Source organism: Enterococcus sp. AZ126, from assembly GCF_051714545.1.
Classification (GTDB): domain Bacteria; phylum Bacillota; class Bacilli; order Lactobacillales; family Enterococcaceae; genus Enterococcus_L.
The window spans coordinates 1,441,783-1,557,125 of the sequence record NZ_JBIOSB010000001.1; the positions used below are offsets into that span (position 1 = coordinate 1,441,783).

Annotated in this window: 113 protein-coding genes, 3 tRNA genes, 3 rRNA genes and 1 other annotated feature (2 of these 120 only partly in view); of the genes, 24 read left to right on the forward strand and 95 right to left on the reverse strand. The window is 35.7% G+C overall.

Features of this window, described 5'->3' with window-relative positions:
- From IGI43_RS06960 to IGI43_RS07025, 14 genes are all read right to left on the reverse strand, one after another.
- On the reverse strand, positions 1–751 hold the start of the coding sequence (locus IGI43_RS06960; protein ID WP_438758826.1) for an ABC transporter ATP-binding protein. It extends 1,139 nt beyond the left edge of the window; the window shows 751 of its 1,890 coding nt (coding positions 1–751); its start codon is at positions 749–751; its stop codon lies off the left edge, out of view.
- Complete coding sequence (locus IGI43_RS06965; RefSeq protein WP_438757097.1) at positions 744–2,480, reverse strand: ABC transporter ATP-binding protein; 1,737 nt, start codon at positions 2,478–2,480, stop codon at positions 744–746. The genes IGI43_RS06960 and IGI43_RS06965 overlap by 8 nt, the downstream gene beginning before the upstream one ends.
- Complete coding sequence (locus IGI43_RS06970) at positions 2,477–2,941, reverse strand: MarR family winged helix-turn-helix transcriptional regulator (RefSeq protein ID WP_438757098.1); 465 nt, start codon at positions 2,939–2,941, stop codon at positions 2,477–2,479. Before IGI43_RS06970 ends, IGI43_RS06965 begins: the two co-directional genes overlap by 4 nt.
- Before the next feature lie 234 nt (positions 2,942–3,175).
- Positions 3,176–3,679, reverse strand: a complete 504-nt coding sequence (locus tag IGI43_RS06975; protein ID WP_438757099.1) for a hypothetical protein — start codon at positions 3,677–3,679, stop codon at positions 3,176–3,178.
- Entirely contained in the window at positions 3,679–3,945 is a 267-nt protein-coding gene (locus IGI43_RS06980; RefSeq protein ID WP_438757100.1) for a collagen-like protein, read from the reverse strand. Before IGI43_RS06980 ends, IGI43_RS06975 begins: the two co-directional genes overlap by 1 nt.
- Complete coding sequence (locus tag IGI43_RS06985; RefSeq protein WP_438757101.1) at positions 3,942–4,172, reverse strand: hypothetical protein; 231 nt, start codon at positions 4,170–4,172, stop codon at positions 3,942–3,944. The genes IGI43_RS06980 and IGI43_RS06985 overlap by 4 nt, the downstream gene beginning before the upstream one ends.
- A complete protein-coding gene (locus IGI43_RS06990) occupies positions 4,172–5,047 on the reverse strand; it encodes a phage baseplate upper protein (RefSeq protein WP_438757102.1) in 876 nt (291 codons plus the stop codon). The genes IGI43_RS06985 and IGI43_RS06990 overlap by 1 nt, the downstream gene beginning before the upstream one ends.
- 26 nt (positions 5,048–5,073) lie before the next feature.
- Positions 5,074–7,833, reverse strand: a complete 2,760-nt coding sequence (locus IGI43_RS06995; protein ID WP_438757103.1) for a phage tail spike protein — start codon at positions 7,831–7,833, stop codon at positions 5,074–5,076.
- Complete coding sequence (locus tag IGI43_RS07000) at positions 7,830–8,597, reverse strand: distal tail protein Dit (protein ID WP_438757104.1); 768 nt, start codon at positions 8,595–8,597, stop codon at positions 7,830–7,832. The genes IGI43_RS06995 and IGI43_RS07000 overlap by 4 nt, the downstream gene beginning before the upstream one ends.
- Positions 8,598–8,610: 13 nt before the next feature.
- Positions 8,611–10,782 (reverse strand): phage tail protein, encoded by a 2,172-nt coding sequence (locus IGI43_RS07005; RefSeq protein WP_438757105.1) that lies wholly within the window; start codon positions 10,780–10,782, stop codon positions 8,611–8,613.
- A gap of 15 nt (positions 10,783–10,797) precedes the next feature.
- Positions 10,798–11,067 carry a hypothetical protein gene (locus IGI43_RS07010; RefSeq protein ID WP_438757106.1) on the reverse strand — a complete coding sequence of 90 codons (270 nt, stop codon included), beginning with the start codon at positions 11,065–11,067 and terminating at the stop codon, positions 10,798–10,800.
- Between the two features lie 71 nt (positions 11,068–11,138).
- A complete protein-coding gene (locus tag IGI43_RS07015) occupies positions 11,139–11,480 on the reverse strand; it encodes a tail assembly chaperone (RefSeq protein WP_438757107.1) in 342 nt (113 codons plus the stop codon).
- Positions 11,481–11,583: 103 nt separating this feature from the next.
- Positions 11,584–12,093 (reverse strand): phage major tail protein, TP901-1 family, encoded by a 510-nt coding sequence (locus IGI43_RS07020; protein WP_438757108.1) that lies wholly within the window; start codon positions 12,091–12,093, stop codon positions 11,584–11,586.
- A gap of 23 nt (positions 12,094–12,116) precedes the next feature.
- Entirely contained in the window at positions 12,117–12,290 is a 174-nt protein-coding gene (locus IGI43_RS07025) for a hypothetical protein (protein ID WP_438757109.1), read from the reverse strand.
- Between the two features lie 238 nt (positions 12,291–12,528).
- On the opposite strand from IGI43_RS07025, the gene IGI43_RS07030 reads away from it, so the two are divergent.
- From IGI43_RS07030 to IGI43_RS07040, 3 genes are all read left to right on the forward strand, one after another.
- Positions 12,529–12,717, forward strand: coding sequence for a hypothetical protein (locus IGI43_RS07030; protein WP_438757110.1), 189 nt, complete (start codon positions 12,529–12,531; stop codon positions 12,715–12,717).
- Positions 12,718–12,794: 77 nt separating this feature from the next.
- Complete coding sequence (locus IGI43_RS07035) at positions 12,795–13,319, forward strand: GNAT family N-acetyltransferase (RefSeq protein WP_438757111.1); 525 nt, start codon at positions 12,795–12,797, stop codon at positions 13,317–13,319.
- A 26-nt stretch (positions 13,320–13,345) separates the two neighbouring features.
- Positions 13,346–14,089 (forward strand): MurR/RpiR family transcriptional regulator, encoded by a 744-nt coding sequence (locus tag IGI43_RS07040; protein WP_438757112.1) that lies wholly within the window; start codon positions 13,346–13,348, stop codon positions 14,087–14,089.
- 75 nt (positions 14,090–14,164) lie between these two features.
- Here IGI43_RS07040 and IGI43_RS07045 read toward each other — a convergent pair whose 3' ends face one another.
- The gene (locus tag IGI43_RS07045) at positions 14,165–15,493 is read right to left on the reverse strand and encodes a 6-phospho-beta-glucosidase (RefSeq protein WP_438757113.1); all 1,329 of its coding nucleotides are present in this window, start codon (positions 15,491–15,493) and stop codon (positions 14,165–14,167) included.
- 317 nt (positions 15,494–15,810) lie between these two features.
- Between IGI43_RS07045 and IGI43_RS07050 the strand changes: the two genes are divergently transcribed.
- Positions 15,811–17,088, forward strand: a complete 1,278-nt coding sequence (locus IGI43_RS07050) for an ISL3 family transposase (RefSeq protein ID WP_438756097.1) — start codon at positions 15,811–15,813, stop codon at positions 17,086–17,088.
- A 152-nt stretch (positions 17,089–17,240) separates the two neighbouring features.
- Here IGI43_RS07050 and IGI43_RS07055 read toward each other — a convergent pair whose 3' ends face one another.
- The 33 genes from IGI43_RS07055 to IGI43_RS07215 form a co-directional block, all read right to left on the reverse strand.
- Positions 17,241–17,960 carry a YebC/PmpR family DNA-binding transcriptional regulator gene (locus tag IGI43_RS07055; RefSeq protein ID WP_438757114.1) on the reverse strand — a complete coding sequence of 240 codons (720 nt, stop codon included), beginning with the start codon at positions 17,958–17,960 and terminating at the stop codon, positions 17,241–17,243.
- A 95-nt stretch (positions 17,961–18,055) separates the two neighbouring features.
- A complete protein-coding gene (locus IGI43_RS07060; protein WP_438757115.1) occupies positions 18,056–19,225 on the reverse strand; it encodes a nucleotidyltransferase in 1,170 nt (389 codons plus the stop codon).
- Positions 19,226–19,350: 125 nt separating this feature from the next.
- Entirely contained in the window at positions 19,351–20,088 is a 738-nt protein-coding gene (locus IGI43_RS07065) for a class I SAM-dependent DNA methyltransferase (RefSeq protein WP_438757116.1), read from the reverse strand.
- A gap of 1 nt (position 20,089) precedes the next feature.
- On the reverse strand, positions 20,090–20,428 hold the full coding sequence (rsfS, locus tag IGI43_RS07070) for a ribosome silencing factor (RefSeq protein WP_069645497.1): 339 nt from the start codon (positions 20,426–20,428) through the stop codon (positions 20,090–20,092).
- A 69-nt stretch (positions 20,429–20,497) separates the two neighbouring features.
- Positions 20,498–21,100: a bis(5'-nucleosyl)-tetraphosphatase (symmetrical) YqeK gene (yqeK, locus tag IGI43_RS07075; protein WP_438757117.1), complete on the reverse strand. Its 603-nt coding sequence runs from the start codon at positions 21,098–21,100 to the stop codon at positions 20,498–20,500.
- On the reverse strand, positions 21,090–21,734 hold the full coding sequence (locus IGI43_RS07080) for a nicotinate-nucleotide adenylyltransferase (RefSeq protein WP_438757118.1): 645 nt from the start codon (positions 21,732–21,734) through the stop codon (positions 21,090–21,092). Before IGI43_RS07080 ends, yqeK begins: the two co-directional genes overlap by 11 nt.
- A gap of 17 nt (positions 21,735–21,751) precedes the next feature.
- Positions 21,752–22,063, reverse strand: a complete 312-nt coding sequence (gene yhbY / locus IGI43_RS07085) for a ribosome assembly RNA-binding protein YhbY (protein WP_438757119.1) — start codon at positions 22,061–22,063, stop codon at positions 21,752–21,754.
- Positions 22,064–22,094: 31 nt separating this feature from the next.
- Positions 22,095–23,210: a ribosome biogenesis GTPase YqeH gene (gene yqeH / locus IGI43_RS07090; RefSeq protein ID WP_438757120.1), complete on the reverse strand. Its 1,116-nt coding sequence runs from the start codon at positions 23,208–23,210 to the stop codon at positions 22,095–22,097.
- Positions 23,207–23,734 (reverse strand): YqeG family HAD IIIA-type phosphatase, encoded by a 528-nt coding sequence (locus IGI43_RS07095; RefSeq protein ID WP_438757121.1) that lies wholly within the window; start codon positions 23,732–23,734, stop codon positions 23,207–23,209. Before IGI43_RS07095 ends, yqeH begins: the two co-directional genes overlap by 4 nt.
- A gap of 217 nt (positions 23,735–23,951) precedes the next feature.
- On the reverse strand, positions 23,952–24,749 hold the full coding sequence (locus IGI43_RS07100) for an acetyl-CoA carboxylase carboxyl transferase subunit alpha (protein WP_438757122.1): 798 nt from the start codon (positions 24,747–24,749) through the stop codon (positions 23,952–23,954).
- The gene (gene accD, locus IGI43_RS07105) at positions 24,740–25,606 is read right to left on the reverse strand and encodes an acetyl-CoA carboxylase, carboxyltransferase subunit beta (RefSeq protein WP_438757123.1); all 867 of its coding nucleotides are present in this window, start codon (positions 25,604–25,606) and stop codon (positions 24,740–24,742) included. The genes IGI43_RS07100 and accD overlap by 10 nt, the downstream gene beginning before the upstream one ends.
- A gap of 14 nt (positions 25,607–25,620) precedes the next feature.
- On the reverse strand, positions 25,621–26,991 hold the full coding sequence (locus IGI43_RS07110; protein ID WP_438757124.1) for an acetyl-CoA carboxylase biotin carboxylase subunit: 1,371 nt from the start codon (positions 26,989–26,991) through the stop codon (positions 25,621–25,623).
- Positions 26,992–26,998: 7 nt separating this feature from the next.
- Complete coding sequence (gene fabZ / locus IGI43_RS07115; protein WP_438757125.1) at positions 26,999–27,418, reverse strand: 3-hydroxyacyl-ACP dehydratase FabZ; 420 nt, start codon at positions 27,416–27,418, stop codon at positions 26,999–27,001.
- A 2-nt stretch (positions 27,419–27,420) separates the two neighbouring features.
- Positions 27,421–27,915 (reverse strand): acetyl-CoA carboxylase biotin carboxyl carrier protein, encoded by a 495-nt coding sequence (gene accB, locus IGI43_RS07120; RefSeq protein ID WP_438757126.1) that lies wholly within the window; start codon positions 27,913–27,915, stop codon positions 27,421–27,423.
- Between the two features lies 1 nt (position 27,916).
- Positions 27,917–29,152: a beta-ketoacyl-ACP synthase II gene (fabF, locus tag IGI43_RS07125; RefSeq protein ID WP_438757127.1), complete on the reverse strand. Its 1,236-nt coding sequence runs from the start codon at positions 29,150–29,152 to the stop codon at positions 27,917–27,919.
- 26 nt (positions 29,153–29,178) lie between these two features.
- Positions 29,179–29,916: a 3-oxoacyl-[acyl-carrier-protein] reductase gene (gene fabG, locus IGI43_RS07130; protein ID WP_438757128.1), complete on the reverse strand. Its 738-nt coding sequence runs from the start codon at positions 29,914–29,916 to the stop codon at positions 29,179–29,181.
- A 3-nt stretch (positions 29,917–29,919) separates the two neighbouring features.
- Entirely contained in the window at positions 29,920–30,849 is a 930-nt protein-coding gene (gene fabD / locus IGI43_RS07135; RefSeq protein WP_438757129.1) for an ACP S-malonyltransferase, read from the reverse strand.
- 80 nt (positions 30,850–30,929) lie between these two features.
- Positions 30,930–31,889: an enoyl-[acyl-carrier-protein] reductase FabK gene (gene fabK / locus IGI43_RS07140; protein WP_438757130.1), complete on the reverse strand. Its 960-nt coding sequence runs from the start codon at positions 31,887–31,889 to the stop codon at positions 30,930–30,932.
- Positions 31,890–32,075: 186 nt separating this feature from the next.
- A complete protein-coding gene (locus IGI43_RS07145) occupies positions 32,076–32,300 on the reverse strand; it encodes an acyl carrier protein (protein ID WP_010760445.1) in 225 nt (74 codons plus the stop codon).
- Positions 32,301–32,350: 50 nt separating this feature from the next.
- Positions 32,351–33,310 carry a beta-ketoacyl-ACP synthase III gene (locus tag IGI43_RS07150; protein WP_438757131.1) on the reverse strand — a complete coding sequence of 320 codons (960 nt, stop codon included), beginning with the start codon at positions 33,308–33,310 and terminating at the stop codon, positions 32,351–32,353.
- A 14-nt stretch (positions 33,311–33,324) separates the two neighbouring features.
- Positions 33,325–33,765, reverse strand: coding sequence for a fatty acid biosynthesis transcriptional regulator FabT (gene fabT / locus IGI43_RS07155; RefSeq protein ID WP_438757132.1), 441 nt, complete (start codon positions 33,763–33,765; stop codon positions 33,325–33,327).
- A gap of 713 nt (positions 33,766–34,478) precedes the next feature.
- Positions 34,479–34,709, reverse strand: a complete 231-nt coding sequence (locus IGI43_RS07160; protein WP_010773374.1) for a YkuJ family protein — start codon at positions 34,707–34,709, stop codon at positions 34,479–34,481.
- Between the two features lie 100 nt (positions 34,710–34,809).
- Positions 34,810–35,700: an NAD(P)-dependent oxidoreductase gene (locus tag IGI43_RS07165; RefSeq protein WP_438757133.1), complete on the reverse strand. Its 891-nt coding sequence runs from the start codon at positions 35,698–35,700 to the stop codon at positions 34,810–34,812.
- 75 nt (positions 35,701–35,775) lie between these two features.
- Positions 35,776–36,999, reverse strand: a complete 1,224-nt coding sequence (locus IGI43_RS07170) for a glycosyltransferase family 4 protein (protein WP_438757134.1) — start codon at positions 36,997–36,999, stop codon at positions 35,776–35,778.
- 59 nt (positions 37,000–37,058) lie between these two features.
- Entirely contained in the window at positions 37,059–38,066 is a 1,008-nt protein-coding gene (locus IGI43_RS07175) for a glycosyltransferase family 4 protein (protein WP_438757135.1), read from the reverse strand.
- Positions 38,067–38,353: 287 nt separating this feature from the next.
- Positions 38,354–38,427, reverse strand: a tRNA-Asn gene (locus IGI43_RS07180).
- A 7-nt stretch (positions 38,428–38,434) separates the two neighbouring features.
- Positions 38,435–38,550 (reverse strand): 5S ribosomal RNA (gene rrf, locus IGI43_RS07185).
- A gap of 95 nt (positions 38,551–38,645) precedes the next feature.
- Positions 38,646–41,557, reverse strand: a 23S ribosomal RNA gene (locus tag IGI43_RS07190).
- A gap of 188 nt (positions 41,558–41,745) precedes the next feature.
- Positions 41,746–41,818, reverse strand: a tRNA-Ala gene (locus IGI43_RS07195).
- Positions 41,819–41,901: 83 nt separating this feature from the next.
- Positions 41,902–43,462: ribosomal RNA gene (locus IGI43_RS07200) — 16S ribosomal RNA — on the reverse strand.
- The 16S, 23S and 5S rRNA genes sit together here with 2 tRNA genes alongside, the layout of an rRNA operon.
- Before the next feature lie 543 nt (positions 43,463–44,005).
- A complete protein-coding gene (locus IGI43_RS07205) occupies positions 44,006–44,521 on the reverse strand; it encodes a GNAT family N-acetyltransferase (protein ID WP_438757136.1) in 516 nt (171 codons plus the stop codon).
- A 132-nt stretch (positions 44,522–44,653) separates the two neighbouring features.
- Positions 44,654–45,025, reverse strand: a complete 372-nt coding sequence (locus IGI43_RS07210; RefSeq protein ID WP_438757137.1) for a hypothetical protein — start codon at positions 45,023–45,025, stop codon at positions 44,654–44,656.
- A gap of 64 nt (positions 45,026–45,089) precedes the next feature.
- Positions 45,090–45,458 (reverse strand): CvfD/Ygs/GSP13 family RNA-binding post-transcriptional regulator, encoded by a 369-nt coding sequence (locus IGI43_RS07215; protein ID WP_438757138.1) that lies wholly within the window; start codon positions 45,456–45,458, stop codon positions 45,090–45,092.
- A 202-nt stretch (positions 45,459–45,660) separates the two neighbouring features.
- Here IGI43_RS07215 and IGI43_RS07220 point away from each other — a divergent pair, with 202 nt between their 5' ends.
- Positions 45,661–46,827, forward strand: a complete 1,167-nt coding sequence (locus IGI43_RS07220; protein ID WP_438757139.1) for a MalY/PatB family protein — start codon at positions 45,661–45,663, stop codon at positions 46,825–46,827.
- A 147-nt stretch (positions 46,828–46,974) separates the two neighbouring features.
- On the opposite strand, the gene IGI43_RS07225 is transcribed toward IGI43_RS07220, so the two are convergent.
- Entirely contained in the window at positions 46,975–47,562 is a 588-nt protein-coding gene (locus IGI43_RS07225) for a peptidylprolyl isomerase (protein ID WP_438757140.1), read from the reverse strand.
- Positions 47,563–47,786: 224 nt separating this feature from the next.
- On the opposite strand from IGI43_RS07225, the gene IGI43_RS07230 reads away from it, so the two are divergent.
- Entirely contained in the window at positions 47,787–48,800 is a 1,014-nt protein-coding gene (locus IGI43_RS07230; RefSeq protein ID WP_438757141.1) for an NAD(P)/FAD-dependent oxidoreductase, read from the forward strand.
- A gap of 139 nt (positions 48,801–48,939) precedes the next feature.
- Here IGI43_RS07230 and IGI43_RS07235 read toward each other — a convergent pair whose 3' ends face one another.
- Entirely contained in the window at positions 48,940–49,185 is a 246-nt protein-coding gene (locus IGI43_RS07235) for a DUF1450 domain-containing protein (RefSeq protein ID WP_438757142.1), read from the reverse strand.
- 86 nt (positions 49,186–49,271) lie between these two features.
- On the opposite strand from IGI43_RS07235, the gene IGI43_RS07240 reads away from it, so the two are divergent.
- Positions 49,272–49,778: a phosphatidylglycerophosphatase A family protein gene (locus tag IGI43_RS07240; protein WP_438757143.1), complete on the forward strand. Its 507-nt coding sequence runs from the start codon at positions 49,272–49,274 to the stop codon at positions 49,776–49,778.
- A gap of 803 nt (positions 49,779–50,581) precedes the next feature.
- Here IGI43_RS07240 and IGI43_RS07245 read toward each other — a convergent pair.
- The 6 genes from IGI43_RS07245 to IGI43_RS07270 form a co-directional block, all read right to left on the reverse strand.
- On the reverse strand, positions 50,582–51,427 hold the full coding sequence (locus tag IGI43_RS07245; RefSeq protein ID WP_438757144.1) for a hypothetical protein: 846 nt from the start codon (positions 51,425–51,427) through the stop codon (positions 50,582–50,584).
- Between the two features lie 224 nt (positions 51,428–51,651).
- The gene (locus IGI43_RS07250) at positions 51,652–52,371 is read right to left on the reverse strand and encodes a potassium channel family protein (protein WP_438757145.1); all 720 of its coding nucleotides are present in this window, start codon (positions 52,369–52,371) and stop codon (positions 51,652–51,654) included.
- Between the two features lie 688 nt (positions 52,372–53,059).
- Positions 53,060–53,132, reverse strand: a tRNA-Lys gene (locus tag IGI43_RS07255).
- A 112-nt stretch (positions 53,133–53,244) separates the two neighbouring features.
- Complete coding sequence (locus IGI43_RS07260; RefSeq protein WP_438757146.1) at positions 53,245–53,376, reverse strand: FeoB-associated Cys-rich membrane protein; 132 nt, start codon at positions 53,374–53,376, stop codon at positions 53,245–53,247.
- Positions 53,377–53,380: 4 nt separating this feature from the next.
- The gene (feoB, locus tag IGI43_RS07265) at positions 53,381–55,534 is read right to left on the reverse strand and encodes a ferrous iron transport protein B (protein WP_438757147.1); all 2,154 of its coding nucleotides are present in this window, start codon (positions 55,532–55,534) and stop codon (positions 53,381–53,383) included.
- 3 nt (positions 55,535–55,537) lie between these two features.
- Entirely contained in the window at positions 55,538–56,005 is a 468-nt protein-coding gene (locus tag IGI43_RS07270) for a FeoA family protein (RefSeq protein ID WP_438757148.1), read from the reverse strand.
- Positions 56,006–56,491: 486 nt separating this feature from the next.
- Here IGI43_RS07270 and nrdH point away from each other — a divergent pair, with 486 nt between their 5' ends.
- The 5 genes from nrdH (at position 56,492) to IGI43_RS07295 (ending at position 61,285) form a co-directional block, all read left to right on the forward strand.
- Positions 56,492–56,716 (forward strand): glutaredoxin-like protein NrdH, encoded by a 225-nt coding sequence (nrdH, locus tag IGI43_RS07275; protein WP_207121171.1) that lies wholly within the window; start codon positions 56,492–56,494, stop codon positions 56,714–56,716.
- Positions 56,717–57,094 carry a class Ib ribonucleoside-diphosphate reductase assembly flavoprotein NrdI gene (gene nrdI, locus IGI43_RS07280; RefSeq protein WP_438757149.1) on the forward strand — a complete coding sequence of 126 codons (378 nt, stop codon included), beginning with the start codon at positions 56,717–56,719 and terminating at the stop codon, positions 57,092–57,094.
- The gene (nrdE, locus tag IGI43_RS07285) at positions 57,075–59,234 is read left to right on the forward strand and encodes a class 1b ribonucleoside-diphosphate reductase subunit alpha (RefSeq protein ID WP_438757150.1); all 2,160 of its coding nucleotides are present in this window, start codon (positions 57,075–57,077) and stop codon (positions 59,232–59,234) included. Before nrdI ends, nrdE begins: the two co-directional genes overlap by 20 nt.
- A 90-nt stretch (positions 59,235–59,324) precedes the next feature.
- Positions 59,325–60,287, forward strand: coding sequence for a class 1b ribonucleoside-diphosphate reductase subunit beta (gene nrdF, locus IGI43_RS07290; protein WP_438757151.1), 963 nt, complete (start codon positions 59,325–59,327; stop codon positions 60,285–60,287).
- 173 nt (positions 60,288–60,460) lie between these two features.
- Positions 60,461–61,285: a DUF92 domain-containing protein gene (locus IGI43_RS07295; protein ID WP_438757152.1), complete on the forward strand. Its 825-nt coding sequence runs from the start codon at positions 60,461–60,463 to the stop codon at positions 61,283–61,285.
- 161 nt (positions 61,286–61,446) lie between these two features.
- On the opposite strand, the gene IGI43_RS07300 is transcribed toward IGI43_RS07295, so the two are convergent.
- The 17 genes from IGI43_RS07300 to IGI43_RS07380 all read right to left on the reverse strand — a co-directional run bounded on the left by IGI43_RS07300 (position 61,447) and on the right by IGI43_RS07380 (position 78,283).
- Positions 61,447–62,154: an MgtC/SapB family protein gene (locus tag IGI43_RS07300; protein ID WP_438757153.1), complete on the reverse strand. Its 708-nt coding sequence runs from the start codon at positions 62,152–62,154 to the stop codon at positions 61,447–61,449.
- Between the two features lie 148 nt (positions 62,155–62,302).
- Positions 62,303–63,004, reverse strand: a complete 702-nt coding sequence (gene nagB, locus IGI43_RS07305; protein WP_438757154.1) for a glucosamine-6-phosphate deaminase — start codon at positions 63,002–63,004, stop codon at positions 62,303–62,305.
- Positions 63,005–63,133: 129 nt separating this feature from the next.
- Positions 63,134–64,258, reverse strand: coding sequence for an LCP family glycopolymer transferase (locus IGI43_RS07310; protein WP_438757155.1), 1,125 nt, complete (start codon positions 64,256–64,258; stop codon positions 63,134–63,136).
- 339 nt (positions 64,259–64,597) lie between these two features.
- Positions 64,598–65,797 (reverse strand): polysaccharide pyruvyl transferase family protein, encoded by a 1,200-nt coding sequence (locus tag IGI43_RS07315; protein ID WP_438757156.1) that lies wholly within the window; start codon positions 65,795–65,797, stop codon positions 64,598–64,600.
- A 9-nt stretch (positions 65,798–65,806) separates the two neighbouring features.
- Complete coding sequence (locus tag IGI43_RS07320; protein ID WP_438757157.1) at positions 65,807–67,201, reverse strand: lipopolysaccharide biosynthesis protein; 1,395 nt, start codon at positions 67,199–67,201, stop codon at positions 65,807–65,809.
- Positions 67,176–68,489 (reverse strand): O-antigen ligase family protein, encoded by a 1,314-nt coding sequence (locus IGI43_RS07325; RefSeq protein WP_438757158.1) that lies wholly within the window; start codon positions 68,487–68,489, stop codon positions 67,176–67,178. The genes IGI43_RS07320 and IGI43_RS07325 overlap by 26 nt, the downstream gene beginning before the upstream one ends.
- A complete protein-coding gene (locus IGI43_RS07330; RefSeq protein WP_438757159.1) occupies positions 68,482–69,195 on the reverse strand; it encodes an acyltransferase in 714 nt (237 codons plus the stop codon). Before IGI43_RS07330 ends, IGI43_RS07325 begins: the two co-directional genes overlap by 8 nt.
- Positions 69,196–69,197: 2 nt before the next feature.
- Positions 69,198–70,064, reverse strand: coding sequence for a glycosyltransferase (locus tag IGI43_RS07335; RefSeq protein ID WP_438757160.1), 867 nt, complete (start codon positions 70,062–70,064; stop codon positions 69,198–69,200).
- Positions 70,048–71,169, reverse strand: a complete 1,122-nt coding sequence (locus IGI43_RS07340; protein ID WP_438757161.1) for a glycosyltransferase family 4 protein — start codon at positions 71,167–71,169, stop codon at positions 70,048–70,050. The genes IGI43_RS07335 and IGI43_RS07340 overlap by 17 nt, the downstream gene beginning before the upstream one ends.
- On the reverse strand, positions 71,170–72,357 hold the full coding sequence (cps2T, locus tag IGI43_RS07345) for a beta 1-4 rhamnosyltransferase Cps2T (RefSeq protein WP_438757162.1): 1,188 nt from the start codon (positions 72,355–72,357) through the stop codon (positions 71,170–71,172). It abuts the gene before it with no gap.
- Positions 72,357–73,040, reverse strand: a complete 684-nt coding sequence (locus tag IGI43_RS07350) for a sugar transferase (RefSeq protein WP_438758827.1) — start codon at positions 73,038–73,040, stop codon at positions 72,357–72,359. The genes cps2T and IGI43_RS07350 overlap by 1 nt, the downstream gene beginning before the upstream one ends.
- A 143-nt stretch (positions 73,041–73,183) precedes the next feature.
- Positions 73,184–73,948 (reverse strand): tyrosine-protein phosphatase, encoded by a 765-nt coding sequence (locus IGI43_RS07355; protein ID WP_438757163.1) that lies wholly within the window; start codon positions 73,946–73,948, stop codon positions 73,184–73,186.
- Positions 73,949–73,970: 22 nt separating this feature from the next.
- Positions 73,971–74,672, reverse strand: a complete 702-nt coding sequence (locus tag IGI43_RS07360; RefSeq protein WP_438757164.1) for a CpsD/CapB family tyrosine-protein kinase — start codon at positions 74,670–74,672, stop codon at positions 73,971–73,973.
- A gap of 11 nt (positions 74,673–74,683) precedes the next feature.
- Positions 74,684–75,517 carry a YveK family protein gene (locus IGI43_RS07365; RefSeq protein ID WP_438757165.1) on the reverse strand — a complete coding sequence of 278 codons (834 nt, stop codon included), beginning with the start codon at positions 75,515–75,517 and terminating at the stop codon, positions 74,684–74,686.
- Between the two features lie 156 nt (positions 75,518–75,673).
- Positions 75,674–76,486 carry a hypothetical protein gene (locus IGI43_RS07370; protein WP_438757166.1) on the reverse strand — a complete coding sequence of 271 codons (813 nt, stop codon included), beginning with the start codon at positions 76,484–76,486 and terminating at the stop codon, positions 75,674–75,676.
- An 87-nt stretch (positions 76,487–76,573) separates the two neighbouring features.
- Positions 76,574–77,548, reverse strand: coding sequence for a diaminopimelate epimerase (gene dapF, locus IGI43_RS07375; RefSeq protein WP_438757167.1), 975 nt, complete (start codon positions 77,546–77,548; stop codon positions 76,574–76,576).
- A gap of 126 nt (positions 77,549–77,674) precedes the next feature.
- Positions 77,675–78,283 carry a superoxide dismutase gene (locus tag IGI43_RS07380; RefSeq protein WP_438757168.1) on the reverse strand — a complete coding sequence of 203 codons (609 nt, stop codon included), beginning with the start codon at positions 78,281–78,283 and terminating at the stop codon, positions 77,675–77,677.
- A 167-nt stretch (positions 78,284–78,450) separates the two neighbouring features.
- On the opposite strand from IGI43_RS07380, the gene IGI43_RS07385 reads away from it, so the two are divergent.
- From IGI43_RS07385 to IGI43_RS07395, 3 genes are all read left to right on the forward strand, one after another.
- Positions 78,451–79,263, forward strand: coding sequence for a DUF1189 domain-containing protein (locus IGI43_RS07385; protein ID WP_438757169.1), 813 nt, complete (start codon positions 78,451–78,453; stop codon positions 79,261–79,263).
- A 142-nt stretch (positions 79,264–79,405) separates the two neighbouring features.
- Positions 79,406–80,497: a flavodoxin-dependent (E)-4-hydroxy-3-methylbut-2-enyl-diphosphate synthase gene (gene ispG / locus IGI43_RS07390; protein ID WP_438757170.1), complete on the forward strand. Its 1,092-nt coding sequence runs from the start codon at positions 79,406–79,408 to the stop codon at positions 80,495–80,497.
- A 99-nt stretch (positions 80,498–80,596) separates the two neighbouring features.
- Positions 80,597–81,559, forward strand: coding sequence for a phosphoglycerate dehydrogenase (locus IGI43_RS07395; protein ID WP_438757171.1), 963 nt, complete (start codon positions 80,597–80,599; stop codon positions 81,557–81,559).
- 51 nt (positions 81,560–81,610) lie between these two features.
- Here IGI43_RS07395 and IGI43_RS07400 read toward each other — a convergent pair whose 3' ends face one another.
- On the reverse strand, positions 81,611–82,549 hold the full coding sequence (locus IGI43_RS07400; protein WP_438757172.1) for a glycosyltransferase family 2 protein: 939 nt from the start codon (positions 82,547–82,549) through the stop codon (positions 81,611–81,613).
- Positions 82,550–82,958: 409 nt separating this feature from the next.
- On the opposite strand from IGI43_RS07400, the gene IGI43_RS07405 reads away from it, so the two are divergent.
- Entirely contained in the window at positions 82,959–84,446 is a 1,488-nt protein-coding gene (locus IGI43_RS07405; RefSeq protein WP_438757173.1) for a helix-turn-helix domain-containing protein, read from the forward strand.
- Positions 84,447–84,561: 115 nt separating this feature from the next.
- On the opposite strand, the gene IGI43_RS07410 is transcribed toward IGI43_RS07405, so the two are convergent.
- From IGI43_RS07410 to IGI43_RS07455, 10 genes are all read right to left on the reverse strand, one after another.
- Entirely contained in the window at positions 84,562–84,873 is a 312-nt protein-coding gene (locus tag IGI43_RS07410; protein WP_438757174.1) for a HesB/YadR/YfhF family protein, read from the reverse strand.
- 324 nt (positions 84,874–85,197) lie between these two features.
- Positions 85,198–85,863 (reverse strand): potassium channel family protein, encoded by a 666-nt coding sequence (locus IGI43_RS07415; RefSeq protein ID WP_438757175.1) that lies wholly within the window; start codon positions 85,861–85,863, stop codon positions 85,198–85,200.
- Positions 85,864–86,141: 278 nt separating this feature from the next.
- Positions 86,142–86,774, reverse strand: coding sequence for a response regulator (locus IGI43_RS07420; RefSeq protein WP_438757176.1), 633 nt, complete (start codon positions 86,772–86,774; stop codon positions 86,142–86,144).
- Positions 86,749–87,852 (reverse strand): sensor histidine kinase, encoded by a 1,104-nt coding sequence (locus IGI43_RS07425; RefSeq protein ID WP_438757177.1) that lies wholly within the window; start codon positions 87,850–87,852, stop codon positions 86,749–86,751. Before IGI43_RS07425 ends, IGI43_RS07420 begins: the two co-directional genes overlap by 26 nt.
- The gene (gene liaF, locus IGI43_RS07430) at positions 87,849–88,580 is read right to left on the reverse strand and encodes a cell wall-active antibiotics response protein LiaF (protein WP_438757178.1); all 732 of its coding nucleotides are present in this window, start codon (positions 88,578–88,580) and stop codon (positions 87,849–87,851) included. The genes IGI43_RS07425 and liaF overlap by 4 nt, the downstream gene beginning before the upstream one ends.
- A 199-nt stretch (positions 88,581–88,779) precedes the next feature.
- Positions 88,780–89,253, reverse strand: coding sequence for a transcription elongation factor GreA (greA, locus tag IGI43_RS07435; protein WP_069645635.1), 474 nt, complete (start codon positions 89,251–89,253; stop codon positions 88,780–88,782).
- Positions 89,254–89,511: 258 nt separating this feature from the next.
- Positions 89,512–90,732, reverse strand: coding sequence for an endolytic transglycosylase MltG (mltG, locus tag IGI43_RS07440; RefSeq protein ID WP_438758828.1), 1,221 nt, complete (start codon positions 90,730–90,732; stop codon positions 89,512–89,514).
- Positions 90,733–91,309: 577 nt separating this feature from the next.
- Positions 91,310–92,647 carry a H2O-forming NADH oxidase gene (nox, locus tag IGI43_RS07445; protein WP_438757179.1) on the reverse strand — a complete coding sequence of 446 codons (1,338 nt, stop codon included), beginning with the start codon at positions 92,645–92,647 and terminating at the stop codon, positions 91,310–91,312.
- 266 nt (positions 92,648–92,913) lie between these two features.
- Positions 92,914–93,570, reverse strand: coding sequence for an HAD family hydrolase (locus IGI43_RS07450; RefSeq protein ID WP_438757180.1), 657 nt, complete (start codon positions 93,568–93,570; stop codon positions 92,914–92,916).
- Positions 93,571–93,617: 47 nt separating this feature from the next.
- A complete protein-coding gene (locus IGI43_RS07455) occupies positions 93,618–94,487 on the reverse strand; it encodes an SPFH domain-containing protein (protein WP_438757181.1) in 870 nt (289 codons plus the stop codon).
- Positions 94,488–94,654: 167 nt separating this feature from the next.
- Here IGI43_RS07455 and IGI43_RS07460 point away from each other — a divergent pair, with 167 nt between their 5' ends.
- Positions 94,655–95,626, forward strand: coding sequence for a ring-cleaving dioxygenase (locus tag IGI43_RS07460; protein ID WP_438757182.1), 972 nt, complete (start codon positions 94,655–94,657; stop codon positions 95,624–95,626).
- A 23-nt stretch (positions 95,627–95,649) separates the two neighbouring features.
- Positions 95,650–96,270, forward strand: coding sequence for a flavin reductase family protein (locus IGI43_RS07465; RefSeq protein ID WP_438757183.1), 621 nt, complete (start codon positions 95,650–95,652; stop codon positions 96,268–96,270).
- Between the two features lie 62 nt (positions 96,271–96,332).
- Here the strand turns inward: IGI43_RS07465 and efrB are convergent, their stop codons facing one another.
- Both efrB and IGI43_RS07475 read right to left on the reverse strand, forming a co-directional pair.
- Positions 96,333–98,099 carry a multidrug efflux ABC transporter subunit EfrB gene (gene efrB, locus IGI43_RS07470; RefSeq protein ID WP_438757184.1) on the reverse strand — a complete coding sequence of 589 codons (1,767 nt, stop codon included), beginning with the start codon at positions 98,097–98,099 and terminating at the stop codon, positions 96,333–96,335.
- On the reverse strand, positions 98,096–99,826 hold the full coding sequence (locus tag IGI43_RS07475) for an ABC transporter ATP-binding protein (RefSeq protein ID WP_438757185.1): 1,731 nt from the start codon (positions 99,824–99,826) through the stop codon (positions 98,096–98,098). The genes efrB and IGI43_RS07475 overlap by 4 nt, the downstream gene beginning before the upstream one ends.
- Before the next feature lie 195 nt (positions 99,827–100,021).
- Between IGI43_RS07475 and IGI43_RS07480 the strand changes: the two genes are divergently transcribed.
- The 3 genes from IGI43_RS07480 to rnjA all read left to right on the forward strand — a co-directional run bounded on the left by IGI43_RS07480 (position 100,022) and on the right by rnjA (position 102,583).
- On the forward strand, positions 100,022–100,414 hold the full coding sequence (locus IGI43_RS07480) for a YbaN family protein (protein ID WP_438757186.1): 393 nt from the start codon (positions 100,022–100,024) through the stop codon (positions 100,412–100,414).
- Positions 100,415–100,698: 284 nt separating this feature from the next.
- Positions 100,699–100,911 (forward strand): DNA-directed RNA polymerase subunit epsilon, encoded by a 213-nt coding sequence (locus tag IGI43_RS07485; protein ID WP_438757187.1) that lies wholly within the window; start codon positions 100,699–100,701, stop codon positions 100,909–100,911.
- 1 nt (position 100,912) lies between these two features.
- Positions 100,913–102,583, forward strand: coding sequence for a ribonuclease J1 (gene rnjA, locus IGI43_RS07490; protein ID WP_438757188.1), 1,671 nt, complete (start codon positions 100,913–100,915; stop codon positions 102,581–102,583).
- 52 nt (positions 102,584–102,635) lie between these two features.
- Here rnjA and IGI43_RS07495 read toward each other — a convergent pair whose 3' ends face one another.
- Positions 102,636–103,085, reverse strand: coding sequence for a universal stress protein (locus IGI43_RS07495; protein WP_438757189.1), 450 nt, complete (start codon positions 103,083–103,085; stop codon positions 102,636–102,638).
- Between the two features lie 175 nt (positions 103,086–103,260).
- Here IGI43_RS07495 and IGI43_RS07500 point away from each other — a divergent pair, with 175 nt between their 5' ends.
- On the forward strand, positions 103,261–103,410 hold the full coding sequence (locus tag IGI43_RS07500; protein ID WP_010760373.1) for a hypothetical protein: 150 nt from the start codon (positions 103,261–103,263) through the stop codon (positions 103,408–103,410).
- Between the two features lie 312 nt (positions 103,411–103,722).
- Here the strand turns inward: IGI43_RS07500 and IGI43_RS07505 are convergent, their stop codons facing one another.
- From IGI43_RS07505 to IGI43_RS07520, 4 genes are all read right to left on the reverse strand, one after another.
- Positions 103,723–103,923: a cold-shock protein gene (locus IGI43_RS07505; protein WP_010760372.1), complete on the reverse strand. Its 201-nt coding sequence runs from the start codon at positions 103,921–103,923 to the stop codon at positions 103,723–103,725.
- Positions 103,924–104,071: 148 nt separating this feature from the next.
- Entirely contained in the window at positions 104,072–104,740 is a 669-nt protein-coding gene (gene radC, locus IGI43_RS07510) for a RadC family protein (protein ID WP_438758829.1), read from the reverse strand.
- An 86-nt stretch (positions 104,741–104,826) separates the two neighbouring features.
- Positions 104,827–105,486, reverse strand: coding sequence for an HAD family hydrolase (locus IGI43_RS07515; protein ID WP_438757190.1), 660 nt, complete (start codon positions 105,484–105,486; stop codon positions 104,827–104,829).
- Positions 105,487–105,598: 112 nt separating this feature from the next.
- On the reverse strand, positions 105,599–106,918 hold the full coding sequence (locus IGI43_RS07520) for a bifunctional folylpolyglutamate synthase/dihydrofolate synthase (RefSeq protein WP_438757191.1): 1,320 nt from the start codon (positions 106,916–106,918) through the stop codon (positions 105,599–105,601).
- 334 nt (positions 106,919–107,252) lie between these two features.
- Between IGI43_RS07520 and IGI43_RS07525 the strand changes: the two genes are divergently transcribed.
- On the forward strand, positions 107,253–109,820 hold the full coding sequence (locus IGI43_RS07525) for a YfhO family protein (protein WP_438757192.1): 2,568 nt from the start codon (positions 107,253–107,255) through the stop codon (positions 109,818–109,820).
- A 21-nt stretch (positions 109,821–109,841) separates the two neighbouring features.
- On the forward strand, positions 109,842–110,438 hold the full coding sequence (locus IGI43_RS07530; RefSeq protein ID WP_438757193.1) for a TVP38/TMEM64 family protein: 597 nt from the start codon (positions 109,842–109,844) through the stop codon (positions 110,436–110,438).
- 143 nt (positions 110,439–110,581) lie between these two features.
- Here the strand turns inward: IGI43_RS07530 and IGI43_RS07535 are convergent, their stop codons facing one another.
- The 4 genes from IGI43_RS07535 to thiI all read right to left on the reverse strand — a co-directional run.
- A complete protein-coding gene (locus IGI43_RS07535) occupies positions 110,582–113,227 on the reverse strand; it encodes a valine--tRNA ligase (RefSeq protein ID WP_438757194.1) in 2,646 nt (881 codons plus the stop codon).
- 82 nt (positions 113,228–113,309) lie between these two features.
- Positions 113,310–113,529: a binding site (T-box leader), on the reverse strand.
- Positions 113,530–113,571: 42 nt separating this feature from the next.
- Positions 113,572–114,063: a thiol peroxidase gene (gene tpx, locus IGI43_RS07540; protein WP_438757195.1), complete on the reverse strand. Its 492-nt coding sequence runs from the start codon at positions 114,061–114,063 to the stop codon at positions 113,572–113,574.
- Positions 114,064–114,212: 149 nt separating this feature from the next.
- Positions 114,213–114,866: a redox-sensing transcriptional repressor Rex gene (locus IGI43_RS07545; protein ID WP_438757196.1), complete on the reverse strand. Its 654-nt coding sequence runs from the start codon at positions 114,864–114,866 to the stop codon at positions 114,213–114,215.
- A 292-nt stretch (positions 114,867–115,158) separates the two neighbouring features.
- Positions 115,159–115,343: the 3' end of a tRNA uracil 4-sulfurtransferase ThiI gene (thiI, locus tag IGI43_RS07550; RefSeq protein WP_438757197.1), read on the reverse strand. It continues 1,021 nt past the right edge of the window; only the last 185 of its 1,206 coding nucleotides appear in the window; its start codon lies beyond the right edge, outside the window; the stop codon is at positions 115,159–115,161.

A 115,343-nucleotide genomic window follows, 5' to 3' on the forward strand; every position in this document is an offset into this window, starting at 1 on the left:
GCAATTCTTCATTGATCATTTTGAATTGTTTTATCGTTTGCGGTTCGTGATTAAATATTTTCACCACTTTTTGTCCATGCATTATTTCTTCAACAAACCCATTTACACGCCCTAAATCCCGTTGTTGTTTCCCAAAATGACGACTACTGCGCCCAGCGATCATCCGAATCGTCACGATCATTATGGAAACAGAGACCATCACGACTAGTGTCAATGGAATGCTGATTGTAAACATAGCAATAAATACACTAACAAAACTAACAACTGCTGCTACTAAATTAGGAATGCTTTGTGAAATCATCTGGCGTAATGTATCCGTATCATTCGTAAAATGACTCATAATATCTCCGTCAGAATTTGAATCAAAATAGCGAATGGGCAATGTTTCAAGATGAGTAAACATTTCATCTCGAATTGTTTTTTGTGTTCCCTCACCGATACGAACCATCATTAGGTTATAGCCTAAATTTGCAATGATCCCAACACCATAAATCAGCGCCATTGTTGTGATTGCCTTTAACAATCCAGAAAAATTAGGATTACTTTGGCCAAGCAGCGGTGTAATGTAATCATCAATCACCACTTGCAAGAATAATGAGCCGCGGACATTGGCAAAAGTACTTAATAAGATGAGAAATAGTACTAATATAAGCTGGAATTTATAATTTTTAAACATATATGAAAACAGTCGTTTCAACGTTTTCAAAGGATCTTGACTATTGCGAATCCCTTTTGTTTGTTCATCACGCATCTTCTTCACCAAATCCTTTCTGTTGAGATTCATACACTTCTTGATAAATCAGATTATTGGCTAACAACTCATCATGGGTTCCGATAGCGTCAATCAAACCTTTATCCATCACAATAATGCGATCAGAATCTTGAACAGAAGACACTCGTTGCCCGATAATAAAGGTTGTAGTCCCTGGGATTTCTTGTCTCATCCCTTCTCTTATCAGGCTATCTGTTTTCGTATCAACAGCACTTGTAGAATCATCCAAAATCAGAATTTTTGGTTTTTTCAATAAGGCGCGAGCAATACATAAACGTTGTTTTTGACCCCCTGAGACGTTATTTCCACCTTGAGAAATCATTGTGTCATATTTATCAGGAAATTCTTCGATAAAACTATCCGCCTGCGCAATTTTACATACTCTGATCAAATCTTCTTCTGTGGCCTCTTCATTTCCCCAACGCAGATTTTCTTTGATTGTTCCTGTAAATAATACATTATTTTGTAAAACCATGCTGACTTGGTCACGCAATGATTTTAGATCATACTCTCGTACATCGTGTCCACCAACTTCGACTGATCCTTGTGTAACATCATATAATCTTGGAATCAACTGGACTAATGTAGATTTAGAACTACCTGTTCCACCAACGATACCGATCACTTCTCCTGATTTGATTTCCATATTCGCCTGCATCAACGCTAATTTTTCAAGATCGTTAGCATAGCTGAAACAGACATCTTTAAAGCGAACAGAACCATCTGGAATGTCATAAAGTGGGTCTTTATTGTTTTTTAAATCACTTTCTTCTGATAAAACTTCTGTGATACGTTCAGCAGATGTTCGTGCGATTAACACTATGACAAAAACCATTGATAACATATTTAAACTCATCAAAATCTGCATCGTATACGTAAACATACTAACTAGTTCACCTGTGGTCAAAGTACCACCTACTACAAACTTTGCTCCTAACCATGAGATCAATAACATACACGTGTATATAGCAAACTGCAAAATAGGGTTATTAAATGCAACGATACTTTGCGCTTTTGAAAATGTTTTATAAATATCTTTAGAAACTGTTTTGAATTTTTCATCCTCATGTTTTTCTCTCACATAAGATTTAACAACACGAATCCCTTGTAAATTTTCTTGAACAACGTTATTTAATTTGTCATAAATCCGAAAAACTTTATTGAAATTGGGGTGAGCAAAATAAATAACAGTCGCTAGACCAATCATCAAAAATGGCACAACACCTAAGTAAATCAATGATAAATCTTTATTGATACTGTACGCCATAGCTAATGAAAAAATCATGACCAATGGACTACGAACTAAAAGCCGAATAATCATTTGATAAGCATTTTGAACATTGGTCACATCAGTAGTCAATCGTGTAATCAAACTTGAGGTAGAAAAACGATCGATGTTTGAAAAAGAAAAGCCTTGGATGCGAACAAATAATTGATCGCGTAAATTTTTAGCAAAACCAGCTGATGCAACAGCGGCATACCGACCTGACATCGCACCAAAAAATAAAGCAATGATTGCACAAATAAATAAAATCGCCCCATACATCAAAATAGCTTTTGTATCCCCTTTTTCAATTCCGTTATCGATCATCATTGCCATTACTAAAGGAATAATGATATCTAAAATCACTTCTCCAGTTACATAGATTGGCGTAATGATACTTTCTTTTTTATAAATACCTATGTTGGCGATCAGCTTTTTTATCATGTAATCCGTTCACCTTCCTTATTTATTTTTTTGCTGTTCTCAGATAGTTTGTCCATTAATTTAAAGAAGATTACGAGTTCTTCTTCTGGAATCCCTTGTACCAGTAATTCATCGAACTTATGTAACTTTACGATGTTTTCTTTAACTTTTTGTTTTCCTAGTTCAGTCAGAATAATTGTTTTGAAACGGTTGTCTTCTTTGCAACTGCTTCGTTCGATAAATAAACGTTTCTCCATTGTTTGTAGCACGCCTGTTGCAGTGGAACGTCGAATGTCAAATTCTTGTTCGATGTCTTTTTGATAGACTGGAACTTGTTGACTATTACGGCGGTGAATGAAATTCAGAATGCGCATTTGGATGCTTGAAGAGGCTTCGCCGTCGTCTTCTTTTAGAATTTCTGCTGCCTTTCGATTGAGTTCATTGGCTAATATTCTGATTTTTAAGCCGATTTTTCTGTCCATGATTTACCTCCTTGTTAAATAGTTCGGTTCCTAACTATATTATAAAAAAATATTGATATGGTCAAGTGTGTTCAGCCAAAATGTTTTTAACCACTTTATAGCCGATCAAGATCAATCTTCCACTAAAAACATCTCTCACTACTTTATTTAATTTGTAACAAATTAAATAATCCAGATAACAGTAAAATCAGTTGTTATCTGGATTATTTATCTATTTACTTTATTAGCATGTAACTAATTAATTTTCTTGAGCATAACCGAACTTTTCAATACTGTACCATTGCTACTGCTTCCATTTTTTATTATTCGTAGCGTTGCTCCGGCTTTTAATTCAAAAATACCGCTTATACCGGATTCTCCATTGGGTGTATTTCTACTCTCAGTGAGAGGATTTACTAAGCTTCCATTATTTTCAATAGCTAAAGACATCGTTGTCCATGTACCAGCAGTGCAATCTATGATTGATAATCTACCGTTAATTTCATACAAACCTGTTTCATTTATTTCTATAATATTTGTCCCATCAAATTTATAAAATCCTGATACATTCTCTTTCGTTAACTTCAGTGGGATATTCACCACACCGTGTTTATTATCAACCTCTTCACTTTGGGTAAAATAGACTGTAGCTATTTTTGTATTACTATTTAAAAAAGCTGATAAATCCTCCACCGCACTCACATGGGTTTTAGGATATAAAATTGTTCCTTTTTCTTCTAATTGTACGATATCTGCCATTATACTGATCCCACCTTATTAAATGTTATTGTTGGTAATGTATCTAATTTCTTCTTATCTACTGCACTCATCAATCCATTGACTGTTTGTGTTGCAACAGCAGTTGTTGTGGCATTTGTCCCGGCTGGGCCTTGTGGTCCTGTGGCTCCAGTTGCACCTGTTTCTCCTTTTTCACCCTTGATTGTTGTGATTCCTTCCACAGCATTCACATGGGTTTTCGGATAAATAAGCGCTCCATCATTTTTCAATTCAACGATATCTGTCATACTGATCCCACCTTATCTATTGTTATGCCTGTACCTTGAACACCTAAATCCTTCGCTGTTAAGGTGATGTCTCCTGTTTTTCCATTGATCGATGTTACGCCTGTTCCTATTGTTTCGATTTTATCTAAACCAAGAACTGCGCTAACATGGGTTTCTGGAAACACTTGACGTTGTACACCTGATTCATCGGTTTCCATGACTTTTTTGACTTCTACTTCATTCGGCATTAGACTGAACCTACCTTTCTTATGAAGAAAGTATTTTGTTTTTCACTATCGATTTCAGCTATCACTAAGGCTGAAGCTTCTTTTTTATGCGTAATGCTTCCTAATTTAGTCACCCCATGATTCAAGCTAAATTTATCATCTCGAAGCGTTCTAAGAATTCCGGTTTCACCACTTTTTAAAGTGAAATGCGCTAATTTTAATTCTTCGATTAAGTTCAAAAGATTACCAGCAACATTTTCATCTAAAATTCCTTTAATCGTAGTAAACCATTTATCAAACTCTGCTCTTTGAACTTCTGTCCACTGATCATAGCGCTGTTGATTTGTTGTGATCCATCCTTGGAATTCAGCAATAATCCGCTGCAGTTCTTCTTGTGCGACTACATACCAGTCATCATAGACCTCCTGACATGCTTTCACCCATTCAGTAAAATAGCGTAAAATTTCTTCAAATGTCCAAATATAGTTACTATCTTTAATACCATCTTCATAGATACTTTTTTTAACTTGATAAGTAAAATCACTTGTAGAAAATTGTTGGCGCCAGCTTAAGTCTTTTTGCAGTTCTCTAAAACTAAAGTAAGCCGTATTTTCTCCAATATTTTGCATATCGTAATTGGTTAATGTGTATTCCAATATTCCTTTTTTTGCGTCGATGATTTTAGTGACTTTTTGTTCAGATAAACCGAGACCTACATGATGGCCTTGTTTGACGCAGAAAAAAGGGGTTAAATTTGAAATGTCTTTTGGTTTTCCTTGTTCTGTTACGGTTACAGCCAAAACTTGGCTTCCTTCGTCAAATTGACGAATCATGATCGAAGGAATATTGTCATTTGGTTGTGTTGTTGATAAAAAAATTGGATAGACGATTGACATTTACTCACTCCTTTCTAAAAAATTGTTTATTTGGGCGGGATGACAATTGAACTGATTTCGCTTGCTCCGACCCATGATCGCTCATATTTGCCGACTACTTGTCCTAATCCGATATTTTGCTCATAAGTTTGGAAGCCTCCATTGATTAAACCACGGATGACACCTGTGTGACCATATGTGCTGTCGACAGTGAAGCCGCCAATATTGCCGCCTCGTTTCCAGTTGATGATTGCACCTGTTACTAATTGGTCGTATGTTGGATTAAAAATAACTTTCCAACCAACTGCCGACCAGTTGTAACCACTACCAATTTCAGCTGCTGCTTCAGTATTTCCAATCACATGGCTTAAGGGATAGCCTGTATTTGCGCCTAAACCACAGCCACCTAGAAATCCAGAATACTCTGCTGGGACTGCATAACATTGTCCATTGCCTAAAGGCTGTTTGTATAATGTCTCTAAATGAGCTAAACCAGCAGCGCCTGTAGTTGATCCTGGCTTTAAGTTTCTTAATTTGTCATACCAGTATTGAGCTTGCTGTGCTCTAACTGGTTGATTAGGGTATTTAGGATGCTCATAAAATGCAATAAAATACTCTGCTGCTAGTCTAACGTCTGACAATTTTGTAAAGTCTCTAAATAATATATTTGATAAGTCTGGACGTTCATAATTTGGAAACCATTGTTGATTGTTTTCCATTTCCCATTGAATCCGTTGGCATTGAGTATCAAGCGTTCGATGATCCAACCCATGTTCGTTACACCAATCAACAAGTTTAGATTTAGGCGTCCATTGCGTCAGCCCATAGCCACCTCCGCCACTCAATTCATCAATATCAGGCATAATCCCTGATTCTGATTGGATATTCCCGAGCATTCCAGCGATAGATTGCTCCGACCAGCCTTTATTTTTAAAGAATCGCCAAATTCCCCAAGCATTTTTTTCCTGATCTGTTGTCAGTTCTGGAGGGATTCCGCCTCCGCTACCTGAGCCACCACTACCGTTTCCCGTTATTTCTTTTCCGTTGATAAATAACTTCCCTGTAATATGCAAATCGCCATTATGTTTCCATACCGCTCGTGAATTTAGCTTAGGTTCTTCCATCGTACTTTCTTTTGGTATTTGAATAACATAGTTAGATGTATTTTCTATATCTTTACTCCCAGAGTTCAATGAAAAAATAAATCCAGGCTTTTGAATGACCGCAAATCCATTAACTTTTCCATTACTTGTTGTTGCGCTTATAGAACCTAAACGTTTATTTACTTTTTTATCACTAAAAATAATATTTCCATTTAGAATCTGTATTTGAAATGTGTCATCTAGAGTTTTAAACTCGCACCCTTCTATTGTTCGTCCTCTAATCGTTCCAGCTTGAATAAAATCAGCATTGAATTTTCCATCAATGGTCCAAGCTGTTTTATACTCACCTTTATTAAAATCTCCATCAATAAAACCAATACCTTCACTATTAGCCACTAAAAAATGATCACTCGTTTCAAGAGAGCCTTTGTTCATCCATACCATCTGGTAAGGTTCACGACTATCTGATTTACCAGTTTCAATCCCATTCATCAGCTTTATAGAACCGCCTTTGGCACCACGGATAATATCATCTTGCCACTTAGATATTTCTTCTGAATCATAAAAAGTCATCTTTTTTTCGTCTAAAGAATCAACATTTCCTTTGAGATCTGAAGTAGCTTTTGAAATACTTTTCGCAATATTATCTCCTAAACCAGCCTCGACTTTTCCTGTTAAGCGATCGATTTTCACTTTAAAAATACGAGTTTGGTAGTGATAATTTCGGTCATATCGATGGATAGTGACAGTATTTCCAATGGTATCTCCACCTAAAATTTCAGTTTTAAATTGAACGAGCGGACGCGAATATTCAACGAGTGAATCATAGGTTTTTTGTAGGAGTTTTGCTGGATCTTCTTCCTCATCAAACGTAATGACTTTTTCACGTCTTCTCATGCCACCGTTTTTGAGTGGAATACCGTATTGCTCGGTCATCTCAGGAAATTCCAACCAGTTTTGTCCCTTTGGTTTATTCAACGGTTTACCTGTTGTTTTTTTCCATTCTATATTCGTGAATTCGATTCGTTTGCCTTTTCCATCGCCCACATCTTCACCGCGACCACGACCAATCAAACTTGTATACACTTGATTACGATCCTGTTCTTTCACAATACTCAATGCTTTTTCACCGTACGTGAAACGTTGTTTACTTTGTTCGCCGATTTCACGGTAAACTTCCAGCCATTTATCTGTAATCCCAATACCATCTATCTTATATTTAAAAAGAATTTCACAGCCATGAGTTTGAATATTTTTTAAAGCATCGCGAACAGAAAGGAGATTGAAATCTTCTGTTATTAAAGGTAAGTTTGAATCGATTTTCCCTAAACGCCATTCTGTTTCTACTAACAGTTTTTGTACTGTATTTTTGATCGATTCATTTTTCACTTGGACATTTTTGACCACGTACGAATCTAACTCATCCGGTGCAAAACTAATTCCAACAAAGGATAAAAGATTTTCTTCTTCACTGTCTAAAATAATTCTGTACAAGCTATACGAAGTTGATTCTTCTTTCACAGCCATATAGGCTGCCTGTTTTAGCTCTTTATCATATAGAGTAGATACATTTAGAGTATCGTTCATCAATTCATCTTTACTTGAAGTAATTTCCTTTTCTTGAACAACTTCTATTAACTCGTTTTCCTTAACGATTCGAAGTAAATGTTGGCGCTCATCAAAGAAATAAACACTTTTATTCATAGTTGTACCTCCCGATAAGAAAGAATCATTTTACCATTATTACAGCGAACAAATTGACCTTCTTTAATCCTAAAGTTTTCAAAATCACTTTCCAAATCAAGTAAAAAAGTTTGATCCAATTCATTTACAAAAACTTTTCCTTTTAAAAAATCAAACACAACTTGATCACCTGCGCTTAAATTGTAGCTAGTGATTTTAATAGTTTGGTCGCCATTTGTGATCTTTAAAGGACCAAAAACGGCAATCGTTACTGTGATTTTTTCTGGTGTCGTTTGATAGGGTAAATAGGTAGTAATGGCTTCATCGGTTTGTAACAAAGCAGAGTATTTTTTCGGATCTGTGCAAAGAATTTCAAAGCTTGCAATAATGCTATTGGTATCCCCTCGCACCTCATCTGTTGTCATATATTGTCCATAGTAGTGATAATCCAATTCGTCTTTAAAGCGAATCTCAATCGCAGACTCTTTATAAAGAAAACGCATCAATTGATGGTATTTTTTCTGAACATCTTTAGCGTCTTTTCCAATCAATTGATAGGTTACTTTCAGCGTTCTGGCAGGTAATTTTTGATTTAGTTTGATACTTCCAACCTGGGTTTCTTGCGTTTCTACCGTAAGTGACAGCATTTCTCTACCTGTTACCGCTAAAGTACGATAACCGTCGATCATTTTTTCGAGATAAACACCCTCATACATCATGGCTGAAGAAGGAAGAATCAAATCATCTTTGTGGACTTTTTTAGTTGTGTCTTCAAAATAATACATTTTTTCCCTCCTTCTAAAATGCTAAGTTGATAGCAGAGTCTTGTCCCATTGCTTCTGAGATATCGGAAACAAAGGCTTTGAATTGTTGATTGCCAAGTTTGATGTTGAATGTTGCAGGTTGTTTTGTTGGAATCATCATTTGTTTGCTACTAGATTGAACGGATATATCTTGGACCGTTTCTAAATGTTGATCTAAACTATCTAAGCTTGGCAACATGATTTGAGAAGCTAAATCGTTCATTGGCTTGTCTACTACATGAGCATTTCGTTCAATACCGATAGCCAAACCTGCTGGCAACATTGCCCCGATTTCATCTCGCATCCAGCGGTATGGTGAGTGGATTTTAAAGTTTCCTGTAAAAAAGTCTTTGATTCCATTTCCAATGTTTTCAAGAACTTCCCATATTTTTTTTGCTTTTTCTGTAATACCATTAATGAAACCTTGAATGATATTACCTCCGATTTCAAATAGATCAATATCAAATAGAGCCTTAGAAAGTTCATTAATAATTTGATACCCAACTGTTGCAATGGACGGTAACGCACCTAGGATTCCTTTTGCTAGTTCCCATATCAATTTCCCTGCTGCTACTAAAATACTTGGAAGCTCATTAAGTAAACCAGCAACAAGAGTCGCTATAATTTTTACTGCAGCAGAAATGATTGTTGGCAGCTGCTCAGACAAGGTTCTTACTAAAGTCGCAATAGCTTCAATGGCCACTGGAATTAAAACTGGCAATATCGAAGCGATTCCTTCCGCAAGTTTCATTAATATCTCAACACCCTTTTTAATGATTTCAGGTAGTTGTCCTGTAATATTAGTAGTAAATGATTCAATGATATTGGTGACCGTGTTAATTATTTGATCTTTGTTATCTACAATCCCACTTACTAAAGCCATCAATAAATTTAATCCAGTCATTAACAACTGTGGTGCTGCAGATAATAAACTCGTGGCTAAGGATTCAATTAACATCAACGCTGCTGGAATCAACGTTGGTAAACTTTCAATTACACCTTGAACTAAGGCATTGATTAAATTAACCGCACTTTGCATTATCACGGGCAAATTCACAGCAATCGCTTCTGCAAACCCTGCTATCAATTGTGTACCTGATGTCATTAAATCTGGTAATTTTGAAATTATTCCATTCACAAAACCGGTAATGATTTCTGGTCCTTTTTCTATAGCTGTAGTAATAAACCCTTGTAGCTCATCACCAAATTGGCTATTTGCTAATCCAAGACCTGCTAAAGCAAGCCCAATTATTGCTGCAGGGGCTAAAGCTTTTATAGCAACTCCCATGATAGAAGTCAGTCCCTTAACCATTCCTCCTAAAGCCTTTGTTCCCACATTAAATGATGCACCCAATTTTTCGCCTACACCACTACCGACTTTTACAATTTTCCCTAAAGCCGTTTCTGAATTTTGTGCTGCATCTAAAACTTTATTCCCAAATGTTTCAACAATCGGAACTTTATCCATAAAAGCCAGTCCAAAAACGTTCATTTTGTCTTTTGCATCCGAAACAAAATCCACATATTTTTCTTTTGTACCAGCAATCTTTTCAACAAATCCCTGCATGCCCTCATCAAGTTTCTTGAATGAAGAGTCATCAACTTCCAATTTACCTGCCATCACTTGTTTTGCTAAAGAGTATTTTTCTTTGACATCACTCATTGTTTTACCTAGCTGTCCATTTTTAGATATAAGCCCCGAATAGGTTGTGCTGACACTCATAATCATTTCTTTTAAATCATTTAAACCACTTGTATCAGCTATATCTTGGAATGCTTTAAAACCATTAGAAAGTGAATCAAACTCTTTGCCAAACACTGATGCGTCTTTCAATCTTTCTGTAATTCTTTCTAAGTTAGTAGATAATTCCTTCATAGATTCAGATGTATTATCTATTTTGCTTTGGATAGGTATAATTTCTTTTTGTGCATTGGCTAAAGCTGCATATTGAGAGATAATTTGACTCAATGATGTACTTAAAACAGTTACCGAATCAGCAATTAATCTAAAGGAACCTACTCCACTAGATATTTGTACTATACTTTCTGTAAGCATGTCCGCTGATACCTTAACTTTATCTATTAAGTTTAAAACATTCGATAAAGATTTATTAAATTCTTTATCTACAGCTGTTAAAACTGCTATAACATCAATCTTTTTCTCCATCTTCCCCCTCCTTTCCTATAAATTGAAATTAGCGATCCAATTTTGAAGTTTCACTTTATCAGGAGAAGTTTCTTGTTGTCTGCCAAGTATTTTCTCTTCTGCTTTTCGATAATCAAAGAACTTGTCGAAAGTTCTAAAAACTGGTTTACCTTTTCGCGTTTGACCTGCCATAACTGTAGCCCACGCCTGCATATGAATTTCATATTGTCGATCTAATTGCTTTAATTGATAGGCCTTCATACGTAATTCGTAGTCAGTAATGGTCAAGCGGTCTATTTCATTCAAATTTTCAATTTTTAAGAAGCGCAAACAGTTTAGACGGACCTGCTCATATACTTCATCAAAATCTATGTTATTTACGCTTGTGCTTCTTCCAACATTTTGCTGGTCATCATCCCGGTATATTCCGACTTTTTTAGCGAATCGATCACATCTTCAAACAGATTTTTTGTGCCATTTTCCTCAACATACTCTTCTAAAAATTTGACTGTCATTCGAGGTTTTTCTGTCATATTTGCAATCAGTAAGACTTCAAATAAGGTATCTACATCAGATAAAAGAAGATTTGAAACAATTGCTCCAACTCCTAATTTTAGCTGCATACCACCACGCTCTATTGAATAACGTTTGTTGATTTCTTTTAAAAAACCGTAACCAAATTTACAGCCAAATGTTTTTTCATTCATTGATAATTCCATGTCTTTTCCTCCTAATTTTAAAAACGACAATAATTGTCTCGCCATAATAAATTATCTGAAAGAGGCTAGTGTCTAACCTCTTTCGATTACTTTATAAAATCAATTATGCTTTAGCTTCTACTTTTACAGTGTCTTTAAATTCATAATCGCCGCCCTCTGAAGTATCAAGCTCTAAAACTGCAAAACCATTCTTACCTGCGCCTTCAATCGCCCATTCCAAAGAGTATTCAACTTTATTTTCTGCTGAATCTGTTTCTTCAAAAGAAGTAAAATAGCCTTCAAAGTATTTAGCTTTGAATTTCCCTTGATCGTTACCAGTACCAATTTCTTTGGTATTAATACGCCAAATCTGAACACGCTTGTTTTCATCCATTGCGGTTTCCAATTTATCGATTTGAGTCGAACCGATTTTATATAAAGTTGTTGCTGTAACAGTTGTTTCTGTTGCACCTGGTGTGACCACACTGCCATCTTTTGTAACAGTCGATTCACTTTCTTTTGATTTTGAATAACCATTCTCTGTGCTGTAGGCTAAGCCCCATGCACTTTCATTTCCTTCGTCTTCGGCTAAACGAAAACGCCATACTACGTCTACTCCACTTAATGCTGTCATCTGTTCATTTCCTCCTTGATGTTTTACTGCTGTGTCAATTTTTTTAATTGAGATGCCAGTTGATTTTTCCGTCGTTGTTCTGCCTTTACTCTTCGTTGCAGCTTTTCGATAATTTTCAACTGTTGTTTGATTGCCTTATCTTGCTGCTCAAAAGTTAAGTACCTCTTATTTTGCAAAGCAACATCATCTAATTTCACGTTGACATCTCCTCTCATTTAAAGTCACGGGCGACTCTGTGAATCGAATGTTTACAGCAGTTATTACTTGATGAACCTAGTATACAAATAATTAGTGAGTTCAAACTCCCAGAAGTCTGTTAGAATTGTCCCAAGTTACTGTCAGGTCTCTTTCACTGTTTAGAGTTTTAAACCTTCTTTTTTTCTGATAAAGGCCGTTACTATGGTAAAATAATGGAAATGACAAAAAAAGTGCTGAATGATATTATTACAAAAATATACCAACGATTTTTCAAAAATGATCCAGCAGTATCAATTAAATGATGAACCATTGTGCTATACAGGAACTCCAGAAATGCCTATCAAGATTTCTTTGAAAAATTCTTTTATCCATCCAATAGTAGGAATCGACGATGGACGATTAACAAATTTTTTCGTTTTTAGATAACATTGTCTAAGGTGGATTGGGTCCGTTGTATGTTATGAACATGAAGTTAGAGTTGGATAAAAGGGGAGATTCTCGCAATGACTAAAAAAATAATCGAAAATGACAAACTCTATTTAAGAGAACTTACATCTGATGATTTCGAGGATTTATGCTTGATTTTACAAGATGAAGAAACGATGTATGCCTATGAGGCGGCTTTTACTAATGAAAAAGTAAATGATTGGTTAAACTGGAATTTAAAAAGTTATCAAGAAAATGGCTTTGGTTTATGGGCAATCATTGACCAACAGAACAATAATTTTATCGGTCAATGTGGAATTGTTTATTCTGAGGTCGAAGGTGAATCACTATTAGAAATCGGCTATTTAGTCAATAAACAATTTTGGAATCAAGGTTATGCAACGTCTGCTAGCCAATTATGCCTCACATATGCTAAAAATAGTTTGAAAGCTGAAAAAATCTGTTCGATCATTCGAGAGACGAATCTCTCTTCTCAAAAGGTTGCAGAAAAAAACAGCATGACCCTCGTAAAACAATTTGATAAAGACTATTCTGGCTTACCAGTTCGTCATTTTGTATACAGCATTGATTTCAATAAATAATCTTAACAAAGAAAGTAGTGGATATCTTGTTATTTTTAGATCATAGTCCTGATTTAAGTCCCATCGATTTAGAAATTTATAAATATATTGCGTCTCACATCGATGAAGTCGTCTATATGAGAATTCGTGAGTTAGCGAAAGAAACCCATAGCAGTACCGCCAGCATTTTGCGCTTTTGTCGTAAATTTGGTTGTGAAGGATTTTCTGAATTTAAAATCAAATTGAATTTATATCGAAAATCATTGGCTAAGCCTGTTACGACGCATGCCGTGGATGAAACGTCATTTACTAATTTTATCCAGCGCTCTACTGAAGCTTTTTATCAAGAACGGATTCAGGCTGCAGCAAAATTATTGTCAGAAAAAGATCTTGTCTTATTTATTGGAACAGGATCATCAAATATTATTGCTGAATATGGTGCGTTGTATTTTTCTTCTATTTTCAGTATGGCGTTTCATATCGAAGACCCAATCAATCATCCAGTCAATTTTTTTAATAAAGCGATGGCGAAAAATGTTTGCGTGATTGCTCTTTCTGTTAGTGGAGAAAATGAAGCCATCATCAATTATCTGAATCATTTTATTACGAATGATAGTTCCATCATTTCTATCACAAATAGTGAAAAATCTCCGATTGCAGCCCTTTCAGATGTAAATATTCCTTATTATATTTCAACAGAACGAATTGGAGATAGTGACATTACTTCTCAAGTTCCAGCGCTTTATACAGTAGAATATTTGGCAAAAGAAGTGCAAAATCAAAAAGAGTAGAACCTAAATAGACGCAAAAAAGCGTTAAGCTCCTGAGTATAGTTCAGAGTTTAACGCTTTTTTTATCTCTTTTAATTATTTTTCTTCTTTAAAGAAAGCTGGTAAATAGTGTTTATGTGCTTCTAATAGTTCATCCATCACTTCTTTGGCAACATCACCACTTGTGATCAGTGGATTCATTGTAAAAGCTTGTAACAATGTTCCATAATCTCCTGTGACAGCCGCTTCGATGGTTAATTCTTCCATTGATTTCATTACTTGCAACAAACCACGTTCCTGTGGTTTAAAGCTGCCGAAGTTATAAGGTACAGGACCTTTTCCAGTGATCGTACAGGTTACTTCTACTGCACTTTCCGCCGGTAGATCTGTGATCGTGCCGTTGTTTCTAGTACTAACAGTCATTGTTGTGCGTTTATCATTATGAATAGAGTTGATGATTTCGCACGCTGCATCGCTATAACGAGCACCACCGCGTTCTGCTAATTGTTTTGGTTTATAGTCTAAATTAGGATCTTTGTATAATTCAAACAATTCATGTTCGATTTTTTTGACTTTTTCAGCTCGTGTGCCATTGTTTTTAAAATCTTCCAATTCTTCAGCTAGCATTTTATCTGTATAATAGTAATAATTATGGTATGGACAAGGAACCATGTGTAGGTTTTCGACTTGTTCCCAAATCAAGTTGTTGTCCTTGATATTGGCTACGATTGATTTTGCGTCGTCTTGACCATACATCACCTTGATCAATTCATCCGTACGGTCTTTTCCGTTTTTATCTGTAATCGTATGCCAGTGTAAGTGATTGATCCCAGCAAACTGGAAGAATAAATCGCGATTATTTTCACCTAATAATTCTGCTTCTTCAAAAACTGCATTGACTGGAATATTACATAGACCGACTACTTTATCCCAATTACCATAGCGTAAAACAGCTTCTGTTACCATACCAGCTGGGTTTGTAAAGTTGATCAGCCAAGCGTTTGGACATAATTCTTTCATATCTTCTACGATATCTAAAATGACTGGAACAGTTCTTAATGCTTTAAAAATCCCCCCAGCGCCATTTGTTTCTTGCCCGATCAACCCATGGCTTAATGGGATACGTTCATCTAAAATCCGTGCATCTAAAAGTCCTACACGTAATTGTGTTGTAACGAAATCTGCATCTTTTAATGCTTCACGACGATCCAAAGTTAAGTGAATTTCACAATCTACGCCTGCTGCTTGGACCATTCTTTTTGCCATTGCACCAACGATTTCTAGTTTTTCTTTTCCTGCTTCAATATCAACCAGCCATAACTCACGTATGGGCAACTCATCATAACGTTTAATAAAACCTTCCACTAATTCTGGTGTATAACTTGATCCTCCACCGATCGTAACGATTTTAATTCCTTTTGACATCTCGTTCAGCTCCTTAGCGTTTTATCTGACCTTAGTATAGCCTGTTATTAGGTTAGAATATAGAGCAAAGAAGTAAGTGGTTACATCATCAAAGCAAAAGTAACTTGTAACAATCGAGTAACAAGACGTTACAAAAAAAGGATTGAACACATTGTATGTCCAATCCCATTATTTTGGTTCTATAATATATTGTGTTGGTGGAAATCAAAAAAGATTTTCTACCAGCACTTTTTTAAGCATTTAAACACAAAAAAGGAACAACTAACTGATAAAATGAAATCGACAAAAACCACAAATCATCAGAAAGGTTGTTCCCTATGGATAAGAATACCAGATTATTGCTCGGACTTACAGACAAAAACCTCTGGTTTGAAAAAAATTGGTTGGAACAAAGAACAGTAAAAGGAGTGCAAGCTCAAGTGATTAAAGCCAAGCTGACCTATTCACCTACCCATTGCGAGAAATGTGGAAGCCTCGATCATGGACAAATCATCAAAAATGGCAGTCATACAACAACAGCTCAATTGCCTGTTTTTAATGAACGTTTCACTCTATTAGAGCTAAAACGGACACGCTTTCTTTGTCATGAATGTGGTACTACTTTTCACGCTCATACAGAGCTGATTGAAGAACATCATCACTTATCTAAACAGCTTCAATACCAAATTATGCTTGACTTGAAAAAGAATGTTTCAAGAAAAATGATTGCTCAAAAGCACTTTGTTTCAGACATAACAGTCCTTAGAATGATGGATAGACTATCACAAAATTATCGAACAAACTGGAACTTCCTCCCTAAAATTTTATGTATTGATGAATTTAAATCCATGAAATCTTGCCAAGGAAGTATGAGCTTTATTTGTGTGGATGGACAACGGAATCAGTTGTTAGAAGTGTTGGAAGATAGACGACTACACAAATTGACCGCTCATTTCATGCGCTTTACACGTGAAGCTCGGCTACATGTAGCGTATCTCGTAACAGATATGAACGCTAGTTACCATCAACTTCTTCGAACGGTCTTTCCTAATGCTCAATTAGTGACGGATCGCTTTCATATCGTCCAACAAATGAATCGTACGTTGAACCAATTGCGAATTCAAACGATGAACCGCTTAAAAAGTTCTAAACCAAAACAATACCGTCGCTTAAAACGCTATTGGAAGTTACTATTGAAAGATTCCGATAAATTAGATATAAACTGTCGAGCATACCAGCCCTTATTTAAACGACCATTAAGTCAACAGGATATTGTCGATGAACTGTTGCACTATGATGCTGTCCTACGGACAGGCTATGATACGGTTCAATACTTAAAATATGCTTTTTCTCATCGGGAACATACACTCTTTTTTGAGTATCTTCAACAGCTAGATAATCAGCTACCACACTGGTTCAAAAAGAAATTACTCTTCTTTAACAAATATAAAGAAGGCATTAAAAATTCTTTTCGCTTCCCTTATTCTAATGGTGTCACTGAAGGGTTAAACAATAAACTTAAGGTAATCAAACGGGTAGCCTATGGCTATCGAAACTTTTATCATTTTCGTTCACGTATTTATATTATTCAAGGTCTTATTTTTTCACAACAATAAAAAAAGCCTGATAAGAATGTTCTATCCTTACCAGACCTAGATTTCTATTCAGTTATTTGGCTTACCAACACAATTTGACGTAGAACCTACAATAATTGATTTAATTCTTTGGATTTTCTTCACCAACATTAGTTGACAAAGAGCCAATATTATTACTCACCTAAATCAACATTATGATACACTTTTTGAACATCATCAAGGTCTTCTAAAACGTCGATCATTTGTTCAAATTTTTCTAAGTCTTCCCCAGTTAATTCTACATCATTTTGTGCAATCATTTCTAATTCTGCTACTGAAAATGCTTCGATTCCCTTTTCTTTTAGCGCTTCTTGCACTGCATGTAAATCTTCTGGTTCAGTATAGACAATGATTTGACCTTCTTCTTCTGTAACATCACGAACATCAATGTCTTTTTCCATCAGATACTCAAGAATTTCATCTGCATCATTACCTTCAAAGCCAATGACACCTGTATGATCGAACATATAAGCTACTGCACCACTAACACCCATATTTCCACCATTTTTCCCGAATGCTGCACGAACATCTGACGCAGTACGGTTTACATTATTCGTCAACGCATCAACGATGACCATTGAGCCATTTGGTCCAAATCCTTCATAACGCAATTCAGAATATTGTTCATCGCCAGAACCTTTGGCTTTTTCGATTGCTCGGTCGATGATATGTTTTGGAACATTATATGTTTTTGCGCGCTCGATAACAAACCGTAATTTTTGATTTGCTTGAGGGTCAGGATCACCCGATTTCGCTGCTACGTATATCTCAATTCCGAATTTTGCATAAACTCGGCTGTTGGTTGCGTCTTTGGCAGCTTTTTTCTCTTTAATATTTGCCCACTTACGACCCATATTCTCACTTCGCTTTCATTCATTATTATTTTTTTGATTATAGTGCCTTTCTCATTATACTTGGCAAACGGACTTTTGTTAAGTGTTTTTTTCTTTTAAAGAATACGAATCGGAAAACGACCAAAACTTTGTTCTAAAATATTGGAATTCCCTAACTGATAAAGCATATTACTACGAATATCAAGCGCTAACTGAGAGCCCAAATTCTTGGAAATTTTTGTGATCAGTGGTAATTTTAGATTCTTTTTTTCTTCTCGCAAAAAACGTTGCCCTTGTTCTGTAAAGCCAAGAACTTGCAAGTGACTATACTTCCATGCATTTTCTATTTCCTGTTGTTTCACATTATTTAAAATGTAAGTTGCCAAGCGTTGCAGACGTGTCCACGTATAACGTTTTGTTTTGGCTTGTTCCATAAACGTCTGAAAGGAGTCCGAAGTCTTAGCCGCTTCTTGCAATCGATATTCAATGCCTTCTTTCATTTGATAAATCGTTTGTAATTCTGCAATTGAACTGCTGATTAATTTATATTTTAATAAAGGCCAATAATCTTCCCAAGAAACTGTAGGTGTAATCACCAAATCTACTATAACTTGTTTTGGTACTACTTGGTTGATTTGATCTAATTCTTCTGAGAAAATGGCTTTCCTTATCGCCGTTGCACTGGCAAATTCTTGATGTATTTTGGTATCATGATAACCTGCTTTTTCTCTTGGTAAAGGATATAAAGTCATTGGCTTTTCATACGCGGCATTTTCTTTTGCGTAGCTTAATCCTAAAATATGATTAGGAGAAGAAAAATCTAAGCCGCTATTTGGATAAAGTTTACGAAAAACTTCTGTCATTTGCTGAGGATAACTCATACCATTGTTTTTAATGATCTGATAGGTGTGATCGATTTCTTTCTGATGCTTGTAAACAAAATTACCAAACTGCTCATAATCCATATCTGTTTGATTATCGGTACCAAAACATAATGCATCACAATGGAATGCCTGAAGCAATTTTACTCCACCAGCAGCAAAATAATCAGCTGATTGTACAGCATAAGCAAATGGCAATTCAACAACAAGATCAACACCATGACTCAAGGCTTCATTGGCTCGTGTCCATTTATCGATAATCGCAGGTTCCCCTCGTTGTAAGAAATTCCCACTCATCACAGCTATGACAACTTCTGCTCCACTTAACTCCCGCGCCATTTTTGCGTGGTACTGATGTCCATTATGAAAAGGATTGTATTCAACAATAATGCCACAACTTTTCATCTGTATTCTCCTTTGCCCAGATCATTTCTATTAGAACTCTATCATACCATTTTTATTTTACTACTGAAACAAAATAAAAAACGAGCGTTCGAAACTTCGAAAAGTTCGTCTCCACTCATTTTTTATTATTTTTTACAAACAAAGAACCAACGTTTGCTTTCATCGGTAGGTGCTTCATCGGTAAAATCTGCATATACTTCGACACTCACAAAGCCAGCACTTTCAAGCATCATCAAATAGTTTTCCATTGTATAAGTGCGTTCTTGATGCAGTTCATCTTGGCGAATAAAGACTTCATCATTCTCATGCTCTTTTACAAAAAATGTCAGAAAATGCTCAATGCTATGCTCTTTTTCGCCAGGATAGCTATCCCACAAAAAAGCGAATTCTTCTGTTTGATAATGATAACTATACTCTGGAAATACTTTGTCTACTTGATGAATCGAATGAACATCAAAAATAAAGATTCCTTCGTCTTCTAATGCTTGATAAACATCGTCAAATACTTGTTGAACTTCTTGACGATTTGCCATATAACACAGTGAATCAGAAAAACAAGTGATTGCATTGTATTGGCCCATTTCAGATAAATCCATCATATTCCCTTGGACAAACTGAACATGGACATCTTCCTCAGCTGCTCGTTTACTTGCCATCATCAGCATTTCTTCCGACAAATCTAACGCAGTTACAGTAAATCCTGCTTTGGCAAAATTCACAGCTAGCGCCCCAGTACCACAAGCCATTTCTAAAACATCCATTTTTCCTTCTGGTAAATGGCGTTTTGAAAACTCCAACCACTGATCATACAAGCTATCATCCATTACTTCATCATAAACAAAAGCAAATGTTTCGTAGGCCATATTATTCGACCCAAGCGTGCAGATCGACCATTGGCGCATCTGACCAAAGTTTTTCTAAATTGTAAAATCCACGTTCTGCCGATTGGAATACATGAACGATGATATCGCCTAAATCGATCAATACCCATTTACCGCCATCTTTTCCTTCGATACGTTTTACTTCTACGTCTGCTTCTTCTTCTTTTTCAATAATTTCTTCCACGATTGCATTAATTTGACGTTCACTTGTTGCTTGGCAAATCATAAAGTAATCTGCTAAAAGTGAGATCTCCTGCACATCTAAAGCGACAATTTCCTCGGCTCGTTTTGAATCAGCTGCTTTTACAGCGATTTCTAAAATCTGTTGACTATCTATGATGGTTTCCTCCCATTATTTAATGTAAATTTTGGTTTTCTTTCTAACTTAAAACTAAATACTTTGTTCAGCTTTTCCTACTACCCAATAATTATACGTCTCAATTGTTTTGGGATAAATTTTTTGTTCTTGTTCAATAAGATGCAGCAATGTATGTTTTGTTTCAAATGCAACTGCTTCATCCAAATCGACTAAGGCCAATTTTCGTGCTTCTTTTACGCCTGGAAAGTTTCGACCAGCTTCGATGTAATCAGCAACATAAATGATCTTATCCAGCAGACTCATTTTAGCAGCACCTGTCGTATGCAGACGAATCGCTTCTAAGATCTCTTCGTCATCTATGCCTAATTCCCTTTGAACCATACTGGCGCCAACAAGTCCGTGCCAAATTGCATTATCATAATTCAGTAAATCATGGTCATAGCCATCCCGCTTGATAATTAGCTCAAACTCTTCATCTGGACGTTCTTTTGCATAATCATGAGTCAATGCCGCAATACTTGCCTTTTCTTTGGAAGCTCCGTATTTAGCCGCTAAAGCTATCGCCATTTCCTCTACACCTAAAACATGTTGAAACCGCCGTTCACTCATATGCATCTGAACTTCTTGCATCAATTCTTCACGTTTAAGCGACGTATATTTTCCGCTAAAATCCATCTACATACAGCTCCATCTCTTCTATATAGTGTATCACACTATCAGGCAATAAGTAGCGTGTAGAACAACCATTCTTGATCTTTTCCCGAATCAATGTTGAACTAATATCCATTTGAGGAACATCTACCCAAATAATCGGATAAGATGTGATTGTGCCATAATTAGGACGGCGAATTCCCACAAAATTGGTTAAAGTAAGTAATTCGTCAATTTTATACCACTTTGGTAAATATTCTACCATGTCTCCGCCAATGATAAAATAGTAATCTGTATCAGGGTTATTTTGAGTTAAAGCTTTCATTGTGTCATAGGTATAACTTTTCCCCTTACGTAACAATTCGATGGGCTCCACAGCTAAATTTTTATTATCCGCAATCGCTAGTTCCAACATTGCCAAACGATGTTTGCTATCGATCGTTTCTTTTTCATCTACATGAGGCGGTAAATAAGTAGGCATCAAATAGACTTTATCAAGGCCAAGCTGCTGCTGTACTTGGTCAGCCATCACTAAATGAGCCACATGAATTGGATTAAAATTCCCGCCTAATATTCCTACCTGTTTACGCTTTTGAAAAAGCTCAGCTTCTTCCACAATTACTTCTGCTTTTAATGCTGCATTCGTATTTGTCCCCATTTTCGTACCTCCAAGTTTTAAATTGCTTTAACTTCTTTAGAGATTTTTTGATATTTTTCGTTAGATGATGGTTTAAATAAAACTAATACGCGACCAATGATTTGAACGATATCGCAACGAATGTCTGCTTTTAACGCTTCTGCTACATCTTCAGCAATCTCATCGGTATTTTGTAGTAACGTGACTTTGATCAATTCACGTTTTTCCAAAGCTTCATTGATCTGTACCACCATCGCAGAATTCAAGCCGCCTTTCCCAATTTGAAAAATTGGTTGTAAATGGTGGGCTTGGCTACGTAAAAAACGTTTTTGTTTTCCTCTTAAATCCACTAAATTTCCTTCTTTCTATTCTAACATATGATTAAATCAAAGCTTTTCTTCTTAAAACATCTACGCCTTTTGGTGCCCATCCAGCAACGACACAAGGTTCTGTTACCGTGATCCAGCCAAGTCCTGCAAAGACAATATCTGTTTTTTCTTTGATCGAAAATTCAAAACGAACCAACTCTGGAAAATCTGCTACTTCATCCGGACGAGGCGGTTGTAATAAACCACCTACATGTTTGTCATAGAAATCATCTGCTGTTGCTAACTTTGTGCGGTGAATCGATAAATCATTCGACACATAGGCAATAAATGAACTACGTTCCCCTTGAATAAAATCAAAACGGGCTAAACCGCCTAAAAATAAGGTTTGCTCTGGATTCAGCTGATATACTTTTGGTTTTATTTCTTTTTGTGGCGCGATGATTTTCAGATCTTTTTTACCAAGGTAATGCGCCATTTGATGACGATGAATGATTCCGGGCGTATCAATCAGGAAATGTCCGTCATCCAGCGGAATTTCTATTTTGTCTAATGTTGTTCCTGGAAACTGGGATGTTGTGATGACATCTTGAACGCCAGCAGTCTGTTTGATGATTTGATTGATCAAGGTTGATTTCCCAACATTTGTCACACCAACCACATAAACGTCTTTACCATCACGATATTTTTCGATCGTCTCAAGCAAGTTTTCCATTTCCTGAGGTTTCTTAGCACTAGTTAATAAAACATCGACAGGACGTAAGCCTTCTTCATGAGCACGCTCTCTCATCCATTGAATCATTTTGGGTTTCTTTAATGATTTTGGTAGAATATCGACTTTGTTTCCTACCATCAATACTGGATTATCTCCAATAAAGCGATGTAGTCCAGGAATCAATGAACCATTGAAATCAAAAATATCGACAACATTCACGATTAAAGCATCTTCTTTACCCAATCCATTTAACAAACGCAAAAAATCATCATCAGTCAATTGAACATCTTGAATGTCATTGTAATGTCGTAAACGAAAACAGCGTTGGCAATAAACTTCCCCTGTCTCCATACCTTTCTCAAAAGCAGCCTTTGGCGTAAATCCAAGTTCATCTGGCTGTTCTGTTTGAATGACTGCACCACAACCGATGCACTGAATTGCTTCATTCTCACTCATTCTAGTCCGCCTTTCCATATCATATCTGGATGTTTCTTCGCTAAATGTTTCATGATTTTTCGTTCAAAAAAGCGATTGATCTTTGTATTCCATCCATCAGTATCAACGATTGGACGAACTAAAATATTTCTAATGCCAGCTGCATTGGCGCCTCGAATATCTGTCATGATCTGATCACCGACCATAACTAATTCTTCTGGTTTCATATTTAGTTTTTTCTCAGCTTCTCTGAATCCTCTTGTTGAAGGTTTCAACGCTCTAGATACATATTCTAAATCAAATTTTTCTACTACTCGTTTGATACGGCTAGATTTATTATTTGAAACGACTACAACTGGAATCCCGGCATTTTTCATTTCAAGAATCCACGTCAATAATTCTTCAGTTCCGTCTGGATTGTCCCAAGCGATCAACGTATTATCCAAATCGGTCAACACAGCTTTGATTCCTAATTTTTTTAATTGGTTCGGCGTGATTTTATAAATCGCATCGACCATCCAAGTTGGTTTAAATTTTGAAAACATAGTAACTCCTCTCATCTCCACGATGAACTTTCTCATAGTGAAAGGAGTACTAAGCTAGCACTCCTCCAATTTGTATTATACTGTATTTTACTGAAAAATTCTATAAATGCTCATCATAAGTTTTTATAAGTTTAGATGATAATAAAAAACCACACACACTTTATTTATATTTAAAATGGAGCAAACCTCACTCGGCCTGCTCCATTTTTTTATTTTCTTAATATTTGCGGAAACGCTGATAGCGTTTTTCCAGCAACATATCTATATCTAATTGCGAAAGCTCAGAAAACTTACTTATAAGTGCTTTTTGAATCATTCTATTGATTTTCGGTTGTTCCAATGCTTCACCGTTCATTTCTTCAGGAATTACTCGATCAATGATCGTTAATTCTTTTAATTCTGTCGCCGTAATTTTCATTAACTCTGCTGCTTCTTTGGCCCGACTGCCATCCTTCCACAAAATCGACGCAAAGCCTTCTGGTGAAAGCACAGCATAAATCGTATGTTCCAACATCCAAACTTCATCGGCTACCGCAAGCGCTAATGCTCCACCGCTTCCACCTTCGCCAACAATAATGGCAATGATCGGTACACTTAGATCAGACATTTCTATCAAATTTCTAGCAATTGCCTCACCTTCACCACGTTCTTCTGCTTCAATACCACAATAAGCTCCAGCTGTATTGATAAATGTAACAACTGGACGGCCAAACTTTTCAGCCTGTTTCATTAAGCGTAATGCTTTACGATAGCCCTCAGGATGTGGCGCACCAAAATTTCGTTCAATATTTTCAGGTAAGTTACGCCCCTTTTGAATTCCAACAACTGTCACAGGTTTATTTTCTAAGGTTGCAACACCACCTACAACAGCCAAATCATCTCCAAAATAACGATCACCATGAAACTCCATAAAATCATCAAAGATTGCAGCAATATACTCTAATGTAGTATAACGATCCTGTGCTCTGGCAAGGGTGACAATATCATTGGCATTTTTTTCCATCGCTATTTCCACCCTTTCATCGTATGAATCTTTATTAATTTGCTTAGTGTTTCTTGTAATTGATTTCTCGGAACAATTTTATCGACAAAGCCATGATCTAATAAAAATTCAGCTTTTTGAAAATCATCTGGTAATTCTTGTCGAATCGTTTGCTCAATCACTCGACGCCCAGCAAAGCCAATCAAACTTTGTGGCTCGGCTATTATAACATCACCATCCATGGCAAAACTAGCAGTAACGCCGCCAGTTGTTGGATCAGTTAAGACTGTGACATAAAGTAGTCCTGCATTGCTATGACGTTTAAGCGCACCAGAAATCTTAGCCATTTGCATCAAGGAAAAAATCCCTTCTTGCATTCTTGCTCCACCAGAGGCAGTAAAAATAATCACTGGTAATTGTTGTTCTGTTGCTCGTTCAAAAAGACGAGTAATTTTCTCACCTACAACAGTTCCCATGCTTCCCATGATAAAATTGGCATCCATTACGCCGATCCCGATCTCTTGATCATCAATTTTAGCTTTCCCAGTTAAAACAGCTTCATGCAGTTCAGTTTTTTCCTGCATCTTAGCAATTTTTTCCAAATAATCAGGAAAATCTAATGGATCTTTTGTGACTAAATCTGTATCCCATTCTTCAAAACTCTTCTCATCTACCGTTACAGCAAGACGTTCCCAAGCACCGATTCTAAAGCTATAACCACAATAAGGGCAGACTTTTTCTGCCCCCATATCTTTTGTGTATAACGTACGTTTACAACAAGGACATTTCGCCCACATATTATCTGGAACTGCAGGTTTTTTTACAGAAGCTTGGTCGCTTGCGCGATTCGGATTGATTCGAATGTAGTTTTTCTTTTTAAATAAAGCCATACACCTGCTCCTTTTTAATTATCGCTATCTGGTTCCCAATTTGGTAAGAATGTTTCTTGTAAAAAACTTGTATCATAATCGCCAACCAGCACATTTTCATGCGTGATCAAATCTAGCTGAAATTCTGAATTCGTGATGATTCCCTCTGTTACAATCTCTTGTAAGGCCCGTTGCATTTTCATCAATGCATCTATTCTATCATTTCCATGAACGATTACTTTAGCAATCATCGAATCATAGTAAGGTGGGATCGTATAGCCGGAATACATTGCGCTGTCTACTCGTAAGCCCATACCACCTGCTGGAAGCAATAAATTCTTGATTTTTCCAGGAGAAGGTGCAAAATTAAAGGCAGGATTTTCAGCATTGATTCGACATTCGATTGCATGACCTGTGATTGTAATATCTTCTTGTGAGTATGGTAATTCTTCACCTGAAGCAATTTTTAATTGTGCCTTAACAAGATCAATCCCTGTAACCATTTCTGTAACCGGATGTTCTACTTGGATTCGAGTATTCATTTCCATAAAATAAAACTCACCTGATTTATCCATTAAAAATTCAATTGTTCCTGCATTCTCATAATGGACAGCTTTTGCTGCACGAACTGCTGTTTCACCTATTAACTGACGTTTCTCAGGAGAAATCGCGATTGATGGTGATTCTTCAAGTACTTTTTGATTATTTCTTTGTAAAGAACAATCACGTTCACCCAAATGAATCACATGACCGAACTGATCACCTAAAATTTGCACTTCGATATGACGAGCTGGATAAATAATTTTTTCTAAGTACATATCATCGTTGCCAAAAGCGGCTTTTGCTTCTTGCTGTGCTGAGGTAAAATGTTGAGGTAGTTCTTCTTTACTGAGCACCTTACGAATCCCTTTACCACCGCCTCCTGCTGCAGCTTTCAACATAACGGGATAACCAATTTCATTAGCAATCGTTAATGCCTCTTCAACAGAGCTTATCACACCTGTACTTCCAGGAATAACCGGAACATTCGCTTTTTGCATCAGTTCACGCGCATTAATTTTATTTCCCATAGCATCAATCGTTTCCGCTTTAGGTCCAATAAAGGTAATATTGCACTCTTCACACATTGCTGCGAATTGACTATTTTCTGATAAAAAACCAAAACCAGGATGAATCGCTTCAGCATTTGTTACAATGGCTGCACTTAATACACTTTGGACATTTAAATAAGAATCAGTCGCTTTAGCCGGACCAATACAAATCGCTTCATCTGCAAGTTGTGTGTGTAGCGCTTCTTTATCCGCTTCGGAATATACCGCAACAGTTTGTACGCCTAATTCACGACATGCTCGAATAATCCGAACAGCGATTTCTCCTCTATTTGCAATTAAAACTTTTGAAAACATAGCTCACCTATCCAATCATAAAGGTCAATTCTGCTTCCGCTACTTTTTTTCCATTCACAGTTGCAGTTCCTTTGCCGATACCGGCTATTGATTTTACTTTCATAATTTCTACTTCTAACATCAACGTATCCCCTGGAACAACCTTTTGTCTAAACTTCGCTTTATCTATACCGCCAAAATAAGCTGTTTTACCTTTAAAATCAGGCATAGCCAATAATGCTACAGCACCCGCTTGGGCTAGTGCTTCAAGAATCAAAACACCCGGCATAACAGGTTCATCTGGAAAATGACCTTGAAAGAAAGGCTCATTGATCGTAACATTTTTCTTTGCAATCACTTTTTCGCCTACAATGATTTCTTCGACCGTATCCAACAATAAAAAAGGATAACGATGAGGAATAATTTCTTTGATTTCTTGAATATTCATCATTACACTCCTTTAGATACACGGAAAAGTGGTTGATTAAATTCAACAACATCTTCATTTTGTATCAAGACTTCCGTAATCACACCATCAACTGATGAAGTAATTTCATTCATAAGTTTCATCGCTTCAACAATACACACGACATCACCTTTTTTCACCAAATCACCAACTTGTTTGAAGTTTTCTTTATCAGGTGCCGGTTTTAAATACACAATACCCACGATTGGTGAGATGATTTCTTCTGTATTTTCTGGTTTTGTTTCTGTTTTTACAGTTTCATTAATTGTTTCTTTTACTTCGATTGTTTGGCTCGTGATTTCTGTTTCGCCTTGGTTTGTATTCCCCTCGGTTACTTGATTTACTTCACCAGATGATGCTTTCTGTGTCACTTTATTTTTATTCATATAAAGACCAAACGATCCTTTTTTAAGATCAAATTCAGTTAGTGTCGATTCGTCAAACTGTGTTAATAATTCTTTCACTTCATTGATATTCATCTTAATCCTCCCAACGTTTTAAACAAAGTACTGCATTATGACCACCAAAGCCAAAAGAGTTTGTCAAGGCATAATCAAATTCATGTTTTTGACTTTCATTTGTGACAATATTTATTTCGATGGCTTCATCAAGTTGATCAATATTGATCGTTGGTGGAATAAATTGATGCTGTAAAGCATTCAATGTTGCGATAGCTTCAATACCCCCTGTTGCGCCTAATGCATGGCCAGTCATACTTTTCGTACTGCTAACACGAACCTCTTTAGATGCTTCTCCCAATGCAGTTTGAATGGCTTTCGTTTCTGCAACATCATTTGAAGGCGTGCTTGTTCCATGAGCATTGATATATCCGACTTTAGAAGAATCGATGGCTGCTTCGTCAATCGCTAATTTCATCGCTTTAGCCGCACCACTTCCATCTGGTCTTGGTGAAGTCATATGATATGCATCACAATTTGAACCGTAGCCAACGATCTCACCTAAAATCTTTGCTCCTCTTTGTTGCGCATGTTCTAAAGATTCCAGAACTAAAATCCCAGCTCCTTCACCCATCACAAATCCACTGCGGTCTTTATCAAAAGGAATCGATCCTCTATTTGGATCTTCCTCAGAAGTAACGGCTGTTAATGAAGCAAAACCTGCAATCCCGATCTCCGTAATTGAGGCTTCAGTTCCTCCTGCTAGTATCACGTCTGAATACCCATGTTTGATATTTCTAAACGCTTCACCGATCGAATTATTCGCAGTAGCACAAGCTGTGACCGTTGCCGTACATGTTCCTCTTGCCCCAACACGTAAAGCAATATTACCGGCAGCCATATTTCCAATTGCCATTGGTATAAATAAAGGCGCCACTCTTTTAGGACCTTTTTCACGCATTCGAGTCACTTGATCTTGGATCGTCTGAAGTCCGCCGATACCAGAACCTACCATGACACCAAAACGATCAACATCTATTTGTTCGATATCTAGTTGACTCATCTCCATTGCTTCTAAAGCCGCATAAATACCAAATAGGGAAAATAAATCCATTCGTTTAGCATCTTTCTTTGCAAAATACTTATCAAAAGGAAAGTCATTTACTTCTGCTGCTAACGTAATACCCGTTTCAGTGGCATCAAATTTAGTAATCGGACCAATCCCGTTTTTTCCTGTTTGTAAACTTTCTAAAAAGGTTTCTGCGTCATTCCCGATTGGGGATGCTACGCCATAACCTGTAATAACTACACGATTCATTCAATCGCTCCTTTCAAGCTTGTTCATTAGCCATGCATGACTAATCCACCATCTACATTCAAAACTTGTCCTGTAATATATGGACTTTCTGCTAAAAAGATAGCTGCATTGGCAACATCTTCCACTTGACCAAATGATTGTAATGGAATTTGCTGATTCATTTGTTCTTTTACTTTATCGGATAAAATTTCTGTCATCTCTGTTTCAATAAAACCTGGAGCAATAGCATTACAGGTAATGCCACGTGCAGCAACTTCTCTGGCTACTGATTTAGTCAAACCAATGACTCCGGCTTTACTTGCCGCATAGTTAGCTTGACCAATATTTCCCATTAATCCGACAACACTAGACATATTGATAATACTTCCACTACGTTGTTTCATCATCTTTTTAATAGCATGTTGCGTCATATTGAATGTTCCAGTTAGATTGATTTGAATACAACGAGTAAAATCTTCTTCTGACATTCTCAATAACAACTTATCATTCGTAATTCCAGCATTATTAACTAAAACATCAATTGATCCTAGGCCATCAACAACTGCTTGAATCATTTCTCCGGCAGAATTGAAATTAGCAATATCTCCAGAGACTCCAATACATTTAACATCAAAAGATTCTACTTCTGAAATCAGTTCAGCGCTAATTTCTCCACGCCCATTAAGTGCAATATTTGCTCCTGCTTTAGCAAAAGCCAACGCAACAGCTTTCCCGATTCCACGTGTGCTGCCTGTAACAAACACATTTTTTCCTTTAAGTTCCATTCGTTACCTCCCGTTTAAAAGAGCTTCAGTTTCAGATAATGTTTTTTTATCTTCAACACGAGCTGTTTCGATTTCTTTATCGATTTTCTTGATAAAACCAGTCAACGTTTTCCCTGGTCCAACTTCTATAATGGCATCAACATTCATTTTTTTTATAGTTTCAATACTGTCAGCAAAACGAACAGCAGACATTACTTGCTTTTCCAGTAACTCCTTAATATCCCCTTGTTCCATTACTTGTGCTGTCGTATTACTGATCACAGGAATCGTCATTTCTGCAAAATCGACTTTTTCTAATTCAATCGCTAATTTTTCAGAAGCAGGCTTTAGTAGTGCTGTGTGAAAAGGGCCACTGACTTTTAAAGGTATCATCCGCTTTACTCCAGCTTCTGTTAATAATTCTACTGCTCTATCGACTGCTGGTATTTCTCCACCGATCACGATTTGCTGAGGTGTATTATAATTCGCAGGTGAAACGATGCCTAGTATACTTGATTCTTGACAACATTTTTCAATCAACGAGCGTTCCGCATTCATCACTGCAACCATCTTACCAGTACCGGTCGGTGCAGCTTCCGCCATGAACTTCCCTCTCTTAGCAACTAATTGAACAGCTTCTTTAAATGAAATAGCACCGCTAGAAACAAGCGCGCTATACTCTCCTAAGCTTAGTCCTGCAACAACATCTGGCTGATACCCTTTAGATTGCAGCAAACGATAAATAGCAATACTAACCGTTAAAATCGCCGGTTGTGTATAAATGGTTTCATTAAGTTTGTCATTTTCAGTAAAACACAGCTCAGCCATATCATAACCTAGAACCTCACTTGCTTCTTGAAAAGTTTCTCGAACAATTTTCTCTTGATCAAATAATTCTTTGCCCATACCACTATATTGAGCACCTTGACCACTAAATATAAAAGCTGTTTTCATTCCTTTACTCCTTTACGTTAAAAGCATAGTGCTTGCCCAATAAACCTATATATATTGATAAGTTATTACAACTAGATTTTCTATTTTAACCATCGGCGATATTCAGCCGATATAACTTCTTTTGTTTCACTGATATAAGATTCAATAATTTCTTTTGCTGTTTCTTCTTTTTTTATAAGTCCTGCAATTTGTCCAGCCATAATCGATCCATGATCTACATCACCATCAATAACTGCCTTGCGTAAAGCCCCTTGTCCTAACTCATCAAATTGTACAAGATTTGGTTCAGTTTTTTTCAATTCGATTTTTTCTAGTCGATCATATTCATTGGTCAACTTATTTTTGATTGCCCGCACCGGATGACCAAAATGTTGACAGGTAACTGTCGTATCCACATCTCGTGCTTTGATGATTCTGATTTTATAATTTTCATGTACTGTACATTCTTTTGCTACCAGAAAACGTGTGCCGACTTGAACAGCATCTGCACCCAACATTAACGCCGCTGCCATTCCACGACCATCACCAATACCTCCGGCAGCGATCACCGGAATCGTTAGTGCATCTACAACTTGAGGTACAATACTCATTGTTGTTAGTTTACCAATATGTCCCCCAGCTTCCATTCCTTCAACAATTACGGCATCTGCGCCAATTTTCTCCATACGATTACCTAATGCAACAGAAGGAATCACTGGAATTACTTTAATATTATGTTCTTTAAAACGAGCCATATATTTGCTTGGATTTCCTGCACCAGTTGTAACGACAGGTACACTTTCTTCACAAACTAAATCCACGATATCTTGTGCAAATGGCGAAAGCAGCATGATATTTACACCAAATGGTTTATCAGTGATTTCTTTGATCTTTTTGATCTCAGCTTGAACAACTTCTTTTGGGGCATTACCACCTGCGATGATCCCTAGGCCTCCTGCTTTAGAAACTGCCCCAGCTAAGGAAGCATCTGCAATCCAAGCCATACCGCCTTGAAAAATAGGGTATTTAATTCCAATCAGTTCACATATCTTTGACTGCATAATTTACATCCTTCAAACTATAGAATAATTAATCAAAAAAGAGCTGGAACAAAACTCTATAAGTTCAGTACCAGCTATTCTAATTCCAACGAGCGGTGTGAAAAAGCCAGGCTCTTCAGCAATTGTTGAGAATCGCGCAGAGCCTGGCTCATCCAACTTTTTTAATTGACCTAATCGCTTTGATTATTATGCTTTTTGTTTTTCTACGTATGTTACTAAATCTTGAACAGTAGTGATACCATCTTCAGATTCAATTTTTATATCGAAAGCATCTTCGATTTCATTGATAATTTGGAATAGGTCTAAGCTATCCGCATCTAATTCTTCTTGAATGTTTGTTGTTAATTTTACTTCCTCAGGTTCTTTACCTAATTCTTCTACAATAATTGCTTGAATTTTTTCGAATACCATGTGTATATTCCTCCAATAATTTTCTTTTTTTAGTTTATATAGTCACAGTTTTACAGCGTCAAGAGGATAGAACCCCACGTTAAACCGCCGCCGTAACCTGTCAACACAATTTTTTGTTTGGAGCCTAGTTGAAGTACTCCTTTTTCCACTGATTCATCCAGTAATAACGGAATGCTTGCAGCCGAGGTGTTACCGTTATGTTCCATATTTGTGAGAAATTTTTCTCTTGGAACTTTGAGTTTTTTCGATATTTTTTCGATAATGCGTTTATTTGCTTGATGTAATAGTAAATAATCCACATCTTCTTCCATAATTTCACGAAGGTTGTTTGTTACATCATTCAATGAAAAATCATAAATATCTCTACCTACCATTTGCAGATAACCAGAACTTTCAGATACCCCAGTATAAAAGGGACTCTTATTTTCCAAATAACCAGAAGTTAATGATTTTGCTCTTTGACCATCAGCTTGTAGTTTTTCGTTTAGAAAATGTTCTTCATTACTTGTCTCCAATAATACACCCGCTGCTCCATCACCAAATAATACAGCCGAACTGCGATCGTCCCAATCAAGAACTTTAGATAATGTTTCACCACCGATGACCATACCTAATTTTTTCCCTGTACGAATCAGTTTCTCGCCCATGCTTAATGCATAGACAAAACCAGTACAAGCAGCGCTGATATCAAAAGCAAAAGCCTGAGAAGCTGAAATGCTCCCTTGAACAAGACAAGCAACTGAAGGCGTACCATAATCTGGTGTCATTGTTGCAACAAGAATAAAATCTAAATCTTCTGCTTTTTTCCCAGATTTTTCTAATAATTTTTCAGCTACTTTAATACATAAATTTGAAGTATTTTCATTCGTGACAATATTTCTTGAATGTATGCCTGTTCGACTAGAAATCCACTCATCAGAAGTATCCATCATCGTTGAAAGTTGATCGTTAGATACTGAATTTTCAGGAACATAGCGGCTGGTACAAGTTATTTTTGCATATTGGTTCATTTTAGTCCTCACTTTTACTTATATTCCTTTAGGAAATCATGAAGATTTTTCAATGCTTTTAATAAAGCTTGTTCTTCTACTTTGTCCATCCCATTCAAAATTTTCTTGACCATTTCTTTATGGAAGTGCTGATGAACACGAAAAAGTAACTTTCCTTTTTTGGTCAAACCTAACTTGACTACTCGACGATCATCTTCACTTCGTATACGTTCAACATAATCTTTTTTTACAAGATTATTAATCGCTACGGTCAATGTTCCAACAGTGATCGACAATTCTTTTGCAACTTCTGAAGATGTTTTTTTCTTATACATTCCAATTGCTTCGATCGTGTGCATTTCAGTAATGGATAAGTCATTGAATTGCGATTTCTTCAATTCAGATTCTTCAATAGTCAAAATATCGTTAAAGACACTGACAAGATAATCGTTGACTGTTTCTAAATTAGGTTCCATTTGTGTGCACCATCCATATAGTTTGATTATCAAATCATTTGATGTTCAAACTATATCGTAAATAAAAAAGGATTGCAAGTAAAATATTCGATTTTTAATTTTTCTTAATCAAAAAATGCAAAAAATCAGCTATTAAGTATTGAAAAGATAATTTCAATTTAATTGTTTTTATTCATTTTAAATCATTAAATGGTCGTTATTACAAAATTCATTCATACTAAATTTGTTTTGGAAATCAAACTTTTTTATTCTTAATAAAATTAACACGATCACATCTTTGAAAATACTAGTAAAGAATTATCCTACTGCAAAAGTTCTAGGCTGAAATCATATCAGAAATTTGATTATCTATCAACTTATTAAATTTAGTTATATAAGGAACAATAAAATCACAGTACTTATTATTCCAAATAACAAATAAAATTTGAAAAAGAGGCTTAAAGAAAATCTTAGCATTTTTATTAATAGAAAACCAACACACAAGAGAGTTTTCATAGGTCTTACTTCACTTTATGATTACATAAAATCACTAAAAATTAAAACATCTATTAATTTTTGTTGATGCTAATGCACAAAAAATAGAAAGATTAAAATAAATTTTGATTTATTGTCAACTACACAAATAAAAAAATCCTGTGGCGTACAAAATTGTACGCCACAGAATTTTTGATTATTATCATTGATTTTGTTACCTACTCACTGAAATTTACTAATTATTGAATTAAATCATAAATTTCCATCGCAACAATATCAATATTATCAAATTGATAACTTTGTTGAGAATCAGTCTCTGTCAATTCAAATGTTTCAGTTGATTTATCATAGTTTACGATGCATTTTTCTGCACCTTCGCGTTCAAAACGACGTACTTGAATTTCATTGTCTGTTGCTTCAGTCATCGCTTCAAGTCGCTTGATAATCGCCACAAGTTGTGAATGTTTCATAAATGGGCCTCCCTTTAAAAACTAGTTCTGTATCATTGTATCAAAACATTGACTTTCTTGCATGACTTTTCGTCATTTTTTTTAATTTTTTTGCTGTTCTTTAATCTTTGACCACAGGCTTCTTTCCATCCGCCCACCAAAGTTTGATTAATGCTTGGGTTCCATCGTTCTCAAATCCTTTATTAGCAAGCTTTTCATACAATTCTGTAGCTAATTTCGTTGACGGCAGCTCAAGGTCCATTTTCTCAGCTTCATCTAAGGCGATCTTTAAATCTTTTATAAAATGTTTAACAAAAAAACCTGGAGAGTAGTTTTCTTTTAAAATTCTTACACTATAGTTGCTTAATGACCAGTTAGCAGCACTTCCACCGGATAACGTTTCGATGACTTTTTCTAAATTCAATCCAGCTTTATTTGCGTAAACCATCATCTCAGTCATACCCGTCATGGTTCCTGCAATCATAATTTGATTTGCCATTTTTGTATGTTGCCCTTTACCAGAAGTACCATGTAACGTAAAAGTTTTACCGAATGTTTTAAATATAGGCAACACTTTATCATAAGCCGATTGATCTCCACCCACCATGATTGTCAATGTACCATTTTTAGCACCCAGATCACCTCCTGATACAGGCGCATCTAATGCAACTCCGCCTAATTCATTCGCCTTTATAGCTATTTTTTTAGCCAATGTTGGTGTACTTGTCGTTAAATCAACAAGTATCTTATCTTTAATATCTTGTGAAAAAATACCATTTTTATCGAAATAGATTGTCTCAACATCTTTTGGGAAACCTACCATTGTAAAAATAATATCACTACTTGCAGTGATTGCTGCAGGAGTATTTTGCCAAGTCGCTCCTTCATTCACTAAATCATCTGTTTTACTTTTAGTTCGATTATAAACATTTACTTTCAATCCTTGTTTCATCATATTTCTGACAATTGCAGCACCCATGACTCCTGTTCCGATGAATCCAATTTCTGTCATACTCATAATCCCCCTATTGTTTGTAATAAAAAAACTTCTAGTCTTAGTATAAACCAAGACTAGAAGTTTTAACATTTATTTTCTTAACGACGTAAATTTGACTTTGATTCGTTCAATAGAAGCTGCAGCCTCTTTTTCTAAAGTAAGTTGCTCGTAATATTTAATCATGTCCTCATAAAATTCAAGCATTACGTTACCAAAATGCGTTGCTGATATTTCATAAAGCTTTTCTTTTAGAACAACGTCATTAGCTTTGATACCCGATTCAACATACTCAATAAAGGTTGGCGCAAAATCGGCATCCGTTTTAAACGTCCGTCCTAAGCTTTCATGATCAAATAAGTTATTCAAATAAGCATTTCCCTCAACCACACAAGGAACACCTGACGCCATAGCCTCAGTATACGTCAATCCCTGTGTTTCTGAAGTTGAAGCACTGACAAAGTAATCTGCAGCCTTATAATAAATGGCTACCTGATCATTTGGTACTTCCCCAACAAATTGAATCTTATCACCGATCTCTAATTCTTGACCTAAACAACGAAGCTTCTCAACATAAGGACCATCCCCGACAACGACGAAACGAGCATTCGGAAAACGTTCAAAAATAGCAGGTAAACCCCTTACGATTGCTTGAATATTTTTTTCATAAGAAATACGGCTCAACGATAGCAACATGATATTATCATCCGTCAACCCTAATTCTTCACGAAGTGCACTTTTCATTTCTTCCGTAATATCAGGTCTTTCAAATTTTTTAATGTCGATTCCAGTGGGGATGATTCTCATCGTAGATTTTACGCCGTAATCTTTTAATTTATCAATCACTCTTTCACTCGGACAAACCACACCTGTTGTATGGTTCGCAAAGAAACGAGAAAAATACTTCACATGTGTTGGACGGACAACTTTTCCCTTTGCGATATAATGTAAATAATCCTCATACATAGTGTGATAGGTATGAATAACAGGTACTTTAAGTTTTTTCCCTACCATTTTACCTAATAAACCTGCACCAAACTCTGTATGTGTATGAATCAAATCTAACTCTAATTCTTTAGCAATCAGGTAAGCATACCACATACCCCGTACAACAATTCTTCGATCCTTAAATGACACAAACGGAACACTGGGCATTCGAATAACATCTTCTTCAAACTCTTTTGCATTTGGATCAGTAGTTGTAAAAATATAAACTTCATGTCCTTTTTGTTCCAATTCATCCTTAAGTGTCTTAATAGATGTTGCAACCCCACTAACTTGGGGAAAATATGTATCTGTAAAGAAACCAAATTTCACTTTGTTCCCCTCCATTAATTCTAATTTTTCAACTTTATTTACTCAGTTTTCTTTAAAAATTAGCTATCTAGAACTTTCTTATACACTTTTTTTAGTTCATGTCCAATCCGTTCAATACTCTTTTCTTTTGCTACAGTATAACCCGCTTGGCATGTATTTTCTATTTTTCTCTCAACAAGTGCGTCTATTAAATAGGCAAAATCTTCATTTGTTTTCCCTTTATAACAATTTACGCGATTTTCAAGCCAACCATTATATACAGGAATATCCCTTACTAAAACTTGTTGTTCACTAGCTAATGCCTCTAAAATAACAATTCCTTCTGTTTCCTCATAAGAAGGAAAGAAAAAGAGATCTGCTGCTGAATATGCGCCTTCAATGATGTCACCTTTAATATAGCCAGGAAACTCAACATTTTTAGGATGTTCTTCTTTAACTATTGATCTAATCGCTCTTGGAATAGAATACATTGGAGTGTGCCCAAACCAGATAAAACGGTATTCAGGAAATTTTCTAGCTATTTCAACAAAATCAACGATTCCTTTTCTTTCAAAATACAAGCCTACACAAATAATAACTTTTTGGTTTTCTTCTATTTTAAAATACTTTCTAAATTTTTCTTCTTTTTCTTCAGAACGCTCAAACCGATTCAAGTCAATACCATTTGAAATTGAAGCAATGGGGACAGTTATTCCATAGCCTTCTAATAATTCTTTAGAATAAGGTGTAGGTGTAATTAAATAATCTGCCTTAGAATATAAACTGACTAAGTATTTTTTAACTAAAGGAGATAGTTGGTTTGACCCAATGAATGAATTTCTAAAATCTTCTTCAGTCGAATGTGCATGATAAATAACTTTTTTACCCAATTTTTTTGCCTTATTTACCATACTATGGCTGTTAATTCCATAAGTATTAATATGTAAAATGTCATAATCAGTACAATCAGCATCTAGTGTATACTCTATTCCAACTTCAGAGAGCGCTCGTTTCTGATGGTCTAATGCTCGCCCTATTCCAGACTTCGCTAATATTTTTTCGCCTTCAAAATATAAAAAAACCTTCACACTGCCCCTCCTAACTTCTTTAAATTATTATAACATAAATTAAATATTCATTACTCAAACTAAAGTCCTAGTTCAATAACACTTACATTTATTATATCAAAGAATAGCTTCATACAGGTGTTTTCCGATAAAATAGATTCTTCACATGACAAAACTGTTAGATGGAGATAATCAATTTTACTTCTTACTATCATTATTTCATCTTTTACTCATTCTATCAAATAATAAAATTTATTTTACTATAAAAGTAAAAAAAAACGAAAACTGAATAAGTTTTCGTTTTTTAACTCCGGCAGTAGGACTCGAACCTACGACATCATGATTAACAGTCATGCGCTACTACCAACTGAGCTATGCCGGAATAATCAGCGTGGCGACGTCCTACTCTCACAAAGGGAAACCCTTCACTACAATCGGCGCTAAGAAGCTTAACTTCTGTGTTCGGCATGGGAACAGGTGTATCCTTCTCGCTATCGCCACCACACTGGGTGTTGTTGCTATTCAATTGAGTGATTATTCACTCAAAACTGGATTGAAGTTGTAATCAAACTATCCGATATACTTTTTTATTTCGTTTCTTTGGTTAAGTCCTCGACCGATTAGTATTGGTCCGCTCCGTACATCACTGCACTTCCACTTCCAACCTATCTACCTGATCATCTCTCAGGGGTCTTACTTTCTTAAAGAAATGGGAAATCTCATCTTGAGGTGGGCTTCACACTTAGATGCTTTCAGCGTTTATCCCTTCCCTACATAGCTACCCAGCAATGCCCTTGGCAGAACAACTGGTACACCAGCGGTAAGTCCATCCCGGTCCTCTCGTACTAAGGACAGCTCCTCTCAAATTTCCAACGCCCGCGACGGATAGGGACCGAACTGTCTCACGACGTTCTGAACCCAGCTCGCGTGCCGCTTTAATGGGCGAACAGCCCAACCCTTGGGACCGACTACAGCCCCAGGATGCGACGAGCCGACATCGAGGTGCCAAACCTCCCCGTCGATGTGGACTCTTGGGGGAGATAAGCCTGTTATCCCCAGGGTAGCTTTTATCCGTTGAGCGATGGCCCTTCCATGCGGAACCACCGGATCACTAAGCCCGACTTTCGTCCCTGCTCGACTTGTAAGTCTCGCAGTCAAGCTCCCTTCTGCCTTTACACTCTGCGAATGATTTCCAACCATTCTGAGGGAACCTTTGGGCGCCTCCGTTACTCTTTAGGAGGCGACCGCCCCAGTCAAACTGCCCACCTGACACTGTCTCCCACCACGATAAGTGGTGCGGGTTAGAGGGTTCATAACACAAGGGTAGTATCCCACCAGCGCCTCCACCGAAACTAGCGTTCCGGATTCATCGGCTCCTACCTATCCTGTACATGTGGTACAAACACTCAATATCAAGCTACAGTAAAGCTCCATGGGGTCTTTCCGTCCTGTCGCGGGTAACCTGCATCTTCACAGGTACTAAAATTTCACCGAGTCTCTCGTTGAGACAGTGCCCAAATCGTTACGCCTTTCGTGCGGGTCGGAACTTACCCGACAAGGAATTTCGCTACCTTAGGACCGTTATAGTTACGGCCGCCGTTTACTGGGGCTTCAATTCTGAGCTTCGCCGAAGCTAACCCATCCTCTTAACCTTCCAGCACCGGGCAGGCGTCAGCCCCTATACTTCATCTTTCGATTTTGCAGAGACCTGTGTTTTTGATAAACAGTCGCTTGGGCCTATTCACTGCGGCTGACCGAAGTCAGCACCCCTTCTCCCGAAGTTACGGGGTCATTTTGCCGAGTTCCTTAACGAGAGTTCGCTCGCTCACCTTAGGATACTCTCCTCGACTACCTGTGTCGGTTTACGGTACGGGCAGTTGTTTTCTCACTAGAAGCTTTTCTTGACAGTGTGACATCAGGAACTTCGGTACTATTATTTCCCTCCCCATCACAGCTTGTCCGTACAGAGTAAAGCATTTGACTCTACTCAAGACTTACTGCTTGGACATGCACTTCCAGTCGCATGCATTCCTTAGCCTCCTGCGTCCCTCCATTGCTCAAACAAAAACAACTGGTACAGGAATATCAACCTGTTGTCCATCGCCTACGCCTATCGGCCTCGGCTTAGGTCCCGACTAACCCTGGGCGGACGAGCCTTCCCCAGGAAACCTTAGTCATACGGTGGACGGGATTCTCACCCGTCTTTCGCTACTCATACCGGCATTCTCACTTCTAAGCGCTCCAGCCGTCCTCACGATCGACCTTCAACGCCCTTAGAACGCTCTCCTACCATCACACCAGAGGTGTGATCCACAGCTTCGGTAATATGTTTAGCCCCGGTACATTTTCGGCGCAGGGTCACTCGACTAGTGAGCTATTACGCACTCTTTAAATGGTGGCTGCTTCTGAGCCAACATCCTAGTTGTCTGTGCAACCCCACATCCTTTTCCACTTAACATATATTTTGGGACCTTAGCTGGTGGTCTGGGCTGTTTCCCTTTCGACTACGGATCTTATCACTCGCAGTCTGACTGCCGAATATGAATGAATGGCATTCGGAGTTTATCTGAATTCGGTAACCCGAGATGGGCCCCTAGTCCAAACAGTGCTCTACCTCCATCATTCTTAACTTCGACGCTAGCCCTAAAGCTATTTCGGAGAGAACCAGCTATCTCCAAGTTCGTTTGGAATTTCTCCGCTACCCACAGCTCATCCCCGCACTTTTCAACGTACGTGGGTTCGGTCCTCCAGTGCGTTTTACCACACCTTCAACCTGGCCATGGGTAGATCACATGGTTTCGGGTCTACGACTACATACTCATTCGCCCTATTCAGACTCGCTTTCGCTGCGGCTCCGGCTCTTCACCTTAACCTCGCATGCAATCGTAACTCGCCGGTTCATTCTACAAAAGGCACGCCATCACCCATTAACGGGCTTTGACTTGTTGTAGGCACACGGTTTCAGGATCTATTTCACTCCCCTTCCGGGGTGCTTTTCACCTTTCCCTCACGGTACTGGTTCACTATCGGTCATTAGGGAGTATTTAGCCTTGCGGGATGGTCCCCGCGGATTCCGACGGAATTTCTCGTGTTCCGCCGTACTCAGGATCCTCCTAGGTGTTGCCAACATTTCGTCTACGGGGCTATTACCCACTTTGGCGAACCTTTCCAAGTTCTTCGACTATCTTGACAGACTACCACATCGGAGTCCTACAACCCCAACAAGCAAGCTTGTTGGTTTGGGCTTTTCCCGTTTCGCTCGCCGCTACTCAGGGAATCGAATTTTCTTTCTCTTCCTGCAGGTACTTAGATGTTTCAGTTCTCTGCGTCTACCTCTATCCAGCTATGTATTCACTGAATAGTAACATCCTATAAAAGATGCTGGGTTTCCCCATTCGGAAATCTCTGGATCATAGCTCACTTACAGCTCCCCAAAGCATATCGGTGTTAGTCCCGTCCTTCATCGGCTCCTAATGCCAAGGCATCCACCGTGCGCCCTTATTCACTTAACCTTACGATCTTACGATCGGTTTTGTTTGGTTCGTTTCTCTAGCGATAGAGGCGTGACCAATAAAATAAGCTTCGAACTATTTTAATTAAAAAACTCATTCAACGCGGTGTTCTCGGTTTGTTTTGATTACTTTTATACTTCAATATCCAGTTTTCAATGAACAATAACTTAGTAACCAATGGTTACTAATGGAGCCTAGCGGGATCGAACCGCTGACCTCCTGCGTGCAAAGCAGGCGCTCTCCCATCTGAGCTAAGGCCCCGTGGTACATATTAATTTAAGAGTAAACCTCTCAAAACTGAACAAAGTGTCGACGAATGTGTAAGTTTCCGTAATATTCCTTAGAAAGGAGGTGATCCAGCCGCACCTTCCGATACGGCTACCTTGTTACGACTTCACCCCAATCATCTATCCCACCTTAGGCGGCTGGCTCCACAAGGGTTACCTCACCGACTTCGGGTGTTACAAACTTTCGTGGTGTGACGGGCGGTGTGTACAAGGCCCGGGAACGTATTCACCGCGGCGTGCTGATCCGCGATTACTAGCGATTCCGGCTTCATGTAGGCGAGTTGCAGCCTACAATCCGAACTGAGAGAAGCTTTAAGAGATTTGCATGACCTCGCGGCCTAGCGACTCGTTGTACTTCCCATTGTAGCACGTGTGTAGCCCAGGTCATAAGGGGCATGATGATTTGACGTCATCCCCACCTTCCTCCGGTTTGTCACCGGCAGTCTCGCTAGAGTGCCCAACTGAATGATGGCAACTAACAATAAGGGTTGCGCTCGTTGCGGGACTTAACCCAACATCTCACGACACGAGCTGACGACAACCATGCACCACCTGTCACTTTGTCCCCGAAGGGAAAGCTCTATCTCTAGAGTGGTCAAAGGATGTCAAGACCTGGTAAGGTTCTTCGCGTTGCTTCGAATTAAACCACATGCTCCACCGCTTGTGCGGGCCCCCGTCAATTCCTTTGAGTTTCAACCTTGCGGTCGTACTCCCCAGGCGGAGTGCTTAATGCGTTAGCTGCAGCACTGAAGGGCGGAAACCCTCCAACACTTAGCACTCATCGTTTACGGCGTGGACTACCAGGGTATCTAATCCTGTTTGCTCCCCACGCTTTCGAGCCTCAGCGTCAGTTACAGACCAGAGAGTCGCCTTCGCCACTGGTGTTCCTCCATATATCTACGCATTTCACCGCTACACATGGAATTCCACTCTCCTCTTCTGCACTCAAGTCTCCCAGTTTCCAATGACCCTCCCCGGTTGAGCCGGGGGCTTTCACATCAGACTTAAGAAACCGCCTGCGCTCGCTTTACGCCCAATAAATCCGGACAACGCTTGCCACCTACGTATTACCGCGGCTGCTGGCACGTAGTTAGCCGTGGCTTTCTGGTTAGATACCGTCAAGGTAAGAGCAGTTACTCTCCTACTTGTTCTTCTCTAACAACAGAGTTTTACGATCCGAAAACCTTCTTCACTCACGCGGCGTTGCTCGGTCAGACTTTCGTCCATTGCCGAAGATTCCCTACTGCTGCCTCCCGTAGGAGTCTGGGCCGTGTCTCAGTCCCAGTGTGGCCGATCACCCTCTCAGGTCGGCTATGCATCATGGCCTTGGTGAGCCGTTACCTCACCAACTAGCTAATGCACCGCGGGTCCATCCATCAGTGACACCCGAAAGCGTCTTTCAAGTCAGCACCATGCGGTGTCGACTATTATGCGGTATTAGCACCTGTTTCCAAGTGTTATCCCCCTCTGATGGGTAGGTTACCCACGTGTTACTCACCCGTCCGCCACTCTTCTTTTCAAATGAGTGCAAGCACTCGGTAGAAAAGAAGCGTTCGACTTGCATGTATTAGGCACGCCGCCAGCGTTCGTCCTGAGCCAGGATCAAACTCTCATAATAAAAGTTGAACACAATCCGAAGATTGTTAAGCTCATTTGGTTGCTAGCATATTGCTTCGCTTTGTTAAAAATTGTTGTTTGTTTTTACCGTTGTAAAAACAACCTACACATTTGGTTCGTCTTACTTTGTTCAGTTTTCAAAGGTCTACTGTGTTACCTCGCAGCAACTTTTATATCATATCAAATCTCCGATTCGATGTCAACACTTTTTTTTAAAAAGTTTCAAAGTTTTCTCTGCTTGATGTTATCGAATGTTTCGCGACAACTTCATTAGTTTATCAGGTCGTTTGTTATTTGTCAACAACTTTCTTCCTGATTTTTCAAGTTTTTATAAACCTGAAATGTTATTCTATTTTTATCGTTTGGCGTATTTCATCAGTGCCTTGCGACAAGATATAATATAACAAGTTTTTCTTTATTGGTCAACCATTTTTTTAAAAAAAACAAAAAATATTTTCCACTTTTTTTCGCTTATAAATCCTATTTTCGCCTTTAAGATGTTAATTCAATTTCACAGCTTTATTTCTGTTAAAATATCGTTTAATCACGATTGTTTTTTAAACATGTATGAAAATAGTTCGAATTTATTTCCATTAGAATCTTTAGAACTTCCGACGTTTATGAATTCATTTCCTGTATAGAAACGTATTAACTTCTGATTACTAGCTAAACAATCTAATCGTAACTCCGATACTTCATTCCTAAATTTTACTTTTAAAGCACTTAATAATTCTTGTCCGTAATCTTTTCCTCTGTATGAAGGACGAATGATTACACGATGAAGATAGCAGGCTATTTGATCGAATCCAATGTTTTCCCAAAGTAGTTTATCCCAATCTGTCGGTTTTACCCAAGCAGCTGTCATTCCTATTAATTGATTCTTATTATAGAAGAAATAGACTTCTCCTTTTGCAACAGCGTCTGCTAATCCATGTCTATCTTCACCTTGTAAAACGTCCGACCATTGATTGCTACCTGACTCTTTTAGCCATTCAGCACTTTCCTTTAATAAAGACATTGCTAACTGCGTTTCTTCTATTGATGCTTGTTTTAATTTCATCGTCATTATCTCCTAATACTATAGTGGAAAAAAGCCTAGCAAAACTAGTATTCAGTTTTGCTAGGCTTTTTAAAACTGGGATAAAAGGCGCTCACTAGCAAATTCCTTTTATTTTTATGTATCTGTTTCGTTTTAAAACATCGGTACTCCTTCAATATCATAAGAAGCTAATAAGTTTTTTAATTCAGATGGTTTTTCCCATACATATCTATCATCAATCGTTGGGACTGCATGATCTTCATTCATTTCAAACACAAATAAGGGCATATTTTCTGCGTCTGTATGAGCATTTGTTAACTCAACTAAATTAATTGACGTTACATCTAGTTGAATTTCTTCTTTGAAAACTTGCAACATACTTGCTAATCCTGTCATTTCTTCAGAAACTTTTGTTGTAACAAACGCCATTGACTCACCAACTGGATGAACCAGAAACTTCTTAGAACCATCATTTAAGTTCAGCATAATCGTACCAGCGACTTTTTTGTTAGACAAAACATCCACCTCAATTAATTTTTGTTTTCAGAAACTACGGAAATTGTACCATATTTTCTGAAAAAAAACAGAATTATTTCTCAAGCAGTGCATCCATTGCCTCATCAGTCCAGACAGGGAGCTCTTTTTCTAACGATTCAAACCCAATTTTTTTATTTTTATTCGTGAAATACTTTTTACGTCGATGATTCGGTTGTTGTACTTGGGGTTCTAAAGTTCTCAAAGACAGGCTGATTTTTTTTGAATACTCATCGATATCAATTACTTGAACTTGAACTTTTTGTCCAACTGTTAATAGACTATGAATGTTTTTGGTATATCCTGCTTGCACTTCTGAAACGTGTATCAATCCTTGGACAGTATCGCTTAGCGAAACAAAAGCACCATAAGGCTGAAGACCGGTAATTGTTCCATCAAGGATCATCCCTATTTTGTATTCCATATTATTATCCTCTTTTCATTATTCCCAACTCATATGTTTTTCTCATTTAAAATGATATCATGTTCCATTAAAAAGTGCATGAATTTATTTCTACGATTTATATTATTTTGGCTCTTTTTGTTCATATTTTATTCAAACTCCATTATACTATAATTAAGAGTTGTTTAAGTAAAAAGATTTATCAATAGAAAGGAAGAGCTGAATGGTAGAATTTGATACAGTCTATAATCGTCGTAATACGAATTGCTCTAAATGGGATTCCATTAAAGATACTTATGGAGAAGATGACTTGTTACCTTTGTGGATAGCAGACATGGATTTCAAAGCAAACACACCCGTGCTAGATGCATTAAGGAAAACAGCTGAGCAAGGTATTTTGGGTTACTCACCTGCTCCTGATTCATTATATAAAACAATTCAAAATTGGCAGCAAAGACACCATGATTATTCAATCAGTAAAGAAGCAATTCTGTTCAATAGCGGTGTTGTGCCTAGCCTCTCTTTAGCTATTCAAGCCTATACTGAACCTGGTGATGCTATTTTGATTCATGATCCTGTTTATCCTCCGTTTGCCAAAGTTGTTGAACAAAATGATCGCAAACTTGTCCGCAGTCAGTTATTAACGGATCACGAGCATTTTATTATGGACCTTGAAGGAATGGAAAAGCAGATCATTGCTGAAAATATTCGCCTTTTTATTCTTTGTAATCCTCACAATCCAGGAGGACGTGTCTGGACAAAAACTGAATTAGAGGCTTTTGGTAAATTATGTGCAAAATACGATATTCTTGTCATTAGTGACGAGATACACCAAGATTTGATCTTCGCACCTCATGTCTTTACAACTTTTATGAATGTTCATCCGACATTTAAAGATTTCTCTATCACTTTAACGGCAGCAACAAAAACATTCAATTTAGCTGGTATTAAAAATTCAATGATTTTTATCGAAAATCCTGATTTGCGGAAACAATTTGTTGCAGCACAGGAACGAAATTTCCAAAATGAAATCAATATTTTCGGCTATGTGGGAACAGAAGCTGCTTACGAGCATGGTGATAAGTGGTTGGAAGATTTGCTCGTTTATCTAAAAGGAAACATCGATACGGTCAGTGAATTCTTAAAAACTGAACTTCCCGCTGTCAAAATGATGCACCCTGAAGGAACTTATTTGATTTGGCTAGATTTCTCTGCTTTTAAATTGACCGATGCACAGCTACAAAATCAACTCATACACAAAGGGAAAGTTGTTCTAAATCCAGGAATCAGCTTTGGCCCTAACGGTACACAACATATGCGCTTGAATGTAGCTTGTCCAAAAGAAACACTATTAGAAGGCCTCCTTAGAATAAAACGTTCTTTTGAATAATTATAAAAAGAGCCCGAGACAAAAACTAAAAATCAGTTTTTGTTTCAGGGCTTCTATCTGAATAAAAGGCGAGACAAAAGCAGCTCCTTCTTATTTTTCGGAGCTAAACGCTTTTGTCTCGGCCTTTTTTAGTCAGTCACAAAATTCTTATTCATTAATTTCTATTTTATCAATGACTACATCAAATGTCGGACGATCTTGAGAATCTCTTTGTACTCCACCGATTTCATCCACTACATCCATACCTTCTACTACATGACCAAAAACCGTATGACGGAAATCTAACCAAGGTGTTCCGCCTTTTTTATAAGCTTCGATCACCTCTGTTGGAAAACCAGCACCTTCTAATTGACCAAACATATTGGCTGGTACATTTTGGTTGTTTACGATAAAGAACTGACTTCCGTTCGTATTTGGCCCAGCATTCGCCATCGATAGTGCGCCACGTAAATTAAAGACATCTTTAGAAAATTCATCTTCAAATTTCTCACCGTAAATACTTTCACCACCCATACCTGTTCCTGTGGGATCTCCCCCTTGGATCATGAAATCTGGAATTACACGGTGAAAAATTACGCCATCGTAATATCCTTTTTTCGCTAATTGAACAAAGTTTTCAACTGTTTTTGGTGCATGTTCTGGAAAAAGTTGAACCATAATGTCTCCGCGGTTTGTTTTTATCAAGGCTTTAGGACCTTTTGCATTTGCTAAATCTAATTGTGGAAATTCTGACATCGTTATTTCCTCCTCGTTAATTTTTACTTACTTATAATATCATAAACAACTTCACTTGAAAATTCTAATATCTTTGCTACTCTTTAAAGATCAGCTTTTTTCACAAACTCTTACTTGCTTTTTTCTGTTACAAGTGCTATTTTGTGAAAAACGATATACTACATTTTTGGTTTCATTTCATATAGATGAAAACTTTTTTATTATAGAAACTGGAGGGAATTTTGATGTCTGATTCAAAAAACATTTATGATCTAACTATAGTCGGTGCAGGTCCTGTCGGTCTTTTCGCCGCTTTTTATGCAGGAATCCGCAAAGCGAAAACAAAAATTATTGATAGTTTACCCCAACTTGGCGGGCAACTATCAACCCTATACCCTGAGAAATATATTTATGATGTTCCTGGTTTCCCTGCAATTAAAGCCAGTGAGCTAATTGAAAATTTAGAAAAGCAAATTGCTCCTTTCGCACATGAAACATGTCTGGAAGAAGAAGTGAAGAATTTAGTTCAAGAAGATGGTTACTTACGTATCGAAACCTCAAAAGGTATTCATTATTCTAAAGCAGTTATTTTCGCTATCGGGAACGGTTCATTTCAGCCTAGACGTCTAACCATTGATGGTGCTGCTGAGCTTGAAGGAAATCACGTTCATTATTATGTTACAGATATGAACAAATTTTCTGGAAAAAAAGTTGCGATAGCAGGCGGCGGCGATTCTGCAATTGATTGGGCTTTGATGTTAGAGCCAATTGCTGAAGAAGTTTCGATCATCCATCGTCGTCCCGATTTTCGCGGACATGAGCATAGTGTGGATAATTTAAAAAACTCTGAAGTATCTATCTACACACCTTATATTATCGATCAATTATTGGTAGAGGATAATTCATTCAAAGGCATACAATTGAAAGAAACGAAAGCAGATAATTTTGAAAAGCTGACTTTGGATTCTTTGATCATCAATTATGGGTTTACTTCATCTTTGAGTCACTTAAAAGACTGGGGATTAGACGTAAGTCGAAACGCAATCGAAGTCAATTCGGATATGTCTACAAACATTCCCGGTGTTTATGCTGTTGGCGATATTTGTAATTATGACGGAAAAGTAAAACTAATCGCAACAGGATTCGGTGAAGCACCTACAGCCGTCAACAATGCCTTACACTTTATTAAACCAGATACAAGAACGCAACCGATGCATAGTACTAGTTTATTTGAAGGAAAAGAAGCGAATAAGTTTTAATATACGGTAGCTAACATCAGTTAGCAAAAAAGAGGCTAGGAGCAGAAGCAACGCCTTCGGAAATAAGTTGAAATTCACAAAAATTTCCTCTTATTTTTCGAAGTTAAACGCTTTTTGTTCCTAGCTCTTTTTATAGGCATCAGTTCCCCATTTCTTCTTGCCAAAGCAAAATTGCTTTCTTGACATTAACAATTAGATCTTCTGGTGTGGCACCTGTAATTCGTTCTCCTTCAAATAAAACAAAGAATGTTTGCGCACAAAGATCACACTCATTCATACAAGAATAAGAAATCACATCACCATTTTCTTCAATAAACGGATCGCTTAACAACACTTCTCCGCCTTTAGCTAAATTTTGTTCACAACATTCTATTAGTGGATTCATTGATCTTCTCCTTGCATTTTTATCTTTAGATAGTATACCATTGATATATTCTAAATTTAAAAATGACGCATTGGAGGTTTTTTATTTTGGTAATAGAAGGTAAAACGTTAGAGAAAGAGGCTCGTCAATTACTGAAAGATCGTGGTGTTGAAATGAACGATTTAGCAGAACTAGTTTTATTTTTACAAAAGCCATACATGGAGTATCTTGATCTTGCCACTTGTATTGAACACGTTAACAGTGTTTTATCAAAACGTGAGGTTCATAATACGATTATTACGGGTATTCAATTAGATATTTTAGCTGAAGAAAAAAAATTGCTTCATCCTTTACAAGAGATTTTAGAAAAAGATGATGGACTTTATGGTATTGACGAAGTTTTGGCACTTTCGATCGTAAATGTTTATGGTTCAATCGGTTTTACAAATTACGGCTATATTGATAAAGTAAAACCTGGTATTTTGGCCAGATTGAATTCTCATGAAGGACCGCAAGTTCATACGTTTTTAGATGACATTGTCGGTGCTATCGCAGCAGCTGCAGCTAGTCGTTTAGCTCATTCTCAACCTGAAAAAAGCAGTATCACACAATAATAATAATACGAGAAAAACCTTAGTATACCAAGATGAGTCGGTAAGTATACTAAGGTTTCGGCTTTTTTATATTTTTGACAGCTTTTCAATTGCGTCCGAAGTAACCCTTATATTATAATAAGTTTAAAGTATACGACATACTCATATACTTATGTTTAAAGCTACCACTATAGGCAAAAAAGAGTTTATTCTGATTTAATGAGCACATTTCTTCAATCATTTGATTTTCTTCCCCAAAAGATAAATCAAAACCTATAGTGGTAAACTTTATTCAATATACCCTAATTCGTTAATTGAGACTTGTCTTAAACGAGTCTACAAAATTGACAAGGATATCTACAATAAGAGATAGAAGTAAAAAAATAAAAAACGGTATCAGAATTACTTCCAATACCGTTGTATCGTTCAATAAGTAAACGCTGGCATGTTCATCCTCTCCTGTATTTTTAGGGGTAGATATTTTCCTAAAAATTGAGTACAATAAATCATGTCAGTGCTTTTGCATTGACGAGGGCAACTTGATTGGTCAGTCTCTTGACTCATCAGGGCTTCGTAGTTTGGCGGCCACCAAACTGTGAAGTGCCTTTTTTTATTTTATTATTTCACTTCTATCCTGTACTTATTGTACAAGATGAGTGAATGTTTCGTCAATGCTGATTGTGCTTTATTTTTTCATTATAAATCGATTATTCTTTAAAGAAATCGTAGGTAAAAGACTTTCATTCTACTTTTTTGTCAGTAGACATTCTTATTAACTAGCTTGAATTTACTTTCGTTTCCTTTTAAAATAATTATTCAAATCATCAATTTGTTGATACCGTCATTTTAAGTGCTTGTAGTGCATCGAAATGTTGAATCGTGTATACTGTTGTTCCTCTTTGCCAAACAACTGAATTATTTTGATAACTATCACTTGTAGTTGTTGTTAAAGATAGTTGGCCAACATTTTGAGGTGCTGGGAGCATCGCTGTTTCTAAATAAGCTACAGCTTCTTTAGCTAAAGGTTCAGCTTTTTCTCCCCCAACATTTGAAGCTCTAACGACCATACTCCAATTTCCTTCTTGCCATGATAAGAAACTAGAACCTGCAGCTCCTTGTTGATACCCCGTAATACCGTAACCTAAATCAACCTGTCTTCCACCGTTATCAATGATTTGATTGACCGCATTAGCTGCTGCAGTAGTTGAATCATAAGATTTTTTTTCGAAAGAAGCGATTGGTTGCAAGTCGTTGACGGCAAGATCATTGACCGCGATCGCACGATTTTCAGCATAATATAAGAGTCTAAAATTCCCTTGATCAGCTGTACTTGTCGTTGCTGCAGTCAAATACTCCGGAGTTTGGCTTGTTAAGATTGCTTGTGGTAGTTGATCGTTTGGAAACTCTTTATTTAACTGATTTAAAACCGCCTCTGCTTGTTTTGCTGGTGTATTTTTTTCTGATTTAATAGTAGATTGGCTTTCACTTGTCTTTGTTTCTGACGAGGATGATTTTGTTGCGCTTTGGCTACTAGATATTGTAGTCGTTTGACTAGTTTTTTCAGTTTTCTTAGTTGAAGTTGAACTTTCAGTGGTCTTATCTTTTCCGCCACAGGCAGCCAAGGATAAGCTTGCAAGTAATATAAATGAATAAATAAATTTCTTTTTCATAATTTTTCCCCCTAGGTATTTCCTTACTACAGTTTATCATTAAATAATGGAATACTCACTTCATATGACTACTCTCTTTATTGGGCTATTTACGAATGAATAAATAAAAAAGAAAACACCTATTTCATGTTTGAAGCATCTAGTGTATAAAATACCATTTTCATGGACCCTGAATGCTTACCTATTTCTTTTTTGCCAATAGATACATATCGTTCTAAACGATTTCAGTTTTTATCTTCTAAGTTTTTAGATAAATTTTCAACTAATTTCGTCAATTCATCCACTTTGTTATTTAACTGTTTTATATCTTCATTCTCTGGTTTGTCTTTCTTTTTATTCGTCTTTTTACCTCTAAAATAGTTCGTTATTGTTGAGGTCAGCATACCAATGAAGCCGATACCAAATAACATTGTTATCGCAGCTATAATTTTTCCCCATCCCGTTTTTGGTACTATATCTCCGTAGCCCACTGTAGTCATAGTTACAATGCTCCACCAAATACTATCTTCATAACTAATATTTTCAACTACACTAAAAAAACCACTACCTACAAACACAATACAGGCACTAGCATACAATGCATATATAAACCCATTTCTATATAAGATACTGTTCTTATTATGACCTAACTTTGCCAACAAATTTACGATTCTAAATATTCTATTTGATTTTGCTAAAATGCCGATATTTAAGAGACTTAAAGGAATGATTGCGAATAAATCAAATATATTCTCTGTAAAGTACTTTCTCTTATTTGTTGCTAGTAAAAATCTTACTAAATAACTAATAGTGAATAATATTAGTATAGAAGTATCTATTAGATTATAGGGAAAGCTACTAATACTAATTACACCGGCTAAACTTAATATAAAAAGTAATATCCAAAAAAAGGTTAGGATAAAATCACTTACTACGTATAATTTATGTATCATCTTTTGGCTCAAATCAGTTCATCTCCTCTAAAGCTATATCACTATTTGGTAGTATAAAAAATCTCGCAACTTCATTTTACCATTTTCTTTATGCATATGGTTAAATTAAAAATGTGACTGCTGTCAATTTCGTTTACTGAGAGCTAATTTCAACTATGTAAAAAATACCATGTACCTTCTTTTTGAAACGGTTCTCAATATTAAAAAATTTGTGATCATATAGAATAATAATCAAAGGAGGTATCTGCAAAAGCCATCTTCTTATAGTCTTCAAAACTTACATCGTCGATTTGTTGCTTCATCTGATTATATTCTACATGAAGATAGTTCGGTAATGGCGTTTAATTTTATAAAAATCATAAGAGTATTTTCACTAAATACATGTTCATTCATTTAGTAACTTTCTCTATGAACCTAAAAATCATAGCCAACTAGTTTCAGCGGTCAATACTAAATTAGTCGGTTTGGAGGACGAAACATTAGAACATATTCTAGCGATTTTAAAATCTTTGAATGATAAATAATATAAGCCACTAGTAATTGACTTGAATGAGTCAGTGCTAATGGCTTTTTGATTTATCAAAAATGTGATCAATTTTTGTTCACGAGATTAAAATAGACAAAAAAGAGAACGCCTATTCCATCTTCTAAACGTCTAAAGACGCCGACAGAATACCGTTCTCGTGGGTTTGGCACCCAATGGGTCGTAAGGGGCTCGAACCCATGACCCGCTGATTAAGAGTCAGCTGCTCTACCAACTGAGCTAACGACCCGAATAATTTAACACTTAAGTATTGTAGCACTTGAAAGGCGTTTATTCAAGAGGAAACATCAGACACAGTGAAATAAATTACAAGTATTTTATCTCACTGTATCGGACTCTTTTCACTTTTCTGCTTCTTTCTTCACAGGACATGTGGTGTGGCAATCATCACAGCTCTTTCCTTTACGGATTCGAGAAAAGACGACATACCCCGCACCGCCAAAAATCAAGACTGCTAAAACAAACGTCGACATGTTCTTACCCTCTTTCTATAGTTGCCATTGTGATTACTATCTCTTCTTTTTCTTTTGGTTTTCTAGCTAAATAATAGCCTATAATGATCAGCAGTAATGACGCAATAAATATACCTAAACCAATTTGCCCTTGCTCAAAGAAAACATGCCCAAATTGATAAATAATAAAGCTGACAACGTATGCTAGACCACATTGGTAACCAATCGCACACCAAGTCCATTTCCAGTCGCCCATCTCTCTACGAATCGCTCCAATAGCCGCAAAACAGGGTGCACATAACAAATTAAAGACCAAAAATGAATACGCTGCGACCGGTGTAAACGTGCCTTGTAATGCAGACCAAACCTCTACACCATCTTCAGAGACTTCGCCTACATGACCAAACAAAATCCCAAATGTACCAATCACATTTTCCTTTGCCACTAAACCTGTAATCGTAGCAACCGCGCCTTGCCAAGTTCCCCAGCCAAGTGGTGCAAACAACGGTGCAATTACCTTGCCTAAGTTTGCCAAAATACTTTGGTCTTCGGCAGCTTCTTGTAGTGTGAATGTATACGTTGACGTAAACCAAATAATGATACTCATCACAAAAATAATTGTTCCTGCTTTTTTTACAAACGATTTACTACGATCGTATGCATGACGGAGAACGCCACGTAATTGTGGCATATGATACGCTGGTAATTCCATAATAAAGGGTGCTGGATCTCCTGAAAATGAACGTGTCTTTTTCAATGCGATTCCAGATAATACAATAGCTGCGATCCCGATAAAATAAGCAGATGGTGATACCCAGCTACTTTTCGGAAAAAAAGCGCCAGCAATTAATGCAATAATTGGTAATTTTGCTGAACAAGGCATGAAGGTCGTGACCATGATCGTCATCTTACGGTCTTTTTCATTTTCAATCGTGCGACTTGCCATAACACCAGGTACTCCACAACCCGTTGCGATCAACATAGGAATAAACGATTTACCTGATAAGCCAAATTTCCTAAACAAGCGATCCATAACAAAGGCAATTCTAGCCATATAGCCGCAATCTTCTAAAAATCCCAAACACAAGAATAAAACGGCTAACTGAGGTAAAAAGCCCAACACAGCTCCAACTCCAGCAATGATTCCATCAATAATCAAACTTTGCATCCAAGGTGCTACTTGCCAACTAATCAATAATCCTTCTATTGTATTTGGTACAAAATTGCCAAATAATTCATCATTAATCCAGTCTGTTCCCATCGTTCCAACAGTTTGAATCGCTAAATAATAAACAAACCACATGATTGCTGCAAATATCGGTAAAGCCAACCAACGATTAGTCACGATTCGATCGATCTTATCGCTTGTGTTAAATGTGATTTCATTTCTTTCAATCGCACAAAGAGCTGTTAGACGAGTGATAAATTCGTATCGTTCATTAATAATGATTGCTTCACTATCATCACCAAAAATTTGTTCTGCAATCCTAATTATTTCTTCTATTTCTTTTTGCTGCAATGTGCTCAATTCTAATTCTGCCTGGATCCTAGTATCTCTTTCAAATAATTTGATACTATACCAACGTGCTTGTTTTTCTAATACACTATTCCCTAAAACGTCTATGATTTCGTTTAATGCTGCTTCTAAACGATTATTATACGTTGGATAATTCAATTCTGAAGGAAAAACGTCAGTTGCTTTTATTGCTTTTTTTACTAAGTCATCCAATCCACGATTTTTTAAGGCACTGAAACCTAATACATCTACTCCTAATCCGTAGGAGAGCTTCTCAATATTAATTTTTCTTTCGGTTTTATCTAAAATATCCATCATATTCAAACCAATAACAACGGGGATTCCCGTCTCCATCAATTGAGTTGTTAAATATAGGTTTCGTTCTAAGTTTGTGGCATCGACAATATTGACAATAACATCTGGACTACCACTGAGCAAATAATCTCTGGCAACCACTTCTTCCGGCGTGTAAGGGGAAAGAGAATAAATACCTGGTAAATCTTGAATCGTTACTTGCTTGTTTCTTTTCAGCTTTCCCTCTTTTCGTTCAACCGTCACACCTGGCCAATTTCCTACATATTGATTTGCACCTGTCAATGCATTAAATGCTGTTGTTTTCCCACTATTCGGATTTCCTGTCAGTGCGATATGCTGTTCTTTCATTGCTTACCCCTCCTTTTGTACCAAGACTAATTCGGCTTCATTTTTTCTTAGCGTCAGTTCATATCCTCGAAGATTGATTTCGATTGGGTCTCCTAAAGGCGCCATTTTTCGTACAAGGATATCTACACCCTTTGTCAGTCCCATATCCATTAACCTTCTTTTAACAGCACCTTGCCCATGAATACCTACTACTTGCGCTTTTTCTCCTACTTTTAATTGATCTAGAGATAACCAGTTTTCTTCATTGATACTTTTTTCTACTATTATAATATGTTTTAGCACAGATAAATTGATCGCAATACGGCTATTGTGCAATAAAACAATGCCATTTTCACCGGAATAATTCACCAGCACAACTTTTCCACCTGGCACAAGTCCAAGATTACTTAAGTGTTTCTTCGCAAAACCTTCTGCCTGAATCTTTTCAATTATATAAACCTTATTCAATTTTGCCTGTGCCAACGTCAGCATTGCGTTATCCTCCTTAATTTAAAAACTGAACGAGCTTACTTATCACGATCTAGGTAAAGTACAAAAGAGGAGACTTAAGCATTGTGAAAAAGTTTCATCTATTATTCTATTGATATTGAGAATCGTTCTCATTAAGTATACTTGTTTGTGAGGTTTAAATCAATCTTCTTTCTACTTCATGATAAGAAAATATTTTCAATCAAAAAAGAGCTTGATTCATTAGTGTGTCCTATTTCTACTACCCCCTACATCTTGTGTTCAATCGATTAGAATTTTCAAGATAAAATTTAATAAATTTCTTTTTTTACGGCTAAAACAATCATAACAGTCGTTTAAATATTGAGACTACGCGTTTTCATATTTCTTTCAAAAACACAAAACTTGGTATTGAATCAAAATGCAACCACAATATATAGTGCCTAAGTGTTGACTTTTTTTCTAAGAGATTTATACTAGTAAAGTAAACTAATTTAGGGGGAATTAAAAATGAACGTAAAAATCTTTTCTAAAAATAATTGTATCCAATGTAAGATGGCAAAACGCTTTTTGAGCGAGAATAATATAGCATTTGAAGAAGTAAACATCGATATCCAACCAGATGCAATCGACTGGTTAAAAGAACAAGGTTTCCAAAGTGTTCCGGTTATCACTTCTGATGCTGCTACAGTTGTAGGATTTCGTCCTGATCAATTAAAACAATTGGCTAGCTAAATGAAAATTGTCTATTTTACAGTTACCGGACAAACCAGACGCTTCATTAAAAAATTGGATTTAGCAGCTTATGAAATTGAGCCTGCAAATCCTTTTTTTGAGATAAATGAGCCTTTTGTTTTAGTCGTTCCTACTTATGACAAAGAAATCACTGAAGTAGTGAACGATTTTCTTGATTTTAAAAGTAATCGAGTAAACTTGCAAGGTGTTGCTGGAGGCGGCAACTTAAATTTTGCAGAATTATTTGTTTATACAGCCAAAGACATAGCACGTGATTACAACGTTCCAATGCTTTTTGCCTTTGAATTTAGCGGAACAAACGAAGACGTGGAATCCTTTAAGAAAGTAGTGAATGAACTTGAGTCTAAAAGAAATTAAAGATGTTAGCTATTTTAAGCTGAATAATGAGATCAATCGTCCTGTTGACGGACAAATTCCTTTACATAAGGATAAAGAAGCGCTGGAAGCTTTCTTTAAAGAAAATGTTCTTCCTAATACAAGAACCTTCAATAGTATAGAAGAAAAAATCAAATACTTGATCGACAATGATTATTTAGAAACTGCATTTATTGAAAAATACTCTATGGCTTTTATTGAACAATTATATATATTTCTTGATGAGCAACAGTTTGAATTCAAATCATTCATGGCAGCTTACAAGTTTTATTCACAATATGCACTTAAAAACAATGAAGGAACTGAATACTTAGAAAGCTATGAAGATCGTGTCGCTTTTAATGCATTATATTTTGCTGACGGTAACGAAGAATTGGCTTTAACTTTAGCAGATGAAATGATCCATCAACGTTATCAACCTGCAACACCGTCTTTCTTAAACGCTGGACGTAAACGTCGTGGTGAGCTTGTTTCTTGTTTCTTGATCCAAGTGACAGATGATATGAACAGCATCGGCCGTTCAATCAACTCAGCATTGCAATTATCACGTATTGGTGGCGGTGTGGGGATCACATTAGCAAACTTACGTGAAGCAGGAGCTCCAATCAAAGGCTACGAAGGAGCTGCCAGCGGCGTGGTTCCTGTTATGAAATTGTTCGAAGATAGCTTTAGCTATTCTAATCAATTAGGTCAGCGTCAAGGAGCTGGGGTAGTTTATCTAAATGTTTTCCATCCAGATATCGAAATGTTCCTTTCAACGAAAAAAGAAAATGCGGATGAAAAAGTTCGTGTAAAAACTTTATCTTTAGGCGTTGTAGTTCCTGATAAATTTTATGAGTTAGCTCGCAACAATGAAGATATGTATTTATTCAGCCCATATAGTGTAGAACGTGAATATGGCGTTCCTTTCTCTTATGTCGATATTACTAAAGAATATGATAATCTAGTAGCTAATCCTAAAATTCGTAAACGTAAAATCAAAGCGCGTGACCTAGAAAATGAAATTTCTAAGTTACAACAAGAATCTGGCTATCCATACATTATCAATATCGATACAGCTAATAGAAGCAATCCAGCTTATGGCAAAATCATCATGAGTAACTTATGTTCTGAAATTTTACAAGTGCAAACACCTTCTGTTTTAAATGGTAAACAAGAATATGAAACACTTGGTACAGATATCAGTTGTAACTTAGGCTCAACGAACATCGTCAATTTGATGGACAGTCCTGACTTTGGTAAGTCTGTTCGTGCTATGACACGTGCCTTAACATTTGTTACTGATGCTTCTGATATCGATGTGGTTCCTTCTATTCAAAACGGAAATAGATTAAGTCACACAATCGGACTTGGTGCGATGGGTCTGCATACATTCTTTGCTAAAAACCATATGGAGTATGGTTCAAAAGAATCACTTGATTTCACCAACGTTTACTTTACTTTATTAAATTACTGGACTTTAGTCGAAAGTAATAATATAGCAAAACAATACAACGAAACATTCCATAATTTTGAAAAGTCCGATTATGCTAATGGTTCCTATTTCGATAAGTATATTGAAGGAGATTTCACTCCACAATCAGATAAAGTCAAAGACATTTTTAAAGATATTTTTGTTCCAACTGCTTCCGATTGGGCAAGTTTACGTGATGCAGTGAAAAAAGACGGCTTATATCACCAAAATCGTTTAGCTGTCGCACCTAATGGTTCTATTTCATATATCAATGATACGAGTGCTAGTATCCACCCCATCACTCGTATGATCGAAGAGCGTCAAGAAAAGAAAATCGGTAAAATTTATTACCCTGCTCCTCATTTAGCAAATGATACGATTCCATATTACACATCTGCTTATGACATGGATATGCGTAAAGTGATCGATGTTTATGCAACGGCACAACAACACGTAGATCAAGGAATGAGTTTAACATTGTTTATGCGTTCTGAAATGCCAGAAGGTTTATACGAATGGAAAGATTCTCCAAAGCAAACAACTCGTGATTTAAATATTTTACGCCATTATGCTTTCCATAAAGGTGTTAAATCGATTTATTATGTACGAACATTTACGGATGATGCTGAAGAGATCGGTAGTAACCAATGCGAAAGCTGTGTGATCTAAAAAAAGCGAAACAACAAACAAGGCGCCCTCTGGTCGCCTTGTTCTATGACTTATTGTATTTTAACGTACAGGTAATGAGGAGGAAAATACATGGCAACATATTATGAAGCGATCAACTGGAACGCCATCGAAGACGTGATCGATAAATCAACTTGGGAGAAATTGACAGAACAATTTTGGTTAGATACTCGTATCCCTTTATCAAATGATCTAGATGACTGGAGAACTCTTTCAGAGCTAGAAAAAACAACTGTAGGCTACGTTTTTGGCGGTTTGACACTGCTAGACACTGTTCAGTCTGAAAGTGGTATGGAGCAACTAAGAAATGATGTTCGCACTCCCCATGAAGAAGCTGTCTTAAATAATATCCAATTTATGGAATCCGTTCATGCTAAAAGTTATTCATCGATCTTTAGTACATTAAACACTAAAAAAGAAATCGATGATATCTTCGAATGGACGAATACTAACATTTATCTACAAAATAAAGCGGAAAAAATCAATGAAATATATAAAAATGGTACGCCTTTAGAAAAAAAAGTTGCCAGTGTCTATTTAGAAACATTCTTATTCTATTCTGGTTTTTATACGCCTCTTTATTATTTAGGGAATAACAAATTAGCAAACGTTGCTGAAATTATCAAATTGATCATTCGTGATGAGTCTGTTCATGGCACTTATATCGGGTACAAATTCCAATTAGGGTTTAACGAATTGACTGAAGCAGAACAAAATGACATGAAAGATTGGATGTATAATCTTCTTTATGAACTTTATGAAAATGAAGAACGTTACACAGAAGAATTATACGACGATTTAGGTTGGACTGAAGAAGTGAAGACCTTCTTACGTTATAATGCTAATAAAGCATTGATGAACCTAGGAATGGATCCATTGTTTGCTGACACAGCGAATGATGTCAATCCAATCGTTATGAATGGGATTTCTACTGGTACAAGTAATCATGATTTCTTCTCACAAGTTGGTAATGGTTACTTGTTAGGAACTGTTGAAGCCATGAAAGATGATGATTATCTGATTGGTATGGAGTAATTCTTTTTCTGAAAAATAAAATAAGTCTAAGATAAAACTGCTTGAGTTTTTATCTTAGACTTATTTTTTACCTAGATAGTTAGAATTTTTCTCTCTAATGATAATAACTATTCCATGATATACTTATTCTAATATCACGATTTTACTAAAGTAACTATTTTACGAGGTGCATCATGACTATTTTATTCTATAAATTACTTCTGGGAATCATCGTAGGAAGTCTAATTGGTCTCTTTTCCTATATCACTCATTTCCTTACAAAATCTGGCGCGTTTGCCGTAATCTTTATCGCTACGATTGTCTGCGGCTTTGGAATATGGCCGACTTGGGGATTACTTATTCTCTTTTTTGCAAGCTCAGGATGTATACATTTGACAAAAAAAGCTATAAAAATGACGAAAGACGAATCTATCGTTGAAAAGGGACATACAAGAGATGCTTGGCAAGTACTGGCTAACAGTCTTCCAGCGATTGTTTCTTTGATTCTTTTCTATTGCACAGAAAATCAATTATTCTTGATTGGTTATATTAGTGGCATCGCAGGCGCAACGGCAGACACATGGAGCTCTGAGATAGGGATCTTAAGTAAAAATCTTCCTTGTTCAATTCTCACATTTAAACCGATTGAACCTGGACTTTCTGGAGGTATTTCTGTGCTTGGCAGTATTGCTTCTTTCTTTGGAAGTCTATTAATTACACTTGCTTTTTGTCTGATGTATAGTTGGTATCCTGTTTCTCAACTCTCAACGCATCTATTCATTGTTGTCCCTCTGACTTGCGGTGTTTTTAATTCTCTTGTGGATAGTTTTTTAGGCGCAACACTTCAAACAAAATACCGCTGTCTTATCTGTGGACAGATAACTGAACAACCGTTGCATCATCAAAAACAAACAAAAAAAATTAGTGGAATTTTTTGGCTGACAAATGACTGGGTCAATTTTTTTAGCGGCTGCTTAACCGTCTTAGTCAGTTGGATCCTCATTTTTTATTTACAATAATGGATATGAAAAAGTAACGAGGTTAGGATAGAAGTTTTTAACTCTGAGAAATAAGAGAGATTTGCTTCTGTTCCAATCGCTTATGCGAATTACTTAAGGCTAGGGTATAACTCTGTGAGTTATACCCTAGCCTCTTTATTTTTTACGATAGCCAAGACAATTTAAATACTAACCAATCGTAATTTGGTTATATTTTTATAAATCGACAAGTCCTCTATGACCTCAGCGTACGTCATTCCTTTTGGCAAATCAATCGTATAAATATTTGTGTTAATCTGCATATCTTCAACTGTTATCACATTAAAATTTACATCTTCAATTTCAATTTTATGGTCTTCAAAATACTGATTGATAAATTCTTTGGTTTCTTGTTTGTGTATATAACGAATCTCTAATTTTTTTGTTGTCGGCACGTGAATTACTTTTTTCACTAGGGTTAGCGCAATAAATACACCAATAGAACTAGTGATAGCAATTGCGTAATACCCCATACCGATCGCAATCCCTAATCCTGCGATAGCCCATAATGAAGCTGCAGTCGTCAAACCTGTTACAGATTGTTTTGTCACAATGATTGTTCCAGCACCTAAAAAACCAATTCCACTAACTACTTGAGCAATCAAACGTGCTTGGTCTGAACGGATTACGCCACTCAATTCAGGATGATTAAGCGCATCTTGTAGAGCATTTGCAGCAATTTCAACTTGAATCAACGCGATGATTGTAGCACCCATGCAAACTAAAATATGAGTCCGCATACCAGCTGGTCTATTTTTATATTGACGTTCAAAACCAATCACTCCGCCAATCAACATGGCTAAACATAATCTTATAATAATTTCAGGAATCGTTAAATCTATATCCATCATACTCATTCCTCCTAGTACTTTTCTATTTTATTATAGCACTAATTTAGATAAAGAGACTAACATTCATTTATATGAAAAATAGAGAAGATGATCCAAAACTAAAAAATAGCTTTGGATCATCCTCTAAAATTATATATATCTTTTATTCTTATAACTTACTTGCTGCAGCCTCATCAATGATAACAACAACATCTGAATGATTTTTTAAAAGACTTGCTGGTAACTCGATAGAAACAGGTCCATCGATCATTCCTTTAATCGCATCAGCTTTTTCTTCGCCAAACGCCATTAAAATCATTTTTTTACCTTTCATGATTGAACCGATTCCCATTGAAACAGCTCTTGTAGGCACATCTTCCACTTTTTCAAAATTACGTTTGTTGGCATTGATTGTAGATTCTGTTAGTTCAACTACATGAGTGAAACTATCTACAGGTGTTCCTGGTTCATTAAAACCGATGTGTCCATTTTGACCAATCCCCAAGATTTGAATATCAATTGGATTGCTGTCAATGATACTTTCATAATGTTTGCATTCTGCAGCTAAATCTTCTGCTTTGCCGTTTGGTACATATGTGTTTTTAAATGGCTTTTTATTGAATAATTGATCATTCATGAAGTAACGGTAACTTTGGTTATCTTCCCCACCTAAACCAACATATTCATCCAAATTTACAGAAGTCATATCTGTAAAGTCTATGTCGCTTGCAGTCATTTCTTTATATAATGTTTCTGGCGTACTTCCTGTTGCAAGCCCTAATACTTTTGCACCATTGTTCATGCCTTCTTTGATCAGTTCAAATGCTTTCTTTCCGCCTTCTTCAGCGTTTACTACTTTGATAATATCCATTAGCTCTTTCTCCCTTGTATCCATATTTGGTATAGTCCAATTATAACACCCTATAAAAAAGATTTCTAGTCTAAATTGGATAGAAATTAAAAAAACTTCTATTCTCAATCGAGAATAGAAGTCTACTCATTAATAACCACCTGAATATTGTCCATCATCTACTACATTTTGATCAGTGTAAGTATTTGGGTCGACATTAGTTGTGTCTTGAGCGTATCCATAACCATTAGTAGCATCAGATGTACCGGTATAATCCCCCGTCTCATTACCACTAATATAATTATTATAGTTAGTATTATCTTTTGCCTGCATCTCTTTATTTTCGGGTAGTCCTAATTGAGAGCGCAAATTTGTTTGTACATCATATAGTTTTGTTGGGTCTAAAATTTGGTAATAGATACCACCGATTTCCGTACCTTCCCCCTCTAACTGTAAAGAGTCAATATCTTTGAAGGCTGGCATATACTTTTTCTGAATATCTACCATATTATCCCAAGTTAAATCCGTTCTTACATTATCTTTTACTGCATCCAAAATTTTTCTGTATTTTGAAATACCATCTAAACTGATGATCTTATTCACAATTTTTTCAACAACTTCTCGCTGTCTTCTTTGACGTCCTATATCGCCTTCTGGATCTTCTTCACGCATCCTTGCATATGCTAATCCAGTCTCACTATCAAGCTTTATGTGTCCCTTAGGAACAGTAATACCATCTAACGTAAACTCAAATGGATTATCAACTTCAATGCCACCTACAGCGTCAATTAAATCTTTTAAGCCTCTCATGTTTATTGATACATAGTTATCAATTGGAATATCTAATAAATTCTCTACTGTATCAATCGCCATTTTGGCCCCACCTTTAGCTCCACCAAAAGCATACGCATGGTTCAATTTATCTTCTGTACCATACCCAACAATCTCAGTCAAAATATCTCTATCTAAACTAATCATTGTAGATTTTTTTTCTTTAGGATTAATAGTAACCACCATTGTAGTATCAGAACGCCCTTGCTCTGTCCGTCCCAAATCCCCAGTATCAATCCCCATCAATAACACTGAAAAAGGTTCTTGTGCATCAATATTTACAGCCATATCTCTTTTTTTAGAGGTACGATCGATTGATTCATATACACCTTCTACTGTCCCCGATGCATCTGAATACATTTTAATCCCGTATGCACAGAAACCTGCAACTGAAACAAGAACTAATCCTAAAGCAGTTAATATTACTTTTTTCCATAGTTTCATAAGACACTTCCTCATTTTTGCAAGAATAATTCATGAAATCTATTTTCTCACAATTTGAATCAAGCCGCAACTTTTTTGAGAAATTGGCATGATATCTTAATGTATTTGTAAAATAATAGTTTTTAGGGAAAGTTATCAAACTTTACAAAATAAATTTCTTGTATAAATATTATCTTTATCATCCCTCTAATTCATTTTCAAGTTGATTTTTAATCGATAATACCAGACCTAGTAACTGCTCATTAAGGAATAATAATAACTCGTTCGTAAAATCAACATCATCTAAACCAAAAATTGAAAATCTGATAGCTCTTCTTCTTTGTACAGCAAAATAACTTTTCAATTATCCAAAATTTCTAATAATCGTTGAAAATGAGCTGTTACTAACTTAATTAATCTATCTCTTGATTTGATAATATCCGCAACTTGTACACTGTCACTCCTGACTAATTCATCATAAATATGAAAAATATTATCCGCATATGGATAAGATTCAATATAATATTCTTCTAAAAAATATTTCAATTTTTTAACTCTACTATCTAATCCCACGGCCTTTACTCCATAAGAAATGGCTGTAATATTGCCATGCAAACTAGTACCTAAAAAGAGTTCAGCATTTGCAATATAAAACATAGTGTCAAATATTGTGTTATTCTCTGGCAAAAAAACTTCTATTTCATTTTTACAATATTCATAAATTTTTCTCAATGGAATCGGGTCTTCATGCATACCAGCCCTTCCTATTGGCAATAAAATTAACGATAATTTTCTTTGGTGGCAATAACTACATATTTGCTCGGCAATCTTTTTTTCATTAGTAGCATATTTTTTACCTATTTGAAAAACTAAATATTTTTTTAAATTATTTTTCTTTTCAAAAATTCGATATTCTTTACTAACCATTCCTTTCAACTTATCTTTAGGAAAGATATCCGACATGATAACAGCTGAGTCCGGTATCATATGAATTTTTTCAATATTTAAATTTTGCAAGTTTTTCTTTGTTAATGGATCTCGAACTGACAAATAATCAGCTTGAGCTAAATAGTTTGCTATTCTCTGCTGCTCTTTTTTATTAAAATAAGAAAAGTCAGTGCCACTTACAGTATTATAGATCAATTGGCAATTACCTAGATTATATTCTTGTTTTGAAAATATCCAAGGGTATCTAGTATATCCTTGCAAGATTTTAGAAGAAAGCATTTCTGCATTTCTTTTTCCTATTATTTTATATAGTATTCTATAATATAAAATTTTTTTATCGTTTTCCAATAAATGTAAATGAGTAAACTTCCATGCAGAATTTAAAGTAGCCCCACCTACAACAATCAGTGCATCGGGACTATAAAACTCAATATCAGAAATTTTATTACTTGGCAGTGCACCAATTTTTGATAAATCTGATGATACTATTCCGTAATTTTTAAAATCTAAATTTTTATTTCTTGAGGATAACCATTCTTTTAAAATAATTGGAAATAGTAAGTCTCCATAATTATTTCTGTCCACAGCTCCAACTAAAGCAATTTTCTTCATACTTCACTCCTATTTTCTACTAAATATTTTCTCTACTAAAGGTTTAAATGTATTGAAATTAACTATAATCATTGCTATAACTAGTATCAATTGTATTAATAATGATAATATTTCATTGAAATTAATAAATAAAATGATAGTTTGCAGCGAATAAATAAACATACTCATTGCTATAACAAACCAATTATACTCAATTCTAACTAAATTTTTTGTATCAAATACTCTCAAGAAGAACATAATCAATGAGCTACCTAAAACTGCTAATCCCGAGCCCATATAACCTAGTGTAGGAATGAAAAACAAGCTTAGAAGAATACTTACAATCCCACCAATTACGGAAGTTCTAAATGCTCCTTTAGTTTTCATTGCTGCCATATAATTCGTCCCTAAAAAAGTCGCTAAATTAGTAAAAATAACTCCTAGTAATAAAAACGGAACAATATTCCATGAAGAATAGTACTCAGTAGCAACAAAAAATTTATAAATGTATTTTAAAGCAAGCATTATTAATGCAGCTACAATAATTAGCAAAGAAAAATACACCTGAAAAACGTTACTATAAAAAGCATGTTTCTTTTTATTATTATATTCTTCTATTGCTGAAATCTGCCAAGCTTGATTAAACACTTGACTGACAATTTGTAAAATAGAGGGGATTTTATTGGCAACTGCAAACAGACCATTTGCTGTAACACCAACAAATGCAAAAATAAAGTAGCGATTTGATGCATTCATAATCCACCACATTAATGCATTTGGAATCATAGGAATACTATATGAAAGCATATTTCGAGCTAAATTTTTATCAATACCAATCACAAATAGGTTAATCTTACAAAATATACAAAGATGAAGTATGGAAAATAAATTAGATATAACAATTGATAAAATGTACCCTTTAATTCCCATAGAAAAAAAAATAAGAAAAATAATATTTAATAAACAAAGTAATACAGTTTGAAAAATACCATTCAGCGCAAATAGTTTTATTCTGTTATCTGCTCTAGCATAGTTAGAGAATAGTTTTTGAATTCCCATAACAATTAAAACAACAGTGACATCGATGACTATCATTACACGCTTATAACCAATCAAAATTAAGAATAATACCAGAAAGCAGAGTAACAATGAACCAATATAAGAAATTGTTAATCCATTCTTTAAGACATCTTGTTTGTTCTCATCTTCCCTCATTACAAAACGTAATACGGAATCATAAATACTTAGAAATATTATTGGTAAAAATAAATTAGATGTGTTTACAATTAAGTCTACCGTTCCATACTCAGCCACTGATAAATAATATGTATATATCGGTACTAATAAAATAGTAACTACTTTACTCCCCATCGTTCCTATGGCGAAAATAATTGAATTACTAAATAACTTCTTGTATGAATTCATGATTATCCTTCTTATATATTTTTTTATTAGATAGTAGTCCTATAAACAAGAAATAAAATACTGTAATTTCCATATCATAAATATGATTTGAAAAAATAAACATTACAAGTATATAAATTGTTAAACAGACTCCCGTAAAATTAATATTTTTGAAAAGTAATGATTTGCTTTTTTTCATTCGGTTATAAAAACTCAGTAAAATACTACCTATCATACCGTAATAACCAATAAAGCCCTGTATACCAGTATCTAGAAGTACAGCTAAATAAGACGATTCTCCCATAATCCGATCATATCCAGTAGAAACAACATCAGAAACAGTCCCAACACGACCTAAGCCAATCCCAAAAGGATTATCTAAAAAATAAGAGAATGCTTCTAACCAAATTCCTTTTCTTCCAGCCGCAGAGTTATCTTCTAAAGTAATCGTTGATTCAATATATTTAATTAAAATATCGAACATATTAATATTAAATAGAGCACTCACTACTATTAATGAAAGTACAACTCCTACTACTAAAATACTAGCTTTAGATAGAATTCCTCTTTTCTTAGTCATTACTAAAATGATAACAAAGCTTAATGACAGCCAATTACTTCTAGAAAAAGTCAATAATAATGTTAAACAGTAGATTCCAAATAAAACATTATAATATTTAACATTAATATATTCTCTATTAATTAATACTACAACCAAAATTAAACCTAGAGTAGCCCCAAAAACGTTGGTATTTGAAAATGTAGAAACTACTCGTTGCAATGAACCGAATCCTCCAAAATAAAAAGAATCTTTTAATCTTCCCGCATATTTAATTGGGTAACCTAAATTAATTAGAAATTGATCTCCTAAAACATATGCTTGAAAAATTCCCCAAATACAAATTAGACTAAAAAATTTAAAAATATAACTAAAAAATTTAAATACATCCTTAGTATCAATTGAAAGATTTCTAGCAATTATAAATATAAGAACTGGTAAAACATATCTACGAATAACAAAAAAAGCAGTAGATATACTTTGCGTGAACAACACAGTAGAAATAACTAAAGAAATAAGAAATAAAAAATAAAATAAACTCCATATACCTAGTTTTACATCAAGTATAGCGGTATTACTTTTTTTTAATTCAAATATTTTGGGAATTAACAATAATAAATATACAACTACAATCAGTTCCTTCCAATATTTTACTAATGGATTGTCATGTAAAGTTATTGAAAAAAATATATATTGTAAGGCAATACCAATTGGTATAAAATATAACATTAACTTTTCAGTTTTACTCATCAATATTTATTTCCCTACTTTTTATTATTTTGACAGGATTACCTACAGCAACACTGTTAGAAGGAATATCTTTATTCACTAATGTATTTGCACCAATCACACAATTATTTCCAATTTTTACATCATCTAATATTACTACTCCACTACCAATCCAATTATTATTCCCTACTTTTATTCCATTTGAAGTTACTCCTTGTTTCCTAATTAAAACATTTAAATTTTTAAAGTTATGTGATTGCGAATGGAAGCGAACATTTTGTCCGATTATAACATCATTGCCTATAATAATACCTCCCGAACAACCAAAAAAACAATTGTCGGCACAACTAGAATTATTCCCAAAAGTTATTCCCATTCCTAAAACCGCCAAACCACCAGTTCCTCTAATTATAGAGTATTTTCCAATTGAACAATTGTTACCAAATGAAAGACCTTCTTTGGATAAACCATCAAGTTCAACATAATCACCTATTCTAACTAAAGTTCCCATAGAAATATGTTTTTTATTTCGAATAGTAACCTTTTTACCGATAAAAATTTTTTTCTTACTCCCTTTTATTCCTAAACATTTATAGATACCTCTGTAGTATTGAGTAAATTTATTTATCAATATAAAAAGTAGCTCTCTATCAGAAATATTATCATCAATATTAAACGCGTCTCCTTTAACTCTTTCCAGAGTTTTTTTTAACATTCTATTCTTCATAATCACTCACTCTCTCTCATAAGATCAATGAGGACCTGAGATGAGTGGATACTATGCTTATAAAAAAAGCGTCTTTTTTGTATATTGCTCTTTAAATACGCATTCGTTGAACTATCTTCTTTATGAAAAATACTTATATCGTTCAAATAACTCATAACTAACAAGTCTCTTTCTGCAATATATTTTAAAATAAACTCTTCCATGTACATGAAAGTATTAACATTAAGTCCATTGTATTTTTTAATGTAGTCTTTTGAAAAAATTAGGCATGCACCGTGCAACTGAAATTCTTCGTATTCTAGATTTTCCATATCTTTCTTATTGTTCCTATTCAAAAATTTCTTTAACCATAAATCAACATGAAAAAGGCTTAGAATATGATATATTTTGAATTTCAGTTGCATTTTTTTTACATCTTGAATCCTAAAAAAAAGCTTTGGAGTTGGGTTTTGATTAATTCCATTTACAGTAGAAATAATTTTTGGTCCAGAAATATCAAATTTTTTTGATTCATAATTTTTAATTAATCTAATAAAGAAATCATTTTGTTTGATAAAGATATCGTTGTTTACTAATAAAATAAAATCAGGATTCAAATATTCTTTTGCATAACTAAAGCCCATATTGTTCCCTTTAGCAAATCCTAAATTTTCTTTTGATAATAAAACTTTCACATTTTGATTATTTTTAAAGTAATCAAATAATCTGTTTCCACTATCATTTGGGGAACCATTATCAACAATAATAATTTGTAAATTTATCATACCTTGATTTAACTCGCATATTGAATGAACACATTCTATAGTATCCGCTATAGTTATGTAATGAAGTACTACAACGGCTATATTTTTCTTAGTTATTACTTTCATCTAGCACTCCTTGAATTTTCTGAATATATTCATCTATAGAAAACACTTCTTGTTGCATTTTTTGACCATTTTTAGCAATTATCTTTCTTTTTTCTGAATCATTTATTAGATACTTTATTTTATTCGCTAGTTCCGAAGCATTTTGAGGTTCCACTAAAATACCTGTGACATCATTTTGAATAATCTCTGATGGTCCACCAAAATTAGTAGCAATAACTGGTATTTCTCTAGCCATCGCTTCTAAAATAACTAACCCGAAAGGTTCTGGTTTTATTGATGGTAAAACAAAAATATTTAAAGAATGATAAAATTTTTCCATATTTGAAACTAAACCTAATAATTTTATTTTTTCAGAATGTCCAGACTCTGATATTTTCTTTTCTAAGTTTCTTTTTAAGTAATCTTCATCTTCGAAAACATCACCAGCAATTAGAAAGATTACATCTGGATAATCTTCAAGAACTTTAAGAGCTGCATCAATAAAATAATCTTGTCCTTTCCATCGATTGATTCGCCCAGCCATACCGATTGTAAATGGTTTATTATTTACTTCATCACCAAGAAAATCACTTTTTACATCTACTACATTGTAAACAACCATACCTTTTTTCTTATCAATAATAATAGAGTCCAATGTGGCTTTACTATTCCCAATAATAACATCTGCATACTTATTCACAATTTTTTTAACAAAAAAATTCTCATATTTATTTGAAATAATTTCTCTAACATGCCAAACAGATTTTTTATTTAACGATTTCGCTGCTATTCCACCAGGAAAAACTACAGAAGTATTAGTATACACAATATCTATATTTTGTTCTCTGATAAATTTTTTTAAGTATTTTATTGAACTGAAAAATTGACAAAAATAATCAAAAAATCCTTTAAAGGTCAAATTTTTACGACGTAATACAGCTATTGATTTTATTATAACTTTACAATTATTTGTTTCTTCAAGTTTTTTTACTAATGCTCCTTGAGAAGGTAGCATCACGTATATCTGATATTTTGTTCTATCTAACTTATTAATCAAATTTAGCAATGACTTATCAGAACCGTATAACTCAGAACTTGAATGCAAAAACAGAATTTTTTTTTTCATTTATCTATCACCAAAAACTTCTTCATACATATCTATTATTTTCTCCCAAGAGTACTCATTCTCTATTCGACTAGACAATTTTTCATCATTTACCGATATTGTCACATCATTTTTAGATATATTATTTAATAAATACTTTAAATTATCTGAACTTTTATTCCAATACATTGCACCATCGCCAGCTACTTCTCGATTAAAATCTACGTCAAATAATAAATTTAATTTTGTACTCGCCAAAGCTTCTAATAGAGACGGATTAGTTCCTCCAACTTCATGGCCATGAATGTAAGCAAATGCATTTTCACGAATATACTTTAAAAGTTCTTGATCATACATAGTTCCTACAAATTTTATGCGAGAATCTTCATTAAAGTACGTTTTCTTTTTCAGCTTAGTATAAAATTTGTTTTTTTCAATATTAGTAATTAATACAAGATTTTTTTTAGTGGATGTCTTCATAAATTCTTGAATCATTATTTGATAATTATTTTCAGGCACAAATCTACCAACTACTAGAAAATAATCTTTTTCTAATAATTCATTTTTAGAAAACCACTCTCGAACAACTAGATCATTAATAGATAATTGTGACTCTTCTATATCTGTTCCATAAGAAATATAAATCGTTTTTGGACTATATCTCTTGTAATCATTTTTTATATATTCTTCAATACTCAAACTATCACAAATCAATAAATCCGCATGTTTGACCATTAGCTTTTCAGAATATTTCCAGTATTTCCGAACAGGATAGCTCCATTTAGCTCTAAGCCATTCATGACCATCTGGATTTACGTATAATTTTCCACCTATTTTTTGAATTTTTTTCCTATAATGATTTATAAACGGACCGATCCGGCAAGCTAAGATATAAAAAATAGGAGCAGAATCATTGTTCGTTTTTGCTAATGCTATTGAATAATCTAATGCTTTCATATCATAATAGATTGCCTTTGCAGGTCCAATATTAGGTACAGCAATATTGAAACAATCTGCTTGGTTATGGATAAAATGCTTTTGGCCATTGCCATATAGATTATCTCCAGTATTCATACAAGCGACATGATAATGTATTCTATCACTTTTCTTGTACTGAGTCAGTTTTTCAACGAATGTTTCAAATCCACCATATTTGGCCGGAATTCCTTTGGAACCGATAATATAAATATGCCGATTAGACTCACTCATCAATAGGCTCCTCTAGATAAAAACATGACTTTTATCGTTTGAAAGATGATCTTACAATCATTTCCAATCGATTGATTTTCAATGTACTCTAAGTCAAAATCAACCATATCATCAAAATGAACGTCGTTTCTACCTCTAATCTGCCATAATCCTGTACAGCCTGGTTTGACACTTAAACGTTGCATATCATGCTGACTATATTCAGCAACTTCTCTTTGTAGTGGCGGTCTAGGTCCTACTAAAGACATTTCTCCTTTTAAAACATTCAAAAGTTGGGGTAACTCATCGATACTTGTTTTGCGAATTTTTTTTCCAATTTTGGTCACTCTGGGATCGTCTTTTATTTTAAACATAGCCCCTTTGATCTCGTTTAATTCAATTAAATCATGTAATTGCTCTTCTGCATCTGTGCACATAGAGCGAAATTTATACATAGTAAATAAACGACCCTTTTTTCCAACTCTTTTTTGTGAAAAAATAACTGAGCCATTTGGATCCTCTTTTCGTATCAAAAAAGTAACGATCAAAAATACTGGACTTAATACTATCAAACCAAATAGACTACCTATAATATCTATAACTCTTTTAAACAGTCTAAAAAATAAAGATTGTCGCCCAAAATCATTTTTTATTGTTGACTCATAAATTTCATTTTTTTTCTCTACACTTCTACCAACATCCATAAATTTCCACTCCAAATTTAACACTCCTTTTAAATTTAACACTCCTTTTAAATACAATGAATGCCTACCAACCATTTTTTACATGTTTAGGTTTAATTAAACAACCACTATGTATCAGTACTAATAACTTTCTACTTAGTTTTTTAAAATAAACCAAATCTTTTAGGCTTTATTTCCTTAAAATCTGGTCTTTGTACCTCGTCTCCGTTTAAGACATCTTTAGCCATTTGCTGCATCGCTTGGACATGTTCTACGCCCATATCTTTTCCGATCGCATCGTATGCTTTTTTCATAAAAAAACCGCGTTTCTTGATATTATGTGCATCGGATGCCATCATATAAACCATATTATGTGAAACCATCTGTTTTGCTATTCGTTCGATTTGTTTGCCAAAAACGCCAACATAGCTGGGTGCTGTCAATTGAGTCAAGACCCCCATCTCTAAAAATGGGACTAATTTATTGGGATCTTGAATAAATTTGCTATTTCTCTCTGGATGAACAATTATTGGTGTATGACCTGCTTTTAACAACTCGAAAAAAAGTTGCTCCGCATAGGCAGGAATATCATTAGTAGGAAATTCAATCAAAATATAACGATTACTAAGATCTGTAAATAAAATATCTTCTGACTGAATTTGTTCCATTAAATTCCCGCCAATCCTTACTTCTTGTCCTTCAAATAACATAAGCGGTATGCTTCTAAGATCTAATTCTTTTTGTAAAGATGCCACGTTCGTAATTACTTGTTTAGCAGGATTATCATATTTGCCATTGTTATGATGAGGAGTACAAAGTATGTGGGTAATTCCCTGTTTTACAGCCATTCTAGCCATGTCAAGTGAATCATCAATTGTTTTAGCTCCATCATCAATCCCAGGTAATATATGGCAATGTAAATCAATCATCGGCTTCCTGCCTCCCTATAGTTTATGACCCGTAATAATAACCTTGATCTAATATATTCTTAGATCCGTTGTATACAACACCCAAAATATTCGCCTCTACTAACTCTAATAAACTCTTAGCTTTCAATAAAGAGTCTCTTTTTGAAACGTTCTCCCGAACTACCAAAATTGTTCCATCTGATTGTGAAGCTAAAATTTGTGCATCAGTCACAGCTACGACTGGTGGCATGTCAAAAATCACTAAATCATACTTTTGTCTCAGTTCCAACATCAATTCTTTCATTCTTCTAGAATCTAGTAATTCTGATGGATTCGGGGGCTTAGGACCACTCGTCATCAAAAATAAATTATCGACACTAGAATTTTGAACAACTTGATGCAGTACAGTTTCACGACTTCCCAGCAACGTACTTAGACCACGCGCATTATCTAAAGAAAATGTTTTTGCTACTGTCGGTTTACGCATATCTGCATCTACCAGTAATACACGCTTACCTGAATTAGCAAATACAATAGCTAAATTTGCTGAGCTTGTGGATTTCCCTTCACTGGGTCCAGAAGATGTAATAACCAATGTTTTTAGATCTCTATCTACCATAGCATATTGGATATTCGTTCGAATCGTTCGATATTGCTCTGAAATTGGTGAAGTTTTATCCGTTAAAGTGATTAAACTTACGGCTTTGGTTTTCTGTTTTTTTTGAGTTCTTATTTTATTTGTCATTCTATACTCCTTTAAACTCGTGGGCGACTTCTACGTACGGTCGCAGAATCATCTGGTTTATCGTGCTCTTTTGGCAGTGTTTTTGGTATATCTCTATTAGGGTTTCTTGGCTCAGTAGACTGCATTGCTATTTTTGAAGGCGTACGACTCACTTTTGCATTTAGTTCCTTTGCCGTCATATTTGGGACAATACCTAATATCGTAAAGCCAAGCTCATCTTCTACAAAACTATCATCTTTAATCGTTTTATCAAATAATTCTAAAATGAAGGAAACAGCGATTCCAAATATAACACCTAATGCTAAACCGATCATCAAATTAATTTTATCATTGGGTGAAACTGGTTTTAAGTTGGCCGTTGCTGAGGATATGATCGTAATTTTATCAACACTCAACATATCTTTGGCTTGCTCCTGAAAAACTAAAGCCGTCTGATTGGCTATGTTTTGGGCTACAATCGGATCTGTTACTTTAGATACTATTGAAAACATTTGTGAATTTTGTGATTGATTTACTGAGATACTTGCACCTATTGCGTCAACAGACAGATCATTTTCATACTCTGTTTTCATTCGTTGCTGTACTTCTGTCATTACAGTATCGCTTTTGATCAAATCTTTATAGGTGTTGATCATTTGTAGATTTCCATTGATATCGTTGACATTCGTTGTTTCATTCTGTGGTAATCGGACGATTAGCTGCGCCTGAGAGCTGTATTTAGGGGTAATGACAAAATAGGTCAATATTCCAGCAACACCCAATCCTAAAAACATAAAAACAATAATTAAACCGATACGTTTTTTTAATACACCCATTAATTCCTGTAAACTGATTGTCTCTTCCATTTTTTCCTCCAATTAACTACATACAAATAATTATAAATTCTGGCTAGACCAAGTACAAGTCTATTTGTAAAGAATACACTATCAATTATTACAGCAATTACTGAAATAATTGATAGATTGCAATTCATCGTTATGAAAAATACTTTGCTGCCTTATTTATTCACTTGGTAGACCTTCTTCTTCCTTTACAGAATCAACAGTTTCTTGTTTTTTTAACAGCTCATCGATTCTATCAAATTTATCGGATAAGTCTTTTTTCAATGATTCATTTTTCACCTGATCAAGCTGATCAAAGAGATGGATGAAGTTATCTGGGCTGGCGTCATCCGTCAACCTACCCTCTTTTTCCATTTTATCGACCGCTTGCTTCAGGTCTTCGTATTGTTTGACCTGTGCATCCATTTCATTTAAAAACGTAGTAATCGATTGGCTCCACAGATTTTTAGTTTTAGAAATATTATCGCGTATCATTGAAATCTGGTCCATAGTTGTTTTTTCATTTATAACAATAACTTCATTAGGAGATGACCAGTTAGTTGGAGCTTCAACAAGTAATTCAGTTACTTGTTTTTGAATATCACTTTTATTTTTTATATCTTCTATTTGAAGCAAAAGTTCTTTTTTCCCCTGTGCTACTTCCAAAGTATCTGCAGAGAAATCCTTATTCTCCAAATCAAAATCGCTTGCTTCTGTTTTCAACGTAATGATTGCTCGTTCAGTGTCTCTTAATTTTTCTCTCTCTAGTGGTTCTACTAGAAATTCTTTATTATCCACTTGATAAAATTGACTGATTTGGTTATTAAGCCGTTGAATTTTTATGGCTTCATTTTTTATCGTTGTTTTCGCATACTCAACTTTTCTCTTTTGTTCCTGATTAGCATTTGACCTAATTCCTAAAAAACAGATACCAATTGAAACAGCGATAACACCTATGTATATCCCTTTACCCAACCATTTATTTTTTGCCACTATTACACTCCTTTTAAACATACCTTCATTACTCATTTTTTTAATTGACTATTTTAGGACTACCAACCTTTTGTATCTACTGACTTTTTATTTTATAGCTTCTAAAAATGCTGTGTAATTTGCTTGCTCTGATGTTTCTTTGATCATTAATTTTTCAAAGTGACCTTCTGTAAAATCAGATAAAGCTCCAGAAATCAAATGTGTAACCGTTGCGTTTCCAATCAGTTCCATCCAGTAACCATCTGAATCATCTTCATGTACTATGGTTTTTACCATACCACCAGCATTTTTAACTGTGATCGTTTCATTAAATTCACCATTGTTTAATAGTACATACATTAAACTGCTGGCACACATCGCAGTGCCACACGCATTAGTAAAGCCTACACCGCGCTCAAAGGTTCGAACAAAGAGTTCATTTTCTCCTAATATTTCTACAAAACTTACATTGACACCATCGGGAAAAATAGGATTATTTCCGTTTACATAAGTCGCAATTTGTTCAAACTCTTTTCCCATAAGTGTTTGATGATCAACGAAGCTAATCAAATGAGGATTAGGAACTGCTACAGCTGAAAATTTTAACTCACTTGATAATTCTGGGATCACTTCATTGATTATCGTGTTATTTTTAGTCTCCATCGGGATTGCAGCAGCCTCAAAACGAACTGGTGAAATCTCCACTTGGTAAGTCGCTACTTGTTCAGCAAATGGGGATGCTTGTCTTACTTTAAGATCTGCAAACATAGTTTCTACAGTGAATGATTTTTTGTCATATTTTTCTGCTAAGTATCTTGCAACTGTGCGTAAACCATTACCGCACATGCTCGCTTCGCTACCATCATTATTAATTACACGCATTTTAGCTAGTGATGTGCCCTTATCTACTTTTTCTACAAGTAACAGACCATCTGATCCATTAAGTAATCCCGTCTCTCTATTACTCAAATAAGTGCGTAAATCGTTGATTTCCTTCTCAGTAAAGGGACGTTCTAATTTTGTTTCATCTATTAAAAAGAAATCATTTTCTGATCCATGAACTTTTTGCATCGTTACATTCATTATAAAACCCCTCTACTCTTTTATATTTTAATATTCCTAACTATTAGTATGCCACAAACAAAAAGAGGAAAACAGTGTAATTTACTGTTTTCCTCAAAAAAGTTTCTAAATATTGTTTTTTTTATCTTATTTAGCTGCTGCGAAGCGTTTATTTACTTCATCCCAGTTTACAAGATTCCAAAAAGCATCAATATAATCTGGACGTACATTTTTGTAGTTTAGGTAATAAGCATGTTCCCAAACATCTAATCCTAAAACAGGTGTCTTACCATCCATTAAAGGAGAATCTTGATTAGGTGTTGAAGTAATTTCTAATTTTCCTTTATTCAAAACTAACCATGCCCAGCCTGAACCAAAACGTCCAGTTGCAGCTGTTTTAAATTCTTCCTTTAATTTATCAAAACTGCCAAATGCTGCATCAATGGCTTCTTTGATATCACCTGTCGGTGCGCCGCCTGCATTAGGAGCCATAATTTCCCAGAAGAATGAATGGTTTGCATGTCCGCCACCATTATTGCGTACAGCCGTACGAATATCTTCAGGAATACTATCCATATCAGCGATCAATTCTTCCACTGATTTAGTTCCAAGTTCAGGATGTTTCTCGATTGCTGCATTTAAATTCGTCACATAAGTGTTGTGGTGTTTGTCGTGGTGTAAATGCATTGTTTCTACATCAATATAAGGTTCTAATGCATCATAAGCATAAGGTAAATCTGGTAAAGTGTAAGTCATAAAAAATCCCTCCATTAATTAAGTATAACGTTTCATACATTTATAGCATAACAGATTTTATGACAACCTTCAAAGTAATTGCTTACAAAATTTAGACTAAACTTGTTTTTCCCTTGTATCTCCTTTAGAATGACGTGTATACTCAATTTCAAGTCAGGAGAGAATTTATGAACTCATTTACACTTTTTAAACACTCTTTATTTCAAGTAACTGATCTCCATCAGGCTAAAAAAATGCCATTTTGGAAAGTCATTCTATATGTTGTTTTTCTAAGCACCATCCTTGCCCTTCCAATAACAAAACAAATCTTTTCTATAATGCAAGATATTAGAAGCGACGGGCAAGAAATTGCCGCAAAATTACCAGATTTTAACATTACCGATGGAAAATTAGAAACAGGAGATGGCGCTAAAGGATTTATTTATCAAACAAACTCGATCATCTTCACGTTTGATCCTGATGGAAAACGTTCCCTTAGCGACATAGCTGCTGATTCAGTCGGTACTGCTGTTGGTTTGGGCTTTTTAAAGGATGAATTTGTGGTTGCGTTACCAAGTTCAAGCGCTGCAAACACCTTATTAGGTACCAATCATTTTGAAATTCCTTATTCTAAAGGCACTTTAGATGGTTTGAATAGCAACAACTTAAAAAAAGCTTTAGATGAGGCCAGTATTCCTTTTTGGATTAAATTAGTTGTGTTTATTTTTACTCTATATCCAACCTTTATCAACTTGATCATCAATTTACTTATGATCGCAATCGGTGCAACTCTTTATAGTAAGATTCGTTTGTACAAACTACGTTTTTTAGATTGTCTAAAAATCTCGACCTATTGCGCAACTCTTCCTGTGATCGTCAGTAGTATTCTCCATTTTACTACTCGATCTTTCGATGATAGTTTTTTAATTGTTTTTATTTCATTGTTGCTCTTTTTTTTGGCTACGCGTACTGAAATACGACAAGAACCACCTTTGATTTAAGTTTAAACCTAAAGCACTTGTTTGAGTCTTAAACTTTTCTTACATTCTCTGAGGTATGATTATGTGATAAAATAGAATATGAATTATACTTGTTGAGATACAGTCAACAAAATAATAGTACCGCAATAAGGAGAGAGCTATCATGGGAGAATTGACCCATCGTAAAAATACACGTCAAGTAGCAGTTGGGGATTTAACAATCGGCGGAAGTGATGAATTATTTATTCAAAGTATGTGTACAACAAAAACGCATGATGTTGAAAGTACTGTTGCGCAGATCAAACGCTTGGAAGATGCTGGTTGCCAAATTATTCGTGTAGCTGTTCCAGACGAAGCGGCTGCTGAAGCAATAGGTGCTATCAAAAGTCAAATTTCAATTCCTTTGGTTGCGGATATTCATTTTGACTATCGTTTGGCTTTAAAAGCGATTGAACAAGGTGTCGATAAAATAAGAATCAATCCTGGTAATATAGGACGCAAAGACCGTGTCGAAAAAGTTGTTACCGCGTGTAAAGCGAAAGGGATTCCGATTAGAATCGGTGTTAATGCAGGTTCTTTAGAAAAAAAATTCTTGCAACAATATGGTTATCCTACAGCAGAGGCTATGGTTGCCAGTGCTATGGAACATATTAATATACTCGAAGATTTAGAATTTTACGATATTATTGTTTCATTAAAAGCCAGCGATGTTACTTTGGCCATTGAAGCCTATAATTTAGCTGCTCAAACGTTTGATTACCCATTACATCTTGGGATTACTGAAGCTGGGACAAAATTTTCCGGCGGTATGAAATCTGCTGCAGGACTTGGTGCATTATTGTCTCTGGGTATCGGAAATACTTGTCGTGTCTCCTTATCTGCCGATCCTGTAGAAGAAATCAAAGTCGCTAAAGAAGTCTTGAAAGCTTTTGGTTTATCAAGTAATGCTGCCACATTGATTTCTTGTCCTACTTGTGGACGGATCGAAATTGATTTGATCCCGATCGCAAATGAAATTGAAGAGTATATCGAGAAGATCAAAGCCCCAATCAAAGTTGCTGTTTTAGGGTGTGCAGTTAATGGACCTGGTGAAGCACGGGAAGCTGATATTGGCATTGCAGGTGGAAATGGCAAAGGAATGCTTTTCAAAAAAGGGAAGATTATTCGTACAGTTCCAGAAGAAATCATGGTTGACGAGTTAAAAAAAGAAGTCGATAGCCTTGCTGCGGCCTATTTACGTGGTGAAAAATTATAATTTATAGGACACTCAAAAAAGATTGAAATGCGCAATAGTTCAATCTTTTTTCGTTTGAGATACTTTTTTGTTACAATGAACTAGCAAGGAGGAATCAGCATGGGACAACCACTAATTTATCTTTACGAACAAATGAAAGAAGAACAAGTTGAAACGATCAGGCAAAGTGCTCCTGATTATATGGTTATTGATGCTACAAGAGAATCATCACAAGTAATTGAGGATGATATCGTGATTATGTTAGGTTGGGACAAAGAATTAGGACAGCGCTTATTGAACTCTGAAACAAGCCGCTTAAAATGGGTTCAATCTATTTCTGCTGGTGTCGACACATACGATTTAGACTGCTTTGCTGAAAAAGGAATCTTACTTTCTAACGCTAGCGGCATCCACAGTATTTCAATTTCTGAACACGTTTTGGGTGTTTTACTGGCTGAATTTAGAGGCATTCGCACCAGTATCACTCATCAAGAAAACAAAGAATGGACCCGAGAGGATATTTCCTATAAGCAACTGTCTACACAAAAAATGTTGGTCGTCGGAACTGGACAGATTGGACAACAACTTGCTGCCTTTTCGAAAGGTTTAGGTATCCAAACATATGGAGTAAACACTTCTGGTCATGTAACGAATGGCTTTATCGAATGCTATTCTCACAAAAATATGAGTCGCATCATAAAGGAAATGGATATTGTCGTGAATATACTTCCTCTAACTGAAGATACTTATCAACTGTATGATGAGCGAATGTTTTTTTCCATGAAGCCTGGAACTGTCTTTGTGAATGTCGGTCGCGGTCCTTCCGTTCAAACAGAAGATTTAATTCATGCGTTAAACGAAGGTCAACTAAGTTTTGCTGCTTTAGATGTGTTTGAAGAGGAGCCTTTACCTAAAGACAGTCCTTTATGGGAAATAGAGAATGTTTTAATCACTCCTCATATTTCTGGTTTGACACCTGGGTTCAAAGCAAAACTATTGGCGATTTTCGTGCAAAACCTTAGACAATTTATACAAGACAATACGTTATCAAAAAATGAAATAGCCTTGCACCAAGGGTATTAAACTAAAAAAATACTGACTCAAATCATTTAAAAAAGATTCGAGTCAGTATTTTTAATGTTGTTGATCTTTTTCTGTTTCCTTCACGAGGTAAATCGGACGTTTTTTCGTCTCCAAGAAAATCTTTCCGATATATTTGCCAATGATCCCTAGACAAAGCAATTGCATTCCACCGACAAATAAAATAATACAAACCATTGAGGGCCATCCGCTAGTAGGATCTCCTTTAAAGATTGTTCTAAAGAAAATAACAAACATTGCTATGACAGATCCAACACATGAAAAAGCGCCAACATAAGAAGCTAAATTCAATGGTACTTCAGAAAAATTAACAATTCCATCAATCGAATAACTTAATAAATTCCAAAATGACCATGAAGTAGAGCCTGCTACACGTTCACGATTTTCATAAGAAAGATACTCCGTGTTAAAGCCAACCCAACTAAAAATTCCTTTCGAAAAACGATTATATTCCGTTAATTCTAAAATAGCGTCCACCATTTGACGTGTCATCATACGAAAATCTCTGGCACCATCAACCATCTCAGTTTCTCCGATTTTGTTGACTAATCGATAAAACATTCGAGCAAAGAAACTGCGAATAGGTGGCTCACCTTCACGATCCCCTCGTCTTGTCCCCACACAATCCAATTCTTTATTTGTCTCTAAGATTTGAATCATTTTAGGTAGTAATTCAGGGGGGTCTTGTAAATCAACATCCATTACCGTAACTAAGTTACCTCTAGCTTCTTTAAGTCCTGCATAAAGTCCAGCTTCTTTTCCAAAGTTTCTAGAAAAAGAAAGATAACGAACTTTATCCGGATGCTCTTTATATAATTTTCTAAGAACATTTAGTGTTTGATCCTTTGAGCCGTCATTAATAAATATGTATTCTATATTATGTTGAATTTGTGAACTTACTTTCTCCACCTCTTCAAAAAACAATGGAATTGATTCCTCTTCGTTGTAACAAGGAACAATAATTGATAGCATAAAATTTCCTCCAAAAAAGTATTCTTTTCTGATTATAGCATAGATATACATAAGAACTGTAATAAAATTATGAATAGTCTTGTTTAGCATAGTCAGATGTTTATATAGGTAAATGTACGGGCCAAAAGAAAGCACCCTCAATATAAATAACAAACATTTTTTATTAATTAAAAAATAAAACCATAGAAATACTATTAAATAAAGCATTTAAAAATATATTTCAAGCGTTTAAAAGTTTTTAAATAATTCTTATGTTTTTTATTTATGTTTAATTTCTAATTGAAATATAATAGGTAAATAGGTATTATAGATGAGGCAAATGATTTATATCTATATTATACTATTTTTCATAACATTTATAACTTTAATATTAGAAAAATCATAATTAAATACCTAAAGGAGACTAAATATGCTTGAAGACATTCTATTAGATGATGTTGCTCAACGTAAAATCAGCGTTTTTAATCAATTACTGCTCACAGCTAATGGTACATATAGCGTTCATTATTTTGAACAATTCACAGATTTTTCTTATGCTCGCTTAAATTCGTTATTTTCTGAAATACACGAGGATCTTATGGAAAAACAGGGTCTTGCGTTATTAACAGATCAAGGAAAAGTACATATTGATTCATCCACGTTACGTGACATTCCATATTCTCAATACTTGTTTCGTAAAAGTTTGCCTTACAAATTTTTACTTGCAACGATATTAGAAAAAAATTATACAATAGAACATTTTTGTAGAGATCACTTTATTAGCCGGGCATCAATCATCCGAAGACTTCAACCGCTGATCAATTATTTAAAAGATTTCGATATTCAGTTAAATTGTTCAAAACTCCAACTTACTGGAAAAGAAAACCTAATTCGCATCGTTTATTTAAACTTTTTTTGGATCGCATCATATGGAGAAGATCTTTTTTTAGCTTTAGATGAAACGAAAAGAGGCTTTGATTTATTTGATGCAGAAGATCACCAATGGATGACTTATACGGAGCCTAGAGAATGGTATTTACTTACAACAATCTCTCACTTACGTATTCAAAAAAAACATTTTATCATCGAACCACCTTTTAAACAATTAGCTTTTCCAAAAACAAGTATGTCTTTTATTAAAAAATTAGAAAAAGCAAATGTTCCTCAACATTTCATAGAAAGAGAATCTATTTTTCTGTCATTTATGATGTTTTACTGGAGTATTTATTTTTATGCAGATGATCCTAGAATTGTTTATGTAAAAGCGTATATGGAAAGTGACCAGCAACCGTTAGGAAATTTAATTGAACGTCTTGAAGCATTCTACCTGCCTTTATTTTCAGAAAAACAACTATCTGACGATGAAAAAACAGTTCTGAATACGAACCTCTTTACGACTTGCCTCAATCACTTTGTCATAAAAGATTCATTGCCGATTGCTATTAATTTTATGGAATCTTGCATGAAAGATCAAAACCCTTTATATGAACCTCTTTCGAAGAAAGTTCGGGCATTCTTAAATGAAATTATTTTAAATACAGAATTTGCGTGGATAAAAAACTGTTTAGAAGATTTAGTTTATATTTATTCGTTTTTATTACTTCCTTTTTATGAACGAAGTAATCCAAAATATCAATTGAATGTAGGCATAATTTTATCGCCAAATGCTATTTTTCTACAATCTCTATTTGATTTTTTAGAACAAATTTCATTCATCAGCGTCTCATTTGTTTCTTCAACCTCTGAGGACAACTATGATTTTTACATAGCGGCATCAAAACTTTTATTACCAGATAAAATCAGACAGACTGCTAATTTCCAAATAATTCCATTATCTCCATCATTGGATTATCAAGTGGGACTTATAGATACTTTACATAAAAGATATAAACTAAAATCTGCTTTTTTAACTGTTTGATTCATTTGTTTTTTTCAGTGTCGTTGTCTCTTCATGCTTGAGGAGAGGATACAAAATCAGCAATCGTTTTGTGCCTCTCCTTATAATATCCTATGCACTTGAAACAGTATTCCAACTATTGTTTCAAGTCTTCTTTGTTTTCAGCGAAGTTATATTTTGGTTCGTCTTTTTCATCATCATAATCCACTAATAAGTCATAACCTTTAAAAAACCAATCATCTGTTTCTTCAATAAAATAAGTAACCCCATCAATCGTTTCTTTGACTAAAGGCTGATCCGGTGCTTCTACAGACATCGCGATAGAAAAACCTTCATGAACATCTGTCTTACCATAAATTTTCCCATAAAAGCGAATACCACTATCCGAAGTAACACCCACTTCATCTTTAAACCATTGTTGCGCATGTGGCGTAATCGTTAATTTCATATTGAATTCCTCCTGATTTAAAAGCTGAAAAAGTTCATTTAGCCTCGATAGGAAAAAAATAAAAATATCGGACTTGTAATTTAGAACGTGTATTTTTTATTTATCCAAAGGCTGACTCTTGAAGCTAAATAATATAAAATCATAACTGGTTGGCCCAGTTATGATTGAAAAATAGTGGTACGTTCTCTGGACACAGTCCAGTTTTATCTTTTTATGAGGTATTATCCCTCATAACACAACGAACTTCACCAAGTTAAGAACACCCTATATTATAATTTCCATTTTAGCATAGAGTCTGATTTTCAGAGAATAAACTGCCTGAGTTTACCCATTCATCTTTTCATCCAACAAATCGACATCATCTGTTTCTCCAACAACGAGTAAATTATCATTCTCTCTTACTATTTCTTCAGCAGCAGGTGATGCAATCACTTGTGACTTTGAGCGCCGTATGGCAACAACCGTCAACCCAAAACGCTGACGAAAGTTCAGATCACCTAACGTTTTGCCATAAAATTTTGGATTAGAGACACGAACTTCAGCTAATGATACTTCATTTGATAATTCTATATAGTCTAAAATATTTCTAGAAACTAATTTATGTGCTACCCTGATCCCCATATCACGTTCTGGATGAACAACTAGGTCAGCACCAATCTTGTCTAATACTCTGGCATGGTATTCATTTACAGCTTTTGCTAAAACGTTTGGCACCCCCATTTCTTTGACCATTAGAGTGACCAAAATACTTGCTTGAATATCTTCACCAATCGCAACGACAACATGGTCAAAATTACGGATCCCCAAAGAGCGTAGTGTTGTTTCATCTTGAGCGTTCGCTACAACCGCATGAGTTGCAATGTTCATATATTCATTCACTCGATCCTCATTGCTATCGATTGCTAAGACCTCTTGACCAGATTGGATCAACGTCTGACAGATACTGCCTCCAAATCTTCCAAGACCAATAATTGCAAAATTTTGCTTCATGTTTATTTCTCCTACCGTTAAATTTAAATTAAGTATAACAAACAGACCAACAATTGAACAGAAACAGAAGCCGTATTTTATTTCTTAAAAATATGAAAAAAGCGCGCAATGACTATCATCATCTCCAAATGAACATTGAAAAAAAGCAGATTCTTCGTGTGATTTCAAAAAAACGCACAGTGCATAAAATGCATTGCACGTTTTTTAAGAAGTAACTAAAGTATAATTGATTACACTCACGCTCTCCATTGACTTTCGATTACTAAATGAGCATACTTTTATTTTGCTAAACCGTGCTGAAACGCGTAGATCGCTGCTTGTGTTCGATCTTCAACATCTAATTTAGCTAAAATATTCGAGACATGTGTTTTGACCGTTTTCAGCGTAATAAATAGCTCATCAGCTATTTCTTGATTACTACGTCCTTTAGCTATCAACATCAAAATTTCATGTTCGCGATTGGTCAAATCTTCATGTAAAACAGGTTCTTGTTTTTTTGTCAAACGCTCGATCATCTTAGTCGTTACTTCTGGTTCTAAAACACGCTCTCCCCTAGAGATAGCACGGATAGCATCTGCAATCTCATGAGCCGTCGAAGTCTTCAACAGATACCCAGCAGCTCCAGCTTCAATCGCGGGATAAACCTTTTCATCATCGATAAAACTAGTGACAATAATGATTCGTGCTTGTGGCCAATCTTTTAAAATTGCCTTTGTCGATTCAATTCCATCCATCACATCCATGACTAGATCCATTAAAATTACATCAGGTCGTAATTCTAACGCTTTTTCATAACCGATCTGTCCATTTTCAGCTTCGCCAACGACTTCAATATCTTCTTGAATCGATAAATAAGAAGATACACCTAATCGTACCATCTCATGGTCATCCACTAACATTACTTTGATCACTTGTTTCTTCCTCCTTTATTACAGGCACCTTGATTTCAACGCTTGTCCCTTGTCCTTTAAAACTAATAATCTTCACGATACCGCCCATTCCAGCAACACGTTCTCGTATATTTTTCAGTCCATAACTGCCAGCTTTATTATCATTTTCAGCCATATCAAAACCGACACCATCATCAACTAAACGCAACAAAACATTTTTGTCTACTTGATGAAGATATACTTCAAGTTCTTTTGCCTTGGCATGTCGAAGTGTATTGGATAAAAGTTCTTGAACGATTCTAAATAAATGATCTTCAATACTATTGTTCAGATGAACATCCTCAACGTCCCAAGTCAATTCTATCTTGATTTTAGTTTGTAACTCTTTTAATAATTGCTCGATCCCTTTACGTAAACTCTTTCCTTCTAAACTTACAGGACGCAAATGAAGCAATAAGGCGCGCATCTCAGATTGAGAGGCATTGATAATATCTGTGACTGTAACTAATTGTTTTCGGAATATTTCTGGTGTTTCACTGCGTTGTGCTTGCTCATTTAAAGCAGATAGCATCATCATTGCAGCAAACAATTGTTGACTCACAGAATCATGAAGTTCTCTCGCCAATCGATGGCGCTCTTCTTCCAAAATTTCTTCTTTTGTCTCTCCATCCATTAATAACGGACGACTATTTAATAATTGCAATTCCTTTGACATTTCTAATAATTTCGTTCTGATTTTTAAGATATCTTGATCGACTTCGCCAATATATTGATCATTGCTCGCATGTAAGACACTTTTACTAAGGACAGGATTTTCATAGCTTCCTCTTGCCAACAAACGAAGTTTTTCTTCAATTTTACCATATTGTGATTTTTGTACAATAGATACGAGTAAAAAGGTCGATAGACCCACCAATAGCGAAATCAAAAGCATATGGAAAATCAAAGGAATGTAAAATACTTTCCTTTGAAGTAACTCCAACATCCAATTTTTTTGCTTAATAGAATGAAAGTATGAAAATAATGTAAGTAAAACAACAATAAACGTGCTGCACGCAGCATACAAAGAAACCATCTGTCGAGAAATCTTACCCATCATACACGAATCACCTCAAGATCCCCGACTAATGTATTTGTGATGATTTTTAAGCGGCGATTATTTGTATCAAAATCATTGCTATAAACTTTTAATGATTCATTTTTCAGATGGTATTTCTCTTCTTCAAAGTTTACATTTCCATAGAAAGTTGAATGTTCAAGTGTTACGGCAACACCTAAGGGAACTAAAATTCTTGTGCGTCCAAAACCTTTTCGAATAATAATAATGCTGTCATCTTTAGGTAGTAACGTATTTCCTAAATCGACGATCGTATCCCCGGATAAAACATCTATATTGATGTCATCCCACTCATAAACATTATTGCCGATACGTTCATTGGCAAACCAGGGACGCTTGAAACGTCGACCACTTTTCGGTTCAATGTTCGTCGTTTCCACCATAATCATTTGTTTCTTTCTCCAAGGTGCCCGCTGCGTGATATCAACACCCGCGATTTCTACACCTTTTAAACCGATAAATAAAACGCCGAATACTAACATCAACCAAAATGCAGGGCTATTCATTACTCCGATCAAAATCAAAATAACGCCTAAAACTAATTGAAAATTATTAAAATTACTGCGTGAAACCTTTTTTAATGCATAAACAGCACTCAAGATACCTAGTACTAAGACTACTGCTAGTCCTGGGTTATGTATAATTTGCCATAAGGCTAATATAAAAAGTAATGCTTCTACTACGATAAAAAAACGCCATGGGTTATTCATTATAATCCCCCTTTCAATAAGATTAGTATACCTTGATTCCCCTATTAATGTTAGTTGCTAAAGGCTCATTTTTCTATAGGACTTTAGCCCTAATTTTCCTGAAACGAATAGGGATCTGTTCATTAATTAATCAGGTTTAAAGGGCAAGTCAAAACTAATACTAGCTTTGGCCCGCCCTTTGTTCTTATTAATTGTTTTGTTAACCAACTTTTGTGATTCTTACTTGCATATCGCCACCAGGAGTTGCAATAGCAACTTGATCATTCAATTTTTTACCAATCAATGCTTGTGCAATTGGTGAATCATTTGAAATTTTACCAGAAAATGGATCCGCTTCTGCGCTACCTACAATAGTATATTCTTCTTCATCACCATCAGGTAATTCAATAAATGACACTGTTTTTCCAATTGAAACTTCATCAGTATCAACACCATTATTATCAATAATTTCCGCAAAACGAATCATATTTTCTAAAGTAGTGATCTTTCCTTCTACAAATGCTTGTTCATCTTTAGCAGACTCGTACTCAGAGTTCTCTGATAAGTCACCGAAGCTTCTTGCGATTTTTATACGTTCAACGATTTCTTTTCGTTTAACTGTTTTTAGTTCTTCAAGTTCTTGTTCTAATTTTTCTTTGCCTTCAAGGGTCATAGGGAATACTTTTTCTACCATGTTAATTTCTCCTTCTTAACTTACTACAATATTTTTATTTTATTTTTGTTGAAAAATTCCGCTTTCAATCCAGAAAAGAGTACCACGCTTTAAGCAAATTGTAAATAATATTCACTTAATTTTTATAAATCTTCTAGAAATTCTAATAGACATCTCCTTCAGCCTTTCTCTTATGCCTGAACTCGAAAATTCTGAGTAAAGCGAAACGAGCCGCCTAAGGAATAGGTTGGCTCGTAATATATTACGCAAAGAAAAAAGTTATTCACTTTTTTCAGTCTCTGTTTTATTTACATATTGTTCTATAAATTCTTGATGTTGCTCATATGTCTCAGCAAAATAAACGTTTCCTGTTGAAATATCCGCAACAAAATAAAGATAATCGTTTGGTATTGGATTTAAAACGGCATTGATTGCTTGCTCACTAGGACTATCTAAAGGACCTGGTCCATAACCAGTATTTTTATAAAGATTATATGGCGAATCTACTTCTAAATCTTTGTACGTAACTAACTCTTTATGTTCACCTAACGCATATAAAATTGAAATATCTGATTGTAATGGCATATTCGCGGCAATCCGATTAAAGAAAACTTGAGCAATTTTCTTACGGTCTTCTTCTTTTACGCCTTCTTTTTCTACCAATGAAGCAAGTGTCAACACTTGTTGGATCGTCATACCTTTAGCATGGACCATTGGGATAAACGGTTCGATCACGCTATTAGATTTCGCTATCATTTGCTCGACAAAATCTTCTAATTTTGCATCTTTGTAGTAGTCATATGTCGCTGGGAATAGATAACCTTCAAAGTGATAACGAACATCTTTTGCTTCAGCGGCACTTTCTAATAATTCTGGATATTTTTCTTTCATCGTATCAAAGTAGGATTGATTTTTCATCAATTCAATAAATTGATCTTTTTTGAAATCAGTATTTTCTTCGATTGCATCTCCGATTTTATCAATATCAAATCCTTCTGGGATCGTTACTTTTCCATCGGCAAGTTGTGTTGGCTCCGCTGTTCCACCTTCTCTTAAAAGCGCACCGATCTCATCTAGTGACATATCTGGCGCCATTTGATAATAGCCTGCCTGAAAATCAGTCAAATTCTTGAACTTTGCGTAATAATTAAAGACCATCCCGCTTTTGATAATTTTATTTTCTTCTAAAATATTTGCAATTCTCTTATTTGATGAATCTTCTGGAATGTGCACTTGAACCAACTTGTTATCTTTTTTGTCAAGCGGCTGTAGTCCTGCATTAACGTACTTATAAAAAGTAAAGCCAAAAATGGCAATCACTAATAACAAAACAGATGCTACGATCAACACGATTCTACTAACAATACGCTCTTCTTTCTTTCTTGTACGCTTGTTAGAATTATCTTCAGAAATCTGAGTACTCTTAGATTCCAATTGTTCATCCGATAGCTCTGGTTGTTTTGCTTGATGCCCTCTACTGCGAGAGCCGACTGATTCCATTTCATCTTGTTTTATCGCGTCTTCTTGGTTATTTAGTTGAGATTGATGTGTTCTATTATATTCTGCTTCATTCTGCTGTGATACGTTCTGAGCATTGTGTTCAGAAGAAGCTGAATCATCATTTCCTATTTCTTCTCCTCGCAAAGAACGCAAGACCTGATCTTTGAATGAAGAATTGGAATGATCTTGATTATTTTGGTTATCTTCTGCCAAAACAAATCCTCCTTACTTTCTATGTATCTTCCTTAACTTTTACCATTATACATGAAAGCTTTTTAAATTTAAACTTTTTTAGAGAATCGTCACTAACTTGTAAGATTTGTTTTCTTGCTAAAATGAAAAAATAAGGGTGCGGACAAAAGTAAACTCCACTTTTGTTTCACACCTTAGATATAAATAAATGTTAGAAACAAAAGCAGTCACCTTCTGAAACAAGCTGAAATTCACAAAAATCCGAAGAACAATTTTCATGAATTCCTACTTATTTTTCGGGGGTAAATACTTCTATCTCAGCTTTTTTCAAATTGAATAGATAGTCATGTTTTCTTAAATGCCTTTTCTTCAATCTTTTTCCTAATTATTCTGCGCTCAGAGCCGCCATTGTAATATAGTTATAAGGTTGGTTAAAATGCGGTAGGAAGAAAATGTCTAATAATTTTAGTTTGTCGATCGTCACTTTTTCTTCGATTGCTAATGAGAACATGTGAATTCCCATAGAGATATCTTCATAAGATGCCATTTGCGCTCCAATAATGCGGCGGGAATCTTCTTCATAAACGATTCTAATTTTTACTTTGTTATTTTCCTTCATAAATCCCGGTTTTTGTAAGTCTTCAAATTCAGTATATTTTACCTTCAAACCTAATTTTTCTGATTCTTGAACAGTCAAACCTGTAGAAACCATGTGATAACCAAATATTGAAATTCCGTTTGAGCCTTGGACACCGATTGATTCTAACGCTGTTCCGCCAACGTTATGAGCCGCTACAATTCCTGAGCGAACAGCATTTGTTGCTAAAGCAATATAAGTTGTTTGTTGCACTGCATTTGAGAAAATCGTTGAACAATCCCCGACTGCATAGACATTGGGGTCACTCGTTTGTTGATGGAGATCTACAAGGTAGGCACCATTTGCAAATAATTCTAAATGGTCTTTACCCAAATCATTATTTGGTTTAAAACCAATTGCATTGATGACAAGGTCAACCGCATATTCTCCTTTTTCTGTTATGATTGCTTCAACTTTTTCGGTTCCTTTATATTCTTTAGCCAACTCATTGTAATGGAGCTCAATACCGTTATCGGTCAAAACTTTATCCATATCATCTGTAAACCATTTGTCATAATAATTCGGTAAACATCTTGCTTCTGCATCGAATAACAGAACATTTTTACCGCGGCGTTTAGCTGCCTCAGCGATTTCAACACCAATATAACCAGCTCCGATCACGGCAACTGTTCTTACTTCTTCATCAGCCATTGCAGCATCTACTGTTTGACCATCTTGGAAAAGTTTTAAGAATTCAACATTTTTCAAGTCTCTACCTGGAATAGTTGGATTAATCGGTGCTGATCCTGTAGCTAGAATCAATTTGTCATAGTTTTCTGTGAATGGTTCACCATTTTGTTTTTTACAATAAACAATTTTCTGATCAAAATCAATTCGTTCGACAGTTGTTTCCATAAAAATTTTAGCCCCTTTTGCTTCAAAGGCTTCTTTGTTCGTATAAAATAGATTTTCGTATGATTCGATCTGGCGACCCACCCATAGCGCTGTTCCACATCCTAAATAGCTAAGGTTTGTATTTCGGTCGATCATCACGACTTCTTGATCTGGATAAGTATCTAATAATGTGTTTGCTGCTGCAATCCCTGCATGGTTGGCACCTACAATAACAGTTTTTGTTTTGTTCATAATAATCTCCTTCTTGTGATGTATTGAACTTAATTATACCCGAAGAAAAGGCTTTCTTTTATCAATTTGTTGCTATTTCATTGAAATATTTGAGAATTTCACATTTTCATATTGAAGTACTCTGATGATCCTGACTTTCATAAAAAGTAATTCTAGATATAAATGTCAATTTAAAACACGATCATTTATAATTTTATCATTTGACTCACACTAATCAAACGATCGAAATAGTAAAAAAACGAGCCTCCCAAATCGAAGCTCGTTCTTTATTTGCTTTTAGTAATTATTTCTTTTAGCTCTTCAGTAGTCACAGCAATATAATCTGCACCAGCAGTTTCCAGTTCAACTCGATCACCAAATCCATATAAGACGCCTATACTAGCCAACTTATTTTCCTTTGCTCCTACTATATCATGGCTACGGTCACCAATCATTATTGTTTTTTCTAATTTAGTGAGTTGGGCTTCTTTCAATGCGTAATGAATAACATCTCCTTTTTTTGACCGTATACCATCCAAACTAGCACCATATATCCCAGTAAAATATTGGTCCAGATCAAAATGAGCTAGGATTTGTTTAGCATAAATTTCTGGTTTAGACGTTGCAACATAAAGAGTACAACCCTTTTGTTTTAAGTCAGTTAGTACTGTTGGAATTCCTTCATAGATATGATTTTCATACATTCCTTTAGCTTGGTAATAGTCACGATAATACCCGACTGCCTGATCAGCCGACGTATCATCTAATTGACATATATTTATAAATGAATCTTTTAAGGGAGGACCGATAAAGGACTCTAGCTCATGTTTATCTGGCTTTTTTACGTGCATTTTATTTAACGCGTAGAGTACAGAATGGATGATTCCATCCCCCGAATCTGTAATTGTTCCATCTAAATCGAATACTATTGTTTTATACTGCATTTAAAGAGATAACCCTGCCTTTCTGTATGATCGAGTAGAATTTTAGTTTATCTTTCGTGAACATCTCCTGTATTGATCACAGGCTGAGTCCCTTTGTCCGTAATGATCGATACTAAAAGATTATTGATCAATTGAACTTTACGATCATCCGTAAAATTGATTTCCTGACCGTCCTCGATTTGTTCCAATGCCATTTGTGTCATAGATACTGCACCTTCGACAATAATTTGTCTTGCTGATAGAATCGCTTTGGCTTGTTGGCGTTGCAGCATCGCACTTGCAATTTCTGTTGCATAAGCTAAGTGATTCAAACGAGTTTCAATGACCTCCACTCCAGCAACAGCTAAGCGCTCTTGCAATTCTTTTGCCATTTCTTCTGATACCTCAGTTGTATTCCCACGTAGCGTTACATCGTCGTCATTAAATGTATCATAAGGATATTGCGTCGCAATATGGCGAATAGCTGTTTCGCTTTGGATCTCTATAAAATCTTGATAGCGGTCCACATCAAACAAGGCTTTGGCCGTATCGACAACTTTAAAAACAACAACTGCAGAAATTTCCACTGGGTTTCCATCTGAATCATTGACTTTTAATAGCGAACTATTGAAATTACGCACTTTTAATGAAACGTTGATTTTTTGTGTTAAAGGTGTTGTCACAAATAAGCCGTTATCTTTGATTGTACCTAAATATTGTCCAAAAAATAAAATGGCTTTGGCTTGATTTGGACTAACAATCGTTAGTGAACTCAAAAATAAAGCTGATATTCCCCATAAAACCAAGCCAATAGCAATCATAACAAAGCGCTCGTCAGTTAAACCACCATACATAAAATAACCGCCAATAATAATTAAAATAACTAGCACTACTAATGCGATATAGCCATTGATATGAAATGTTTTTTTCTCTTCCATAGCGTTCTCCTACTTTCTTTTTCCATTTACTATTCTTATAGTACTCCTCTTTATTCTTTGCATCAATAGTTAGGAGAAGACAAAAAAGTTGCTTAATTATTAGTTTAGATGTAAACTTACTTTTAGTAAGGAACGGATAATAATTATTAATTTGGAGGGTTTACATTATGGATACACAAATTAGAGGAATTCATCACGTTACAGCTATCACATCAAGTGCAGAGAAAATTTATCGCTTTTTTACTAATACACTAGGCTTGCGCCTAATCAAAAAAACGGTGAATCAAGATGACATCGAAACCTATCATCTATACTTCACTGATGATCTTGGTTCAGCCGGGACTGATATGACTTTTTTCGATTTCCCGGGTATTCCACAAGGTAGTAAAGGAACAAATACTATTTCCCGCACATCATTTCGCGTTAAAAACGATGCTTCTTTGACTTATTGGATTGATCGTTTTAATGAAAATCAAATCGATCATGGAGAAATTCAAGAACGTTTTGGTAAAAAATATATCGAATTTGAAGATTTCGATAAGCAACAATATCAATTGATTTCTGATGAAAAAAATCAAGGTGTAGCTAGTGGAACGCCTTGGAAAAAGACAGATGTTCCAGCTGAACATGCTTTAATAGGGTTAGGACCCGTTTTCGTGACTGTAGCAGATTTTGAACATATGCAACGAGTTTTAGTTGACGTACTGGGATTTAAGTTAGTAGATGCCGAGGGAAGTTTCCATCTATTTGAAGTAGGTGAAGGCGGAAATGGTGGCAGTATCATTGTTGAACATCGAGATGACCTTCCAGACGCACAAGAAGGCTTTGGAAATATTCATCACTTGGCTCTTCGTGTGGCAGATCAAGATGCTTTACGTTTTTGGATTAGTAAAATCAATCAACTTCAATTTCCTAACTCTGGTTTTGTTGAACGTTTTTATTTTGAATCTGAGTATTTCAGAGCGGCTCCTCATATTCTATTTGAATTAGCCACTGATGGTCCTGGCTTTTTAGAAGATGAGACCTATGAAGCAGCAGGAGAAAAATTATCCTTGCCCCCATTTTTAGAAGGTAAAAGAAAAGAAATCGAAGAATTTGTTCGTCCTTTTGATACGTCTGATGCAAATAAACCGCGTTAATAGCGAAGAAATGGAGAAGCCTTATGTTGCATTATCCAACTAAAGATTTATCATCAAAACAAGCCTATAAATTTCTATCGGGCAGCATCATCCCACGTCCAATCGCTTGGGTGACAACGCTAAGTAAAGAGTGCAAAACGGTGAATGCAGCACCGTTCAGTTTTTTTAACGCAGCAGCATCTGAAATCCCATTAGTAACCTTGTCGATTCTTAGGCGGGATGGTGAAATAAAAGATACTGCTAGAAATATTCTAGATACTCAGGAATTGGTGATCCACTTAGTCAATGACCAAGTTGTTCAATCAATGAATCAAACAGCGGCTTCTTTAGCCCATGACCAAAGTGAAATCATCCTCAATAAAATAGATACAACGTCTAGTAAATCAGTGAAGGTCCCTGGGATCACAGCTGCACCTATTCGTATGGAAGCTAGATTGCATCAATATGTTCCCGTCAAAAATCATGATGATCAGATCATTACAGATCTATTTATCGTTGAAATAACTGATTTTTATTTTGATGACAATCTATTTGATCAAGAAAAAGAATATGTCTTATCAGAAGTATTTAAGCCCATTGCACGTTTAGCAGGGAATACGTACGCTCATATTGATGGACTGTTTGATTTAATTAGACCAGATTAGGAAAAAAGCTAGGACATAAAAAAAGGAAAGACAACCTCACTCGGTGTCTTTCCTTTTTATTATTAATCGTAGTCGCCATCTTCAGCAAATTGGCTGTTATATAGTTTTTCATAAAAACCGCCTTGCTTTAATAACTCATTATGTGTACCTTTTTCAATGATTTCACCTTGGTTCATGACAAGGATCAGATCAGCTTCACGAATAGTTGACAAGCGGTGAGCGATCACAAAGCTTGTGCGCCCTTGCATGACTCGTTCCATTGCTTTTTGAATCAAGGCTTCTAAACGAGTATCGACAGAACTTGTCGCTTCATCTAGAATTAAAATTCTCGGATCAGAAATCACTGCTCTGGCTATCGTTAATAATTGTTTTTGACCTAGAGAAACGTTGTCCCCTTCAGAATTGATTTCCATCTCATAACCATCAGGCATCGTGCGGATGAAATGATCAACATTGGCTGTCTTGGCCGCGTCAACTACTTCATAATCGGTTGCATCTAATTTACCAAAACGGATATTGTCTGCAATCGTTCCTTCATATAACCAAGCATCTTGCAGAACCATCCCAAATACCGAACGGACATCACTACGATCCATTTTCTTTGTTTCGATACCATCGATCTTGATTGCTCCTTCATTCACATCGTAAAAACGCATCAATAGATTGATTAATGTCGTTTTACCTGCTCCAGTAGGCCCAACGATTGCAACCGTCTGGCCAGCTTCCACTTCAAAGTTCAAGTTTTTGATCAATGGTTTTGCAGGATCGTAACTAAAGCTGACATTATCAAACTGAACCGATCCATGAACTTTTGCTGGTAAAGGAATATCATGTTCGTTTAACTCTTCTTCTGGTTCATCTAAAATTTCAAATACACGCGTTGTTGCAGCTGAAGCACTTTGTATCGCCGCAGATAATTGCGTAATATTTCCCATTGGTTGGCTGACCTGCCAAATATACTGGATGAACGCTTGGAGTTGTCCCACAACGATTACGCCTGTAATAACGTAATAACTACCTAAAACAGCCATGCCGATATAGGCACTATAAGCTGTCATCTGTACAAGCGGGAGCATCAATCCAGAGATAAAGGCAGCTTTGAACCCAAAATTATTTAAGTTATGATTGACTTTTTTAAAGCCTTCCAATGTTTCTTTTTCTCGTCCATATAGTTTCAACACACTAAAGCCGGTCATATTTTCTTGAACATAACCATTTAACGTCCCAAGTGCATTTTGCATCCCTTGAAAGTATTTTTGGGAGATACCAACAATTGTTTTAGATATCAATAATGATAATGGGATCATCACAACAGAAATCAGCGCCATCAGCCAGTTAATATAAAACATCATCGCAACTGCCATTACGATCCCAAGGATAGCCGAAACAATATTAATAAAACTTTGCTGCATTGCATTACTAACCGCATCTACATCGTTTGTTACACGAGACAAGATATTTCCTTGTTGATTTTTATCAAAATAAGAAACAGGTAAACGATTGATTTTCTCATCAATATCGCGACGTAAATCACGCATAGCATGTTGTACGACTGTGGCCATCAAAAAACCAGATAGAAATTGTGCCGCGCAATACCCTAGACCTACAATCAATATCCAAATCAAGCACTGAATGATATACGAATAATTCAGCCCGTCACCTGCTGCAACATTATTGCTGATCTCCGTAATAGGCAAACCTGAAACATAAGGCAATGCTGCATTAAATGCAACTGTCAAAATTGTGAAAATAATGACTAGAATAAATGTTCCTTTATACGGTTTGATGTATCTACCTAAACGTCTAATGGAAGAAAGTGCGTTTTTCATGCTAATTCCTCCTCTGACAATTGAGATGCAGCAATATCATAGTAGATAGGGCAATTCTCAAGTAATTCACGATGGGTACCGATGCCAACGACATCTCCTTCGTTTAAGACAACAATCTTGTCTGCATTCATGATTGTTCCTACTCGTTGAGCGACAATCAAAACAGTTGACTCTGTTGTTTCTTTTTTCAAACGAGCTCTTAAATTCGCGTCCGTTTGGTAATCCAATGCTGAGAAGCTATCATCAAATATATAAACTTCAGGACGTCGGATCACGGCTCTAGCAATTGCTAAACGTTGTTTTTGACCGCCTGAGAAATTGGTTCCGCCTTCTGAAAGAAGTTCATCGTATCCGTCAGGTTTTTGCGAAATAAATTCTGTCGCTTGTGCAATATCAGCTGCTAATTCCATCTCTTCGATGGTTGCATCCTCTTTACCATAACGCATATTTTCCGCGATCGTCCCAGTAAATAGCAACGCTTTTTGCGGAATATAACCAATCTTGTTGCGTAACGTACTTAATTTATAATCACGTACATCTATGCCATCAAGTAAAACTTCTCCTTCTGAAACATCGTAAAAACGCGGGATCAATTGGATCAACGTCGATTTCCCACTCCCAGTACTACCGATGAATGCAACAGTTTCACCCGGTGAAGCGGTAAAACTAACATTACGAATTACTGGACTTTCTGAATGTCCAGGGTACGCAAAGGTGACATTTTTAAATTCTAGATAGCCTTTTGTCTTAGTCTCTGTGATTCCCGCTTCATTTTCACGAATTACAGGCTCCATATCAAAAGCTTCTTGAATTCGACGAGCTGAAACGGCCGCACGAGGATACATCATGAAGACACTTGCAAATAACATAAATGAGAATAATGCATGGAAAATATATTCGATAAACGCGATCAAATCTCCGACTAATAAGCTGCCTTGTTCGATCTGTAAGGCACCATTCCAAATAATCAACACCATCACGATATTGAATAAAAAGAAAAAGCCTGGCTGCGCTGCTGCCATCAAACGAAAAAGGCTCTTAGAGCTTTTCGTATAGTCTTCATTTACTTTGCTAAAACGGCTTTCTTCAAATTTTTCATTCACAAAAGCACGAATCACTCGCAAACCAGAAAGATTTTCTCTTAAAATCCCGTTGATTCCATCTAAGTTTTTTTGTTGCTTATTAGATAAAGGTTCAGATATTTTAGCAATCAATATCACAGCTGCCAAAAGAAATGGCAATGCGCCTAAAACGAACCAACCTAATGACGGACTTGTCCGCATGACCATATATAAACTGACAAAAAACATCATCGGCGTCATGAAACCTATCCGTAAAATATTTCCCATAAACAACATAATTTGATAAGCATCATTCGTTGTTCTTGTAATCAGTGAAGAGACACCTATTGTTTCATATTCACGATGGGAAAAAGTCTGTACTTTTTCAAATAAATCATCACGAATATCACGTACAATATTTGTTGTCATTCGGGAACCAAAATATCCTAACATGATATTCATTACCACACCGACGACCGTGATCCCGATCATCAATAGACCTTGCTGTTTTACATAATCATAATCATTATTTTTGATCCCAACGTCAATCATTCGTGCTAAAATCGTTGGTAAACCTAGTTCTATCAATATAAATCCAAATACACAGATGAAATCTAAAAATAATAATTTCTTGTATCTCATCGTGTAACGCCACATTAATTTCAACCAATCATCTCCTATTCCAATTTTTGACTCAGTACTCCCACTATAGCATAAAACTAATAGCTAGGTAAATTATATTTAAAGGAAAATATCACACTTTTATCATGAATAATAAACGGGGCCTTTTTTACTATGGTATAATAGTGATTACTTTAATTTTCGTACTAAAATTCAGCTGGAAAGTGATGGATCGAATCAATGAAAAAACTACTTTATATTTCTTTAGGTTGTCTCACATTTGGATTGGGAACGATCGGGATTTTCTTGCCGATTTTACCCACAACGATTTTTTATATTTTGACCGCTTTTTTCTGGATGCGTAGCTCTGAATATTTATATACAAAATTTATTGAATCGGCCTATTACCAAAAATATATTCAAGAATCTATTATAGAAAGAAAAATCACCCCTCTTGGCCGAGTTAAGTTATTTTCAATGTTGTTCGTAATTTTTGCGCTTCCATGTATCCTGGTCCGTAACCCGTTCATGACAGCTACATTAGCAATCGTCTTTTTGCTGCACTTCGTTGGTCTAAATTTGTATTTTAATAAAAAGAACCTTACATCTTTAAAGGAAGCAAATGAAGAATAAGGTTTTGTTTAAACTCGCAAGTCTGTTTCTATACTTATCCATTATTTTGTGATAAAATACCATTAATTGTTATACAACACAGTGGACGGTTGAAAGAAAGTACAGATTCCATAAAACAAGTAAAATGAAGCAAAGTCGAGGCTTCATTTCATCATCAACAGATGTTTTTGATGCCAATTGTTTTTAAGGTGGACAACCACCTCGTTTTGTTGTGTTCAAAAATTACAGTAAGAAAATATAAAAATAAATAATTAACTGCTTTGGCAGATAAAGGAGAAAAAACTATGATTTATAAAGTTTATTATCAAGAAACGAAAACAAGAAATCCCAAAAGGGAAGATACAAAATCTATTTATGTTGAGGCACAAAGCGATGTTATCGTGCGTCAGCAAGTTGAAGAAAATACCCCGTACAACATCGAATACATTCAAGAACTTGATGAAAATCATCTTGCTTACGAACAAGAGCACGCGGAATTCTCTTTAACGGAGTTTTAATATGAAAGTAAATATAAAAAACAATGAGACCGGCGTTTTTGCGATAGGTGGTTTGGGCGAAATCGGGAAGAACACTTATGGGGTTCAATTTCAAGATGAAATAATCATTATTGATGCTGGTATTAAGTTTCCAGAAGATGATTTACTTGGGATCGATTATGTTATTCCAGATTACAGCTACATCGTCCAAAATCTGCACAAAGTCAAAGCCTTGATCATCACGCACGGTCATGAAGATCATATCGGTGGTGTCCCTTATTTATTACGTCAGGCAAATATACCGATTTATGCTGGACCATTAGCTTTAGCTTTGATTACCAATAAATTGGATGAACATGGTTTATTACGAGACGCTGACCTTCATGAAATCAATGAAGATACTGTGATCCGCTTCCGCAAAACAGCGATCAGCTTCTTTAGAACAACACATAGTATACCAGACGCTTTAGGTGTCGTTGTTAAGACACCCTCAGGAAATATCGTTGCAACAGGCGATTTCAAGTTCGACTTTACGCCTGTTGGTGAACCAGCTAACTTGCACCGCATGGCAAAATTAGGAGAAGAAGGGGTCTTGTGTCTGCTTTCAGACAGTACCAATGCTGAGATTCCAACTTTTACTAAATCAGAAAAGACTATTGGCTCTTCTATTTTAAAGATTTTTGAAAAAATTGAAGGCAGAATTATCTTTGCCAGTTTTGCTTCAAATATTTTTCGTCTACAACAGGCTGCTGATGCAGCTGTCGCAACAGGACGTAAAATCGCAGTGTTTGGCCGTAGTATGGAGAATGCTATTGTAAATGGTGAACATTTGGGTTATATCAATGTCCCAAAAGGAACATTTGTTGAGGCTAGTGAATTGAATCAACTTCCTGCTGGGGAAACAATGATTTTATGTACGGGTTCTCAAGGTGAACCTATGGCTGCTTTAAGTCGTATTGCCAACGGAACGCACCGCCAGATTTCAGTTCAACCTGGTGATACAGTGATTTTTTCAAGCTCACCAATTCCAGGAAACACAACAAGTGTCAATCGTCTGATTAATCTACTTTCAGAAGCTGGTGCTGAAGTTATCCATGGCAAGATTAATAACATCCATACTTCAGGTCATGGTGGCCAAGAAGAACAAAAATTAATGTTGAGCTTAATGAAGCCTAAATATTTTGTGCCTGTTCATGGTGAATTTAGAATGTTAAAAATCCATGCATCGCTAGCACAAGATGTCGGTGTACCTGCGTCCAATTGTTTCATCATGGAAAATGGTGATGTGTTAGCTTTAACTGCTGATGATGCACGTTTAGCTGGACACTTTAATGCCAATGATGTTTATGTAGATGGTAACGGCGTAGGAGATATCGGTAATGTTGTCTTGCGTGACCGCCGAATTCTTTCTGAAGAAGGTTTAGTTTTGGCTGTTGCTACCGTAGACATTAAAAATAAGGAAATTTTAGCTGGTCCAGATATTCTATCTCGCGGATTTGTTTATATGAGAGAATCCGGTGAAATGATCCATGAAGGACAGCGTTTATTGTTCAATGCAATCCGTGAAGCATTACGTGATGAAAATTGTACGGAAGCGAAAATATGTGATGCAATTTCAGCTGCATTGCAACCATTCCTATTTGAAAAAACAGAACGTCATCCAATGATTTTACCAATGATCATGACTTCGTGAGTTTAAAAAAAAACAACTGACTTCTTTAAACAGTCAGTTGTTTTTTTGATTTCTATACTTCATTATTCACAACTAAAACATTGGCTTTCGTATGATTAACAACGTAAGAAGTTGTTGATCCGACCATCAATCTTTCAAACCCATTTAGACCCGTCCGACCAATTACAATCAAGTCAATAGAATCTTTTGACTCTGTAAAATCAGCAATCAATGTTTTGGGATAGCCATACATGACGTATGTGAAAACTTGTAATACTCCTTGTTCAAGGGCTTTTGACTCTCGTTTTTTCATCTCTTCTTCTTCTCTGGCGCGAAGATCTTCCATCAGCGTTCCCATTGACATCGTCAGCTCACCAAAATAATTGCCCATTTCTTCAATCACAGATAAAATGTGTAACGTTGCACCATTTCGTTTAGCAATTTTTATCGCTTCTTGAAATGCTTTTTCTGACTGATCTGAACCATCAACAGCTACTAAAATATTTTTATAGGATTCTCCCATGCTAAAAACCTCCTTCTTATTCCTTTTATTATACTACTTGAAAGGGATTTCAACAAAAATACTGCTGAATAAGAAATTTCTACTTTACACTTCGAAGTAGCCATGTTATAGTAATCATGGAATTTCGTTATCAGATATCGTCGCCTTTCATAAGATATAAGAGAGGAGAATCAATATGACATTTGGTAATAAAGTATTAAAATACCGTGTAGCACTTGATACAAAGAGAAATTTGTTTATGGCTATCGATGCAAATAACCAAGCAAATATCGCTTATGGTATCACGATTACACAAGCAGTAAAAGAATTGAAAAAATCTATTTAAGGAGTTATCAACCTAAATGAACGATTCAAGTTCTAATACGATTTAAAGGCGTCCAGTGAATGTTACATCACTTGGATGCCTTTTTTGTTTCCTTAACTTTTAATCGTATGTTGTATCTGTGTTTCTATGTGAGCCATTATTTTGAATACTTGAGATCATAAACCGAATATAGCTAACGATCCTAACATACCCTTGTAGCCTTTTTATTAGTATATGCTCTAGTTAAAAATTTCTAAGTTTTTCTCAACGAGTACAGTCATTAGGCTCAAAAAAACACCTAGCAAATTTGCTAGGTGTTTTGGAATGGATGAATTAGTTTTTTACAACATTAACTGCTTGAGGTCCACGATCTGAATCTTCAACGTCGAAGCTTACTGATTGACCTTCTTCGATCGTTTTGAATCCTTCACCTTGAATCGCTGAGAAATGTACGAATACATCGCTACCGTCTTCACGAGAGATAAATCCAAATCCTTTTTCTGCGTTAAACCATTTTACTGTTCCTTGTTCCATTCTTTTGTTCCTCCTCGTGCTTAAGCACTAAATATTGTAACATTGCCCGTGTACGATAGAGGGTTTTAAAATTAAAACTTCTATATTGTCCCAAACAAGATTACACTAACATTGTACATGTGAACCCTTATTTTTGCAAGAAATCTAGTTAGTCTGAAGCAAAAAAATTCTCTTCTCTCATACTGATGTATACTTGTTCACCTATGATGATATGATCCAATACTTCGATTCCCATCATTTTTCCGCATTCCTGCATTCTTTTCGTAAATAGAATATCACTTTCTGATGGCGTCGGATTGCCGGATGGATGATTATGGGCAAGGATCAAGCTCGCGGCAGAACACTTAACAGCACTGCGGAAGACTTCTCTTGGATGAGCAACAGATTGATTCAGCGATCCTTTAAAAACTGTCTCTTGCTTGATCACTTCATTTTTAGTATTTAAATATAAACAGATTAAATGTTCTTGTTGAAAATCCTGTAATTCATAGATCAAATGTTGGGCAATTTGATAACTGGAAGAAACTTTTCCTAACTTGAGTTGAGTACTTTGTTGGATTCGATAACCAAATTCAATTGCTGCCCTTAACTCAATAGCCTTGATTCGACCAATTCCTTTAATCTCCATCATTTCAATTAATGTAGCATTTTTTAATTCATGTAAATGATTGAAATAATTTAAAAACTTTGAAGCTACCTCCATCACATTTGTATTTTTTGAACCAGTTCTTAATAAAATTGCTAATAGTTCTTGATTTGATAATGCTTTTTCCCCGACAACTTCTAACCGCTCACGAGGTAAGCAATCTTCTGGCATTTCTCTTATAAATAACTTTTCTTCTTTAATCAAAAAATCACTCCTTTATGCACTTCTATTAAAAGATACGCAAAGGAGTGATAATTCTATTTTTTAAAATATGCTGGCACTTGGATTAAACTTTCAAAGATTTCTAACGTTTTTTCTTTGACTTCATCTGTTGGCGCCAATAAATCTGGCACCATGATCACTGGGATTCCAGCCGCATCTGCTGCTGTTACACCATGAAACGAATCTTCAAAGATCAAGGTATGCTCAGCCTTGGTCCCAAGGTTATCTAAGGCTTTTCGGAAAATTTCCGGGTCTGGTTTTGCTCGAGTCACATCTTCTGCTGAAACAATTCCTGAAAAGCGTTCCTTGATCCCTGCTCCCTCCAATAATAATTCAATTGCTGGTCTGACATTGCTTGAAGCAACAAGCCTTGGTATTTCTTGTTGATCAAGAAAATCAAGTAACTCCAGAACACCTTCTTTTAAAGGGACTTCACCTGATTCAAAGACTTGATAGGTATCGTCATAAGAGCGCTGAATAAACTCATCCACTCTTTCTTTCCCAAAATCCTGATAGATTCGATGATAATTTTCTTGCACCTCTTCATCTGACACACCGACATATTCTAAATAGATTTCTTTACTATATGGAAAACCCATCTTATCTGCTATTTTTTGCGTTGATTGATAATAAATAAGCTCCGTATCAAATAATAAACCGTCCATATCAAAAATTACACCATCGATTTTTTTCATGATTTCCTCCTAATTTAAAAGCGAAGCGGGCTCGTTCAGTCTCAACAAGAAAATAGAAAAAATAAATGTGGTGTTCTTTACCACAATTATTTTTTGTCTTTTTTCTAAAAGACTAACCCTCATCGCCAGATCCTAGATTCAGCAATAATTCACGTACTTGCGAAACAAAATAAAGTGAGCCTGTTACTAACATTAAATCATCCGCAGACATTTTTTCTAATATCTCACCTAAGCCAAATTGCCACAATGAAACGATCTCGGTTTTCTCATCTTCAAAATGTTCCATTTTGTTCAATTCGATTGCTCTTGGATAATCAAAGGTAGTCAAATATAAATGAACATTTGGTACTTTCCTTAATAGCGCAATCATCTGATCAATATTTTTTGATGCTAATGCTGAAAATAAAATATGGATCTCTCGATCGGGAAATTCTTTTTTTAAATTTTCGGCCAGACGACGCACAGCATGATCATTATGTGCCCCATCTAAAATGATCAATGGTTCATCACTGATTTTTTCCATTCGAGCAGGCCATTTTGCTTTAGCTAAACCTTGATAAATATCTCTGTCAGTATAATTGATTTGTAATGTTTCACAATAAAGGTAGAATAACTGAATAGCAACGGCCGCATTTTCTACTTGATGACGACCTAATAGTGAAACTTTGACCTTAGGCAACTTGCCCGCCTCACCATAAAAATCAAAGATTTCACCCCAATTTTTATCTGGATGCCGATATTCTGTTTTATAGTCTTTCTCATAACGATAGACTCTACTATGTTTTTTGCCAGCGACTTCATTGATCACAACAAATGCATCTTCCTCAATGTTCCCAGTCACAACAGGAATTCCCTCTTTAATGATCCCAGCTTTTTGAAAGGCAATTTCTTCAAGTGTATCACCCAAAATTTCAGTATGGTCTTTTCCAATCGTTGTGATTGCAGTCAGCATTGGTTTTACTACATTGGTACTATCTAGTAAGCCGCCAAGACCAACTTCAATAATGGCAATATCAACTTGCTCCTCTAAAAAATAATCAAGCGCCATAACAGTCAATGTTTCAAATTCGGTAATACCTGCACTCTCAGACTCTTGGTCCATCTCTTTGATCAATTCTTGGTATTTTTCCACATATCGAATGATATGATCGTCTGAAATTCCATGTCCATTAATTGCAATTCGTTCATTAAAGTGCTCAATGTACGGAGAAGTAAACGTTCCTACCTTGAGTCCTAATTCTTCTAACATACAACGTAAATAAGTTACAGTAGACCCTTTCCCATTTGTACCTGCTATGTGGATCGTTGGGACTTTTTCTTCAGGATTGTCGACTTTTTTTAATAATGTTTCCACTCGGTCAAGACCAGGTCTAGAACCAAATAGTAGCCGACTATGGATCCAATCGATTGCTTCTTCTATCACTAATGACATCTTATCAACTCCTCATTACCTATTATATCGAAAGCTGAGGTGCTTTTCACTAAATAACCTTATTAATTCTAGAAATGATTGCTTTTACAATAAAAGAGAAAGAATTTTGATAAAAAAAGCAGCTCCTTATGAATGAAATGCAGATTTTTTTGCATCAACACCTACTCCCATGATAGACTAGAGTCTTAGAAAGAAAGCTATTAAAGTCTTTGTTAGGTCTATTTAGTTTCCAAAAATACTATTGTTGCAGGTAGTTCGTTTGATTTTGTATGATTGATTGAACCTTTATCCTAAAACAGGTACAAATCATTAGAATAGAGGAGCAGTATAAAATATGTCAAAAATAAAAAAAAGTTTATTAATCAGTGGAAGTTTCTTCCTTCCTTTCCTATTATTGAGCATACTTTGGTCGATTTTAGGATTAGCCCCTTTAGGAAATAATAATCTCCTGGTGAGTGATTTAGGTACGCAATATATGCCATTTTTAAGTGCTTTTAAACAGTTTTTCCAAGGGGATACTTATTCATTGTATTCCTTTTCTGATGCGCTTGGCGGAACTATTTTGCCCTTGAGTGCCTATTATTTATTAAGCCCTTTTAATGCTTTAGTCTTGGCTTTTCCTTATGAACAGCTGCCAATTGTTATATTATTGATCATTACGTTAAAAATTTCGCTAATGGGCAGTTCGATGTTTTATTATCTTCAAAAAACGTATCAGCAATCAACCTTTTCCACGTTACTTTTTTCAACGTCTTATAGCTTATGTGGCTTTGTTACCGTCTATTGTTTGAATTTCATGTGGCTGGATGCACTGATTTTACTGCCTTTAATTGTCTTGGGAATTCAACGGTTATGGGATCACAAGAAGTATATGCTTTATTCAGCAGCCTTATTTTTATCTATCGTAACGAATTATTATATGGGGTATATGCTTTGCATTTTTGCGGTATGTTACAGTCTTTATTGGTATTATCAAAAGACCGAATTTGCTGAAAAAAAATCGATTTGGCTGTTTATCAAGGAAGGACGTTTGTTTTTTGTTACTTCTTTTTTAACGGGAATTAGTACGAGTTTTATTTTGATTCCAGCTGTAGAAGGAATGTTAGCTACCAAAAAAACGAATTTTGAGTGGCAAACATTTTTACCAACACCTAAATTTGGATTAAATTTTCTTTCACAGCTCGGCATTGGTAGTGTTAATTTTGAATGGCGTTTGGACCATTTACCAACGATTTTTTCTGGTATTTTGATGGTCTTACTGTTCATCGCTTATTTTCAGCTATCTGCTATTTCTAAGAAGGAAAAACGAGGGGCAGCTTTTTTGGTTGGATTTATTTTCCTTAGCTTCTGGTTAGAATTAGTGAATACGATTTGGCATATGTTTCAAAATCCCGCGGGGTTTCCGTATAGAAATACATTTATCTTTAGCTTTTTGATGATAAAGTTTGCATATGAAGCTTTTCTTAAATTGAAGCATGGCGCAAGATTACGGCTTATTGTTCCCCTTATTTTTTCTGGGTTATTAACTATCGGCTATATTTCTTTAAAATTTTCAAAGGAAAAAGTATTTCTTTTATCTGATCATTATTTTATCATCAGTCTTGTTAGCATTTGGTTGATTTTTGGTTTAATTGTGTTGATTCAAAAAACACATGGTTCAAAAAGAAAAACCGTTTGTACCGTTTTGTTTTTGCTGGTCTGTTCTGAATTAGTCTTTAATTTTTGGATTAGCCTTAAAGATATTCCATTTGGAAACCAAGAAAAGTTTGCGCAAACCTATAAAATTCAAGAGGGACTTATTACTGATTTACAAAAGGAGCAACCTAATTTATTCCGAATAAAACAAACGATTGATTCCAATGCTGCAGGTTATAGCGAAAAAAATAATGGGTACAATAATCCAATTTTATATGGCTACGCTGGTGTTTCAAGTTATACTTCTACATTGGATGCTAAAACACAAGATACGCTGACGGCTTTAGGGTTATACCAGAAAAATGACCGTAGGATCGCCTATGTAGATGAATCTAAAGTTATCAATTTACTTTTGAATGTGAACTACCAACTGACGCCAGAAGTAAAATCATATCAAGAAAATCATTCCAGCGATCCATCCACAAATATCTATGAAAATTCTGAAGCAATTGGGATGGGCTTTTTAGTTCTACAAGATTTTGCTAACTTAACATTAGCGAAAAATCAACCTTTAAAAAATCAAGAAATGATTTTACAACAGATTCAAAAAAATGAACAAGATTATTTTCAAGACACACAAAACATAACCTGGTCTGCCCAAGGTGATAATCAGTATACTCTTACAACAAAAACAACAGCGGATGGTGAACTTTATCTTTACGCACCAGAAATTAATTGGAAAAAGATTACCTCCTTTAAAGTAAATGGAGAAAAAATCCAGCCTGCTGTCTATATTGCAACAAATCAAGTATTTAATCTTGGCTACTTTAAAAAAGATGACGTCGTTCAATTACAACTTGAATCTGAAAAAGAGCTTGAGGAAAGAGTAATCGAATTAAAAACCCTGCAACAAGAAACTTTTGATACATTAATCACCAAACAACAGGCTCAAGCGTTCCAACTTGAAGAAGAAGTCTCTGGAACATTGACCGGAGAAATCACTGTAACAGATCCAGACCGTTCATTACTTTACTTAGCCGTTCCTTATGATAAGAACTGGTTAATCACGGTTGATGGTAAAAAAGTTAAAGCTCAATCGATTTTAGGGAATTTCACAGGAATCGAATTAACTTCTGGAAAACATCAAATTACTATGCACTATCGACAACAAAATTTCCTTGTGGGCGTTTTTATTAGCGTTTTTGTTCTTTTCAGCGTATTATTTTATCAACTATTAAAAAGAGTTAAGAAAAAAATTATTAAGTGATTATGAGGGGAAACGACAGCCATGGGGAAAAAAATTCTACATCGGATCATTTACTTCCTACCTATTATAGGAATTATTTGTTTTACTGGTATAGTGGTATACGGCTATTATAAAGGGATTTTCCATTCGGTTCATTCTTTACAGAACTTTATGAAACAATTTGGTGAGTATGCAGTGTTGATTTTTATCTTTTTACAGATGATACAAGTCATTGTACCAATTCTTCCTGGAGGTATTTCCACAGTTGTTGGTATGTTAATGTTTGGCAGCCTTCCTGGTTTACTTTATAGTTATATTGGATTGATGATTGGTGATATCATTGTTTATTGGTTAGCGCGGTACTACGGAAAGCCTTTTGCTCAGCTTATTCTTTCGAAAAAAAAATACCTATCATTTGAAAAGATGTTAGACCGTCCTGAAAAAGGTATTAAAAAATTGATGATCGTTACGCTGTTGATACCTTTTGCACCAGATGATTTATCGTGCTTAGTTGCAGGCTTAGCTGATTTACCGTTTAAGGAATATATGAAGATTTTACTACTCTTTAAATTTTGGTCCGTTGCGACATACGGGTATATACTGTTATTCTTTTTTAACCATTTCTTGATTGGTCAGTAAAGAAAAAAACAATCCACTTTATCAATAATTATCTCTTTCAATAGACTATAATAAAAACCTAATTTAGTTTGATTTATTCTATTTAAAAAAAGAGTGAGACGATCATCAGATTATTTCTGATGATCGTCTTACTCTTTTTATCATTAATTTACTGTACGAAGTTGTGCAATTCGTTCTTTCACAACCACTTGTTTCTCTAAATAATCTTTTTCTTTCGCTTTTTCAGCTGCCACAACGTCATCCGGCGCATTTGAAACGAAACGTTCATTCGCTAATTTTCCTTGAACACGTTTGACTTCTTGTGTCCATTTATCTAATTCTTTTTCTAAACGGGCAATTTCTTCTTCCACATTGATCAAACCAGCTAATGGCAAGTACAGCTCAGCTCCAGTTAGAACGGCTGACATCGCTAATTCTGGCGCAGTAATATCACTTGCGATCGTCAACTCGTCTGGATTACAGAAACGCTCGATGTAATTTGTGTTTTCAATCAAGAATTTATCAACTGCTTCATCACTTGTTTTGATTAATAATGTGATTGGTTTGGACAGTGGTGTATTCACTTCTGCACGAATATTACGCACCGCACGAATCACTTCTTTTAAAACCTCCATACCACGAGCAGCTGTTTCATCCGAAAATTCTTCGTGAGCTACAGGATACTCTGCAACAACTAGAGAGATACCTTCATGCGGAATATTTTCCCAGATTTCTTCTGTCACAAATGGCATGATCGGGTGCAATAGACGTAAAATTTGGTCTAGTGTATGCACCAAAATACTGCGTGTTGTTTGTTTTGCAGATTCATCTTCTCCGTAAAGGATCTCTTTACTCATTTCGATATACCAATCACAAAAATCATCCCAGATAAAGTTATACAACTGGCGGCCTGCTTCACCAAATTCAAAGCGGTCAAATAAGTCAGTAACACGAGCAACTGTTTCATTTAGACGCGTTAAGATCCAGCGATCTGCGACGGTCTTCTCTCCACTAAAGTCAATATCTTCATAAGACATCCCTTCAACATTCATGATCACAAAACGGCTGGCATTCCAGATTTTATTGATAAAGTTCCAAGATGCATCCATTTTTTCATAACTAAAACGCATATCTTGCCCTGGTGATGAACCATTTGACATAAACCAGCGTAATGCATCGGCCCCATATTTATCGATGACTTCCATTGGATCGATTCCGTTTCCTAGCGATTTACTCATTTTACGTCCATCTTCTGCTCTGATCAATCCATGCATCAAAACATTTTTAAACGGCGCTTGTCCGGTAAATTCTAAACTTTGGAACATCATACGGCTAACCCAGAAAAAGATAATATCGTAACCTGTTACTAATGTACTTGTTGGGAAATAACGCTGATAATCAGCTGCTTCTTCATCTGGCCAGCCCATTGTTGAAAATGGCCATAATGCTGAACTGAACCATGTATCCAATACGTCTGAATCTTGTGTCCAATTTTCTGCGTCAGCTGGCGCTTCCATGCCAACATACATTTCGCCTGTTTCTTTATGATACCATGCTGGAATTTGGTGCCCCCACCATAATTGACGTGAGATGACCCAATCGTGGACATTTTCCATCCAGCGTAAGAACGTTTGGTTAAAACGTGGTGGATAAAATTCTACCGCATCGTCTGTTTCTTGATTTTTGATGGCTTTTTCAGCGAGTGGTGCCATTTTTACGAACCACTGTGTAGACAAACGAGGTTCAACGACAACACCTGTACGTTCTGAATGACCAACACTATGATTCATTGTTTCGATTTTAATCAGGTGACCCATTTCTTTTAAATCAGATACGATTAGTTTACGTGCAGCGAAACGATCCATGCCAGCATATTTTCCTGCTAAATCATTCATAGATCCATCTTCATTCATCACGTTTACACGAGGTAAATCGTGACGATTACCAACTTCAAAGTCATTTGGATCATGAGCTGGCGTGATTTTTACTACACCTGTTCCAAATTCCATATCTACATATTCATCGGAAATAATCGGGATTTCTTTGTCTATCAATGGTAATGTAACTGTTTTTCCAATCAATGCTTGGTAACGTTCATCATCTGGATGAACCGCGATTGCTGTATCTCCTAACATTGTTTCAGGACGAGTCGTTGCGATTTCCACAACGCCAGTTCCATCAGTTAGTGGATAACTCATATGGTAAAATGCACCTTCAATATCTTTGTGGATAACTTCGATATCAGATAAGGCCGTTTTTGCTTTTGGATCCCAGTTAATGATGTATTCGCCCCGATAAATCAGGTCTTTTTCGTATAAAGAAACGAAGACTTTGCGAACAGCTTCAGACAACCCTTTGTCTAAAGTAAAACGTTCACGACTATAATCTAAAGATAGCCCCATTTTCGCCCATTGTTCGCGGATATGAGAGGCATATTCTTCTTTCCAATCCCAGACTTGTTCGACAAACTTTTCGCGGCCTAAATCGTACCGGGAAATATCCTGTTCTGCTAATTTTTCTTCTACTTTTGCTTGTGTTGCGATACCTGCGTGATCCATTCCTGGAAGCCATAATGTGTCAAAGCCTTGCATTCTTTTTTGGCGGATGATCATATCTTGTAGCGTCGTATCCCAGGCATGACCTAAATGGAGTTTACCCGTAACGTTTGGTGGCGGGATAACGATTGAGTACGGTTTGGCTTCTTTATTGCCGTTTGGTTTGAATAGATCTTGGTCTAACCATTTTTGATAGCGACCTTGCTCTACTTCTGTGGGTTGATATTTGGTCGGTAGATTTTTTTCTTCTGACATGTAGATTCCTTCTTTCTATACTGGATTGGCATTGGTTCATAATCTGTGATGAACATACAAAAAGCCCTAAAATACTCTCGTATTTTAGGGCGTATATACGTTATACGCGGTACCACCTAAATTGTGTCTGGCTCTCCAAACACCGCTCATTCGTGAGGTAACGATCACTACTCGAATCATTCTACTCCATTCAAATCATTGACTCCCAAGCTACCTTCTTACTGGTTATGTGAAAATCTTCCACCAAGTGATTTTCTCTCTAGAACGATACCAGTAGTACTCCTCTTGATCATGGTCTTTGGTTTATTTTACATTGAAGTTGAATAGAAGTCAATTTCAAAAAATTAGCGAGCTGTTTTTGCCTGTTCTAAAGCCGCAGCATAGTCTGGTTCTTCCGAAATTTCTGTAGAGATTACTTCATACGCAATCTTGCCTTCTTTGTTGATCACAAAAATACTACGAGCTAGACGTCCCATCGCAGGAATGAATAAGCCATACGCTTGTCCAAATGTTCCTTCTGTATCATGTAGAATTTCCATGTCAACACCCTCAGCTGCACACCAATTTTCTTGTTCTTCTTTTGTGTTATTCGAAATCGTAATGAATTTTACGCCTTCAACTTTCCCAGCTTCTTGGTTAAAACGCTTCGTTTGCAATGAACAGATTCGAGTATCAATATCAGGTACAACACTGATTAAGACTGGCGTACCAGTAAAATCTGATAACTTTATTACTTCATCACTTAAGTTTTTTAATGAAAAATCTGGCGCTTTTACGCCTACTTCAGGTTGTACACCGATGATTTCTACTTCTTCGCCTTTTTTTGTTACTTTCATTTCTTATTCCTCCTCTAATTTAAACGTGTAGTAGACTCACGCAGCTAGATAACACACAACGGATTCCCAGCTCGTAAAACACTACAATTTAACCTCTTCTCTCTATTTAGTATAGAGGAAGGAGGAGCAGATGACAAAATTCTTGCTTTCTATATTTTTTTATTCGAAAAAGTTTCATCAAAATAAATCAACGTTTGTAGCTCTGTCGTTAAATCAATGTATTGAACATTCACGTTTTTGGGTACCGTTACCCTATCTGGGGCAAAATTCAGAATCGCTGTAATACCAGCATCAACGATTTTATTGATTGCTTCTTGCGCAAATTGACTAGGTACAGTGGAAATCGCAACCGTTACACCGGTCTTTTCGACTTCTTCTGCCAAGCTTTCCATCGGCTGGATCATGATATCATCAACCGATAAGCCTACAAGTGCTTGTTCCGTATCAAATGCGCAAACAATATTCAAATTCTCATTTCTCCGAAAATTATTTTTAACCAACGCCTTGCCTAAATTACCACAACCGATCAATGCAATCCGCTTTTCTTCTTGCGTGTTTAAAATTTGGCTGAAAACGTCGATCAAATAAGACACATCATATCCATAACCGCTGCGTCCTAGTTCACCTAAATGGGAAAAATCGCGACGAATCGTTGCCGGTGGGACTTGAACAACGTCACTAAATTCTCTGGATTTAATCCGTGTAACACCTGAATCTCCTAGCATTTTTAAATAACGTAAGTACAGTGGCAGTCGCTTAGCTGTAGCTTTAGGCATTGTTTTTTCTTTATGTAATTCTTTCATTTTCCAACCTCCTTGTTACTCATTTCACATATATATAGTTTAGCATGCTCAAGGATCATGAGCAACTTGTTTGTGAAAAATGTAGCAGGCATTAGAAAAAACTCATCAAAATGAGGTTAGGACAGAAGCATTTAACTCCGAAAAACAAGAGCGAATTTATGAAAATTGCTCTTAAAATTTTTGTGAATTTCAACTTATTGTCTAAGGCGTTGCCTTTGCTCCAAACGTTTATTTGGATTTCTTAAGGCTAGGATATGACTCGTAGAGTCATATCCTAGCCTTATTTCTACCTTTATAGTAAATCAGAAAATTCTTCTTTTTGTTCGCTTCGTTCAGTTATTTCACTAACTTTTAAACCAGCCATCGATCGTTCTATTAATCCTTCTATGTCAAGTCTTGCTTCATACGCTTGTGCTTTATCTAATTTTGGTCTTGTTTTTGGTTGTGGTGGCGCAAAAATTGTACAGCAATCTTCAA

What these genes read in the sequence shown, in the direction of transcription:
- IGI43_RS07500 (WP_010760373.1), top strand. Translation starts at nt 103,261, where the DNA reads ATGACATTTGGTAATAAAGTATTAAAATACCGTGTAGCACTTGATACA.
- IGI43_RS07400 (WP_438757172.1), bottom strand. Translation starts at nt 82,549, where the DNA reads ATGCTATCAATTATTGTTCCTTGTTACAACGAAGAGGAATCAATTCCA.
- IGI43_RS07415 (WP_438757175.1), bottom strand. Translation starts at nt 85,863, where the DNA reads ATGAAGCAAAATTTTGCAATTATTGGTCTTGGAAGATTTGGAGGCAGT.
- IGI43_RS07380 (WP_438757168.1), bottom strand. Translation starts at nt 78,283, where the DNA reads ATGACTTACACTTTACCAGATTTACCTTATGCTTATGATGCATTAGAA.
- mltG (WP_438758828.1), bottom strand. Translation starts at nt 90,732, where the DNA reads ATGGAATCAGTCGGCTCTCGCAGTAGAGGGCATCAAGCAAAACAACCA.
- IGI43_RS07145 (WP_010760445.1), bottom strand. Translation starts at nt 32,300, where the DNA reads ATGGTATTCGAAAAAATTCAAGCAATTATTGTAGAAGAATTAGGTAAA.
- dapF (WP_438757167.1), bottom strand. Translation starts at nt 77,548, where the DNA reads ATGAATGTAACGATGCAAAAAGTTCATGGATCAGAAAATGATTTCTTT.
- IGI43_RS07460 (WP_438757182.1), top strand. Translation starts at nt 94,655, where the DNA reads ATGGATACACAAATTAGAGGAATTCATCACGTTACAGCTATCACATCA.
- IGI43_RS07330 (WP_438757159.1), bottom strand. Translation starts at nt 69,195, where the DNA reads ATGAAGAATAGAATGTTAAAAAAAACTCTGGAAAGAGTTAAAGGAGAC.
- rnjA (WP_438757188.1), top strand. Translation starts at nt 100,913, where the DNA reads ATGAAAGTAAATATAAAAAACAATGAGACCGGCGTTTTTGCGATAGGT.
- IGI43_RS07150 (WP_438757131.1), bottom strand. Translation starts at nt 33,310, where the DNA reads ATGAACCAATATGCAAAAATAACTTGTACCAGCCGCTATGTTCCTGAA.
- IGI43_RS07425 (WP_438757177.1), bottom strand. Translation starts at nt 87,852, where the DNA reads ATGATGGGTAAGATTTCTCGACAGATGGTTTCTTTGTATGCTGCGTGC.
- feoB (WP_438757147.1), bottom strand. Translation starts at nt 55,534, where the DNA reads ATGAAAGAACAGCATATCGCACTGACAGGAAATCCGAATAGTGGGAAA.
- greA (WP_069645635.1), bottom strand. Translation starts at nt 89,253, where the DNA reads ATGGTAGAAAAAGTATTCCCTATGACCCTTGAAGGCAAAGAAAAATTA.
- IGI43_RS07060 (WP_438757115.1), bottom strand. Translation starts at nt 19,225, where the DNA reads ATGAAAAGTTGTGGCATTATTGTTGAATACAATCCTTTTCATAATGGA.
- IGI43_RS06990 (WP_438757102.1), bottom strand. Translation starts at nt 5,047, where the DNA reads ATGTCAATCGTCTATCCAATTTTTTTATCAACAACACAACCAAATGAC.
- IGI43_RS07455 (WP_438757181.1), bottom strand. Translation starts at nt 94,487, where the DNA reads ATGGAAGAGAAAAAAACATTTCATATCAATGGCTATATCGCATTAGTA.
- IGI43_RS07295 (WP_438757152.1), top strand. Translation starts at nt 60,461, where the DNA reads ATGACTATTTTATTCTATAAATTACTTCTGGGAATCATCGTAGGAAGT.
- IGI43_RS07530 (WP_438757193.1), top strand. Translation starts at nt 109,842, where the DNA reads ATGGGGAAAAAAATTCTACATCGGATCATTTACTTCCTACCTATTATA.
- IGI43_RS07545 (WP_438757196.1), bottom strand. Translation starts at nt 114,866, where the DNA reads ATGAAAGAATTACATAAAGAAAAAACAATGCCTAAAGCTACAGCTAAG.
- IGI43_RS07515 (WP_438757190.1), bottom strand. Translation starts at nt 105,486, where the DNA reads ATGAAAAAAATCGATGGTGTAATTTTTGATATGGACGGTTTATTATTT.
- IGI43_RS07405 (WP_438757173.1), top strand. Translation starts at nt 82,959, where the DNA reads ATGCTTGAAGACATTCTATTAGATGATGTTGCTCAACGTAAAATCAGC.
- IGI43_RS07015 (WP_438757107.1), bottom strand. Translation starts at nt 11,480, where the DNA reads ATGGAATTATCAATGAATGAAAAAACATTTGGCTGTAAATTTGGTTAC.
- IGI43_RS06970 (WP_438757098.1), bottom strand. Translation starts at nt 2,941, where the DNA reads ATGGACAGAAAAATCGGCTTAAAAATCAGAATATTAGCCAATGAACTC.
- accD (WP_438757123.1), bottom strand. Translation starts at nt 25,606, where the DNA reads ATGGCTTTATTTAAAAAGAAAAACTACATTCGAATCAATCCGAATCGC.
- IGI43_RS07325 (WP_438757158.1), bottom strand. Translation starts at nt 68,489, where the DNA reads ATGAGTAAAACTGAAAAGTTAATGTTATATTTTATACCAATTGGTATT.
- accB (WP_438757126.1), bottom strand. Translation starts at nt 27,915, where the DNA reads ATGAATATCAATGAAGTGAAAGAATTATTAACACAGTTTGACGAATCG.
- IGI43_RS07110 (WP_438757124.1), bottom strand. Translation starts at nt 26,991, where the DNA reads ATGTTTTCAAAAGTTTTAATTGCAAATAGAGGAGAAATCGCTGTTCGG.
- IGI43_RS07235 (WP_438757142.1), bottom strand. Translation starts at nt 49,185, where the DNA reads ATGAATCCACTAATAGAATGTTGTGAACAAAATTTAGCTAAAGGCGGA.
- cps2T (WP_438757162.1), bottom strand. Translation starts at nt 72,357, where the DNA reads ATGAGTGAGTCTAATCGGCATATTTATATTATCGGTTCCAAAGGAATT.
- yqeK (WP_438757117.1), bottom strand. Translation starts at nt 21,100, where the DNA reads ATGGATTTTAGCGGAAAATATACGTCGCTTAAACGTGAAGAATTGATG.
- fabZ (WP_438757125.1), bottom strand. Translation starts at nt 27,418, where the DNA reads ATGAATATTCAAGAAATCAAAGAAATTATTCCTCATCGTTATCCTTTT.
- IGI43_RS07300 (WP_438757153.1), bottom strand. Translation starts at nt 62,154, where the DNA reads ATGATGGATATAGATTTAACGATTCCTGAAATTATTATAAGATTATGT.
- nrdF (WP_438757151.1), top strand. Translation starts at nt 59,325, where the DNA reads ATGGCAACATATTATGAAGCGATCAACTGGAACGCCATCGAAGACGTG.
- IGI43_RS06985 (WP_438757101.1), bottom strand. Translation starts at nt 4,172, where the DNA reads ATGCCGAATGAAGTAGAAGTCAAAAAAGTCATGGAAACCGATGAATCA.
- nrdH (WP_207121171.1), top strand. Translation starts at nt 56,492, where the DNA reads ATGAACGTAAAAATCTTTTCTAAAAATAATTGTATCCAATGTAAGATG.
- IGI43_RS07220 (WP_438757139.1), top strand. Translation starts at nt 45,661, where the DNA reads ATGGTAGAATTTGATACAGTCTATAATCGTCGTAATACGAATTGCTCT.
- IGI43_RS07310 (WP_438757155.1), bottom strand. Translation starts at nt 64,258, where the DNA reads ATGAAACTATGGAAAAAAGTAATATTAACTGCTTTAGGATTAGTTCTT.
- IGI43_RS07215 (WP_438757138.1), bottom strand. Translation starts at nt 45,458, where the DNA reads ATGGAATACAAAATAGGGATGATCCTTGATGGAACAATTACCGGTCTT.
- IGI43_RS07270 (WP_438757148.1), bottom strand. Translation starts at nt 56,005, where the DNA reads ATGCTGACGTTGGCACAGGCAAAATTGAATAAGGTTTATATAATTGAA.
- IGI43_RS07095 (WP_438757121.1), bottom strand. Translation starts at nt 23,734, where the DNA reads ATGTTTTCAAAATTTAAACCAACTTGGATGGTCGATGCGATTTATAAA.
- IGI43_RS06965 (WP_438757097.1), bottom strand. Translation starts at nt 2,480, where the DNA reads ATGATAAAAAAGCTGATCGCCAACATAGGTATTTATAAAAAAGAAAGT.
- nox (WP_438757179.1), bottom strand. Translation starts at nt 92,647, where the DNA reads ATGAACAAAACAAAAACTGTTATTGTAGGTGCCAACCATGCAGGGATT.
- liaF (WP_438757178.1), bottom strand. Translation starts at nt 88,580, where the DNA reads ATGAATAACCCATGGCGTTTTTTTATCGTAGTAGAAGCATTACTTTTT.
- nagB (WP_438757154.1), bottom strand. Translation starts at nt 63,004, where the DNA reads ATGGATATTATCAAAGTAGTAAACGCTGAAGAAGGCGGAAAGAAAGCA.
- IGI43_RS07360 (WP_438757164.1), bottom strand. Translation starts at nt 74,672, where the DNA reads ATGACAAATAAAATAAGAACTCAAAAAAAACAGAAAACCAAAGCCGTA.
- IGI43_RS07535 (WP_438757194.1), bottom strand. Translation starts at nt 113,227, where the DNA reads ATGTCAGAAGAAAAAAATCTACCGACCAAATATCAACCCACAGAAGTA.
- IGI43_RS07410 (WP_438757174.1), bottom strand. Translation starts at nt 84,873, where the DNA reads ATGAAATTAACGATTACGCCACATGCGCAACAATGGTTTAAAGATGAA.
- IGI43_RS07495 (WP_438757189.1), bottom strand. Translation starts at nt 103,085, where the DNA reads ATGGGAGAATCCTATAAAAATATTTTAGTAGCTGTTGATGGTTCAGAT.
- IGI43_RS07505 (WP_010760372.1), bottom strand. Translation starts at nt 103,923, where the DNA reads ATGGAACAAGGAACAGTAAAATGGTTTAACGCAGAAAAAGGATTTGGA.
- IGI43_RS06995 (WP_438757103.1), bottom strand. Translation starts at nt 7,833, where the DNA reads ATGAATAAAAGTGTTTATTTCTTTGATGAGCGCCAACATTTACTTCGA.
- fabF (WP_438757127.1), bottom strand. Translation starts at nt 29,152, where the DNA reads ATGAATCGTGTAGTTATTACAGGTTATGGCGTAGCATCCCCAATCGGG.
- IGI43_RS07065 (WP_438757116.1), bottom strand. Translation starts at nt 20,088, where the DNA reads ATGGCCTACGAAACATTTGCTTTTGTTTATGATGAAGTAATGGATGAT.
- radC (WP_438758829.1), bottom strand. Translation starts at nt 104,740, where the DNA reads ATGCCAGAAGATTGCTTACCTCGTGAGCGGTTAGAAGTTGTCGGGGAA.
- IGI43_RS07055 (WP_438757114.1), bottom strand. Translation starts at nt 17,960, where the DNA reads ATGGGTCGTAAGTGGGCAAATATTAAAGAGAAAAAAGCTGCCAAAGAC.
- IGI43_RS07050 (WP_438756097.1), top strand. Translation starts at nt 15,811, where the DNA reads ATGGATAAGAATACCAGATTATTGCTCGGACTTACAGACAAAAACCTC.
- IGI43_RS07205 (WP_438757136.1), bottom strand. Translation starts at nt 44,521, where the DNA reads ATGAAATTAAAACAAGCATCAATAGAAGAAACGCAGTTAGCAATGTCT.
- IGI43_RS07245 (WP_438757144.1), bottom strand. Translation starts at nt 51,427, where the DNA reads ATGAAAAAGAAATTTATTTATTCATTTATATTACTTGCAAGCTTATCC.
- IGI43_RS07000 (WP_438757104.1), bottom strand. Translation starts at nt 8,597, where the DNA reads ATGTATTATTTTGAAGACACAACTAAAAAAGTCCACAAAGATGATTTG.
- IGI43_RS07230 (WP_438757141.1), top strand. Translation starts at nt 47,787, where the DNA reads ATGTCTGATTCAAAAAACATTTATGATCTAACTATAGTCGGTGCAGGT.
- nrdI (WP_438757149.1), top strand. Translation starts at nt 56,717, where the DNA reads ATGAAAATTGTCTATTTTACAGTTACCGGACAAACCAGACGCTTCATT.
- IGI43_RS07465 (WP_438757183.1), top strand. Translation starts at nt 95,650, where the DNA reads ATGTTGCATTATCCAACTAAAGATTTATCATCAAAACAAGCCTATAAA.
- efrB (WP_438757184.1), bottom strand. Translation starts at nt 98,099, where the DNA reads ATGAAAAACGCACTTTCTTCCATTAGACGTTTAGGTAGATACATCAAA.
- IGI43_RS07030 (WP_438757110.1), top strand. Translation starts at nt 12,529, where the DNA reads ATGATATTATTACAAAAATATACCAACGATTTTTCAAAAATGATCCAG.
- IGI43_RS07485 (WP_438757187.1), top strand. Translation starts at nt 100,699, where the DNA reads ATGATTTATAAAGTTTATTATCAAGAAACGAAAACAAGAAATCCCAAA.
- IGI43_RS07080 (WP_438757118.1), bottom strand. Translation starts at nt 21,734, where the DNA reads ATGGGGACAAATACGAATGCAGCATTAAAAGCAGAAGTAATTGTGGAA.
- IGI43_RS07340 (WP_438757161.1), bottom strand. Translation starts at nt 71,169, where the DNA reads ATGAAAAAAAAAATTCTGTTTTTGCATTCAAGTTCTGAGTTATACGGT.
- IGI43_RS07045 (WP_438757113.1), bottom strand. Translation starts at nt 15,493, where the DNA reads ATGTCAAAAGGAATTAAAATCGTTACGATCGGTGGAGGATCAAGTTAT.
- IGI43_RS07020 (WP_438757108.1), bottom strand. Translation starts at nt 12,093, where the DNA reads ATGACAGCATTAAGTGGAGTAGACGTAGTATGGCGTTTTCGTTTAGCC.
- IGI43_RS07260 (WP_438757146.1), bottom strand. Translation starts at nt 53,376, where the DNA reads ATGTCGACGTTTGTTTTAGCAGTCTTGATTTTTGGCGGTGCGGGGTAT.
- IGI43_RS07385 (WP_438757169.1), top strand. Translation starts at nt 78,451, where the DNA reads ATGAACTCATTTACACTTTTTAAACACTCTTTATTTCAAGTAACTGAT.
- IGI43_RS06980 (WP_438757100.1), bottom strand. Translation starts at nt 3,945, where the DNA reads ATGACAGATATCGTTGAATTGAAAAATGATGGAGCGCTTATTTATCCG.
- IGI43_RS07395 (WP_438757171.1), top strand. Translation starts at nt 80,597, where the DNA reads ATGGGACAACCACTAATTTATCTTTACGAACAAATGAAAGAAGAACAA.
- IGI43_RS07335 (WP_438757160.1), bottom strand. Translation starts at nt 70,064, where the DNA reads ATGAAAGTAATAACTAAGAAAAATATAGCCGTTGTAGTACTTCATTAC.
- IGI43_RS07350 (WP_438758827.1), bottom strand. Translation starts at nt 73,040, where the DNA reads ATGGATGTTGGTAGAAGTGTAGAGAAAAAAAATGAAATTTATGAGTCA.
- IGI43_RS07315 (WP_438757156.1), bottom strand. Translation starts at nt 65,797, where the DNA reads ATGAAGAAAATTGCTTTAGTTGGAGCTGTGGACAGAAATAATTATGGA.
- IGI43_RS07160 (WP_010773374.1), bottom strand. Translation starts at nt 34,709, where the DNA reads ATGAAACATTCACAACTTGTGGCGATTATCAAGCGACTTGAAGCGATG.
- IGI43_RS07355 (WP_438757163.1), bottom strand. Translation starts at nt 73,948, where the DNA reads ATGATTGATTTACATTGCCATATATTACCTGGGATTGATGATGGAGCT.
- IGI43_RS07365 (WP_438757165.1), bottom strand. Translation starts at nt 75,517, where the DNA reads ATGGAAGAGACAATCAGTTTACAGGAATTAATGGGTGTATTAAAAAAA.
- fabK (WP_438757130.1), bottom strand. Translation starts at nt 31,889, where the DNA reads ATGCAGTCAAAGATATGTGAACTGATTGGAATTAAATACCCTATTTTT.
- IGI43_RS07225 (WP_438757140.1), bottom strand. Translation starts at nt 47,562, where the DNA reads ATGTCAGAATTTCCACAATTAGATTTAGCAAATGCAAAAGGTCCTAAA.
- IGI43_RS07165 (WP_438757133.1), bottom strand. Translation starts at nt 35,700, where the DNA reads ATGACAGAAATTGGATTCATCGGAACAGGAGTCATGGGTGCTGCAATT.
- fabT (WP_438757132.1), bottom strand. Translation starts at nt 33,765, where the DNA reads ATGGAACCTAATTTAGAAACAGTCAACGATTATCTTGTCAGTGTCTTT.
- ispG (WP_438757170.1), top strand. Translation starts at nt 79,406, where the DNA reads ATGGGAGAATTGACCCATCGTAAAAATACACGTCAAGTAGCAGTTGGG.
- IGI43_RS07005 (WP_438757105.1), bottom strand. Translation starts at nt 10,782, where the DNA reads ATGGAGAAAAAGATTGATGTTATAGCAGTTTTAACAGCTGTAGATAAA.
- IGI43_RS06975 (WP_438757099.1), bottom strand. Translation starts at nt 3,679, where the DNA reads ATGGCAGATATCGTACAATTAGAAGAAAAAGGAACAATTTTATATCCT.
- IGI43_RS07480 (WP_438757186.1), top strand. Translation starts at nt 100,022, where the DNA reads ATGAAAAAACTACTTTATATTTCTTTAGGTTGTCTCACATTTGGATTG.
- fabG (WP_438757128.1), bottom strand. Translation starts at nt 29,916, where the DNA reads ATGGAACTTAAAGGAAAAAATGTGTTTGTTACAGGCAGCACACGTGGA.
- IGI43_RS07035 (WP_438757111.1), top strand. Translation starts at nt 12,795, where the DNA reads ATGACTAAAAAAATAATCGAAAATGACAAACTCTATTTAAGAGAACTT.
- IGI43_RS07320 (WP_438757157.1), bottom strand. Translation starts at nt 67,201, where the DNA reads ATGAATTCATACAAGAAGTTATTTAGTAATTCAATTATTTTCGCCATA.
- IGI43_RS07450 (WP_438757180.1), bottom strand. Translation starts at nt 93,570, where the DNA reads ATGCAGTATAAAACAATAGTATTCGATTTAGATGGAACAATTACAGAT.
- IGI43_RS07525 (WP_438757192.1), top strand. Translation starts at nt 107,253, where the DNA reads ATGTCAAAAATAAAAAAAAGTTTATTAATCAGTGGAAGTTTCTTCCTT.
- fabD (WP_438757129.1), bottom strand. Translation starts at nt 30,849, where the DNA reads ATGAAAACAGCTTTTATATTTAGTGGTCAAGGTGCTCAATATAGTGGT.
- yqeH (WP_438757120.1), bottom strand. Translation starts at nt 23,210, where the DNA reads ATGAGTGAGAATGAAGCAATTCAGTGCATCGGTTGTGGTGCAGTCATT.
- tpx (WP_438757195.1), bottom strand. Translation starts at nt 114,063, where the DNA reads ATGAAAGTAACAAAAAAAGGCGAAGAAGTAGAAATCATCGGTGTACAA.
- IGI43_RS07520 (WP_438757191.1), bottom strand. Translation starts at nt 106,918, where the DNA reads ATGTCATTAGTGATAGAAGAAGCAATCGATTGGATCCATAGTCGGCTA.